The 114,033-nt window shown below is 47.8% G+C and carries 105 protein-coding genes, 11 tRNA genes and 1 pseudogene (1 of these 117 running past the window's edge); 74 read left to right on the forward strand and 43 right to left on the reverse strand.

What is annotated here, in order from left to right; all coding sequences use genetic code 11:
* Window positions 1-15: 15 nt before the first annotated feature.
* The 4 genes from ACJJIZ_RS09685 to ACJJIZ_RS09700 all read right to left on the reverse strand — a co-directional run bounded on the left by ACJJIZ_RS09685 (window position 16) and on the right by ACJJIZ_RS09700 (window position 6,326).
* Entirely contained in the window at window positions 16-948 is a 933-nt protein-coding gene (locus ACJJIZ_RS09685) for an ROK family protein (RefSeq protein WP_444916003.1), read from the reverse strand.
* A gap of 198 nt (window positions 949-1,146) precedes the next feature.
* Entirely contained in the window at window positions 1,147-3,651 is a 2,505-nt protein-coding gene (locus tag ACJJIZ_RS09690) for a TonB-dependent receptor (RefSeq protein WP_444916004.1), read from the reverse strand.
* Window positions 3,652-4,004: 353 nt separating this feature from the next.
* Window positions 4,005-4,991, reverse strand: a complete 987-nt coding sequence (locus ACJJIZ_RS09695) for a glycoside hydrolase family protein (protein ID WP_444916005.1) — start codon at window positions 4,989-4,991, stop codon at window positions 4,005-4,007.
* A 114-nt stretch (window positions 4,992-5,105) separates the two neighbouring features.
* On the reverse strand, window positions 5,106-6,326 hold the full coding sequence (locus ACJJIZ_RS09700; protein WP_444916006.1) for an ROK family transcriptional regulator: 1,221 nt from the start codon (window positions 6,324-6,326) through the stop codon (window positions 5,106-5,108).
* A gap of 246 nt (window positions 6,327-6,572) precedes the next feature.
* Between ACJJIZ_RS09700 and ACJJIZ_RS09705 the strand changes: the two genes are divergently transcribed.
* Window positions 6,573-8,174, forward strand: coding sequence for a sodium:solute symporter (locus tag ACJJIZ_RS09705; protein ID WP_444916007.1), 1,602 nt, complete (start codon window positions 6,573-6,575; stop codon window positions 8,172-8,174).
* Window positions 8,175-8,332: 158 nt separating this feature from the next.
* Entirely contained in the window at window positions 8,333-9,547 is a 1,215-nt protein-coding gene (locus tag ACJJIZ_RS09710; RefSeq protein WP_444905879.1) for a hypothetical protein, read from the forward strand.
* A gap of 64 nt (window positions 9,548-9,611) precedes the next feature.
* On the opposite strand, the gene ACJJIZ_RS09715 is transcribed toward ACJJIZ_RS09710, so the two are convergent.
* The 5 genes from ACJJIZ_RS09715 to ACJJIZ_RS09735 all read right to left on the reverse strand — a co-directional run bounded on the left by ACJJIZ_RS09715 (window position 9,612) and on the right by ACJJIZ_RS09735 (window position 16,822).
* Window positions 9,612-9,944, reverse strand: a complete 333-nt coding sequence (locus ACJJIZ_RS09715) for a hypothetical protein (protein ID WP_444905878.1) — start codon at window positions 9,942-9,944, stop codon at window positions 9,612-9,614.
* A 212-nt stretch (window positions 9,945-10,156) separates the two neighbouring features.
* Window positions 10,157-13,258 carry an efflux RND transporter permease subunit gene (locus tag ACJJIZ_RS09720; protein ID WP_444916008.1) on the reverse strand — a complete coding sequence of 1,034 codons (3,102 nt, stop codon included), beginning with the start codon at window positions 13,256-13,258 and terminating at the stop codon, window positions 10,157-10,159.
* Window positions 13,255-14,337 carry an efflux RND transporter periplasmic adaptor subunit gene (locus tag ACJJIZ_RS09725; RefSeq protein WP_444916009.1) on the reverse strand — a complete coding sequence of 361 codons (1,083 nt, stop codon included), beginning with the start codon at window positions 14,335-14,337 and terminating at the stop codon, window positions 13,255-13,257. Before ACJJIZ_RS09725 ends, ACJJIZ_RS09720 begins: the two co-directional genes overlap by 4 nt.
* A 576-nt stretch (window positions 14,338-14,913) precedes the next feature.
* Window positions 14,914-15,210 (reverse strand): hypothetical protein, encoded by a 297-nt coding sequence (locus ACJJIZ_RS09730; protein ID WP_444896582.1) that lies wholly within the window; start codon window positions 15,208-15,210, stop codon window positions 14,914-14,916.
* A gap of 22 nt (window positions 15,211-15,232) precedes the next feature.
* A complete protein-coding gene (locus ACJJIZ_RS09735) occupies window positions 15,233-16,822 on the reverse strand; it encodes a VCBS domain-containing protein (protein WP_444916010.1) in 1,590 nt (529 codons plus the stop codon).
* Between the two features lie 380 nt (window positions 16,823-17,202).
* Here ACJJIZ_RS09735 and ACJJIZ_RS09740 point away from each other — a divergent pair, with 380 nt between their 5' ends.
* The 9 genes from ACJJIZ_RS09740 (at window position 17,203) to ACJJIZ_RS09780 (ending at window position 26,502) form a co-directional block, all read left to right on the forward strand.
* Complete coding sequence (locus tag ACJJIZ_RS09740) at window positions 17,203-17,838, forward strand: CHAP domain-containing protein (RefSeq protein ID WP_444916011.1); 636 nt, start codon at window positions 17,203-17,205, stop codon at window positions 17,836-17,838.
* Window positions 17,839-17,983: 145 nt separating this feature from the next.
* Window positions 17,984-19,153 carry a hypothetical protein gene (locus ACJJIZ_RS09745; protein ID WP_444916012.1) on the forward strand — a complete coding sequence of 390 codons (1,170 nt, stop codon included), beginning with the start codon at window positions 17,984-17,986 and terminating at the stop codon, window positions 19,151-19,153.
* Window positions 19,154-19,360: 207 nt separating this feature from the next.
* Window positions 19,361-20,173 carry a sensor histidine kinase gene (locus ACJJIZ_RS09750; protein ID WP_444916013.1) on the forward strand — a complete coding sequence of 271 codons (813 nt, stop codon included), beginning with the start codon at window positions 19,361-19,363 and terminating at the stop codon, window positions 20,171-20,173.
* Entirely contained in the window at window positions 20,161-20,922 is a 762-nt protein-coding gene (locus tag ACJJIZ_RS09755; RefSeq protein ID WP_444896587.1) for a LytR/AlgR family response regulator transcription factor, read from the forward strand. Before ACJJIZ_RS09750 ends, ACJJIZ_RS09755 begins: the two co-directional genes overlap by 13 nt.
* Window positions 20,923-21,699: 777 nt before the next feature.
* A complete protein-coding gene (locus ACJJIZ_RS09760; protein WP_444916014.1) occupies window positions 21,700-22,587 on the forward strand; it encodes a hypothetical protein in 888 nt (295 codons plus the stop codon).
* Window positions 22,588-23,200: 613 nt separating this feature from the next.
* Window positions 23,201-23,815, forward strand: a complete 615-nt coding sequence (locus ACJJIZ_RS09765; RefSeq protein WP_444916015.1) for a hypothetical protein — start codon at window positions 23,201-23,203, stop codon at window positions 23,813-23,815.
* Window positions 23,816-23,838: 23 nt separating this feature from the next.
* A complete protein-coding gene (locus tag ACJJIZ_RS09770) occupies window positions 23,839-24,522 on the forward strand; it encodes an ABC transporter ATP-binding protein (RefSeq protein ID WP_444916016.1) in 684 nt (227 codons plus the stop codon).
* Window positions 24,510-25,724, forward strand: coding sequence for an ABC transporter permease (locus ACJJIZ_RS09775; RefSeq protein WP_444916017.1), 1,215 nt, complete (start codon window positions 24,510-24,512; stop codon window positions 25,722-25,724). Before ACJJIZ_RS09770 ends, ACJJIZ_RS09775 begins: the two co-directional genes overlap by 13 nt.
* Window positions 25,717-26,502, forward strand: coding sequence for an outer membrane lipoprotein-sorting protein (locus ACJJIZ_RS09780; RefSeq protein WP_444916018.1), 786 nt, complete (start codon window positions 25,717-25,719; stop codon window positions 26,500-26,502). The genes ACJJIZ_RS09775 and ACJJIZ_RS09780 overlap by 8 nt, the downstream gene beginning before the upstream one ends.
* A gap of 66 nt (window positions 26,503-26,568) precedes the next feature.
* On the opposite strand, the gene ACJJIZ_RS09785 is transcribed toward ACJJIZ_RS09780, so the two are convergent.
* Entirely contained in the window at window positions 26,569-27,573 is a 1,005-nt protein-coding gene (locus tag ACJJIZ_RS09785) for a tRNA dihydrouridine synthase (protein WP_444916019.1), read from the reverse strand.
* A 565-nt stretch (window positions 27,574-28,138) separates the two neighbouring features.
* Between ACJJIZ_RS09785 and ACJJIZ_RS09790 the strand changes: the two genes are divergently transcribed.
* The 4 genes from ACJJIZ_RS09790 to ACJJIZ_RS09805 all read left to right on the forward strand — a co-directional run bounded on the left by ACJJIZ_RS09790 (window position 28,139) and on the right by ACJJIZ_RS09805 (window position 32,267).
* Window positions 28,139-28,375 carry an OadG family protein gene (locus ACJJIZ_RS09790; protein WP_282933580.1) on the forward strand — a complete coding sequence of 79 codons (237 nt, stop codon included), beginning with the start codon at window positions 28,139-28,141 and terminating at the stop codon, window positions 28,373-28,375.
* 53 nt (window positions 28,376-28,428) lie between these two features.
* A complete protein-coding gene (gene oadA, locus ACJJIZ_RS09795; RefSeq protein ID WP_444916020.1) occupies window positions 28,429-30,219 on the forward strand; it encodes a sodium-extruding oxaloacetate decarboxylase subunit alpha in 1,791 nt (596 codons plus the stop codon).
* A 19-nt stretch (window positions 30,220-30,238) separates the two neighbouring features.
* Window positions 30,239-31,555, forward strand: a complete 1,317-nt coding sequence (locus ACJJIZ_RS09800) for a sodium ion-translocating decarboxylase subunit beta (RefSeq protein WP_444916021.1) — start codon at window positions 30,239-30,241, stop codon at window positions 31,553-31,555.
* Between the two features lie 265 nt (window positions 31,556-31,820).
* Window positions 31,821-32,267 (forward strand): hypothetical protein, encoded by a 447-nt coding sequence (locus tag ACJJIZ_RS09805; protein ID WP_444916022.1) that lies wholly within the window; start codon window positions 31,821-31,823, stop codon window positions 32,265-32,267.
* Between the two features lie 91 nt (window positions 32,268-32,358).
* Here ACJJIZ_RS09805 and ACJJIZ_RS09810 read toward each other — a convergent pair whose 3' ends face one another.
* Window positions 32,359-33,006, reverse strand: a complete 648-nt coding sequence (locus tag ACJJIZ_RS09810) for a type 1 glutamine amidotransferase (RefSeq protein WP_444916023.1) — start codon at window positions 33,004-33,006, stop codon at window positions 32,359-32,361.
* A complete protein-coding gene (locus tag ACJJIZ_RS09815; RefSeq protein ID WP_444916024.1) occupies window positions 33,007-33,555 on the reverse strand; it encodes a hypothetical protein in 549 nt (182 codons plus the stop codon).
* A 193-nt stretch (window positions 33,556-33,748) separates the two neighbouring features.
* On the opposite strand from ACJJIZ_RS09815, the gene ACJJIZ_RS09820 reads away from it, so the two are divergent.
* Window positions 33,749-34,630 (forward strand): LysR family transcriptional regulator, encoded by an 882-nt coding sequence (locus ACJJIZ_RS09820; RefSeq protein ID WP_444916025.1) that lies wholly within the window; start codon window positions 33,749-33,751, stop codon window positions 34,628-34,630.
* Here the strand turns inward: ACJJIZ_RS09820 and ACJJIZ_RS09825 are convergent.
* From ACJJIZ_RS09825 to ACJJIZ_RS09835, 3 genes are all read right to left on the reverse strand, one after another.
* Window positions 34,557-35,000, reverse strand: coding sequence for an allophanate hydrolase-related protein (locus tag ACJJIZ_RS09825; RefSeq protein ID WP_444916202.1), 444 nt, complete (start codon window positions 34,998-35,000; stop codon window positions 34,557-34,559). The two genes, ACJJIZ_RS09820 and ACJJIZ_RS09825, sit on opposite strands and share 74 nt — an antisense overlap.
* Entirely contained in the window at window positions 34,925-36,343 is a 1,419-nt protein-coding gene (atzF, locus tag ACJJIZ_RS09830; RefSeq protein ID WP_444916026.1) for an allophanate hydrolase, read from the reverse strand. Before atzF ends, ACJJIZ_RS09825 begins: the two co-directional genes overlap by 76 nt.
* Before the next feature lie 403 nt (window positions 36,344-36,746).
* Window positions 36,747-37,352, reverse strand: coding sequence for a hypothetical protein (locus ACJJIZ_RS09835; protein WP_444916027.1), 606 nt, complete (start codon window positions 37,350-37,352; stop codon window positions 36,747-36,749).
* Window positions 37,353-37,588: 236 nt separating this feature from the next.
* Between ACJJIZ_RS09835 and djlA the strand changes: the two genes are divergently transcribed.
* From djlA to ACJJIZ_RS09850, 3 genes are all read left to right on the forward strand, one after another.
* Window positions 37,589-38,374: a co-chaperone DjlA gene (gene djlA, locus ACJJIZ_RS09840; protein WP_444916028.1), complete on the forward strand. Its 786-nt coding sequence runs from the start codon at window positions 37,589-37,591 to the stop codon at window positions 38,372-38,374.
* A 46-nt stretch (window positions 38,375-38,420) separates the two neighbouring features.
* Window positions 38,421-38,729, forward strand: a complete 309-nt coding sequence (locus ACJJIZ_RS09845) for a BolA family protein (RefSeq protein WP_444905860.1) — start codon at window positions 38,421-38,423, stop codon at window positions 38,727-38,729.
* Between the two features lie 430 nt (window positions 38,730-39,159).
* On the forward strand, window positions 39,160-40,005 hold the full coding sequence (locus ACJJIZ_RS09850; RefSeq protein ID WP_444916029.1) for an OmpW/AlkL family protein: 846 nt from the start codon (window positions 39,160-39,162) through the stop codon (window positions 40,003-40,005).
* A 113-nt stretch (window positions 40,006-40,118) separates the two neighbouring features.
* Here the strand turns inward: ACJJIZ_RS09850 and ACJJIZ_RS09855 are convergent, their stop codons facing one another.
* From ACJJIZ_RS09855 to recQ, 3 genes are all read right to left on the reverse strand, one after another.
* Entirely contained in the window at window positions 40,119-40,361 is a 243-nt protein-coding gene (locus ACJJIZ_RS09855) for a hypothetical protein (RefSeq protein WP_444916030.1), read from the reverse strand.
* Window positions 40,362-40,641: 280 nt separating this feature from the next.
* The gene (locus tag ACJJIZ_RS09860; protein ID WP_444916031.1) at window positions 40,642-42,153 is read right to left on the reverse strand and encodes a CoA-acylating methylmalonate-semialdehyde dehydrogenase; all 1,512 of its coding nucleotides are present in this window, start codon (window positions 42,151-42,153) and stop codon (window positions 40,642-40,644) included.
* 98 nt (window positions 42,154-42,251) lie between these two features.
* Entirely contained in the window at window positions 42,252-44,057 is a 1,806-nt protein-coding gene (gene recQ / locus ACJJIZ_RS09865) for a DNA helicase RecQ (RefSeq protein ID WP_444916032.1), read from the reverse strand.
* A gap of 153 nt (window positions 44,058-44,210) precedes the next feature.
* On the opposite strand from recQ, the gene ACJJIZ_RS09870 reads away from it, so the two are divergent.
* On the forward strand, window positions 44,211-44,639 hold the full coding sequence (locus tag ACJJIZ_RS09870) for a hypothetical protein (protein ID WP_157953964.1): 429 nt from the start codon (window positions 44,211-44,213) through the stop codon (window positions 44,637-44,639).
* On the opposite strand, the gene ACJJIZ_RS09875 is transcribed toward ACJJIZ_RS09870, so the two are convergent.
* Window positions 44,623-45,435 carry a glutaminyl-peptide cyclotransferase gene (locus ACJJIZ_RS09875; protein WP_444916033.1) on the reverse strand — a complete coding sequence of 271 codons (813 nt, stop codon included), beginning with the start codon at window positions 45,433-45,435 and terminating at the stop codon, window positions 44,623-44,625. The genes ACJJIZ_RS09870 and ACJJIZ_RS09875 overlap by 17 nt on opposite strands.
* Window positions 45,436-45,444: 9 nt before the next feature.
* On the opposite strand from ACJJIZ_RS09875, the gene ACJJIZ_RS09880 reads away from it, so the two are divergent.
* The gene (locus ACJJIZ_RS09880; RefSeq protein ID WP_108732551.1) at window positions 45,445-46,080 is read left to right on the forward strand and encodes a DUF502 domain-containing protein; all 636 of its coding nucleotides are present in this window, start codon (window positions 45,445-45,447) and stop codon (window positions 46,078-46,080) included.
* Here ACJJIZ_RS09880 and mnmC read toward each other — a convergent pair.
* The 4 genes from mnmC to ACJJIZ_RS09900 form a co-directional block, all read right to left on the reverse strand.
* Window positions 46,073-48,061, reverse strand: a complete 1,989-nt coding sequence (mnmC, locus tag ACJJIZ_RS09885) for a bifunctional tRNA (5-methylaminomethyl-2-thiouridine)(34)-methyltransferase MnmC2/FAD-dependent 5-carboxymethylaminomethyl-2-thiouridine(34) oxidoreductase MnmC1 (protein WP_444916034.1) — start codon at window positions 48,059-48,061, stop codon at window positions 46,073-46,075. The two genes, ACJJIZ_RS09880 and mnmC, sit on opposite strands and share 8 nt — an antisense overlap.
* Before the next feature lie 13 nt (window positions 48,062-48,074).
* Window positions 48,075-48,614, reverse strand: coding sequence for a flavodoxin FldB (gene fldB, locus ACJJIZ_RS09890; RefSeq protein ID WP_444896612.1), 540 nt, complete (start codon window positions 48,612-48,614; stop codon window positions 48,075-48,077).
* Between the two features lie 14 nt (window positions 48,615-48,628).
* The gene (trmL, locus tag ACJJIZ_RS09895; protein ID WP_108732553.1) at window positions 48,629-49,102 is read right to left on the reverse strand and encodes a tRNA (uridine(34)/cytosine(34)/5-carboxymethylaminomethyluridine(34)-2'-O)-methyltransferase TrmL; all 474 of its coding nucleotides are present in this window, start codon (window positions 49,100-49,102) and stop codon (window positions 48,629-48,631) included.
* An 82-nt stretch (window positions 49,103-49,184) separates the two neighbouring features.
* Window positions 49,185-49,715 (reverse strand): glycine cleavage system transcriptional repressor, encoded by a 531-nt coding sequence (locus ACJJIZ_RS09900; protein ID WP_282933559.1) that lies wholly within the window; start codon window positions 49,713-49,715, stop codon window positions 49,185-49,187.
* A 92-nt stretch (window positions 49,716-49,807) separates the two neighbouring features.
* On the opposite strand from ACJJIZ_RS09900, the gene ACJJIZ_RS09905 reads away from it, so the two are divergent.
* From ACJJIZ_RS09905 to ACJJIZ_RS09920, 4 genes are all read left to right on the forward strand, one after another.
* Complete coding sequence (locus tag ACJJIZ_RS09905; RefSeq protein ID WP_413665056.1) at window positions 49,808-50,152, forward strand: MTH1187 family thiamine-binding protein; 345 nt, start codon at window positions 49,808-49,810, stop codon at window positions 50,150-50,152.
* Between the two features lie 16 nt (window positions 50,153-50,168).
* Window positions 50,169-50,981 (forward strand): class I SAM-dependent methyltransferase, encoded by an 813-nt coding sequence (locus ACJJIZ_RS09910; RefSeq protein ID WP_413665057.1) that lies wholly within the window; start codon window positions 50,169-50,171, stop codon window positions 50,979-50,981.
* A 62-nt stretch (window positions 50,982-51,043) separates the two neighbouring features.
* Window positions 51,044-51,268, forward strand: coding sequence for a YheU family protein (locus ACJJIZ_RS09915; protein WP_108732557.1), 225 nt, complete (start codon window positions 51,044-51,046; stop codon window positions 51,266-51,268).
* Window positions 51,261-51,899, forward strand: a complete 639-nt coding sequence (locus ACJJIZ_RS09920) for an alpha/beta family hydrolase (protein ID WP_444916035.1) — start codon at window positions 51,261-51,263, stop codon at window positions 51,897-51,899. The genes ACJJIZ_RS09915 and ACJJIZ_RS09920 overlap by 8 nt, the downstream gene beginning before the upstream one ends.
* Here the strand turns inward: ACJJIZ_RS09920 and ACJJIZ_RS09925 are convergent.
* Window positions 51,874-52,161 carry an antibiotic biosynthesis monooxygenase family protein gene (locus ACJJIZ_RS09925; RefSeq protein WP_413665059.1) on the reverse strand — a complete coding sequence of 96 codons (288 nt, stop codon included), beginning with the start codon at window positions 52,159-52,161 and terminating at the stop codon, window positions 51,874-51,876. The genes ACJJIZ_RS09920 and ACJJIZ_RS09925 overlap by 26 nt on opposite strands.
* Before the next feature lie 118 nt (window positions 52,162-52,279).
* On the opposite strand from ACJJIZ_RS09925, the gene tusA reads away from it, so the two are divergent.
* Entirely contained in the window at window positions 52,280-52,510 is a 231-nt protein-coding gene (tusA, locus tag ACJJIZ_RS09930; RefSeq protein ID WP_282933554.1) for a sulfurtransferase TusA, read from the forward strand.
* Between the two features lie 75 nt (window positions 52,511-52,585).
* Here tusA and ACJJIZ_RS09935 read toward each other — a convergent pair whose 3' ends face one another.
* On the reverse strand, window positions 52,586-53,272 hold the full coding sequence (locus ACJJIZ_RS09935; protein ID WP_108732560.1) for a hypothetical protein: 687 nt from the start codon (window positions 53,270-53,272) through the stop codon (window positions 52,586-52,588).
* Between the two features lie 293 nt (window positions 53,273-53,565).
* Here ACJJIZ_RS09935 and ACJJIZ_RS09940 point away from each other — a divergent pair, with 293 nt between their 5' ends.
* From ACJJIZ_RS09940 to ACJJIZ_RS09960, 5 genes are read left to right on the forward strand one after another with little or no spacing between them, the layout of a single operon-like run.
* The gene (locus tag ACJJIZ_RS09940) at window positions 53,566-54,150 is read left to right on the forward strand and encodes an elongation factor P hydroxylase (protein WP_444916036.1); all 585 of its coding nucleotides are present in this window, start codon (window positions 53,566-53,568) and stop codon (window positions 54,148-54,150) included.
* Window positions 54,147-55,040 carry a 5'-3' exonuclease gene (locus ACJJIZ_RS09945; protein WP_444896617.1) on the forward strand — a complete coding sequence of 298 codons (894 nt, stop codon included), beginning with the start codon at window positions 54,147-54,149 and terminating at the stop codon, window positions 55,038-55,040. Before ACJJIZ_RS09940 ends, ACJJIZ_RS09945 begins: the two co-directional genes overlap by 4 nt.
* A complete protein-coding gene (locus ACJJIZ_RS09950) occupies window positions 55,037-56,158 on the forward strand; it encodes a 4-phosphoerythronate dehydrogenase (RefSeq protein WP_444916037.1) in 1,122 nt (373 codons plus the stop codon). Before ACJJIZ_RS09945 ends, ACJJIZ_RS09950 begins: the two co-directional genes overlap by 4 nt.
* Window positions 56,149-57,300 carry an ATP-NAD kinase family protein gene (locus tag ACJJIZ_RS09955; protein WP_444916038.1) on the forward strand — a complete coding sequence of 384 codons (1,152 nt, stop codon included), beginning with the start codon at window positions 56,149-56,151 and terminating at the stop codon, window positions 57,298-57,300. Before ACJJIZ_RS09950 ends, ACJJIZ_RS09955 begins: the two co-directional genes overlap by 10 nt.
* A gap of 3 nt (window positions 57,301-57,303) precedes the next feature.
* Entirely contained in the window at window positions 57,304-58,245 is a 942-nt protein-coding gene (locus ACJJIZ_RS09960; RefSeq protein WP_444894414.1) for a class I SAM-dependent methyltransferase, read from the forward strand.
* A gap of 34 nt (window positions 58,246-58,279) precedes the next feature.
* Here the strand turns inward: ACJJIZ_RS09960 and ACJJIZ_RS09965 are convergent, their stop codons facing one another.
* Window positions 58,280-58,681: a hypothetical protein gene (locus ACJJIZ_RS09965; RefSeq protein WP_444916039.1), complete on the reverse strand. Its 402-nt coding sequence runs from the start codon at window positions 58,679-58,681 to the stop codon at window positions 58,280-58,282.
* Window positions 58,681-59,895: a pyridoxal phosphate-dependent aminotransferase gene (locus tag ACJJIZ_RS09970; protein WP_108732567.1), complete on the reverse strand. Its 1,215-nt coding sequence runs from the start codon at window positions 59,893-59,895 to the stop codon at window positions 58,681-58,683. Before ACJJIZ_RS09970 ends, ACJJIZ_RS09965 begins: the two co-directional genes overlap by 1 nt.
* A gap of 186 nt (window positions 59,896-60,081) precedes the next feature.
* Here ACJJIZ_RS09970 and msrB point away from each other — a divergent pair, with 186 nt between their 5' ends.
* From msrB to cyoD, 19 genes are all read left to right on the forward strand, one after another.
* Window positions 60,082-60,498, forward strand: coding sequence for a peptide-methionine (R)-S-oxide reductase MsrB (msrB, locus tag ACJJIZ_RS09975; RefSeq protein ID WP_413665066.1), 417 nt, complete (start codon window positions 60,082-60,084; stop codon window positions 60,496-60,498).
* The gene (locus ACJJIZ_RS09980; RefSeq protein WP_282933544.1) at window positions 60,495-61,271 is read left to right on the forward strand and encodes a DUF1499 domain-containing protein; all 777 of its coding nucleotides are present in this window, start codon (window positions 60,495-60,497) and stop codon (window positions 61,269-61,271) included. The genes msrB and ACJJIZ_RS09980 overlap by 4 nt, the downstream gene beginning before the upstream one ends.
* Window positions 61,272-61,430: 159 nt before the next feature.
* A tRNA-Glu gene (locus tag ACJJIZ_RS09985) sits at window positions 61,431-61,506 on the forward strand.
* A 1-nt stretch (window position 61,507) separates the two neighbouring features.
* A tRNA-Gly gene (locus ACJJIZ_RS09990) sits at window positions 61,508-61,583 on the forward strand.
* Window positions 61,584-61,701: 118 nt separating this feature from the next.
* Window positions 61,702-61,777 (forward strand) — tRNA-Glu (locus ACJJIZ_RS09995).
* A gap of 1 nt (window position 61,778) precedes the next feature.
* Window positions 61,779-61,854, forward strand: a tRNA-Gly gene (locus ACJJIZ_RS10000).
* A 118-nt stretch (window positions 61,855-61,972) separates the two neighbouring features.
* Window positions 61,973-62,048, forward strand: a tRNA-Glu gene (locus ACJJIZ_RS10005).
* 33 nt (window positions 62,049-62,081) lie between these two features.
* Window positions 62,082-62,157 (forward strand) — tRNA-Gly (locus ACJJIZ_RS10010).
* Between the two features lie 118 nt (window positions 62,158-62,275).
* Window positions 62,276-62,351, forward strand: a tRNA-Glu gene (locus tag ACJJIZ_RS10015).
* A 33-nt stretch (window positions 62,352-62,384) separates the two neighbouring features.
* A tRNA-Gly gene (locus ACJJIZ_RS10020) sits at window positions 62,385-62,460 on the forward strand.
* Window positions 62,461-62,663: 203 nt separating this feature from the next.
* The gene (locus ACJJIZ_RS10025; RefSeq protein ID WP_282933543.1) at window positions 62,664-63,599 is read left to right on the forward strand and encodes an ABC transporter ATP-binding protein; all 936 of its coding nucleotides are present in this window, start codon (window positions 62,664-62,666) and stop codon (window positions 63,597-63,599) included.
* Window positions 63,596-64,369, forward strand: a complete 774-nt coding sequence (locus tag ACJJIZ_RS10030; RefSeq protein WP_444916040.1) for an ABC transporter permease — start codon at window positions 63,596-63,598, stop codon at window positions 64,367-64,369. Before ACJJIZ_RS10025 ends, ACJJIZ_RS10030 begins: the two co-directional genes overlap by 4 nt.
* Window positions 64,370-64,376: 7 nt before the next feature.
* Entirely contained in the window at window positions 64,377-65,207 is an 831-nt protein-coding gene (gene queF / locus ACJJIZ_RS10035) for an NADPH-dependent 7-cyano-7-deazaguanine reductase QueF (protein WP_444916041.1), read from the forward strand.
* Window positions 65,208-65,386: 179 nt separating this feature from the next.
* A complete protein-coding gene (locus ACJJIZ_RS10040) occupies window positions 65,387-66,919 on the forward strand; it encodes a DcaP family trimeric outer membrane transporter (RefSeq protein WP_444916042.1) in 1,533 nt (510 codons plus the stop codon).
* 34 nt (window positions 66,920-66,953) lie between these two features.
* Window positions 66,954-67,535, forward strand: a complete 582-nt coding sequence (locus ACJJIZ_RS10045) for a hypothetical protein (RefSeq protein WP_444916043.1) — start codon at window positions 66,954-66,956, stop codon at window positions 67,533-67,535.
* A gap of 255 nt (window positions 67,536-67,790) precedes the next feature.
* The gene (locus ACJJIZ_RS10050) at window positions 67,791-68,756 is read left to right on the forward strand and encodes a cytochrome c oxidase subunit II (RefSeq protein ID WP_444916044.1); all 966 of its coding nucleotides are present in this window, start codon (window positions 67,791-67,793) and stop codon (window positions 68,754-68,756) included.
* Window positions 68,753-70,828 carry a cbb3-type cytochrome c oxidase subunit I gene (locus ACJJIZ_RS10055; RefSeq protein ID WP_413665088.1) on the forward strand — a complete coding sequence of 692 codons (2,076 nt, stop codon included), beginning with the start codon at window positions 68,753-68,755 and terminating at the stop codon, window positions 70,826-70,828. The genes ACJJIZ_RS10050 and ACJJIZ_RS10055 overlap by 4 nt, the downstream gene beginning before the upstream one ends.
* The gene (locus ACJJIZ_RS10060; RefSeq protein WP_444916045.1) at window positions 70,829-71,455 is read left to right on the forward strand and encodes a cytochrome c oxidase subunit 3; all 627 of its coding nucleotides are present in this window, start codon (window positions 70,829-70,831) and stop codon (window positions 71,453-71,455) included.
* On the forward strand, window positions 71,448-71,768 hold the full coding sequence (gene cyoD, locus ACJJIZ_RS10065; protein ID WP_444912603.1) for a cytochrome o ubiquinol oxidase subunit IV: 321 nt from the start codon (window positions 71,448-71,450) through the stop codon (window positions 71,766-71,768). The genes ACJJIZ_RS10060 and cyoD overlap by 8 nt, the downstream gene beginning before the upstream one ends.
* A 29-nt stretch (window positions 71,769-71,797) precedes the next feature.
* Here cyoD and ACJJIZ_RS10070 read toward each other — a convergent pair whose 3' ends face one another.
* Complete coding sequence (locus tag ACJJIZ_RS10070; protein ID WP_282933535.1) at window positions 71,798-73,195, reverse strand: adenylate/guanylate cyclase domain-containing protein; 1,398 nt, start codon at window positions 73,193-73,195, stop codon at window positions 71,798-71,800.
* An 889-nt stretch (window positions 73,196-74,084) separates the two neighbouring features.
* Between ACJJIZ_RS10070 and ACJJIZ_RS10075 the strand changes: the two genes are divergently transcribed.
* A tRNA-Ser gene (locus ACJJIZ_RS10075) sits at window positions 74,085-74,172 on the forward strand.
* A 462-nt stretch (window positions 74,173-74,634) separates the two neighbouring features.
* Here the strand turns inward: ACJJIZ_RS10075 and ACJJIZ_RS10080 are convergent.
* Window positions 74,635-75,773: pseudogene (locus tag ACJJIZ_RS10080) on the reverse strand (IS3 family transposase).
* A gap of 515 nt (window positions 75,774-76,288) precedes the next feature.
* On the opposite strand from ACJJIZ_RS10080, the gene ACJJIZ_RS10085 reads away from it, so the two are divergent.
* A tRNA-Ser gene (locus ACJJIZ_RS10085) sits at window positions 76,289-76,376 on the forward strand.
* 128 nt (window positions 76,377-76,504) lie between these two features.
* Here the strand turns inward: ACJJIZ_RS10085 and ACJJIZ_RS10090 are convergent.
* The 7 genes from ACJJIZ_RS10090 to ACJJIZ_RS10120 all read right to left on the reverse strand — a co-directional run bounded on the left by ACJJIZ_RS10090 (window position 76,505) and on the right by ACJJIZ_RS10120 (window position 82,349).
* The gene (locus ACJJIZ_RS10090; protein WP_444896630.1) at window positions 76,505-76,756 is read right to left on the reverse strand and encodes a hypothetical protein; all 252 of its coding nucleotides are present in this window, start codon (window positions 76,754-76,756) and stop codon (window positions 76,505-76,507) included.
* 318 nt (window positions 76,757-77,074) lie between these two features.
* Window positions 77,075-77,590, reverse strand: a complete 516-nt coding sequence (locus ACJJIZ_RS10095; protein ID WP_444916046.1) for a hypothetical protein — start codon at window positions 77,588-77,590, stop codon at window positions 77,075-77,077.
* Window positions 77,591-77,867: 277 nt separating this feature from the next.
* A complete protein-coding gene (locus tag ACJJIZ_RS10100; RefSeq protein WP_444916047.1) occupies window positions 77,868-78,497 on the reverse strand; it encodes an HAD-IA family hydrolase in 630 nt (209 codons plus the stop codon).
* A 24-nt stretch (window positions 78,498-78,521) separates the two neighbouring features.
* Complete coding sequence (locus ACJJIZ_RS10105; protein WP_444916048.1) at window positions 78,522-78,830, reverse strand: hypothetical protein; 309 nt, start codon at window positions 78,828-78,830, stop codon at window positions 78,522-78,524.
* A gap of 1 nt (window position 78,831) precedes the next feature.
* Window positions 78,832-79,449: a LysE family translocator gene (locus ACJJIZ_RS10110; protein ID WP_444916049.1), complete on the reverse strand. Its 618-nt coding sequence runs from the start codon at window positions 79,447-79,449 to the stop codon at window positions 78,832-78,834.
* Between the two features lie 660 nt (window positions 79,450-80,109).
* The gene (locus ACJJIZ_RS10115; RefSeq protein WP_444916050.1) at window positions 80,110-80,988 is read right to left on the reverse strand and encodes a CPBP family intramembrane glutamic endopeptidase; all 879 of its coding nucleotides are present in this window, start codon (window positions 80,986-80,988) and stop codon (window positions 80,110-80,112) included.
* Window positions 80,989-81,650: 662 nt separating this feature from the next.
* Window positions 81,651-82,349, reverse strand: coding sequence for a hypothetical protein (locus ACJJIZ_RS10120; RefSeq protein ID WP_444916051.1), 699 nt, complete (start codon window positions 82,347-82,349; stop codon window positions 81,651-81,653).
* 263 nt (window positions 82,350-82,612) lie between these two features.
* Here ACJJIZ_RS10120 and ACJJIZ_RS10125 point away from each other — a divergent pair, with 263 nt between their 5' ends.
* From ACJJIZ_RS10125 to hdeA, 4 genes are all read left to right on the forward strand, one after another.
* Entirely contained in the window at window positions 82,613-83,113 is a 501-nt protein-coding gene (locus tag ACJJIZ_RS10125) for an HNH endonuclease family protein (RefSeq protein WP_444916052.1), read from the forward strand.
* A 379-nt stretch (window positions 83,114-83,492) separates the two neighbouring features.
* Window positions 83,493-84,173, forward strand: coding sequence for a hypothetical protein (locus ACJJIZ_RS10130; protein WP_444916053.1), 681 nt, complete (start codon window positions 83,493-83,495; stop codon window positions 84,171-84,173).
* 108 nt (window positions 84,174-84,281) lie between these two features.
* Window positions 84,282-84,509, forward strand: a complete 228-nt coding sequence (locus ACJJIZ_RS10135) for a hypothetical protein (RefSeq protein WP_444916054.1) — start codon at window positions 84,282-84,284, stop codon at window positions 84,507-84,509.
* Window positions 84,510-84,511: 2 nt separating this feature from the next.
* A complete protein-coding gene (gene hdeA, locus ACJJIZ_RS10140; protein ID WP_282933522.1) occupies window positions 84,512-84,940 on the forward strand; it encodes an acid-activated periplasmic chaperone HdeA in 429 nt (142 codons plus the stop codon).
* Between the two features lie 301 nt (window positions 84,941-85,241).
* Here hdeA and ACJJIZ_RS10145 read toward each other — a convergent pair.
* Window positions 85,242-85,317, reverse strand: a tRNA-Arg gene (locus ACJJIZ_RS10145).
* 410 nt (window positions 85,318-85,727) lie between these two features.
* On the opposite strand from ACJJIZ_RS10145, the gene ACJJIZ_RS10150 reads away from it, so the two are divergent.
* The gene (locus ACJJIZ_RS10150) at window positions 85,728-85,907 is read left to right on the forward strand and encodes a PA3496 family putative envelope integrity protein (protein WP_108735213.1); all 180 of its coding nucleotides are present in this window, start codon (window positions 85,728-85,730) and stop codon (window positions 85,905-85,907) included.
* A gap of 338 nt (window positions 85,908-86,245) precedes the next feature.
* Here the strand turns inward: ACJJIZ_RS10150 and ACJJIZ_RS10155 are convergent, their stop codons facing one another.
* The gene (locus ACJJIZ_RS10155; protein WP_413665103.1) at window positions 86,246-86,938 is read right to left on the reverse strand and encodes a 2OG-Fe(II) oxygenase; all 693 of its coding nucleotides are present in this window, start codon (window positions 86,936-86,938) and stop codon (window positions 86,246-86,248) included.
* A gap of 298 nt (window positions 86,939-87,236) precedes the next feature.
* Between ACJJIZ_RS10155 and ccmA the strand changes: the two genes are divergently transcribed.
* The 8 genes from ccmA to ACJJIZ_RS10195 all read left to right on the forward strand — a co-directional run bounded on the left by ccmA (window position 87,237) and on the right by ACJJIZ_RS10195 (window position 93,300).
* A complete protein-coding gene (gene ccmA, locus ACJJIZ_RS10160; RefSeq protein ID WP_413665104.1) occupies window positions 87,237-87,911 on the forward strand; it encodes a cytochrome c biogenesis heme-transporting ATPase CcmA in 675 nt (224 codons plus the stop codon).
* Window positions 87,898-88,611 (forward strand): heme exporter protein CcmB, encoded by a 714-nt coding sequence (gene ccmB / locus ACJJIZ_RS10165; RefSeq protein ID WP_282933519.1) that lies wholly within the window; start codon window positions 87,898-87,900, stop codon window positions 88,609-88,611. The genes ccmA and ccmB overlap by 14 nt, the downstream gene beginning before the upstream one ends.
* Window positions 88,612-88,625: 14 nt before the next feature.
* Window positions 88,626-89,369, forward strand: coding sequence for a heme ABC transporter permease (locus tag ACJJIZ_RS10170; RefSeq protein WP_282933518.1), 744 nt, complete (start codon window positions 88,626-88,628; stop codon window positions 89,367-89,369).
* Between the two features lies 1 nt (window position 89,370).
* On the forward strand, window positions 89,371-89,613 hold the full coding sequence (gene ccmD, locus ACJJIZ_RS10175; protein ID WP_444912610.1) for a heme exporter protein CcmD: 243 nt from the start codon (window positions 89,371-89,373) through the stop codon (window positions 89,611-89,613).
* A gap of 87 nt (window positions 89,614-89,700) precedes the next feature.
* Entirely contained in the window at window positions 89,701-90,150 is a 450-nt protein-coding gene (locus tag ACJJIZ_RS10180) for a cytochrome c maturation protein CcmE (protein ID WP_282933516.1), read from the forward strand.
* Entirely contained in the window at window positions 90,147-92,138 is a 1,992-nt protein-coding gene (locus ACJJIZ_RS10185; protein ID WP_444916055.1) for a heme lyase CcmF/NrfE family subunit, read from the forward strand. Before ACJJIZ_RS10180 ends, ACJJIZ_RS10185 begins: the two co-directional genes overlap by 4 nt.
* A gap of 15 nt (window positions 92,139-92,153) precedes the next feature.
* On the forward strand, window positions 92,154-92,738 hold the full coding sequence (locus tag ACJJIZ_RS10190; protein ID WP_444896644.1) for a DsbE family thiol:disulfide interchange protein: 585 nt from the start codon (window positions 92,154-92,156) through the stop codon (window positions 92,736-92,738).
* Entirely contained in the window at window positions 92,701-93,300 is a 600-nt protein-coding gene (locus ACJJIZ_RS10195; RefSeq protein WP_444916056.1) for an IMPACT family protein, read from the forward strand. Before ACJJIZ_RS10190 ends, ACJJIZ_RS10195 begins: the two co-directional genes overlap by 38 nt.
* Window positions 93,301-93,305: 5 nt before the next feature.
* On the opposite strand, the gene ACJJIZ_RS10200 is transcribed toward ACJJIZ_RS10195, so the two are convergent.
* Window positions 93,306-94,505 carry a CaiB/BaiF CoA transferase family protein gene (locus ACJJIZ_RS10200; RefSeq protein ID WP_444916057.1) on the reverse strand — a complete coding sequence of 400 codons (1,200 nt, stop codon included), beginning with the start codon at window positions 94,503-94,505 and terminating at the stop codon, window positions 93,306-93,308.
* Window positions 94,506-94,785: 280 nt separating this feature from the next.
* Here ACJJIZ_RS10200 and ACJJIZ_RS10205 point away from each other — a divergent pair, with 280 nt between their 5' ends.
* The 7 genes from ACJJIZ_RS10205 (at window position 94,786) to ACJJIZ_RS10235 (ending at window position 100,306) form a co-directional block, all read left to right on the forward strand.
* Window positions 94,786-95,637 carry an HpcH/HpaI aldolase/citrate lyase family protein gene (locus ACJJIZ_RS10205; protein WP_413665111.1) on the forward strand — a complete coding sequence of 284 codons (852 nt, stop codon included), beginning with the start codon at window positions 94,786-94,788 and terminating at the stop codon, window positions 95,635-95,637.
* A 56-nt stretch (window positions 95,638-95,693) separates the two neighbouring features.
* Window positions 95,694-96,221 (forward strand): MaoC family dehydratase, encoded by a 528-nt coding sequence (locus ACJJIZ_RS10210; RefSeq protein WP_444916058.1) that lies wholly within the window; start codon window positions 95,694-95,696, stop codon window positions 96,219-96,221.
* Between the two features lie 30 nt (window positions 96,222-96,251).
* A complete protein-coding gene (locus tag ACJJIZ_RS10215) occupies window positions 96,252-96,770 on the forward strand; it encodes a MaoC family dehydratase (protein WP_413665113.1) in 519 nt (172 codons plus the stop codon).
* A 901-nt stretch (window positions 96,771-97,671) separates the two neighbouring features.
* Window positions 97,672-98,283: a DUF998 domain-containing protein gene (locus ACJJIZ_RS10220; RefSeq protein WP_444916059.1), complete on the forward strand. Its 612-nt coding sequence runs from the start codon at window positions 97,672-97,674 to the stop codon at window positions 98,281-98,283.
* Between the two features lie 155 nt (window positions 98,284-98,438).
* The gene (locus tag ACJJIZ_RS10225; RefSeq protein WP_444916060.1) at window positions 98,439-98,945 is read left to right on the forward strand and encodes a GNAT family N-acetyltransferase; all 507 of its coding nucleotides are present in this window, start codon (window positions 98,439-98,441) and stop codon (window positions 98,943-98,945) included.
* Between the two features lie 242 nt (window positions 98,946-99,187).
* Entirely contained in the window at window positions 99,188-99,676 is a 489-nt protein-coding gene (locus ACJJIZ_RS10230; RefSeq protein ID WP_444916061.1) for a GNAT family N-acetyltransferase, read from the forward strand.
* Between the two features lie 138 nt (window positions 99,677-99,814).
* Window positions 99,815-100,306, forward strand: a complete 492-nt coding sequence (locus tag ACJJIZ_RS10235; protein ID WP_444916062.1) for a GNAT family N-acetyltransferase — start codon at window positions 99,815-99,817, stop codon at window positions 100,304-100,306.
* Between the two features lie 188 nt (window positions 100,307-100,494).
* On the opposite strand, the gene ACJJIZ_RS10240 is transcribed toward ACJJIZ_RS10235, so the two are convergent.
* Complete coding sequence (locus tag ACJJIZ_RS10240; RefSeq protein WP_444916063.1) at window positions 100,495-101,598, reverse strand: 3-deoxy-7-phosphoheptulonate synthase; 1,104 nt, start codon at window positions 101,596-101,598, stop codon at window positions 100,495-100,497.
* A 52-nt stretch (window positions 101,599-101,650) separates the two neighbouring features.
* Window positions 101,651-102,373 (reverse strand): 4'-phosphopantetheinyl transferase family protein, encoded by a 723-nt coding sequence (locus tag ACJJIZ_RS10245; RefSeq protein WP_444916064.1) that lies wholly within the window; start codon window positions 102,371-102,373, stop codon window positions 101,651-101,653.
* 1,530 nt (window positions 102,374-103,903) lie between these two features.
* On the opposite strand from ACJJIZ_RS10245, the gene ACJJIZ_RS10250 reads away from it, so the two are divergent.
* Both ACJJIZ_RS10250 and ACJJIZ_RS10255 read left to right on the forward strand, forming a co-directional pair.
* The gene (locus ACJJIZ_RS10250) at window positions 103,904-105,613 is read left to right on the forward strand and encodes a histidine kinase (protein WP_444916065.1); all 1,710 of its coding nucleotides are present in this window, start codon (window positions 103,904-103,906) and stop codon (window positions 105,611-105,613) included.
* 695 nt (window positions 105,614-106,308) lie between these two features.
* Window positions 106,309-112,857, forward strand: coding sequence for a BamB-related PQQ repeat family beta-propellar protein (locus ACJJIZ_RS10255; protein WP_444916066.1), 6,549 nt, complete (start codon window positions 106,309-106,311; stop codon window positions 112,855-112,857).
* Window positions 112,858-113,222: 365 nt separating this feature from the next.
* Here the strand turns inward: ACJJIZ_RS10255 and ACJJIZ_RS10260 are convergent, their stop codons facing one another.
* Together ACJJIZ_RS10260 and ACJJIZ_RS10265 are read right to left on the reverse strand one after the other, a co-directional pair.
* Window positions 113,223-113,588, reverse strand: coding sequence for a GNAT family N-acetyltransferase (locus tag ACJJIZ_RS10260; RefSeq protein WP_444916067.1), 366 nt, complete (start codon window positions 113,586-113,588; stop codon window positions 113,223-113,225).
* A 100-nt stretch (window positions 113,589-113,688) separates the two neighbouring features.
* Window positions 113,689-114,033, reverse strand: the 3' portion of a protein-coding gene (locus ACJJIZ_RS10265; protein ID WP_444916068.1) for a rhodanese-like domain-containing protein. 66 nt of this gene lie beyond the right edge of the window; 345 of the gene's 411 nt are visible here — the last part of the coding sequence; the start codon falls outside the window, past its right edge — the gene reads right to left on this strand; its stop codon occupies window positions 113,689-113,691.

Below are 114,033 nucleotides of genomic sequence, written 5' to 3' on the forward strand. Positions count from 1 at the left end.
TGTCCCTTCCCAGGTTCAGGCAATGACGTTTTTAGTGTTGTATAGGTGCTGGGCCATCCGTAGGGAGCCGACTTCACCGGATCTTCCCACTAGTTTTGGTGCAACGATATACCGTTCAATATTACTTTCTGAGACTTGGGGAAAGTAACCACCGGCTAAGCATAGGAATTTTTGCCTTATGCGGTTGAATAGGTGCGCCTGTATCATCACTCCGCCCCCCAGTATGATCCGCTGTGGTGAGTAGCAGCTGGTAAGGTTGACGCACATAGTGGCCAGATACTCCGCCTCCAGGTCCCAGGCCGGATGGTGTTGTTCCAGGTGTTGGCCACGCAGTCCCCAACGCTCCTCTATCGCAGGGCCTGAAGCCAGTCCTTCAAGGCAGTTGTTATGAAATGGGCAGTTGCCTTTAAAAGAATCCTTTTGGCTGTCTCTAGGCATCAGCATATGCCCAATTTCCGGGTGCATAGATCCATTGATCAGCTGCCCGTCGATCATAATGCCGGCGCCGATACCGGTACCGATGGTGACGTAGACAAAGTTCTTAACATCTGTTGCAGCGCCGCAGAGGTGTTCTCCAAGGGCGGCGCCATTAACATCTGTATCGAAAGCAACTGGTACTGATAGGGCTTGGCTGAAGTAGCCTGCCATATTGGTATTGGACCAGCCAGCTTTAGGTGTTTGGGTGATATAGCCATAGTAGGCGGATTCTGGGTCCAGGTTTACCGGACCAAAGCTGGCTATGCCCAGCGCAGAAACAGTGCCGTGGCGCTGGCTGCTTTCGTGAAAAAACTGAGCGACCTTGGATAGCGTATGTTCTGGATCGGTGGTTGGGAAGCTGGCTCGCTCACGGATGTCATTAATCCCAGCGGCTACCACACAGTTAAATTTGGTACCACCGGCTTCAATTCCGCCGAGCAAGGTATCTACCGCATTGCCTTGCATTTCCATCCTAATCCGCTCCCCGGGTTACATAAGTTATTCGTATTATCAGTTGATGGTCGCTGAACTTACACCACTGATAGTTTATAGCTGGTTATATTGTTTCTGAAAGAAAAAAACCGAGCGCCGGTGGGGGCCAGACGCTCGGGGTTTGCAAAGCTATGGGCAGAACTGCAAACCACTTACTAGAGTAGGGAAGAACAACGATCAAAAAGCGTAATTGAAACTGACGCTGGTGGAGCGGCCACTGATAGCCCGTCCGCGTACTATGTCTCCAACTTCTGCGTAAGACTCTTCAACTTCGGTAATAACAAATTCATCGGTGAGGTTGTTTACATTAAAGGAAACGGTAAGGTCTTCTGTCAGGTAATAAGAACCAAACAGATTGACCAGGACATAACCTTCCTGTTTCAACTGGTTGGAGTCAGAAACAAAATATTCTGTAGACCCTTGGAGGCTTGCACCAAATGTAAAGTCATCGCCAAAGTTATATTGCGGGGTAATCGTGTAAATGAAATCAGCTTGGCGGCGCGGCGTATTACCTACGACAGAACTGTCGTTGGCATCTTTTGAAATTTCGGCGTCGGTCCAGGTGAGGTTTCCATTTACGGAAAAGTCTCCATAACTGTAGGCTGCTTCCAGCTCGATTCCTTGGGCTTCATACTCGCGTACAAACGTTAAGCCGCTAGTGATTTCTGCATTGGTCTCTTCAGTGACCGTATTGAAGTAAGTTGCAAAGAAATCCAGATCGCCGGTTGAGAGTTTGTATCCAATTTCCAGCTGGTCCACAGAGTCGAAGCCATCGGTGGTGTCGGTTAGGCTTCCGTCACTGTTGAGAGCGCCGCTAATTTGTAGAAGCCGATCGGCAATTGCTCGACCACCCTCGCTGTAGCGGGCAAAAATAGCCATGCTGTCGTTGAGAATATAATTTCCACCGAGAGAGAAAGAGGTGTTGTCTGCATCGTAGTCAACGAGCTGGGTGGATCCATTGGCCATTGTGATGACGCCGCCGGTGAATCCAAAGGCATCGGAAGCGCTAGCACTTTCCACATCGCTGATAATACCATCGCCATTCAGATCGTAGTCTGTATCACCACCGCAGCAGCTGGAAACCAGGGAGCCTTTGGCATTGACCATATCGTGGCGGGCACTGACATCGAAGGTAAAGTCGCCGATGTCGATCGCCACATTCATATAGGGTGCATAAGTTTCATATTCCAGGTCCCAGGCCCAGGAAAGAAAGCTTGCAGACCAGACCCCATCATCTACCAGTACATCTCCGTTGGCATTGGCAGTTATGGTGAGGTTTTCAGAATTGCTGCCGTCAACAGTTTGAACTAGGGCATTCCAACTATTCCAGCTGGTTTTGATATTTTGGTTGGAGTAATAGAACCCACCGGAAACAACAATATTATCGCCAATTAATTTGTCGACTTTAAAGTCGTTAACTATCAGACCCAAATCGTGTATTTCTGTATCAAAGAGCAGGTCGACATAGGCGAGGCCTTCGGCCTCTTCACCATTGGCATAAGTCACCGTTGTGCCGGCGCTACAGTCTATGGCCTCTCCGCTACTGCCTACGGCATTTGCACAAATGGTATCAGCCATATCCTGTGTGGATTGTGGTCCGTAATCGCCGAAAGTATCGGTAAAGGGGGAAATAAAGCTGCCGCTAACATCAGAAATTCTGAATTTGTCGGTAACAGTCCAGCCATCATTAAATTCGAATTTGGTTTCAAAGCCATAGGCTTCCACCAGAGATTCGATACCGTCGGATAAGTCGCGGGTTACCGGATTGCCGTAGGCATCAAAAGTGGAAATGTATCGATAATTATCGGAATGCAGGGTTTGGCTGCTGGCATCGAAGTTGGCAACCGTGCCGAATTCACCATCGCCCTTATAGGTTACAGGGCCAGGAAGATAAGTTGTTACCCGGTCATCGAGATGTTTGTAATAGAGGCGGACATAACCGTTATCAAACTCTTTGGTGAGGTTGGCCTTGAGTTGGCCGCCGGAATCCCCATCAAAGCCGGTCTCGCGGATGCCTTCTCCTTCTCTTAAAAATCCGCCGACATAGAATCGCAAAGTGTCATTCAAGTGGTGGCCATAGCCAAAGTCCAGGCGGGATTCATCGTAGTCCGCACCAAACGAAAGTCCTACATTACCACCTTCTTCTTCGCCGGTATTGCTGATCATATTGATCACACCACCAGGTGAATTACTGGCAAAGGTGGAGGCAGAGCCGCCGCGTACGCTTTCTATACGTGCGAGAGAGGAGTCGGTGCGAACAAAGTTGTCAGTGTTACCGAAATTAATATCGCCGTATTCTAATACAGGCAATCCGTCTTCCTGGATTTGCATATATTTGGAGCCGCCAGTTGCCAGGGGAATACCTCTAACGGTGATATTTGCATTGCCGCCCCCACCGGAGGATTCCGCCCGAATACCGGGTAAGCTGCGGAACAGCTCTGCGGTAGAGCGCGGGGCGTACTTCGCCATTTCCTCAGTGTCCAGTGCACTAACGGATACGCTGGATTCCATCTTGGTAACCGGTCGGGCGGTTGCGGTAACCATCACCTCTTCAATTTCCGGCATTTCCTCAGCTGTTGCCGGTACCGCTACGCTGGAGGCCATGGCAACTGCCAGGGCTATGGAGTGTGGTTTAAAGTGTTTCTGTGTCTCTGAACCTGCTTGGAAGCCCTCTGCAATCACGGTGCTCTCCTCAATCATCTCTTATGGTTATTAGATTTTTCACGGCCCGTTCTCTGCGGACTCGAGACTCTCTTCCTGTTACCGCATGGGTGGGACCTCTCCCCGCGAACACATTTATTAAATCACTGTGATTTAATAAAGGCAATACGAAAATTTGCGGAATTTACGCATTGGAATTAGCAAATAAATAAGTAGACCAAAGAGAAGTAGTGATTTTTGCGGTATCTATCTTTGCTTTTGGTGACAGCGCTGCTTGTCTTTCTAAGTAACACTGGTTGCGAGAGAAGGGGATACGGGGCAGTAGATGCTTCCGGTGAGCATCTACCTAAGGATTTTTTTGCGATTCCTGCCTACTAGTCTTTGGCCAATTCCAGTTGTCCATCGTCCATAAACTCGATGCGCTTGGGGTCGCAGATACCGCCGATAAAGTTGCCCTCGGCATCGTCCCGATTAAAAGCCAGCAGATACCAATGTTGGTCCGGCCCCTGAATGACCCGGCCAGAATAGAGTGATCCCTGCTGGTCTGCGCCGATAAAGCCATCTCCAACCACTTCGTATGGGCCATTCAAATCATCGGCGACAAAATATTTTGTGCCAGTCAGTGGTGTACCCTGCATGGATTGTCGATGGGCAGCGCTGTGGAACTTTGTCGATACTGAGCAGAATAAGTAGTAGCGGCCATGGATATATTCAATTTGCGGTACTTCCATTTCACCATACCAGCCGGGAGCCAGTACCGGTTGTCCTACTTTCCAGTAAATTAAGTCTGTTGAACTGGCATAGCCAACTGCGCCACGCCCATCAGGGCTGCCCTGGTTACAGCGCGCAGTGAGATACATATGGTAGAGATTCTGCGAGGGGTCCTTAACGATCCATGGGTCACGCCAGGATGCATCGTGCCAATATTCAAGGTTCAGGCCATCGTAGAAATTGGGATCTAATTCCACCAGGGGGTTGTCGGGGTGTTTTTCCCAGTGTAATAAGTCCTTGGAAGTTGCCAGGCAGACCCGCTGAATCAGGCCTTTCTCCGAATATTTAGTACCGGTATAAAACATATACCAGGTATCGCCTTCTCTGTGTACACAGCCGGTCCAGGTAGTGTAAGAGTCTGCAGCTTCCTCGTTGGCGGTTGCAGTTCGAGGTGAGGGTTTCAGTGCATCCTGGAGCGTAGTCCAATGAATAAGGTCCGTAGAAACGGCATGACCGACAGATACATTCCAATGGCGCAGCTCAGGATCGCCCAGTGATTTATCGGCTTGAAGGTAAAATACATGGTACTGGTCGCCGTCCTGCGCGAACCAAAAATCCCATACCCATTTATTATCGAGATTAAATGCCATGATATTTACCTCATTAGTGCTGATTGGAAATTTGCCGGTGAGTTATTGCTTTGATTATTCTTAAGGAGCCCAGAGTTATTTTTATGCTTTTCTGGGGTTCCAATTAAGGCGCAATCAGGTAGATATTCTTCCAGGTATGCCGCCCTTTAATAGAACTGTTTTATCCGGTGCAAAAATTGAGTAAAAAGGCAAAATCGCACCGCCTGTGGCGATGGCATCGACTCCAATTTTTCCACTGACAATTTTGGGCGCAAATACGCCTGAAGGCGCCACCTGCTTTATCCTGCGAGAAATCATTTCGACCAGTTCGTCTAATAAAAAGCGGGGTAAATGCGCATCGACAATAATAGCCTCCAGGTCCAGTACGCTGTTTGCCGATAGAAATGCATAAACCAGCGCATCTGCACAGTCGTCCAGCCACTCCTGGATCTGAGGGCGGGCCTGGTCCATTACCGTTTCAAGTTCGGAAGTGCTGGTAATTTCGATGCCGCACTCTCGTAAATGTCTGCGCAGCCCAAATAGTGAAGCGCGATTGAGGAGTAGCTCAAATGCTCCTTGATTTTCAGGGGTGCTGCTAAGTTTTGAGCGGGGCACTGGCAGGGAAACCAGGTTGCCCGCATTGCCATGGACGCCGGTTTCCAGGCTGCCATTTAATACCAGGCCTCCACCGATAAAGGTCCCGATATAAACGTAGAGAAAATTGGATATGTCTTGGCCATTGCCAAACTGCAATTCGGCAACAGCAGCAGCGGAACAGTCGTTCTCGAAGAAGACCGGCAGATGTGTGCGCTGAGCAACTTCTTCAGCAAAATTAATTTCCTGCCACTGGGCGGCAAGTTCTTCACTCATATTGAGCTCTTCGGTCCAGGCGCCGATAAACCAGGGCATAGCGATACCAACGCCCACTAGTTTCCCTCTGTCTTTAGCGGGTAGGGTATCAGTAAGTGCCTGGAGGCCCGATTCAATTTTTGCCAATAAAAATTCGGGCTCCGGGAATTCAAACTCGTGGCAAATCTTCTTTAGTACTGTGCCACCAAAATCCATTAGTAGCAGCTCGATATTGCGCCGTCCCACCTTGATACCGACAGAGTAAGCACCAGTAGGGTTAATAACGTACATAATCGAGGGTTGGCCTTTGCCGCCCAGTCGCCGCCCCTCTCGCATTACCAGCCCTGCGCTTTCCAAATCATCGACAATCCGGGTAACCGCCTGAGCGGTGAGGTCAGTTTGGCGCGCTAGGTCGGACTTGGAGGCTGCGCCAGTCTTCCGCAGGGTCGTAAGCACCACTCGCTCGTTATAACGGCGTAAACCACTGGAATTGCTACCTTTACCCATCCGTGCCCCCTGAGATGAAACGTGATCTGATCCGGCCACTGATTGTCCGGTTCTATTGTTAAAAGTGTAACTTTAAAGCCTTTGCTTAGTCTATTGACTTCGTTGGCACTAAGATCGGAGTTTATATAACCTATTGATTAATATAGCTTTTTTTGTTTATTGAAGCTTGGCTTTACTTAATTAAACCACTGTGATTTAATTTTTGGCCAAGTTCAAGCAAATCATTCTAAAAATACGCTGCTAGCAGTGAACGAGGAAGTTATGCCGGTCGATTTTGGTCTTCACCCAGTCGATGCGACCATTCTGGTCGTCTATTTTGTTTTCACCATCGCCCTTGGGCTCTTCCTAAGTCGCCGCCACGATACTGCAGAGGACTACTTCCTGGCTGGGAGGAAAATGGTATGGCCCTTGATTGGCTTATCCCTGTTCGCTTCCAATATATCGAGTACCACTTTGATCGGCTTGGCCGGAGATGCTTACAGCACTGGCATAGCGGTCTTCAACTATGAGTGGATGGCGGCGGTTATCCTGGTTTTCTTTGCCGTTTTCTATCTGCCCACAATTCTTCGCTCGCGCATTTACACGATGCCGGAAATGCTTGAGCGTCGCTTTAACAGCACCGCGCGCACTTATTTTTCGGGATTGACTATTTTCCTGAATATTGTGGTTGATACTGCAGGTAGCCTCTATGCAGGGGCCCTGGTAATGAAGTTGATATTTCCTGAATTACCAATTTGGACCACGATTTCAATTTTGGCGGTGATCGCGGGTATCTACACCATCTGTGGAGGTTTGGCGGCCGTTATTTATACCGACACCATTCAGGCGCTACTGCTGATATTTGGTTCAATCCTGATCAGTATTTTTGCCCTGGGTCGCGCAGGAGGTTGGGAAAATGTTGTATCCCAGGTCTCGGCGGAACAATTGAGTCTGATACGGCCCATAGGTGATTCGAGTGTGCCCTGGTTGGGGCTAATTACGGGAGTCACCCTGCTGGGATTTTATTTCTGGTGTACTAACCAATTTATGGTGCAAAGGGTACTCAGTGCGAAAGATGTCAATCACGGCCGCTGGGGAGCCTTATTTGCCGGTCTGCTCAAACTTCCCGTGCTGTTTATCATGGTTCTGCCTGGCACTATGGCGATTGTTATTTTCCCGGAACTAGAGCGCGCAGATATGGTTTATCCCACTCTGCTATTTGAGCTGTTGCCTGTCGGTATCCTGGGGCTAGTGTTGGCCGGTTTTGTTGCTGCACTAATGTCGCAAATTGATTCCACGCTTAATTCAGCTTCCACGCTGGTGACCATGGACTTTGTGCGGAAGTTTTTTCCAGGCCTAAACCAGCACCAGTTAATGCGTGTAGGTCAGCTGGTCACCTTTATCTTTATGATACTTGCCGTACTTTGGGCACCACAAATTGAGAGTTTTGGTTCCTTATTCCAGTATCTGCAGAAGGTGCTTTCCTATGCAGTTCCCCCTGTACTGGCACTTTTCCTGATCGGATTCTTTTGGCGTGGTGCTAACTCCAGGGGAGCTATGGCTACTTTGCTGTTAGGTACCTTGGGCGGTGCTGGCCTCTTTTTTGTCAATGAAGTCTTCGACTGGACAAGCTTACATTTCCTCTATATTGCTCCAATTTTATTTGTCTTCTGTTCACTGGTATTGGTGATTGCCAGCCTGCTTTATCCTACTGAGATTAGCGAAGAAGCCAAGTCTTTCACTTGGTCTAAAAGCGATTTTGACACTGAGACCGTATCCCTAAAAGCACAGCCATTATGGCAGAACTATCGAGTTCTATCTGTGCTACTGCTTGTGGTTACTGCGTTGGTGGTGGGTTCGTTCTGGTAGCGCGAAGTCAGATTACTTCTATTTTTCACCCCACAGGATGGAAAACTTAAACAATAAAGGCAATACAGGAGGGTTGGACACGGACGAAGTTGACAAAAGGTTGTACTCAGATAGTTGTATCCGTTTAAAAGAATAATCTTATAAAGAAGGTGTTGACTATGAAGTATTTCGTCACAGCGATGTTAGGTTTATTGGCTTCTGTGCAGATTAGTGCAACAGAAAATATTTTGGATCAGTACTTTAATACATCAGATAATGGTGGGACCCTAAGGTACGATACAATATTTCAGTATGGTAAGAGTGGGAATGGTAGCGATTTCGATATGTGTGATAGCTATGTTACCACCCGAATCCCTGGAGACAAGATCACCGCTATAACCAGTTTTAGCGGTGATGAGAGAATCAAAGGGTTAAAACTCGAATACTTATATGCAGGAGATGAGGAGGTTGGCAAAACCACAATCTCCGGGTATCGAAAGTTGCTTGGTGCTACCGAATATATTCAGGGTTGGCGCTTCTATAAAAAGCGCGATGGCAATATTTCCAGGATTCGAGTCTACTTGAAAGACATGGCTGATAACTCAACCCGTGATATTACCTTTGGAGGTAATAATGGCTGGTATAAGTGGGAGGAATACCATCTAAGTATTGGAACCCGGTCAGTAGTTGGATTTGCTGGTACTGCGAGTGATAGTAAAGTTTGGAGTATTTACCCTTGCGTTGCGGATCGTTTGGAATTGGTGGAATCTGGCGTAGAGATTCACTGGGATCAGATTGTGGAAACCCCCAACAATACCAGGACATTCTTTGGTGAGAGATTACTTGAAAACTCTGGCAGTATTGCCCAAAACGACAGTACAGAAGTCTGGTATACCGACGGGAAGAGTGAAACAGATACCTGGACTAATACTATGGGTATTTCGGTTACTGCTGGAGTTAGCTTGACCGAGGGTTACAAGGTCGGTGTTCCCGGCGCTGTTGAAAATAGTGGCTCCATTACATTCAGTTTTTCTGAGACTTTTAGTGTTTCAACGACCGTTGGGGAAACATCGACCAAAAGCAACCAGGAAACTGTTAAAGATGCCATGCCATCTAATGTACCCGCCTATGGATTGATGATGGCGCGGATGATGGTGGAAAATAGCGAGGTTGAAGTTCCCTATACCACAACGGTCATGAATCCCCATAATGGTGATGAGTTCGAGTTGTCAGGAGTTATCAAAGGTTCCAGCTATTCCAATGCGCGGAAACGCTGGGATGAAGTGGGGCGGGCCTATCCGACTCGTTATGAGATATACCAGAGTTATGCTTGGGTGATCGAGTACTATGGGTTGGAAAATGCAAGTTTGATAGATGATCCGGATGTTTTCTAGATTGATATTGATAAGAATTGACTGGCCCAAATTATAAAGGGCCAGTCAATCATATGAGATTTGGCTACTCATCATGAAACCGGATTGAGCCTAAGCGAATCCTGTCATCTTCACATCCGTAGTAACTGAACTTTACAGTTTTCTGGGACATATATGCGGAAAGCAGAAAAGATACTTTGGTGTTGTATATGGCAGAGTCGTCATTGATAAGAAAAAAGGTGTTCTTGCTCACGCAGCTCACCTCTGTCTCTGGATTGACAAATCCTCTAAGTCTGACATCTACACCATTCGAGTGTACTTTTAAGTAGTAAATTTGCGCCTTCTCTGTCCAAGCGGCATCGCTGATAAGTGGCAGTGTAAATGGGATACTCAAAAGTAAATATATTAGAGACTTCATCCTTGATTCCTTACCAATTTATAAGTGGTAATTAAACCTTTGCTCTCCATGTTGGTTAACTACATCCTATAAAACTATAGCAAATAAAGTCACTTGAATAAGTGGCGCACTGCGTCGCAAAGTACTTTTCGGAGTAGGTATTAACGCCCATTCTGGCACAAAAATAATGCTTCCAGTTTGGGCGTGAATAAATTGAGGTCAAATGAGAGATATCACGCAGTAGAGGCTTCCGGCAGTTTCAACTCACTCTTTTGGGTAGTGTCAGACGTATGAGAGCTAAACAGCTTCTGTGATAGTAAAGCAGACATAAATGCCAAGACAAATAAGGCGCTAAACACCATTCCGCCGGTAATAACCGCAGCTAGACCGCGATAGATAGCTGCGCTACTTCCGGGGTTAAGCACTAAAGGGATATTGCCAAAGATACAGGTAATTGTTGTAAGCATAATGGGGCGGACACGCAAGCTGGCAGCCATATATATCGCCTCTAATTGATTGGCTCCGTTTTGCAATGACTTATGAAATTGGTTGACTAGTAGTATCGCATTATTAACTACCAGTCCCATTAAGATTACAAAGCCGATCATGGTTATTACATCCAGGCTTTGGGGAGTAAATAGATTTAAAACTTGTAAGCTTATCATTCCGCCAGCGAATGATAAGGGTACAGCACAGAGTACTGCTGCTGCTAACTTTGCGGACCTTTGGGCGAAATACAATAATAAGGCCAATACTGCAATAGCGGCTGCAAAAATCTTTAGAAACTCACTGAGGAACAGGTTGAGTTCATTGGCGCTACCTCTAAACTGTGTATGAAGATCATTGTAGGAACTTGCTGATAAAAACTCTTTCACAGATTGATCAACATCCTCGACAAAAGACTTCATAGCAACGCCTTCGGGAGGAGTTAAGCTTATTGATGCACTCACTTCCTGGCCGACACGAAGTATACTAGCTGGCGCTTGAGTGATTTTGGCATCGGTCAATTCACGTAGAGGTATAAAGCCGTGACTGTCAATCAGTATCTCTGTATTTAGGAGCGTCTCAAGATTTTGTGGTTCTCTTGCTTTAAGGTAAAAAGGAAGAGTGTTGGTTCCCGTATAGAAGTGCCCAATATATATTCCGTCGGTTAAAGCCATCAGATGATGATTTAATTCCGATATCGTAATACCTAAACGAGCTAATTGTACTAGCTTGGGTTGAAATTCAATACGAATCGCTCTATTTTGAAGTGCGCTACCCTCTTGAATTTGTGCTTCTGGAAACTCTAAGCGTAAATGGCTCATCAGCTCACTCCCGGCCATCTGTAGTCGAGATAGCTCTGCCCCTTTGATATCTAACTGGCTAATACGGTTGTTGGGTAGGGCAAACCTTAGTAAACCACCTTGTCTGAAATGTATTCGAGTCCCGATTAGTCCAAAGAGAGCTTTTTCATTTAGCCAACTCTTTAGTTCTTCAAAATCCCAGTCCCCTTTTGTGTATAGATAGAGATTGCAATTATTTGGGTTGCAAATTATTCCATAGGTTGAAACTTGGTTCTCTATTTCTTCTCTATTGGCTGTGATTCTATTTACGACCCGTTCCCCAATTTCATTTCTTATGGTCTCTGTGGATAAAGGACTTTCAAAGTTGATATAAACAGAGACCATATTTTGTTTGGGGTCTGGGAGGACATCAATGTCAGGGCTAGAAAAGGAAGTAGCAATGAGTGCGACAGGTAATCCTAACAAAATCACAGTGGAAGCTAGCTTAGGGTTGTTTGCAGAACGGATAGAAAGCTTCACCCACCATTCAAGCACTTTATTGATTTTGATACTGCTGGATCCCTCCTCAGCAATTGCTGCTTTTCCAAGTAAGTGTCTGGCCAATGAGGGTAGTATTAGTAGAGCAAACAATAGTGATGCTAATAATGCGCTTGAAATTGTGAAGGCCAGGTCCTGAAAAAGCTGCCCTGTTGCTGACTGCATGGCAATAATGGGCAGGAATACGATAACACTGGATATTGTAGATGAAACTAATGGGCCCGAAACTTCTTTGGTTCCCCGCGTGATACTTTCCTGAATATTTATACCCTGCTTGCGCAGTCTTTGAATATTTTCTACGACAATAATTGCTGCATCGACCATTAACCCGATAGAAAGTGCAATCCCTGCAAGTGAAACTACGTTCATACTTCTATTTCCAAGATACATTCCCAGAACTACCAAAGAGATACAAATGGGGATACTTAGAAATATTAGGGTTAGAGTTCTGGGGTTACGTAAAAACCAATAAATAACCAGGCAGGCGAGTAGTGATCCCAGCAGGAGGCTTCCGTATACCAGGCTGAGGGAATTCCGAATACCCGTGGAGTCATCCCGGCTTATGGCGAGCTTCATCCCCAGTCGATTTAACTCTCCGTCATTTAGTTCTTCTATTGTTGATTTGAGCTGGGCGATGGTTTCTAGAACATTGACATTTTCGGCAGGGCGTAGGTAGAAGTATAGAGATCTATTGCCTTCAAGGGCAAAATATAACCAATCTGAAGCTACACGCTCTTTTACCGAAGCAATATCCGAGAGTTGAATGATTTGGCTTTCTCGTGTTGCGATAGGCAGCGTTGAAAGTTCCTCTAGTGGGATCTGCCCCTTAAAATGAAGGGCATAATCTTTTGATCCAATTTTTAGATTTCCTCCCGAACGATCCGTTAAATTGTTTAGATTTTCGGTTATCTCACTAATGGCTAAAGAGTACCGAGTCATCTTTTCTGGATCGAACTCAATATCGACCCGTTGGGCAGTGGGTGTGCCGGCTTCTTCAATGGACTGTACACCAGGAACTTTACTAAAGGCTGGCTTAACATAATTTATAAACGCGTCGATTAATTGAAGTTCGCTAGCCGGTTTCTCAGAATATAGGAAAAAGGATCCAAGCGTAGCCCCTGCGCCATTTGCAAAATTGAATACATCCGGTGTGCGAACTTGTGTTGGCCAATTGGGTACTTGGTTGATTTTGGACAGTACCTCAATATACATTTGCTCCATATTTGCCTCCGAATGGAAGTCAATTATGGTCCAAGCCCAGCTACTATTAACATTGGTTTGCAATTCTTTGAGGTGGCTTAGGCTAGAGAGTTCCTGTTCTAGTGGAGCAATTAGTATTTGTTCTATTTCTTCTGCGGTCTTTCCTGGCCAGGAGGTTGCGAGTGCAATTTGTGGACGATTAATGGATGGGAGTAGGGCGTTTGGTAAATTTATCCCGGCTATAACCCCGGCTATTATTAGGGTAAAGGTACAACAGATGATAATTGAGCTGTATTTCTCCAGGGACTTCATGTGTTTTCCCTCTTTGTAGGAGTAACGGCTTCATTGAGCTGTAATCCTTCGTAACCCAGTACAATCAAAAGATCGCCAGGAGCAATACTTGAACGTACAACAAAGTAATTATCGAGAGTATCTATTATTTGCACCCTGGTACTAACTGCTCTTTGGTCGTTGTCTAGAGTCCAAACCTTATATTGTCGCCCATTCTCAAGAATTACGGCGTCACTAGGAATTCTAGTAATGTATTCTTGCTCGCTATGACCCGCGAAAGGGGTAAACATAGTTATTTCAAATCGCTGCCCAACCAGTAAGGATTTGAATTTTTGTCTGTTTACTTTAAAGTAGAGATTAAAGTTCTGTGTTTCTGGGTTTACTATATGGCTGATATTTCTGAGCTCAATATCTTGCTCCTTAATTTTGAAGGTGCTATTGCTTAGCAGACTTTCTTTATTTATGTGTTCTTCAGGGAGACTACATTCAATTTGATTTTCAGTTAGTGGGAGTAACTGCATAATTCTTTGTCCTGGGTTGAGGTTTTCTCCAGGATTAGCTTCTATGCTTAAAACTTGACTATCGGTTTTTGCGTAGTGCAGTAGTCGTTTAGAACGATATTCAGCTGTATTTAGTTGTTGTACGAGTCTTTGCTTGGTTAATTGATAGGTGTCCACATTGAGCTTAAGGTTATTTAAATGAGACTGAGAAACCATGTCGGCGGAGCGAAGTTTCTCCAGTCTACCTAGTTCTTCTTCTGCATAGTTAAGCTGGCTTTGTGTTAATTCAATATCGGTGCGAATGATCTTCATTTGCTGGGTGAGATAAAAGTCATCCTGGGCTGCTACTAGTTCACCAGCTTTGATAATGGAGCCAACAGGCTTTATTTCTATAAGTTCAGCATCTGAGTGACTAGATATTTGATGTAGGGCAGGGGATGATACAGAGCAAAATAACTTTGTTCTAATAGCTTGCTCCCAGGGTTGCGCTGCTTCTACTAGTACTGTGCGGCTATCGTTGGCAAGGCTATTGGAGCCAATAATTAACAGAATAGGTGGGATGCTACCCATAAAGAGCTTTTTAATTTTACTGTTTCTCATCCTGAGGCTCTGGTCGGTTTTATTTCTGAGTTAATTGCTTAAGCGCGGTAATTAGTATTTAAAATTAAAGAGACTGAAGTGCCTTTAGTATTATATTTGGCTAAAAGGTATTTGGATGAGCTATCTGCTGCAATCTCGGTGCGGTAAGATGAAATCTACAAGGGGTGAGTTGTTCATGTTTAGAATTTTGTAAAATGTTAACTTTTACAATGGATGCTTTTGGCGCCAAAGGCTAGTTTCTACTACATATATTGCAGCGCTTATATGCCCAGCTGGAAATGGCGGCGGGAGTGGTATTGTGAATATTAGAGTGGCTTGCCTGCTCGGGTTTTCTATCGGCGTAAGTTGAATAGGTCTGTTTGTAACTTACCTAAATGGTAAAGATGTGCCGATATTATAAGACTTAAATAATTAACTTTAATAATGTGGCCAGTAAAATGTATCTAGGTCTGAGGTGGCCAGGTGTTAGGCTAATTGGTGTTGTGTTAATCGGGTGCACTGATAATGTTCTGTACACCCGAATTGATCTATGCGGAATTTGTGTGGTAGGAGTTAAAATTATAGTTAGAAAGGGCGTTATTCCTCTCGTCTTAACTCCAGACGTTGAGATTCACGTATACGAAAACGCCGCTTGTTTTCTCGCTCTCCATGAATACGTACTCGCTCACCAGATTGCATACCTTTCTGCTTTGCCTCTTTGGCGTCGATAAAGTAGTAGTCACCGGTAGTTTCGTCTTTTACGGAGAAGCGGTGATCCACTTCTCCTGTTTGAAAGTTCTCGGAGATCTCTTCCTCTAACACGCCAGTTACAGTCTCTTCGGCAATCGCTGAAGAGGAAAGGGCGAGAAGTAGGGCTAAGGGTAGATTTTTCATTGCGGTCTTACTCCCCATTAAATTATTCATCGTAAGTTACAGAAACAGTTGCAGAGTTGTTGCTGTTGTCAGTGGTTAGGAATTCAATAGTGATCCCAGCAGATGAGTCAGTAAAGCTGTCCCCGGTAGTTGACAGTGTGGCTACCTGGTTGGCGGTAACATTGTTATTACTGGTGCCGCTAAGATAGTGAACCGTTACCGCATTTTCGTGGTGTGGACGGGGGTTGAGGGTGTCGTGCTCGACGTGGTATTCGATGTAATAGTAGTTTTCTCCATTCCTGCTACCAATACTTTCGGCCTTTAAGAGTTGAGGTAGATCGCTACTAAGCTCACCAGCAGTAAGTTCTATGGCTTGAAACTCAATATTAGTGGTGCTGCCTGCGACTGCCTCAATAGTTTCAGTGTATCCGGGGAATGAGTCATACCAGCCCATATAGTCACGATGGCCGCTTCCAAAGAGTCGTGATTGCCAAGCATTGCCCATTAGGGAGCCGTCACTACCATATTCACTCTCACCGCTATCGTTGGTATCCCCATCATTATTATCGTCATTGCCGGCGTGGCTCAGGCCAATATTGTGCCCAATTTCATGGCCCATAATCAGTTGATCACTATCTGCAATTATCATGCTCCAGCGGCCTCCGACAGAGGCGACTCCCGTGCCAACCAGTCCCGCACTGGCCGCAGCTTCCGGGAAAATGTAGACCCGATGACGCCAATCGTTGAGCTCTACGGGCTGGTTGTTGGAGTCTAGGTAATTGCTTTCGATCCAGCTGGTTGCCCTATCTCTCCATGTATAGCCGCTATCGTTATATTCACTGCCCGAGCGAGATTCCGCATCTTCGATGCTCAGTACACCACCATTCTGGCTGTCGGCAATGCTGTAGGTAAAGCAGTCTATAGAAGTGCTCTCATCATTGTCTTCACCGTAGCAGTATTGATCTAGTGAAGTGTCATTGCTTAGATGGCGGCTGAACTTTAGTTGTCCCAGGGAGTTTTCATGGTAGGCATTATCAAGAGAATCTGTGTCATTGAAAGCCATATTTGCAATTTGGGTAATGCTTAGATCATCTTCTACGGCGGCATCTGAGAAGTTCATAAAGATAAAGACAATGCTGCTTTCTGTGGCTTCGATGGTTTGAATAGAGAACACCACGGAGAGGGTGCTGCCATCGGTGAGCTGGAAAGAGATAGTGTCCTCCACGGACTCACCATCATTCAAACTCTGGGAACTGGTGTTTAATTGATATTCCCAGTTTCCACTTTCATAGAGAGTAAAATCTCCATAGCTTCCGGCCACACTGCTGGCTTGAAAAGTGGGGCTATTACTATCGGTATCTTCGAGGCTGAGAGTGCCACTGGCATACTCTTGTGTCCCTACGATAAGTGATGCCAGGGGACTACTGGGGTTAAAAGTGTAGCCCCCCGTTTCTTCATCACTGTCGTCGTCCCCGTTATCGGAATCATCAGAACCACTGTTGTCTCCGCCGTCGGTACTTGTTTCGGTTTCAGTAGTCTCATCGTTGGAATTACTACTGCCGGATCCTCCTCCACAAGCTGTAAGGAGAACCGATAAACTGAATGCTGTAAGGAATTTTAGGGTATCAGGCATGACAAACTCGACGTATTTCTTAATCTAATTGAGCAAGGCGATTTGTAATTGATGGACAGCTGCTCAGTGGCCCGGTTCCTGCTGATTATTAGTTAAATAACTATATTTGGATTCTGGGTCACCTAAGGCAAAATAGCTATCGCTTTTTTGGCAGGTTGTGACGGTGTTGGATCAATTGCTATTAGCGCCTGTAAGTAGTGTGAACCCCGTTTGAGCAATTGATGACAGGGTTCAAAAAGTTAACTAGGTGTAATGAGTAGGATAAAGGAATGAGACCTATATTTGAACGTAGAGTGCACTTAACCCCATTTGCTTTTTTGCACAGGTGGGAGTCTGAAATTGGGGTGTTTTTAGTTGGGGTTGATTAGAGGGAAATATGGATGTTGTCTTTCGTTGAAACAATCAAAGAAGGTGGAAGGAAGGGTAGGTTAATTGTTGTTGTGGCCGGTATAGGACTTTTGATCGCCGTGATATATCAACTGGCTACTCGCCTAAACCTTAATACAGCTTATTCTGTCGGAGAGATTATAGACTCACTTCATGGGGTAGAAGTTTATTACAATGGAGGAGTTAATAATGTTGAAGAGCGCAACACCTCGGAAGACGGTTATAATCTTGGCCTGAGGTACCAGTGTGTTGAGTTTGTTAAGCGCTATTATTACGAGCGATTTGGGCATCGAATGCCGGATACATTTGGACATGCTAGAGATTTTTTTGACCTGACAGTCCAGCACGGGAGTGTGAATACCAAAAGAGGATTACTGCAGTTTCACAACCAAGGTAATACCCCTCCGAATATTGGCGATATCGTTGTTTATAGCTCCTCCCTTTTTAACCCTTATGGCCATGTAGCTATCGTTTCTATGGTAGATATAGAGAATGCTACCCTGGAGATTATTCAGCAGAACGCGGGTCCATTTTCTCCCTCCCGAGAGCGTTACCCACTTATTTTCATGCCCTCAGGGCAATGGTATGTAGAGAATAACCGTATTCTCGGATGGTTGCGCAAAGAGTGATCAACTTTTCAGAGGGTTATTTAATGGATAACCCCCTCCATTAATCTCGGTCAAAAGCCATTTATCTGATTCCAGTACCGTTGGTCTTATCCGATGGTATGGGCCTGGAAGGTTGGTAGTGTGCTTCCCACGAATGGAGGCAACTATGAAGCTATATTCTCTTTGGGCGCTACCTCTACTGATTGGTAGTGCTACTAGCCAGGCGGATGCCCTTGAATCACAGTGGGAGCTGGCGATGACAGCCGCTTATGATCGCGCTTCTGATAGCTCACTTTTTGAGGCGCAATCAAGTGTGTCTCGGCAAGCTTTACTACAGGGGGCACTACAGTATGAAGCTTGGGAAGGGCAGATCTCTGCATTCCACCAGGCAGAGCGCGGTGGCAGTGAAGACTTAGAGTTGGTAGTTGAGGAGCTTTTCTGGCAGGGGAGCTGGCAGGACTGGGATTGGTTGCTGGGCAAACGCCGCCTGGACTTTGGTGTTGGTTATGGTCATCGTCCGCTGGATTGGTTTCTACCCATAGAGCGGAATCCGGTATCACTTCAAGTGAGCGAAGGAGTTGGGGTGGTGTCTGCCAGTCGTTTCACTGAGAATGGAGAGCTAAGTGTAATGCTGGTGGATGCCGGTATCAGCCAGGCCTCTGGGGGTGACCACCCAAAGGGATTTGCCATGCGCTGGTATCAGCTTGGAACTAGTGCAGAGTGGCAGTTACTGGGTTACATGGATGATCAGCGAGGTATGAACTTAGGGGGAAGCTGGGTTAATACTTATGGAGAGCAATGGGAGATCCATACAGAATGGCGCTACCAGCAAGAATACTGGCGCTGGCGAGCCCCAGCTTTGATGGCTATGCCAAAACAGGAGCAGATGGATGATGGCTGGCAAGCTCTTATAGGGATGACATGGGCAAACAGCATTGGGCATTCGGTTATTTTAGAGTACTGGTTTGATAGTCGGGCCTGGGGGAAAAGCGAATGGGAGCAGGTGTTTGATAACAGCCTGTGGTACCAAAATCAGGGAGTGCAGTGGGATGGCCTCCGCCAATCCTCAGCAATGGCCTTTTTAAGTGATAATACCCTGAGGCACAATTTACTTTTACATTGGACGCTTACCAATAATGAGTACCATCCAAAAGTAGATTTAATATACACGCCTGAAGATGGTGGCCTTATTTTAACTATCGGGGGTGAGAGGGAGATGGCGGACGATTGGATACTTGGAACATCCGTAAGATATTTTGCTGGTCCTGATGAGTCTGCTTTTGCGCAGCTTCAAAACCAGGCTGTATTTACCTTGAGTACGACTATTGTTTTTTGAGTGGAGTTAAGGGTGAATCTGTTAAGAGAGTGCTTACGTACATTGATAATTTGTGTGGTGGTGGCGGTAATTACCCAGGCTATCTGGGGGGGGAGCTATGCAGTTCACGGCGTAATTTCTCTGGCGTATGGATTTATAGCGACATCCACGAGGCAGGTAGTCGAGTTTTTCAAGCCCACCTGGCCCTCAAAAGTAAAGTATGCGGTAGTGAGTTTAGCGGCAACTGTACTGGGGACTCTACATGCTTGGTGGTGGATATCGGGTTTTGGGGAGTTTCGGGCACTTGATTTTTTAATTATTGCCATTCTTCTTTCCATTTTTCTCTATCAAGTTCATCTTAACCGGGAGCAATCTCACCAGCTTGAGAGGGAACGTCAGGAAGCTGAATTGTTAAAGCTTGAACAACAAAAGACTCTTGCTCAAAGCCAGCTAAAAGTGCTGCAAAGCCAGATAGAGCCTCATTTTCTTTTCAATACTCTGGCCAATCTAAAAATGCTAATTCGTCACGACCCTCAAAAGGCAGAAGACCTACTGGATAACTTTAGTGATCTCTTGCGAATTAGCTTGAAAAAATCCCGTTCCGATCAGGTATCTTTAAAGGTTGAGCTTAGCAGTTTGAAATGCTATTTAGAGATTCAAAAGATACGCCTGGGGGAAAGGTTAGAGTATGAAGTTGATTTATCAGGGGATGTGAGTTTAGAGACATTTGTTCCCCCGTTACTTGTACAACCCTTAGTCGAAAATGCAATTTTTCATGGCATTGAGCCTGCAGCCAAAGGTGGACTGGTCCGGTTGCGGGTGAAACAGAAGGAAGGCCAATGGGTTATTGAGGTGGAAGATAATGGTGTGGGACTCACTGCTGGAGCTAATAAACTTAGCTCCAGCAAACACAATGGGATTGCGCTAAGCAATATTAGGGAGCGACTTTCTACCCTTTACCAAGAGCGTGGTAAGCTACTGATTCAAAGTAATAATCAGGGCGGAGTAACTGCCCGTTTGGAGTTTCCATGCGTGCCATAATTGCAGATGATGAGCCTTTATTGCGTCACCATCTCGACCAAATGCTTGCCGATATTTTTCCTGAGCTTGAGGTTATTGGTAAAGCCTGTGATGGTAACGAAGCGTTAGCTCTGTGCCAGCGAGAGGAGCCTGATGTGGTTTTTCTCGATATTCGTATGCCTGGAATGGATGGTTTGGCTGTTGCTGAGGCTCTTGGCAAATTACAAACAAATCCTATTGTTGTTTTTATCACGGCCTATGATGAGTATGCTGTAAGTGCTTTTGAGCATGAGGCAGCCGACTATCTGCTAAAACCTATTGATGACAAGCGATTGGAAAAAGCTTGTGATCGTATTCGGCAGCGCCTGAGAGACCGGGAAGAGGGTAACCTAAAGTCAGGACCTGATATTGAGGCGTTACTGAGGCAGCTTTCCTTAAGCAGACCTGAGTACCTTCGTTGGATTAAGGCAAGCAAGGGAGAAGATATTCATCTGATTGCCTGCGATGAGGTTTCGGCATTTGTGGCAGAGGACAAATATACGACGGTTTACTCTGGTCAGGGTGAGCATATTATTAGAACCCCACTAAAGGAGTTGTTAGCTCAGTTGGAGCCAGATTTATTTTGGCAAATCCACCGTTCTACAATTGTCTGTGTGAAGCGCATTCAAAAAGTATGCCGTGGAATAACTGGCGGTGTATCTGTGGTGATGGATGACGGGCGTCAATATACGGTGAGTCGCAGGGCTGCTTCGTTGTTTAAAACAATGTAGCGATTAACAATTTATATTTATCTTAACTTAGGGGGGGTAAATTAATCCCTCCAATTAAATTGATATGTATGTCAGAGATTCATATCTGCTACCTAAGATTTAGTAACTTTACCCCCCCCCTTATTTTTGAAGGCCGGACACTCAGGTTGGTTTGGTATCGATAGATCTTTAATCTAAATGCACAAACTGCCGCTGATCAAAGGAAGGGTGATAAGGCGGGGTTACGATAAGAGAGTATAGCGTTAAAGATGATATTGGCTTTATTGAATTGCTATTAAAGCTGTGCTTGAAACTTAGTGTGATTTTAATTGCTAAGACTTTAGGATGGTTGCTTTTTGGGGTTGAATTTGGACGCTTGTTTATATATTTGCATGCTATTGCTATATAGTTTGACTATTAATCTTGTGTGAGCTGAGGGGGTTGTTTTTGTAATTGTCGGTAATTTACTTTAGGAGTTTGATTGGCATAATTGCCCGCGACTTGAGGGGTGGAGTGTTTTTTTGATTGTAGATTAACTATTTTGGTGGATTTGAGTTTGTTCATACCTGGTGCTTGAGATTCTATCTGGAGGTCTATTTTCTGCTCTTTTGGTTTGTTAAATAGGCTAAGATTTTTCTTTATGGTTTTTCTGTTTTAGACCACTTTCTTAAATGGCTGGGAAGGTATATATGCTGCCTTCTTTCCGAAAGTGCGTAATCTATTTTCCCTCTTGTAATGGCAGGTATTCTGCTGTGAGTGCCTGTGTGTAAATTTTCTCCGATAATTAATGGAATAATTATGTTGGATAGTTATAAGTTGGATTCTTCTTCTGTAGAAGGAGTTGAGGATCTAATTGAGGTAAAATCTCCCTACTTTGCACTAGAGGCTTTACATTTTGACGTTGACGGCTGGCTTGTTGCTAAAGTGCCTGTACAATGTCAAAGTACATATGAAAGTAGTTTAATGGATGTCGCGGAGATTGGTCGACACTTGGCAATTTTGGGCTCTTGTTTTGGCGCTTTGGCCAATCCAGTGAGATCCAAGCATTATTACCTGGCGCGCAAAGCTGATTTGAAAACTTATGATAGCTTTGTTTCTGATATGCGCCCTGATCACCTTCTGGCCCGAACCAAAGCCGTATTTACCAATAAGAGAGAGTTGGTTGCTGAGGCTGAATTGTTAGACCCTGCCGGTGAAGTGGCGGCACGACTTAACGTGAAATATTATGTAATACGGGAGCGATCTTTCCATAATATATATAGTGATAGTATCCATGATATCACTCCTGTTATTAGCGATATTAATCCTTACTCCAAAAGTATTGATATTAATGTACATAATATTGATCTAATGTCTCTGACGGCAAGTATCGGTAGAGTTACTCCAGAAATGTGCATGGGGCATTTTGATAGGGTGAAAGCGTTGCCCGTTGCTATTGCCTCGCAGAGCCTTATTAAGTCATGTTGTATATTTTTGAGGCGGTTGACAGGTGAAGATAGTGCTCGTTTTATAGTTACCTCTGCGGATTTGTGTGCGGACAACTTAGCGCTGGCAGGGCAAGATGTAGATATAAAAGTAGAACTCTTAGATGTTGAAAACGATGTTTTTATTGTTCGTACTATAGCTACAAATAATTTGGGACAGTCTGTCGGTGAAATGACCACCCATATTGCAATGGTGGATTAGTCTTTGTAAATTTCATTCGATATTTTATACAGATCAAAGGAACTGCTCTTTTGGTCTGTATCCACTCTATGTGCATCGCGCACTCTTATTAGTATCAATTTAGATACCAAGTCTTCAATGTTTTGGCGATTATGCAGTCTTTACTAATTGGTACTCTCTCCTGAGTTTAGACGCTTTAACGATAGTATCTCTTCGCGTGCAGTAATTTTCCACCTATCCACCCTCTAGGGAGCCTCTGAATAACTCCGTAATGCCTCTGCGGGTCTTGAAGGCTGCAGATGTTAGGCGCAGCTCGCCGCGAATGGCCGTAGCCCTTTGCAAGAGCTGCAACGCAGCAGCTGTGGCCTTCAAGGCCCGCCCTTCGGGGCTTGCAGAGCGATTCACACTCCGCGTTGCGACTTCTTGAAAGGTCTAGACATTCCTGCGAAGCCGCGCCTTGATTGTGAACCGCTCTGCATGCCAGAGGTATCGCGGAGTTATTCAGAGGCTCCCTAGAGCCATTCAGCATAAGTTTCTGCCTCTTATCCTCCAGAAAGACAGTTCATCGCACTGTCCTGAATGATACTTGGATGCTAGGTAATCTATCAGAAATTCAGAAGCAAGGAGAAGTGTAATGAAAAGGTTACTTGTAATAATGGTTTTAAATCTTGGGGTGAGCGTTTCATCCCTTGCTGCCCAGGACGCACAAATGGAAGGTTTGTACCAAAAAGCGGCAGCGCAGGGTGGGGCGGCGATAGAGGACTCCTATGAGGCTTTTAAGATATTACAGAAAGATAACCCTTCTGATCCTATTGTACTTTTTTACCTGGGGGCTAGTGAGACTCTAATGGCAAAAGAAAGCTGGTTGCCCTGGAGAAAGGTCAGTTATGCAGAGAATGGAATTGCCCGTATGGATAAGGCGCTCACCATAATTGAAGAAATGGATAACCCTGGTCGTTCCTCTCAGGGGATGCCTCAAGACTTGCTGCTCAAAGGAATTGCTGCAACAACTTTTACTAAGGTGCCAAAGTTCTTTAATTCTTTTGACCGTGGGTTTGAACTTTATCATGAGTTGATGGGTGATCCACGCATGGGATATATGCCGCCAGACGCTACTCACTGGATTTACTGTGGCGCATTGCAGGCTGCAGAGCTTGAGGGTGACAAGGAGTTAGTGAATTTATGGGGAGCAAAGGCTGAGAGTCATGGCATATCAAATCCATGTGGTGATGTTAAAAACTCTGACTAATAGTACGAACAGGTAGTGAATCTATGTTACAGCTCACTCATATTGAAAAGACTTACATTTCCGGTGAGGTTCAACTTCGGGCGCTAAAAGATGTGAATCTGGATATTCGAGCAGGCACTATGGTAGCTCTGTGCGGACCATCGGGGTCTGGTAAAAGTACCTTGTTAAATATTTGCGGGCTACTGGATCATGATTACAGCGGAGAAGTCTGCTTTGCCGGCGAGGTGCTGAGAAAAAGCCATCGGCAATCAATGAAGATCCGTCGTACCCAGTTGGGTTTTGTATTCCAAAAGTTTAACTTGGTTCCGGTAATGACAGCCTTTGAGAATGTAGCCTTTCCACTTCTTTTAAATGGAATGAAAGAAGGTGAAGTAAGACGGCGTGTAATGGGCATGTTGGATCATGTCGGGCTGTCCCAGTTTTCCAACTACAGGCCAGATCGACTTTCAGGTGGACAACAGCAGAGAGTAGCAATCGCTCGAGCACTGGTGCACCAGCCTAAACTAGTAATTGCCGACGAACCTACGGCCAGCTTGGATAGTGTTACCGCACAACAAATTATTGAGTTAATGAAAAATTTAGGAATGGAGCAAAAAACAGCTTTTATTGTTGCCAGTCATGATGATCGAATGACTCGTCATTGTGATAGAGTTGTTGAGCTGAAAGATGGTGTAATTCTGCAGGAGAGTGCTTTATGCGTCGCTTAAAAGTCGCGGTTTTAAATTTATTGCGCAATCGCCGCAGAAGCTTTCTTGCCGTTGCAATAATTTCCATTGTGGTGACGGCCTTGATGACCTCCGGAGGTTTTGGCCTATTTACGTATCAATCCCTTAAAGAGAACGCGGCGCGTAGTGAGGGGCATTTGGTGCTAACACAGCCGGGATATTTCTCTTCTGATGAGGATTTTCCTCTTCAGCTGGGTTTAGATAATGCCAATAAGTTACGTAGGGACTTGTTGGTTGGGGAAAATGTGAAGGCTGTGCAGCCTAGAGTTTATCTGCAAGGGCTAATTTCCAATGGTGATAAATCTACTATTTTTTTAGGTCAGGGGATATTGCCAAGTGAATTTCGGGTGAAGGGGCCTTTTCTAAATGTCACTGAGGGCAGTATTTTATCAAACCGTGAAGATGTCAGTGATCCTGAGATTATGCTGGGTAAGGATCTCGCAAGAAATCTTAATGTAAGCCCTGGGGATTATATTACTTTAATGTCCTCTACCGTTCATGGGGCTCTCAATGCAATGGATTTTAAGGTTAGGGGAGTTTTCGGGACGGGTGTTCCGGATATGGATAAGCGTCAAGTATATATTTCGGTTCAGGCTGCGCAGTTCCTGTTAGATAGTGAGCGGGTCTCAACCATGGCAATCTATGGCTACAATCTTGATAAGACAGCGAGTTTGCAAGAAAAACTGCGTGAGTTAGTTCCAGAGCTGGAAATTACCACTTGGGAGGATCGTGCCTTTTTCTATCAGGGAGTAAAGAATCTTTATGACCGAATTTTTGGGTTGATGGGGATCATTATGGCGTTGGTTATCTTTGTCTCGCTTTTCAATACGCTGGCAATGTCGGTAACAGAGAGAACACGGGAAATAGGTACCCTGTCCGCATTGGGTGCATCCAAAGTGGAATTGATAACAGGGTTTATATTGGAGGCTTTAGTACTTGCTGTAGTGGGTTCTTTAGTAGGTGTTATTTTGGCTGGTCTGATAAGCGCCGGGTTGATGATGTTTGATATTACTATGCCGCCACCTCCGGGAAAAACAACGGGATATCCTTTGACTGTTTATTTCTCTATTAACTTGGCTTGGATGATTTCGGTTGCAATAGCTGCGATATGTGTTTTTTCATCCTTCCTTGCGGCGCGGAAAGGTGTCAATAAACCGATTACTGAGGCATTGGTCCATGTATAAATTAAGATTAGGCAGAGTTAGCTTGGCGATTGGTTTGTTGCTGATGTTCTCTCCCTTTGTTTCAGCTGGGACTGAGGAGAAGGAAAGTCATTTTTCCGCTGTACAGGTAGAAAGCATGTTGGCCAAAGCCGATTCCTATCGTCTTGGAGAGTCATCTTCAAAAGTTGTCACCAACATCCAGGTTTTTAAACAGGGAGAGTTAGAAAGCGAAGATCGCTACCATGTTTATACTCGCCCTGAGAGAAAATCATTGGTGGTATTTAAAGGTGTTGGTGAAGAGGGGCAAAAAATGCTGATGCTGCAGGATAACTACTGGCTATTGATGCCCCGCAGCCGCCGCCCTATCCGCATTACACCTATGCAAAGATTGCTGGGGGAGGCTTCAATTGGTGATATCGCCACTTTGACTTGGAGCCAGGACTATCGGGGGCAATTCGAGGCAAGTGAAATTCTAAAGGATAAATTGACCCACAAACTTCAGCTGGAGGCAAAAACCAAAGGAGCCAGCTATCAAAAGATAACATTGTGGCTTGATAGTGAGAGTCTCTTCCCAATCCAAGCGGAGCTTTACTTGAAATCTGGAAAATTGGCTAAGGTTGCGCATTTTGTATCGGGGATAAAGGATGAAGAGCTATTTGTGCAGGAGATGGTTTTAGTTGATAGCATCAAGGCTACCACTGAAACCAGAGTTCACTATGAAAGTAGTACTGCGCATCAGTTAGCGGAAAAATTCTTCAATCCGGCATACTTGAGTCGACAGTCAAAAATGGATCTGTGAGAGTGGATCTGAGCGGGTAACTTCCTCTGCCAGTATCAATTCCGATACTGGCAGAGGTGCGGAAAATTAGGCTGCCTCAATTGATGTTATTTGAATTTTCCGCTCTTCGGAAAAAGCTCTATCAAGCTCTTCTGCCTCCCTGAGACGTTTTATTTTATCAAAGAACAATTGGGCTTCAGGAAAAGCCAATTTCAAGTAAGCGAGCCATTGCTTAATACGATTGCCCAGATACTTGGAAGGGTAAACTTCTCGGGTGGTTTGATAGTAACCCCAAAGAATTTCAATAATCTCTTGCCAGCCCATTGCTGTATAGCTCTCACCTAAGCAGTAGGCTTTTATCTGCTTGCCCAAATCTGGCCTGGCTAGCAGGCTGCGACCAAACATAAATGCTTGGCATCCGGTTACTTCACGGCAGCGTTGAAATTCCTCAAGTGTCCAGATATCCCCGTTGGCAATGACTGGGATTTCGAGTTTTTGGCGAATTTCACCGATGTATTCCCAGTAGGCTGGGGGTTTATAGCCATCGACTTTGGAGCGAGCGTGTACTGCCAGTTCATTTGCGCCGCCAGCTGCTGCGGCCTGGGCGTTATCCATATAGCTAGAGCGATCATTAAAGCCCAGTCGGATTTTTGCGGTGACAGGGATGTTTTCCGGGACAGCGCGGCGAACCGCTCCTACAATAGCTTCCACTCTGTGAGGGCTTTGCAATAGGCAGGCGCCACCGTCGCTGTTATTCACTGATTTTGCAGGGCAGCCGAAATTGAGATCAATTGCTGTAGCACCGAATTCAACTGCTTTTACTGCATTAATTGCCATTGCATTGGGGTTGCCGCCTAACAGCTGTAACCGTACTGGAATCCCGCTTGGGGTCTTCGCACCTTTGTCGACCTCTGGGCACAAGCGGGTGAATACTCTGCGAGGCAAGCGAGTATTAGTGACACGAACAAACTCTGTAACACAGATATCGACCCCTCCAATGGCGGAGAGCAGGGCGCGCACGTGATGGTCGATTACCCCCTCCATTGGTGCCTGGTAAATCGTAGGTTCTGGGGTAGGTGTCTTGTCGGTCATAAGTCAGTTGAGAGGTAAATCATAAATCTAAAGGCGCATATTCTATCAGCAAGTTATTGTAATGGCGCAAAAACGATCATTCTTCAGTGTATAAAAGTAGGAGAAATAAACTCAGCCTATTGATGTTTCGCACCAAAATTGGGCGTGGTAATTTAGACCCCTCCGTTGCCCCTGAAACCAATAAGTGTTTGATTTTAAAAGCAACTTGTATTGATAATAGAAAAATATCAGCATTTTGGAACTAACGAATTTTTTCCTGTGTGCCCGCTCTTTTTGGGGGAGGATCAGGTGCAGCGGCGGTTGAAATTACCGGTCTAGGGAATAAGATTCCGATGTGCAGAAATTTGGGACGGCTGGGCTAAGTGAGATTTTCCCGGGCAAGTTTATTGGTTGTACGACATAAATTTGTTTAATTGTGAGCGAAGATTTTACATACGCACAAAATATCAATTGGGGTGTTTCAGCTGTCCTGAATAAATAGATACGTAAATTCATAGTGTTACGGGCACAGACGAAACCGTCCGGAATGGCTGGTTTTATTGCCTGGTGCCAGGGGGAATAAACAGTGCAAGAAACACTTTTGCAACAGGGGCTAGATATCACCCTGTTTGGTATGGGAATTGTTTTTACTTTTCTGCTATTGCTGGTGATCGGTACCGGTATTATGTCGAGAGTCATCTCCCGCTATTTCCCCGAAGCGGAGCCCGTATCCCACGCGCCTTCCCCAACCGCTGGGAATGATAAGGCCCATTTACATGCGGTGATTAAAGCTGCGATCGAACAGCATCGCAAAAGACGCTAACCGCCAATCGCTTCCAAACAATTTCCAATAATTTCTGCCGAGAGAGATAACCCATGACTGAGGTTAAAAAGCCATTGGGGATTACCGATGTAGTCCTGCGCGATGCCCACCAGTCACTGTTCGCTACCCGACTGCGACTGGACGATATGCTGCCGATTGCTGAGAAGCTCGATAAAGTTGGCTTCTGGTCCCTGGAGTCCTGGGGGGGCGCCACTTTCGACTCCTGCATTCGCTATCTCGGCGAAGATCCCTGGGAGCGTATTCGCGAACTGAAGAAAGCTATGCCGAACACGCCTCAACAGATGCTGTTTAGGGGACAGAATATTCTCGGCTACCGCCACTATGCGGATGACGTGGTTGAGAAGTTTGTAGAGCGCGCTGCAGTCAATGGGGTAGACGTGTTCCGCGTGTTCGACGCGATGAACGATATGCGCAACCTGAAAACCGCACTGGCTGCGGTGAAGAAACAAGAGAAACACGCTCAGGGCACCATCTCCTATACCGTGAGCCCAGTACACACCATGGACTTGTGGGTGGATCTGGGGCGCCAGATCGAGGATATGGGAGCAGACTCCATTGCGATCAAGGACATGGCCGGTCTACTGCGCCCCTATGAGGGGTACGAGCTGGTGAAACGTTTGAAGGCCGCCGTGGACATCCCCATCCATATGCAGTGCCACGCTACTACCGGTTTATCTACGGCTACCGCTCTCAAGTGTATCGAGGCGGGTATCGACAACGTGGACACCGCGATCAGCTCTATGTCCATGACCTATGGTCACAGCCCAACCGAAGCGTTGGTGGCCATTTTGGAAGGCACTGAGCGGGACACCGGGCTGGATATTAACCTGCTGGAAGAAATTGCGGCTTACTTCCGTAACGTCCGCAAGAAATACGCGAAGTTTGAGGGCTCCTTGAAAGGCGTGGACTCCCGCATCCTGGTGGCCCAGGTGCCGGGTGGCATGCTCACCAATATGGAGAGCCAGCTGCGCGAACAGGGCGCCGGGGATCGCTTGGATGATGTGCTAGAGGAAATCCCGCGGGTGCGTGAAGACCTGGGCTTTATCCCGCTGGTTACCCCCACCTCCCAGATTGTGGGTACCCAGGCGGTGCTCAATGTCCTGACTGGAGAGCGTTACAAGTCGATCTCTAAAGAGACTGCCGGAGTCTTGAAAGGTGAGTACGGTGCGACGCCTGCTGAAGTTAACCAGGAGCTGCAAGTCCGGGTGCTTGATGGCGCTAATCCGGTTACTTGCCGTCCGGCGGACCTATTGGCACCGGAGTTGGACAAATTGACTCTGGAGCTTCAAGAGAAAACCGGTGAACAGGATGTAGTCTTGACCGATGGTGAGGGGGAGATCGACGATGTGCTTACCTATGCACTCTTCCCGCAGATTGGCCTGAAGTTCCTGAAAAACCGTGGTAATCCAGAAGCTTTCGAGCCAGTACCTACCGGTAATGAAGGTGCTGCAGTCAAGAACGACAAAGGTGAAGAAGTTTACACCGTGACTGTAGAGGGACAGAGCTACACCGTCACTGTGGCCGATGGTGGCGACTTAACCAATATTGCTCCGGTGTCTGGTAGTGCTTCTGCACCAGCAGCTGGTGCACCTTCCGTGCCCGCCACCGGCGGTGAGCCGGTTAATGCGCCTCTCGCTGGAAATATCTTCAAAGTAATGGTGAAGCCTGGGGACCAGGTGAGCGAAGGTCAGGCGGTGTTAGTACTGGAAGCGATGAAGATGGAAACTGTGGTGAGTGCCCCTCGTGCCGGTAACGTCGCCAGTGTGGCAGTAAAAGAAGGCGATTCAGTGGCGGTGGGTGATGCCCTGCTGTCTATTGCATAGCCAAAGGTAGGAGTCACACGTGGATAATCTGATTACTCTTTGGCATTCCTCCGGTGTCGCGCAGATGGCATCGGGCCAGTTCATTATGATTTTGGTGGGCCTGGGCCTGCTGTTTTTGGCCATTCGCAAAAACTTTGAGCCCCTGCTTTTGGTGCCTATTGGTTTTGGCGGAATCCTGGCCAATATTCCTGGTGCCGATTTGGCACTCTCAGCCGCAGAGACAGCCCTTACCCAGGGAAATGGAGCTGTTTTGGCGCAAATGGCCCAGATCCTGGGCCTTGATAGTACTTCAGCTTTACCCGCGCTAAAGGAAGCTCTGGCCAGTGCGCCGGCAGCCGTGCAGGTACAAGCAGCTGAGTTTGCCCGGGATGCCGGTTTCAATAACGGTATGCTGTATAACTTCTATTCCGTAGCTATTGCTTCCGGCATTGCGCCGTTGGTAATTTTTATGGGCGTAGGAGCTATGACCGACTTTGGTCCGCTACTAGCCAATCCGCGCACCTTGTTCCTCGGTGCAGCGGCCCAGTTTGGGATCTTTGCCACGGTGCTCGGTGCTGTGGGTCTCTCGGTAGCGGGAATCATGGACTTCTCAATCGCCGATGCCGCTGCGATCGGTATTATCGGTGGAGCAGATGGTCCCACAGCTATCTATGTTTCCAGCCTATTGGCCCCGGACCTGTTGGGGGCTATTGCTGTAGCAGCTTATTCGTATATGGCGCTAGTGCCTATGATTCAGCCGCCGATTATGCGAGCCCTGACCACTGAGCAGGAACGCAAAATTGAAATGGTGCAATTGCGTCATGTGAGCAAGCGGGAAAAAATTGCCTTCCCGATGTTGCTGCTGATTTTGGTGGCCCTGTTCCTGCCAGCTGCTGCACCGCTGTTGGGTATGTTCTGCTTTGGTAACTTGATGCGTGAGTGCGGAGTCGTTTCCCGATTGTCGGACACCGCTCAGAACGCGCTGATCAATATCACCACTATTTTCCTGGGACTTTCCGTTGGTTCGAAATTGGCGGCAGACAAATTCCTCGATCCTAAAACCCTGGGTATTTTGGCTTTGGGTATTGTGGCGTTTGCGATCGGCACTGCGGCTGGCGTGTTGATGGCTAAGTTGATCAATGTATTCAGCAAGCACAAGATTAACCCATTGATTGGTTCTGCCGGTGTTTCTGCCGTACCTATGGCTGCGCGGGTGTCCAACAAAGTGGGACTCGAATCCAATCCTCACAACTTCCTGTTGATGCACGCAATGGGCCCCAACGTAGCCGGTGTTATCGGTTCTGCGGTGGCTGCGGGTGTGATGATCAGTATGGTGCGGAGCCTTACTGGCGGGTAATCAAAATCCATGGCTTTGGAAGAGAGGGCGAACAGTGTTCGCCCTTTTTTGTTGACCTAAAACAAATGCATTTTGTCCGCTTTTGCTGGTTAAAACAGATCCTTCTGATTTAAATAATGTGAAGAGGCAGTCATAGCGGAGTAGGTATGTTAATCCGGTCAACAGAGCATCTCCATCGATAGAATTCATTTTGAGTTAAGGTTAGTTGCGCTATATTCCTCCCAAAATGTTTACTGGAATAAAAATTCATTAGGAAGTAACCCCAATGCGTAGTTTGCCATTCTTAATTGCTTTTGCTCTTTTCTCCACTAGTGTATTTGCACATGATAATCATCAAACTGCGGAAGAAGTCCGCCAGTTAAAGAAAGAGGTGGTTAAGCTCCGTAAAGAAGTACACTCTGACCACAAACAGGGTGTTGGAGCTGAAAATGTTCGTGACTTAGAAAAAGAAGTGATGAGGTTGCGAAAAAATGTCCATCGGCTTCAAGATTTGATTTTGGAATTGCAGGCGAGTATTGACGCTCAGCCCGAACTGGTACCGTCAGCTCCAGTAGAGGAGCGTCCAAAGTGGGCTTGTTATATGAAGGATCCAGTGGCGGGAGGCATGCATTCAAATGGCTTTAGCCGTATTGAGGCGAAGGGGAAATTACTTGAACTCTGCACCCAACGCAGTGGTTTTTGCTCTGAGTCAAGGATCAAGTGCTCTGAATAGATGAACTGTTGAATTGGTTTGTGAGTGTTAGGGGAAATTCAGTTTATGAAGCCTGCTGAACTCCCCAATTCCGCCCACCCAATCAATAGTATCAAAAACTCACATTTAACTGTGTGAAGTGCGCATCAAGCAGCTGAAATAATAAATCACGTCCTTTGCGATGAAGCGCCTCTGGGGAGCCGTGGATTTTAAAGTGTTCGGGAAATAACTTGGCAACATCCGTTTGTGACCACTCTAGATGAAATTGTAATCCCAACACATTTTTGCCAAATATAAACGCCTGATGAGGGCACAAATCAGATTCAGCCAAGCAGCTTGCCCCCTCCGGAATTTCAAAGAAATAACTATGTGCCTGGAACACATTCTCAAAATTAAAATTCAGTGCTGTTGTAGACTTTATAGGTAGCCAGCCCATTTCCTCTTGAGGAAGCTGGCGGACCTCTGCTTCCAATGCATATGCAAGAATCTGTGCCCCAAGGCAGATGCCCAATATTGGGATCGGAAGTTCAATGCAGTTTTTTACCCATGCAATCTCATTGGCAAGCCAGGGGAGCCTTTCGCGCTCACAAACGTTCATCATCCCACCAAGGATAATAACTCCGCTAAAGTCGCTTTGAGGAAGTGGTGATTTCTGAGGGTTAATGATAGAAAGCGGTATTCGCTTCTCTGTAGCCCAGTCATAAATATACCCCGGGCCTTCAGTTTTCTCATGTTGGATAATCAGTATCGGTTTGGTCATTTACTGGAAATCCTGATTTTCAAAATACAGTTCTTCCTTATAGTGGATGCCAGCTTTAGTTAGGCTTTTTGGCCAGCTATCTTTCGAAAGCGGTTTTAAACTGCCGCTATAAATGTCGCTGAAAAAATTATGGTCGGTGCTGACCAGCAGTATTTGGTCGAAGCTGGGGGTGGATGCAATTTCATGCACAAGCAAAGTGTAATTTTTAATAAGTATTAATTGGTAGTGCCCATTTTCTGTTCGGGTAAGGGGGCTGTCCATTAGTCGAGAGGTTACCCGGAAAGTAACAGCTTGCAGCGCAAGTTTTCCTCCTCGTTCAAAATGCCCTGTAAACAATTGGGCGTTAAAGACATTGAGTTTCCCCTCGCGTAGTTCGCGTAAAGAAAATTCCTCTGGAAGCAATGTGACTAACTCGTCTCGCTTGAGAAGGTTTTGCACCTCCTCCTGGTCATCAGTCTCCAATTCCAAAATAACTTGATGGCTGTGTTTTCCGCCATTTAGTGGCATGTGTGTGGCAATAACTTGCTCACCGACGGTAAACAAGGCCATGCCATGAATTCCGATCGAATTGTCACTTTGTGCTAATGAAGGTTGTGCGGAGCATACGCTTGAGCTGATTGTCAGAGCGAAAAAGAGAAGAATATTTTTCATCGGTTTTGTGTAGCTATGACCTTGGATGCAGGTGATTCTAAGAGTACTCTAGTGAATAATCGATTCAAAAATAGAGACATTTGATTCCACTATGGAAATAGAAGCACTTGAGAGGTTTCTAGTGATTGCTGCGACGGAGAACCTGCAGCGCTCCGCAGACAGGCTGGATACGAGCCCAGGCGGATTGAGTAAAACCCTAAAACGGCTGGAGGGAGAGCTGGGTACTCGCCTGTTTGATCGAGTTGGCAAGCAACTGAAAATTAATGATGCAGGCCGCAGACTGCAGAGTCGGGCGGTTGAGATGGTGGCGATTGCCAGAAGAATTCGCTCTGAAGTTGGCGAGCTAGAGGGAAATCAGGAGTGCCGAATTGCTGCTCCGACTATGCTGCAACTAGCTTGGGGTACATTTATCCACCGCAAAATTATTAGTGAGGAAGCAGGGGGGCGGTTGTCATTTACATCGGCCTATGAAGCCTTAGCATTGAAGATGTTGTCCAGGGGGGAGGTAGACCTGGCCCTGATAACCGGAGCGGTCTTGGGGCAGTTGTCATCCACAATGGATGCTCGGCCACTTGGTTCAGTATCAATGTGTATTGCTGCGGGGCCTGATCACTCTTTAATAATGGAGCAGGGGGCTGAGGTGAAGGCTTCATTGTCAGATATCTTACAATATCCATTTGCTGCACCGAGGATATCACCCTTCTGTGGTGAAGAGCGGGGGATAGGTAGCGATGGCTGGCCAGAAATTAATTATCCTCGCAAGGTGCAGGTCGTTGTAAATGATTATGGGGTTCTTTGCCAACTAGTAAAAAATAATAGGCTGCTCGCTTTTCTGCCAGAGCCTCTGATAACTGAAATAGGTGGGGTAATCGTTAGGGTGGAGGATGGCGATATAAGATCTAGTGAAGAGCTCTTTGTAGTAGGAAGGAAAACGAATGCCTCTTGGCTAAGTAAATTTGCCGAGTGGGCTTAGTGTTTGGATTGGAGCCAGTTAAGCCAGCTTCCATAGAGGGTATTGCAGCAACTAAACTGCCGAAATATTCGCTTGGTAACTGCCATATTTCCACCTGGATGGCTTGCCCATCTCCTGATTCATCGCGAACCAGAGCGGGGCGCTCCTCTTCGGGGAGAACATAGAGTCGGTATTGGTGACTGGTTGTTGTTTTCTGATATAACTGTTCTCCCCGCTCAGTGAGTTGCCAGTTGAGAGGTTGCTTTTTGAGATGTGCACCACAGACTACAATTTTTACCAGCTTGTCCGGTGTAGCTAATGGCGAGAGCCGCTGTCTTGATTGGATGTCTCTCCCGGGCGTTCTCCTGTAGCAGCCAATGGGAGATTGCAGGCCTGGTGTAAACTATTAGAAAAACTTAGCAGGGACATATCGCAATGTTTCTGGCTAAACAAAGTGACTCCCCAGCTAATTCCGGAACTAAGAAAGCCAACGGGTACTGCGGTCGCAGAATAGTCCAATAAGTTCATAAAATTTGTGTAGGTTCCGAGAATAGAATTTCTTTGAATGGGTTGCTCGGATATTTGTTGGCGGGTGTAAACAGTCGGTATAGTGGGAATAATGATAAAATCGACATTCTCCAGTGTTTTATCACAGATTCTCTTTAGTGCTTGTAAGCGGTATTGTCCCAAGAAAGCATCAGCTGCAGTTTTTGTTTCCGCGGAGTTAATAACCTTCCGGATTACCTCAAGCATGGATTTCGGTTTTACACCTTGAGTTGCAATCCAGCGCTCGGCTACCCAAGGACCTTCGTATAGTAGCTTTGCCGCTTCTATAAAAGGATTAAAGTCTACAGTTACAGCCCGTCCGCCCAGCACTTTTAATTTTTTGATAGATTGATTAAAGAGTGCCTGGGTTTCTTTGTTCCCTTGAAAATCAAGTTGCTCAGGTATACCAAAAGAAAAACTGATCTTATTGTTAGGGAAGCTTTTCTGGAAGTACCGCAGCCTATTTGAAGATGGGGTGGTACGGCTATAGATGTCGGCTGAATCAAACTTCGCCGTAATATCAAGTAGCTTGGCGGCATCTTGACAATTTAGGGCGAATATTGACACGCAGTCGAGACTTTTACAGGCGGGGACAACCCCTGTAGTGCTCAGCAGTCCCCGAGTGGGCTTGTGGCCTATTAAATTATTGAGTGCCGCAGGTACCCGACCAGAACCAGCAGTATCTGTTCCCAAAGCAAAACTGACTTGCCCAAGTGCTGTGGCAATAGCTGATCCCGCACTGCTCCCGCCAGAAATATACTCCTGGTTAAAAGAGTTTTTACCTTCTCCGTAAGGGGAGCGAACACCGACTAGACCGGTGGCGAATTGATCGAGATTGGTTTTGCCGAGCGGCACGGCTCCTGCTTCAATCAATAGCTTTACAACAAATGCGCTTTCGCGAGGGATATAGCTGAAGTCTGGGCAGGCTGCTGTTGTAGGTACTCCAGCAAGATCAATATTATCCTTGATAGCAAAGGGCACCCCGTATAAGGGCAGATCGCTGGGCCTTACTCGGCCCAATGCTTCTAGATAGGGCTCTAGCTCTTCTCGCGTTAATAAGGTGATCCAGGCGTTATAATTGGCTTGCTGCTGTGCTTGCTTTAATAGACTGGCAATGAGTTCACGTGGTGTTGTAATACCTTGAGAGTAGGTGTTTCTTAGATGGTCTAGCGTTAAATCGTGGGCCATAAAAGGGTTCCGAGAATATCTTCAACTAGGGAGCCTCTGAATAACTCCGTGATACCTCTGGCATGCAGAGCGGTTCACAGTCAAGGCGCGGCTTCGCAGGAATGTCTAGACCTTTCAAGAAGTCGCAACGCGGAGTGTGAATCGCTCTGCAAGCCCCGAAGGGCGGGCCTTGAAGGCCACAGCTGCTGCGTTGCAGCTCTTGCAAAGGGCTACGGCCATTCGCGGCGAGCTGCGCCTAACATCTGCAGCCTTCAAGACCCGCAGAGGCATTACGGAGTTATTCAGAGGCTCCCTAGATACCGAACTGTTATTTATTTCGATGTTTTTATTGCTAAGATTATATTTTTTCAAGAATTTTCATCTCACTGTAAACCGCATAATTTTAGATTTAGCAAATACATAATTAGTTTGATGCCCTCTCTGGTGGGCAGGGTGTCCCTGCTGCAATCCAGCCTTTCATTGCTTCAATGAACTTGTCGTGGGGGATATTTACCGGCTGGCGGCTGTTTCCGGGGTGCCATCCCCACAATACCAGTGGGCTGGTACTGACAAACTCCAGTTGACTGGTTGGTGCTCGCCCGCCGTTGTCCTGGGGAGTAGTTAGCAGTTTGCAGATTTGAGCCGAGGATTTTTGTGACCAGTTCAACTCAATGGGTGCCATAACCCACCCTGGAGCTCCAGGCGCACCGGTAACAGGGTTGTTTTTATTTGAATGGCAGTTATTGCAACGCATGGTACCTGCCCCCATATTATCTGGACCGCGCTCCACTCTTGGAACATGGGGAGACCCTTCATTTATAAGTGGCATTTCCAACTGGTGGCAATTGAGGCAGCGGGGATGCAGAAGGATCTCTACGATAGTTTCCCAGTCCTGGTGCCCTGGAGTGCTGCTGGCCTCCTCTTGCTGGGATGCACCTCGATGTTGATCGCAACCGGTTAACGTGAGGAGTGCTATGGCACACAAAGCCAATAGGGGGTGAAAGAGAGCTGTGTCTGGCCGCATTTTCATTCGGCTTGCCTTTAAGTTCGATTTTCACTCTCAAACATAATTGGGCCTGAGGACTAGTGATAGTTTCGAGATTGATTGCCGCGTCAAAAGATAGACCTGGCGGGTTCATTTCTATTGGGTTGTGACCAGCGATTCATATTTGGGGATTAAGGCGCCGTAGTACGTGGTATGATAGGCGCGTTTTACTTGTTTGATTCTTATATAGCGGGCGCGACTTTTAGCGTCTAGGAGAGTGTATGTCCTGGTTAGGGGCGGGGTTAGGTGCAGGCTTTGGTTTTATGTTTGGCGGCCCAATTGGTGCGGCATTGGGAGCCTGGATCGGCAGTTCATTTGGTTCCAGTTTGCAGCAGCGCCTCGGGAAGGCTGCTTCGGCTCTGAGCAGGGATGGAGCCCAGACAATCTTCATTGTGACTCTATTTTCGATGTTGGCAAAAATGGCTAAGGCAGATGGCCTGGTTTCTAAAGCTGAAGTGGAGTTTATAGAGGGCTTTATTAGAAACAACCTCCGTCTGGGCACTGAGGAGCGCAAGCATGCAATCCGTATTTTTGAAAATGCCAAGACTGATAAGTACAGCATTTACGATTACGCAAAACAGTATCGCCAGCTGGTTCGCGATCAAGCAATGCGGGAAATGGTGTATCGCCTATTATTTGCTGTTGCTTATGCCGATGGTGAATTACATAGCGCAGAAGAAGAAATTTTAAAACGCATCACTGTTGATCTTGGGTTGCATGAATCTTTATTTGCGGCAATGCAAAATGAGTTTGTGCACGGGGGGAGGAGTACGGCTGCAAATCTGGAGCAGCATTACGCAGTGTTGGGTTGTACCCCGGAGACCAGCGATAAAGAGCTTAAATTAGCTTATCGCAGAAAAGCAGCAGAGTATCATCCCGATAAAATTGCTTCCAAGGGGTTGCCTGAAGAGTTTATGCGTCATGCTGATGATCAGATGAAAAGTATTACTGTTGCCTATGAAGCGATTGTGGAGGCGAGAAAGCAACAGGCTAAGGTTGTCAGCTAGGTTCTGGAAAGTAGCCTTGCTGTATAGCAAATAAAGGAGTTGATAGATGAGTCTTGCTGAGACAATTAAACATAAACTGACTGCGGAATTTTCCCCTCAGCATATTGAAGTGCAATGCGAAAGTCATATGCACAATGTGCCTGTTGGCTCTGAAATGCACTTTCGGGTCGTTTTGGTGAGTGAGGCGTTTAATTCGGCAAGGAAAGTGCAGCGCCATCAAAAAGTCTATGCGGCTTTGTCTGAAGAAATGGCTGGCCCAATACATGCTCTGGCTCTGCACACTTACAGCCCGGAAGAGTGGGAGGGACAGGCCCCTCAGAGTCCTGAATGCCAGGGTGGTGGAAAAAAGTCGTAATTCAGCGCTTTATTTAAAACAACTCAAACAGGTTCCAGTTCTGGGGCCTGTCGCGTTTTTCATGTAAGCAGCCATTCAAAAAAATTTCAGTTTCTTTTTGCGTCACGAAAGCCCTCATAAGCTTTTGCTGGTTGTAAGAATCAGTGGTGAAATGGCGTCTATTTTTTGTTTAATAATTTAGATCTCTTCATATCTCTCTTGCTCTGGTGGCCGCTAGAATTCCAAGAGGCGCCTATCCATTTTAAAAATCATACTTTGTTCGGGAAAATTAAACGCCAAAAAGCGGTTTAAGTGCCAGAAAACAATAAATACTTTTTTACACGCCAACATTTGTTTGTTTTTTCTACACCTGTTACTTCGTGCGACTAGACTGACCATTGATTGGGCTGATTGCTGTTTGATCTGCTGAATATCAATGGAGTTACCACAAATGAAGATGACGCGTATTCTGATCCCCGTTATGACGCCCCTCGCCTTAGCAATCTCTAGTGTCGCTTCGGCAGGACCGGCTGGCTATGCCCCCCCCCCACCAAAGACCCAGGAGTTTAAGGTTCGAATTGGTGGGGCCTATATCTCGCCCAATTCGGATAATGTCACGTTTGCTGACAGGTTCTTCGAGGGGCCAGATGACTTTATTGACGATTGGGGTGCATTCCGCTCCAACGTTGATCCCAGTGATGAGTGGGGCTGGTTTATCAATGTAGAGTGGCGGGCCACCGACCATATGAGTGTATCCCTGAGTTACACTGAGGGTGACCGCCACACAGGAGGAGATAACCGGCCCTGGCTACGTCGTTTTAACCCGGACTTTGATGAATTCCATCGTCGACGTGATTTCGCTAGATGGAAGCCTCAAATCACAGCTGCTTATCTGAATTATTATCCGTTAGACCCTAGCTGCATGGTTCAGCCTTATATGGGAGTGGGTATTAACTATACCGACTTTACCGATGAGCGCCTGAGGAATTGGGGCTGGTGGGATGATGTTGATGATGTTGAAGTGTTCCGGCCTTGGGATGGCCGTGTAAATCTGGGTGACAACTGGGGTTACACTTGGCAAATTGGTGTCGACTTTAATTTCGGTCATGATAGTAGCTGGCTAATTAACCTTGCCGCTATTTACTATGATGTAGATACCGATATTGAGGCAGACGTCTTCTGGTTCGATACCGATGATGACAATGAGTTCTATCGCCACAGATTTGGTGGTGATTATCTTTTCGACCCCTGGTCATTCAACATTGGTGTAGGCTACAAGTTTGATTTCCACTGGTAATCGATCATGTAGCTAAAAAAGGGCGCTTTGGCGCCCTTTTTTATTTAACGGTCATCTGATATTAAGGGGAAGGCGTTTAACCTTTCTTGGATGCTGCAGTTGCCAATCCTTGATTACAAGTTGTGCTTATATTGATCGCAATTGTATTCTTTAAATTTCTCTCTCAATTTTTTTATCTTGTCTTTCCATTTCTCCATCTGCTCTCCCGATCCGCCATCTTTTCTTTCTTCGCGGAAGTGTTCAATTTTTTTTTGCCACTTTTTACATTTCTTAAATGATGCATCCTGTTGTGCTGCTACCTGATTGGTAGCGGTCAGTGCAGCAACAAAGATAATGGCGAGACCTGTGGTTTTCATAATGGTTGTTCCAATTGTTGCTAAATAAATAATCTCATCCTGTCAATCTAAAGTACATGAGGTGCATAAAAAAATAAAAGCCTATTTGTTTTTTTGTGAGCCAATTACTGAGGTAAATATAAGGTTTTGGTGCTAAGTGTGAAAATAGGGGGGGGAGGGAGTGCTTAAGGAATGTAAAGCTTGGAGCCTTGTAGGTTTATGCCTGCTAGCAGTTTATATCTGGAGATAGGAAGAAGGCCCGCTTAGTTACGGGCCTTCTTATAATGATTTGTTTCAGTAATTACTGATTTGAAGGAAAACTGAACTGAATACCTTCCCTTACACCACTGGCAGGCCAGCGCTGGGTAATGGTTTTGCGCTTGGTGCAAAAACGCACTGAATCGGGGCCGTAGGCGTGGAGGTCGCCAAACAGTGAACGCTTCCAGCCACCAAAACTGTGGTGTGCTATCGGTACCGGCAGAGGTACGTTGATACCAACCATTCCAACTTTAATATTGTCGCTGAAATAGCGTGCGGCCTCACCGTCGCGAGTAAATAGACAGGTGCCGTTACCGTATTCATGAGCATCGATAATATCCATGGCCTCTTGCATGGTTTCGACACGCATCACACAGAGTACCGGGCCAAATATCTCCCCACTATGAATCGACATTTCCGGAGTGACTCGATCGAACAGACAGGCGCCCAGGTAATTACCATTTTCAAAACCGGAAACGGTTTGGTTGCGCCCATCTACAGCCAACTCGGCACCTTCTTCGATACCAGCGGCAATATAACTCTCCACTTTTTGTAAGTGTTGCCGGGTTACCAGTGGCCCCATATCGCTTTGGCTGTCCATACCATCGCCGATTTTCAGATCAGCAATTTGTACTTTGAGCTTCTCAACAAGGGCATCGGCGGTTTCATTACCTACCGCTACAGCGACAGAGATGGCCATACAGCGTTCACCACAGGAACCATAGGCTGCGCCCATTAGAGCAGCGGCAGCGTTGTCCAGGTCGGCATCGGGCATGATGATCGCATGGTTCTTGGCACCACCAAACGCTTGCACTCTTTTTCCATGGGCGGTGCCTGTGGTGTAGACATACTCTGCGATCGGAGTCGATCCCACAAAGCTCACCGCTTGGACACGTTTATCGGTGAGGAGTGTATCGACGGCCTCTTTACCGCCGTTAACTACATTTAGTACCCCTGTAGGGATGCCGGCTTCTATACCCAGCTCCGCGATAAACAGTGCAGAGGAGGGGGTGCGTTCGGAGGGTTTTAGTACAAAGGTATTGCCGCAGGCAATTGCCATGGGCCACATCCACAGGGGGACCATAGCGGGGAAGTTAAAGGGGGTTATGCCGGCACAAACACCCAGCGGTTGGAATTCGCTCCAGGAGTCTATTGCCGGCCCGACATTTTTACTGTGTTCGCCCTTTAGCATTTCCGGAGTAGAGCAAACGTACTCGATATTCTCGATGCCTCGCTGTAATTCCCCCATCGCATCGTCGAGGACTTTGCCGTGTTCCAGGGTAATCAGCTCACAGATCTTTGCAGCGTTCTCCTGCAGCAGGTCTCGCAGGCGGTACATAATTCGTACTCGCTTGGCCGTCGGAAGGTTTCGCCAAGCAGGGAAGGCCGCTTCAGCTGCGCTAATGGCCTCTTCAACAGTCGCTTTAGAGGCTAACGAAACCTGGGCGATCACTTCATTGGTGGAGGGGTTGGTGACCTCTTGGAGTTCGGAGTTACCTGCGGCACCGGTGTTATTAACCATGTTGCCATTAATCAGGTGGCCGATTACTTTCATAGTTCTCTCTCAGTCGGGTTTATCAATTATTGTTCTACTGCTTTGCCCCTTTGTAACACAGCTCTGTGTTTTGGGGAAAAGCTCCCGACTGTTCGGAGTTATTCGTGTTTGGGAAAATCCCTGAGAACCGCCAAAAATGCATCGCCGAAGCGTTCGAGCTTACTGTCTCCAACGCCGGAGACCGCTAATAGCTCACTGCGTGTTTGTGGGTGGGCTTGTACCATACCGCGCAGGGTCGCATCGTGGAAGACGACATAAGGCGGCACGCCGCGCTCTTCTGCCAACTGTTTGCGACAGTTGCGCAGGGCTTCCCAAAGCACTTGGTTTTCTGGGCTGAGATCATCCAGGCTGCGACTGTCACGGCTCTGCGAGCGCGCCGCTTTTGGGGGAAGCTTGCGAAGATTAAGAGTCTCCTCCCGGCGCAGCAGCGGGCGACAAATTTCAGTGAGCCTCAGCCCCTGGAATTCCCCCTCGACCTCCAGGTAGCCGCGAACAATCAGCTGCCGCATGACTGCCCGCCATTCGGCTGCGCTCAGGTCTTTGCCGATGCCATGAGTGGAGAGCTGGTCATGCTCGAATTTGCGGACTTTCTCGTTCTCGGAGCCGCGCAGTACATCGATCACGTGGCTGGCGCCAAAGCGCTGTCCGGTGCGATAGACACAGGAGAGTAGTTTTACCGCTGCCTCACTGGCATCCCAGGTGGCAGGCGGCTGCAGACAGGTGTCACAGTTGCCGCAGGGTTCGTCCAGGGGTTCCGCAAAATAGTCCAGTAGGGCCTGGCGGCGGCAGCTGGTGATTTCACACAGCCCGAGCATGGCATTCAGGCGGCTGCGTTCCTGGCGCTTGTGCTCTTCGCTGCCCTCTGAGGACTCCACCATCTGGCCGATCTTTACCACATCCTCAAGACCGTAGAGGAGTAAAGCAACTGAGGCCCCACCATCGCGGCCCGCACGGCCCGTTTCCTGATAGTAGGCTTCTATGCTTTTGGGCAGGTCCAGGTGAACAACGAAACGCACATCCGGCTTATCAATCCCCATACCAAATGCAATGGTGGCGACAACAATGACGCCCTCTTCACGCAGGAAGCGACGCTGGTGCTCGGCGCGGGTCTCGGCGGGTAGTCCGGCGTGATAGGGCAGGGCAGTGAAGCCTTGCTGGCTCAACCACTCCGCAGTGTTCTCCACTTTGGCTCGGGACAGGCAGTAAATAACCCCGGCGTTGCCCTGATGTCCGCTCTGTAAGAATTGCAGCAGTTGGCGGCGCTGGTTGTCCTTGGGCTCAATGCGGTACTGGATATTGGGGCGGTCGAAGCTGCTGACGAAGTGGCGGGCCTCTTCCAAGTCCAAGCGGCGAGCAATTTCTGCACGGGTGCGCTTGTCTGCTGTCGCTGTCAGGGCAATACGGGGCACCCGGGGGAATTGCTCGTGCAGGCAGTTGAGTTGCAGATAGTCGGCGCGAAAGTCGTGCCCCCATTGGGAAACACAGTGGGCTTCATCAATGGCAAACAGCGACAGTTCAACTCGTTGCAGTAATGACAGGGTTCGTGGTTGTAGCAACCGCTCCGGGGCTAGATAGAGGAGATCCAGCTCACCGTGTAATAGCTGGCTTTCGATTGCCTGGATTTCGTCATAGGCCACCGATGAATTCAAGTAAGCGGCGCGGATGCCGGCTTCCTGAAGAGCTTCTACCTGGTCCTGCATCAGAGCAATCAGGGGGGAGATAACAACTCCACACCCGGGGCGCGCCAGGGCGGGAATCTGGTAGCACAGGGATTTACCACCGCCGGTGGGCATTAATACCAGGGCATCATTGCCGGCTACCAGTGTGTCGATAACTGCTTTTTGAGGATCGCGGAAATCGGTATAGCCAAAAACGTGTTCGAGAATATGTTGTGGGGAATTCATGGGCGGGGAGTATACCTTGTGGCTCGATCGCGCGTGGTATGTTTATTGATGAGTATGCCGCTGAAATTGAATGAAATTGACGGCTTTACGCCTGTGACATATTTCGCGGGTTATAATCCTACGCCATCACAGCGGCAAGCTAAGGATAGGGCTATGCGCACATTGATTTTGTCAACTGTGTTGTCGTTGACGGTTCCTGCCGGACTTCTGGGGTGCGCCTCCACCTCCCCACATAATCTGGTTCAATCTGTTGTTGCTGACACTCACCTGGGGTGGCAAACAGCACCGGAAAACCAACTGGCATTTTCCCTGGCGACCGCATCGGGTGTTGCCCAGGTTGAGCTACAGCCTTTGCCGGAAGAGTTCACAGTGGTCACTCTTGAGTTACCCGGCATGCAAAAAGTTGAAAATATTCAGTGGGAAAATGAAGAAGGGAAATTCACCACGCTGTATGACGGCGAGGCGAGTTTGGAAGGCGTCAGCCTACAGAGCAGGGGGCACGGCTATCGCTTGCAGTTGCAGTTGTCTGCGATGGACTATCTCCGGGATGGGGGGGTGCTGACCGTTACGGATCAGCGTTAGAAACTCTACTGGTACGCTCAAAGCCCAGTCCTGCAGGGCGAATCAAATAGAGCTGTTTCCAGTACTTTCCAGTTATCCAGAGCCCATTTTTGGCTTTGTCCCAGGCGATCCCATTGGCCACGGTGTCAGGGTGATTTCTGCCGGCCGGATTGAGAGCGCTGAGATCGATAATGCCGCGCACCTGGCCACTCTCCGGATCGATGGCAATAATCTGTTTTTCTTGCCATATATTTGCCCAAATCAGGCCCTGGGCAAATTCCAATTCATTGAGTCTGGACCAATTTTTACCTCCGCCTTGAACTTTGAGGTGTCGCACTACCTCAAAAGTATCGGGATCGCGGAAAACCAGTTCGCCACTGCCATTACTCATAATCAGCTGCTGGCCATTACTGGTGAGGCCCCAGCCTTCGCCTCGATAGTGCATGACCTTCAAATGTTGGAGCTTGTCTGCGTGGTAGACATGGACCTCTCCCGCCTTGTAGGTCAGCAGGTAAAGTTTATCGTGGAGAACTGTGAGCCCTTCGGCGAAACGATTCCTGGCCAGCCATTTGCGTCTTACTGGATTGGCGCCAGGATCGGTATACTCGGCGAGCCAGGAGCGGCGGTAGCGACCACTGCTCTCCCACCAGCGTTGACCATCGTAGAAAAGCCCCTGGGTGAAATGGTCCCCTCCACGCTGGCGCTCTTCCAGGATGGAAAAAGGGATTGTTTGGAGTTGTGTCTCTGCAGCTGCACTTTGCGGCCAAGGGGCGTAAAGCAATAACAGTATCCAGCTGTTCACGAGAAGTCGGTTCATCAATAGCCTATGACCAGAATTAAAACTTTTATCACTTTGACGCTGCTGGGTGGACTCGCAGTGGTGCTGCCTATAGCTATCTTTGTCCTGCTGTTTCAGTGGCTGTTCGGTCAAGTTAGCGATCTTGTAGCTCCCGCTGTGGTGTGGCTTGAGGCGCATACAGAATTTAAGAATACCCTTGCCAGGCTCGTGGTGATAGCCCTGATTCTCGGTGGTTGTTTCGCGATTGGTTTGTTGGTGAAAACCAGTGTTGGCAGCTGGTTGCACCGCCATGTGGATCACTGGTTGGGACGCCTGGCGCCGGGTTACAGCACCATCAAAGATGTGGTGATCCAGTTTATTGGTGGCGGTGGTGAAGGTGTGCTGGCGGGGCCGGTAGCCAAGGTCCGCATTCACGGCATTGATAATCCGCTCACCGTCACCGCAATTGTCACTTCTCAACACCCCAATGGAGATATGACCGTCTATGTGCCCACAGCGCCGGTACCCACCTCCGGGTTTGTGTTTCACGTACCGGCAGAGTGCGTAGAAATACTGCCCGGCGTGAGTGTTGAGGCGGCGATGAAGACAATCGTCGCCTGTGGTTCCGGCAGTGCCAACTTGCTGTCTTCAGAGAAGAAGGAGACTGGAGTCCCCTCTACTTGATATCCCGGTTTCTACCCAGATCGCGAATGGCAAAGCGAGCCGGGTGCAGTGCTTTGGCCAGGGTTGCGCTGACCGGAAGGGGCTCATTGAGCATCCAGGCAGTCAGTACCTCGGCTGTTAGTGGTGCGTAGGTAAAGCCACGGGAACCCAAGCCTCCCATTACATAGAGGCCTTGCTGGTAGTCAGCCCGCTCGGGAACGTACTGCTTGCGATTCTTGCGCAGTGCGACATAGGTATCGCTGATAGAGTCCCAGTTGGGTAAGGGGCCGACTAAGGGTAGGTAGTCGGGGGTCGCTGCGCGCAAAGCCGCTCGGCCAGAGAGAGACTGTTGTGAGAACTCATCTGCTATTTGCGGCAGTAGCTCCGCCAGGGTTTGTAGATTCTCGCTGTGCTCGCTAACCCGTAGATCAGTGGCGGTCTCCTTAAGCTTAAAGGTGGCACCAAAGCTCTGACGCCCTTGAAAGGCAGGAGTGATATAACCCTCACCGCACAAAGCCATTTGTAACTGCGAAGAATTTTCAGTGGCCGTTGCTCTGGATACCTGCCCGCGAATTGGCTTCAGGGGAAGGGCCGCCGCAGGGGCAAATTGGCGAATGTCATTGGCACCGCACAGAACTACCGCATTAAATTGAAAGTCACTGCGGTCTGTTTTCACTGACCAACCGCTCTCTTCTCGTTCTAATTCTTTTACCAAGCTGTTGCTGTGCAGGGTGATATTTGGATGCTGCAATAAAGTGGCGCAGACTTTGCGCGGTTCAATCCACCCGGCGTGAGGAAAGTGCAGTCCACCTACGGGTAGGTCCACACCTGCCAGGGAGCTGGCCGCTCGAGCATCGACAGGTTCAGCCAATAGCTGCCCATCGCTCTCCGCCAGTGTGGCGGCAACCTGACTCTGTAATTGCTGTTCCCGCTCAGTTTGCGCCAATTGAAGCAGACCGCTGAAGTGGCTCACTTTAGAGCAGCGGCTGCGGTAGTAGCGCTGGGCAAACATCAAAGCGTGGAGATTGAAGTCTCCGTTGGGGCCGGGCTTGGGTGATAACTTGGCGTATAGAATTCCCTGGTCATTCCCAGAGCCACCAGAGCCGGGTTCCTCACCCTGTTCAAATACCTGGACATCGATGCCGCGCTCTGCCAGTGCCCGGGCAATAGTGGCACTGGCTATTCCCGCGCCGACAATAGCGACGGTTTTAGGAGGCTTGCTTTCCTGGTGAGGTAGGTGCCACGGAGTTTCCCTGGTTTCGCTCACTTGTGGGCTCTCCAGAGTGCCACACAGCATCTCTCTTTTGCGCCCGAAGCCGGGAACCTTGCGCAGGGAAAAACCGGCATCGCGGAGTCCGCGCTTAACCAGCCCGGCACAGGTAAAGGTGGCGAAAGTGGCGCTGGGACTGCTTAGAGCGGCCATGTTGTTAAACAGCTCTGGTGTCCACATATCCGGGTTCTTGGCTGGGGCAAAACCGTCCAGGAACCAAGCGTCTACCTGGTGATCGCTGTCCCTTTGCAGGCGCAAGCTGTTCAGGGCCTCACTTGCCTCCCCGATAATCAGGGTCAGGCTGACTGGGCCAAAGTGCAGCCGGTGAATGCCGGCGGCCAGCAGGGGAGGGTAGCTGTCAATCAAAGGCTGAGCGAACGGGGCCAGTTGTGGCCAGAGATCCAGTGCCCTGCGCAGGTCGTTGGGACGCAGCGGGAACTTCTCGACCGAAATAAAGTGCAAGCGAGCACTTTCCGGGGCCGTTTTCTGCCAAAGCTCTGCGGCGGCGAGAAAGTTCAGGCCGGTGCCGAAGCCTGTCTCGGCGATGGTAAAGGTGCCGCTCTCCGCGAGCTGTTGCCAGCGTTCAGCCAGGGCATTTTGCTGCAGGAAAACGTAGCGGGTTTCCTCCAGGCCGGAGGCGCTGGAAAAATAGATATCGTCGTAGGCGCGAGACAGCGGCTGGCCATCTTCACGCCATTCAATTTCTGCGTACTTTTTGTCCGGTTCGCTCACAATAAGACTTCCGTCAGCCCTCATCCTGCAAGCCAAACTCGCGCATTACCTGGGCGCACCAGCGCTGGATACGCTCCTCGCTCAGATCGAATTCGTTCTCCTCATCCAGGGCCAGCCCGACAAACTGGCTGCCATCGGCGGTTAGCCCCTTGGACTCTTCAAACTCGTAACCTTCTGCGGACCAATAGCCCACTGCACGGGCACCGCAGGCGAGGAGCTGTGAATGCAAATAGCCCAAGGCGTCCTGGAACCACTGGGGGTAGCCTTCCTGATCACCCAGACCAAACAGCGCGACCTTTTTCTCGTGCAGGTCCAGCGCGGCCAAGTCGTCCCAGATATTTTCCCAGTCCTCTTGCAGTTCGCCGTAGTCCCAGGTGGGAATGCCGAACAAAAGGAAGTCGTAGTCTTCGGCGAGGCCAATATCCGCCTCTGCGATATTGTGGATATCAATCCATTGAGGACCGATACACTGGCGGATCTTCTCCGCAGCCATTTCGGTATAGCAAGTGCTGGAACCGTAAAAGAGTCCGATTGGGGCTTGGGAACTTTGCATAACAGGTGAACTTCTTACTGCTGGGACACGGCGCCACTAAAATCCAATTGTCGCCAAGCCTCGTAGATAACAATGGCGGCGGCATTGGATAGGTTGATACTGCGGCTCTCGGCACGCATGGGGATACGCAAAGTGTTTTCGGCCCCTACTGCTTGCAGGAACTCTGCGGGTAGCCCCCGGGTCTCCGGGCCAAACACAATGGCGTCATCCGCCTGGAATTCGATCGCGGTATGGCTTTTGCTTCCCTTGGTGGAGAGCGCCAGCACCCTGGCGGGTTGCTCGCTATCGATAAAGGTCTGCCAGTCCTTGTGGCGCACCACGCGACTGTACTCGCTGTAGTCGAGGCCGGCGCGACGCAGGCGTTTGTCATCCATATCGAAACCTAAGGGCTCGATAAGGTGCAGCTCTGCCCCGGTATTGGCACAAAGTCGAATAATATTGCCGGTATTTGGCGCTATTTCAGGTTGGTATAGAACAATCTTGAACATGAGGTGGCGTTTGCGCTGGAGAGACTTCTAGCTAGACCGGACAGCAGTGCCCGGCCCTGTACGGCTGCGGATTATTCCACAATTAGATGGGGGTGGCGATCTCCTCGCAATCGATCTCGACCCCGAGTTCATTGGCAATCTGGTCCAGATCGTCACGCAGGCCGTCGAGATCTATGTCTTCGGCCACACTGATAGTGCACTCGGCATTAAACAGGGGCTCACCGCTCCAGGGGGTGCTGCCGTAAGTGGTTTCCAGATGCTCCATATTGATATGGTGAGCGGTAAGTGCGCGCGAGATCTCGCGGACTATGCCGGGACGGTCGTTGCCAACCAGTTTCAGCGTCAGCGTCTGCTGGGGTTTGGCGGATACTGCAATGGCATCTTCAATGACCAGGTTGTAGCCTGCGTTTGCCAGGGCTGATAACGCCTCTTTAAGTGTCTCGCTTTTATCTGCGGGCACCGCCACCCGCAGGATTCCGGCAAACTTCCCAGCGAAGTGGGCCATATGGCTGTCTTCCCAGTTGCCGCCGTTATCTGCGATAACTGCTGAAAGCTTTTCCACGACACCGGGCTTGTCATCAGAGATCATGGAGATAACGAGATGCTGTTGCATATAGGGTTCCTTTGCTTCACGAGAGACGTTGAGCTGACATTGTAATAGGATCTCGTCGAATAACTCTATCGGCCAATCTCAAAAGCGTTATTTTGAAACCAATATCCAAGTACTTTAACGAGGGACTGTTGATGAACGTGATTGCTGACTTATGTGTGATCCCTATCGGCGTTGGTGTTTCCGTCAGTAAATACGTTGCTGAGTGTGAGCGGGTGCTGGAAGAGGCGGGGCTTTCCTATCGCCTGCACGCATACGGTACCAATATCGAGGGGGACTGGGATAAGGTGATGGCGGCAGTTAAAGAGTGCCACGAGCGGGTGCATCAAATGGGCGCCGACCGAATCAGTTCCAGTCTGAAATTGGGAACTCGTATTGACCGCGAGCAATCTATGCAGGATAAGATCGACAGTGTGCAAATGAAGTTGGACCAACGATAACAACACAGGAAAAACTATGACGAGCAATTTTAAGAAATCCCTGGTGGCCCTGGCCGGTGCCCTGGCTTTGGCGGGCACAACCCAGGCCGCAGATTTCTCTGCTGCCATTAAGGGGGATCATCGCAACAAGGATTATGTCGCCCGCGATCAGTACCGCAACCCAGCGGAGACCCTGGAGTTTATGGGGATCGAGCCGGATATGACGGTAGTGGAAATTACCCCGGGCGGCGGTTGGTATACCGAAATTCTCGGGCCCTACCTGAGCAAGAAGGGGACCTTATATGCGGCGCACTTCCCCGAGAATAGTGAGTCCGACTACTTCAAGCGCTCCCTGAAGAACTTCAAAGCGAAGCTGGCTGCTAACGATAAGGCTTACAAGAAAGTAATTGTAACTGAGTTTGCCCCGCAAACCGGTCGCGAGATTGCTCCGGCAGGCAGTGCCGATGCCGTAGTAACTTTCCGCAACGTGCACAACTGGATGTATCGCGATTATGCCGATGAAGCTTTTGCCAGCTTTTTTGCCGCGCTGAAGCCCGGTGGTGTTCTGGGGATCGTTGAGCACCGTGCCAAGCCAGGTACCAGCCTGGAAGATATGGTGAAAAGTGGTTATGTCACCCAGGAGTATGTTATCGACCTGGCTAAAAAGGCGGGCTTTGAATTCGAAGAGGCCAGCGAGGTAAATGCGAACCCCAAAGACACTGCTGACCACCCCAAAGGCGTATGGACCTTACCGCCGGTAATGCGCTTGGGTGAAGAGGACCGTGAAAAGTATCTCGCTATTGGCGAGAGCGATCGTATGACCCTGCGCTTCCGCAAACCCAAGTCCTGATCGTTTTACAATATTCTGGGGGTGGCTATGGCTGCTCCCAGCCTACCTGAATTAGTCGCTGTATGATTATTCCCTTCGAACAACTAGATGCCGATACCCTGCAATCTCTGCTGGAAGAGTACGCCACTCGCGAGGGCACCGAATACGGTGAACGTGAAGTGGAACTGGTGGACAAAGTTGCCAGCCTGCGTCGCCAGCTGCAATCCGGCCAAGTGGTGATCTGGTTTGAGCCCGGTGAAGAAACTGTAAACCTGGTCCTGGCCGAGGACCTGCCCCCCGATGTCTGAGTGGTTGATCGATAGCCCGAGAGAGCCCCTTGCGCGCTTTCTGTTTGCCCATGGCGCCGGGGCGCCGATGGACAGTGAGTTTATGCAGTTCCTGGCGCAGGGGTTGTGTGAGCAGGGTGTGGAAGTTGTCCGTTTTGAGTTTCCCTATATGGCGCAGCGGCGCACCGGGGGAAGTAAGCGGCCACCCAATACCATGCCCCAGCTGCAAGAGTCTTTCCGCGAGCAAATCGTCCAGTTAGGCCCCGAGTTGCCCCTGTTTATCGGTGGTAAGTCCATGGGCGGGCGCGTGGCGAGTCTGTTGGCGGATGAATACTGGGGGCAGAAGGCGATTGCCGGTGCCGTATGCCTGGGATATCCGTTTCACCCCCAGGGCAAGCCGGAAAAGCTGCGTACCGAGCACTTGGTGGATATTCGCTGCCAGACCTTGGTGATACAGGGAGATCGGGACCCATTAGGCAGCCGGGCTGAGGTAGAGGGCTACGGTTTGGCGAACACCATTGAGGTCGAGTGGCTGGAAGATGGCGATCACGACTTTAAACCCCGTCGCGCCAGCGGTTTTAACCAGCTTCAGCATTGGCAATCCGCAGTAGAGTTGGCTGCCCAGTTTATGCTGCGATCTCTAGGACAGTAATGCGCTCTTCCCGCACCATCAGTGGGTTGAGTAGATTCATCTGTGCGCGGCGCTCCTGGCTGGTATACCAGTGTTGCCAATGGAGCTCAGATTGCCATTTGGAGAGTGTAAAGCGCCGCAAGGGATTGCCCTTCTCGATATAGGTCTGCCCCTCGATAAAGCCTACTGTGCGGTAGGCGCAAGTGAGGATTTTGCGGGCGGCCTCTTCATAGCTGCCCTGCATTTCTGCCGCAATTTCCCGTTCTATCAACACGTAGATCATTGTCAGCCCGAATTGCGTTAGCCCTATGAGGATTTTAGTGCGGGCGCAGGGGAATTACCGCGCGGCCCTCATGCCTCTGGAGATGACGACGGCGGTAAAATTGCGCACAATGATACCTATGAAGTCAGATCACACCTTAGATGCCCGTGGCCTCCTGTGCCCGGAACCCGTCATGATGCTGCATTCAGCGGTGCGCAATGTCGCCGATGGTGAAGTGTTGAAAATGGTTGCTACCGACCCCTCCACTCAGCGGGATGTGCCCAAGTTCTGCCAATTTCTTGGATATGAGCTGGTACAGCACGCAGAGGAAAATGACGAATTTGTCTACTGGATTAAAAAAGCGGAATAGCGGGTCGCGGTTGCTCCAGCCCCCATGCCATTGGCGGGGGCTGGCACACTCCTGAATATTAAGACCCAACAGTCCCTAGGGAGCTGTCACCAGGGCAGCGATAGCGGCCAGGGCTTCGGGGTCCTCGGATTTAATTTTGTTAGCGATATGGTGTTGGAAAAAGTACCGGAATCCCTCGCTCTCCTGCGCGGGGTACAGGCAGTGATCCCCCGGTAAAACCGGAGTGGTTTCAACAATATCGTGGTCTATTAGCATGCCGTGAATCTCCCCGTCGGCGTGCAACCTCCAGCTGACGACCTCAATCAGTGTCAGGTTCTCGCGCTGTTCATCCATAAACACAGCGTGGGTGCCGATGGTGTCGGGGATCTCCTGGAGTACTTCCTCAGCTTTATTGCTCTCGTATTCAAAGTATTCCGCCGCAGTCTCCAGCTCGACGATCTTGTGAATGGGGGGCTGATGGAAGATTTCCTCAATGCCGGGGTCATAGTAGCCCTCAAAGCGTCCGTCGAGAGGGTCCTTGATGTCGGGACAGGCCACTATGGTGTTTAACCAGGGAACGAGGCCTACGACCTCGCCATTTGCTTTGAGACCCCAGCATAAAACTTTCAGGCTATATAGATCTGTGCCGCTGGAGTTGTTGGAGTAGAGCATTTCCAAGCCGTCTAGCTCCGGCGAAAGACGAATAAAGCGCCTGTCCGCAGAAGTTTCGATGGGCTCGCCGGTGAAGAGGTCAACCACATTGTTGATGCTGTGGTCTGTCATGGAACACCTCCTTGCAGGGCCGGTTGTATACCGTCTCCACGTCAGATGAAGGTGCGACAGCGAAATGCCCTACCTCTGAAGGAAGACTGGGGCAGGAGGGTGTTTGATTGCTTTAATTCCCTCCTCGGGGAGACGCTAGAAGGACACGCCCTCTGCGGCATCCCTGTTCCTAAAGGTATATGTTGATTTGCCGAAATACAACCAGCGCCTTTTGCGCCCCGCAAGCGCCTGCGCTTTGATCGGGGCGCAGGCGTTGATATAGTCCCCGCCTTTGAGGTATCCCGGAGAACGCCTTGCCTGTTGCAACCGCAGAAATGGCTTCTGTTCCTACGAAACTGCCAATGGCTGATCGTATTGTCAGAGTCTTCGATCACTGTTTTTCAGACCCAAATGGGCTCAATACCCGACTTCGCGGGGGCTTTTGCGAGCCCTATTACCGGCCAAGGGGGGAGGGTCAAACCTACCACCAGGTGGAGTTCACCCTGGACTATGCCGCCAGCGCTTTGCATGAAGTGGCGCACTGGTGTGTCGCCGGAGAGGCCCGGCGGCAGTTGCCGGATTACGGTTACTGGTATGCGCCGGATGGTCGCAGTGCCGACCAGCAGGCTGAGTTCGAGCAGGTAGAGGTCAAGCCACAGGCCCTTGAATGGATCTTTGCACGGGCTTGCGGACTCAAGTTTCGCGTGAGCGCTGACAATCTGGAAAATGGATTGGGCGCTAGCGACCGGTTTAAAAAGGCCATCCGGCAGCAAGTTCTGGACTATTGTGATACCCGGCCCAACCCTCGGGCCTGTGCATTCGCCGAAGCCCTGATGAAGGAATTCGGTTGTCCCAATCCTTTTGACCGGGGCAGCTACCAATTGGCGGATCTCTCTTGAATAGTTATCTCATAGACGCATCGGTATATATTTTTCGCTACTACTTTGCGCTGCCGCCCAACTGGGAGAGTCGCAGTGGCTACTCCACTGAAGCCGTTTACGGCTTTACTAACTTCCTGTTGGATATGTTGGCGCGACAACCGGGCTATATTGCCTGCGCCTTCGACGAATCATTGGGAAGCTGTTTTCGCAATGAGATTTACCCAGACTATAAGTGCAGTCGCGCACTGCCCGATGAAGCCCTGGCTTTCCAGCTGGCGGCGTGCCGGGAAATGGCTGAGGTACTGGGTATTGCCAGCTTTTCCAGTGAGCGCTACGAGGCCGATGACATACTGGCCACGTTAACCCGGAAGCTGCACCGGCATAACCCAGTGGTCGTGAGCCGGGACAAGGATCTGGGGCAGCTGCTGGCTCGGGGCGCTGTATCCCTGTGGGATTTTGCCAACGACCGGCACCTGGATGGCGAGGGCGTACGGGAAAAGTTCGGTGTGCGCCCGGAGCAGATTCCCGACTATCTGGCCCTGGTGGGAGACACCAGCGATGATATTCCCGGGATACCCGGGGTTGGCCCAAAGACTGCGGCACGCCTGTTAGAGGCATTCGACACTATAGAAATGTTGCTGGAGCAGCTCGATACCCTTGCCACAATGCCCATTCGCGGAGCCAAGGGATTGGTGGCCCGGATAGAGGAATACGAAGAGCAGCTGCACCTCGCCAAGCGCCTGACCAGTCTTGAGGAGCGGGTTCCCCTGGATATAAAACTGGCAGATTTGCGCCCACAGCCGGTGGATGTCTATCTGGCCCGTTCCCTGGCGGAGGAATTTGGTATCGGTGGCCTGAGCAAGAAGATTGAACGCACCTTAGCGGGTGTTGATGGAGAACTTACATGACGGATAGTGCTGCACAGAGTGCGGGATTAAAAATTGTCGCCGATGAGAATATTCCTGCGTTGGAGGCGTATTTCGGTGATCTGGGAACGCTGGAGCGCTACCACGGCCGCACCTTGAGCCGAGAACAATTAATTGATGCGGATATTTTGCTGGTGCGCTCGGTCACCCAGGTTGATCAAAGCCTGCTGGAGGGGACCCGGGTGCGCTTTGTTGGCAGTTGCACCATAGGCACTGATCACCTGGATACCCAGTGGTTGGAACGCAATGAGATCTTCTGGAGCGCCGCGCCTGGCTGCAATGCCAACTCCGTGGTGGAGTATGTTTTCTGCACCCTGGCCGCACTGGAAATTGACTGGCATGGGCGCAGCTTCGGCATAGTGGGCTGCGGCAATGTTGGCGGGCTTTTGCAGCAGCGCTTGCATGCTCTCGGGGTTTCCTGCGCAGTTTACGATCCCTGGCTACCGGAAAACCCGGATGCGAGTGAGCTGGAAAAGGTGCTGAGCCAGGATATTGTTTGCCTTCACGCACCGCTGGTTAAGGGCGGCACCTACCCCAGTTTCCATATGATTGGAGCAGAGCAGTTGCGCCAGCTCCGCGATGGCAGCGTATTGATTAGCGCCGGCCGGGGTGGGGTGGTAGACAACCGGGCACTGCTGACGGAAATCCAGCGGGGTAAGCGTTTTACTTCCGTACTGGACGTATGGGAAAACGAACCGGATATCGATACTGAATTATTGCAGCATGTTGACCTGGGGACACCGCATATTGCCGGTTACAGTCTGGATGGGAAGCTGGCCGGCACCCGTATGATTCGCGAGGCCTTGTGCCGGGAATTGGGTATTGCACCTATGTCTGCGGAATGTCAGCCGGCTGTTACATTTAAAGAGGTCACGGGAGACTCAGCAGAAGAATTACTGTTGCAGATGTACAACCCCCGCGCGGATGATCGCCGCCTGCGCGCGGCGGCAGCAGGTGATGTGCCGATGGAGAAGGCTTTTGATTTGCTGCGTAAAGAGTACCCCGAGCGCCTGGAGTTCAGTCACTACAAAACTTCAGCCCAGACTTTGGGTGACGAAGAGAAGCGGCAACTGGAAGTGTTGGGGTTGGCGTGCAGTTAAGTAAACAAGTAAAAAAGCTTGGTTTAATTATTAACCCCTGGGCTGGCATTGGCGGCCCGGCAGGTCTCAAGGGGAGCGATGGTGCCGAAACGGTGCAACGCGCGCTGGACGCAGGTATCGAACCCCAGGCAAATCAGCGTGCGGCGCTGGCCCTTGAGGAATTAAAACCCTTTAAGGATGAGCTGGAAATCCTGTGCTTTGCCGGCGATATGGGGGCCAGTACAGCGCGTAAACTCGGTTTTTCTGTCTGTGAAGTGGGCGTGGCCGAGTGCTCGCCATCCTCCCCGGAAGATACAGAGCGTGCAGCAGCCACTATCCGCAACAATGGTGCAGACCTCATTGTTTTTATTGGCGGTGACGGCACTGCGAGAAATATCGTCAATGCCCTGGGGGATAATTTCCCGGTGCTGGGTATTCCCGCCGGAGTGAAAATGCACTCCGCCTGTTTTGCGATTTCCCCTAAAGCGGGTGGTGAGGTTTTGCGCCGTCTGATGGCGGGGCAGCTGGTGGACCTCGCTGAGCGTGAAGTGCGGGATATTGATGAGCAGTCATTCCGCAGTGGGCGGGTTACCACGCGTTACTACGGCGAGTTGCTGGTGCCCCAGGAAGGCCAGTTTTTACAGGCGGTAAAAAATGCCGGCCGCGAAGTGGAAGAGCTGGCAGTTGCGGATATCGCCGCAGAGATTACCGAAGACCTGGACCCGCAAACCCTGTATGTCGTTGGCCCAGGCTCTACTACATTGGCAATCCTCAGCGAGTTGGGCTGTGAGGGAACACTGTTGGGGGTGGATTTATTACTGGATGGCCAGTTGTTGCAGTTGGATGTCAGTGCGCCGCAAATTGAACAGGCCATTGCCGATCACAGCGGGCCGGTAAAAATCATTCTCACCGCCATTGGTGGCCAGGGTCATTTAATTGGCCGGGGTAACCAACAATTGTCAGCCAATGTACTGCGGCGCGTTGGGCGCGATAATTTAATCGTGGTTGCAACTAAAACAAAAATTACGGAATTGCATGGGCGTCCGCTATTAATCGATAGCGGTAACCCCAAGCTTGATAAACGGTGGAGTGGTTTTATTCGAGTGGTTACCGGCTACCGGGATGCCATTCTTTATCCACTGAGTAACGGGGATATTCAATAAGCGATGAGTGCAGATTGGCAGTTACTGCTGGAGCAGGTAGAAAATAAACTAGGACAGAATGTTGGCGACAGCCGCCGTTTTTTTCACGGCCGGGGTCGCAGTTATGAGGGCTTGGAGCAGGTCTGCGTCGACAGCTTTTTCCCCGCTTTGTTAGTAACTTTTTTTGAAGAATATGAAGGTGAAGTAGAGCTGTGTGAAAAACTCTGGCAAATGGCTGAGGCGCGAGGTTATCAGGGGGTCGCTGCGCAGCGACGCTATCTCCCTGGGGCACCTTTGCAGTGGCACTTTGGGGAGCCGGTAACAGACCCGGTCGCGCAGCGTGGAGACCTTAAATTCCCCCTCACGTTTGATCGACAAAATGTGGGTTTCTTCCTGGATATTGAGCCGGGCAGGGCCTGGCTTGAAGAGCAGGTACGTGCAAGGGCTGGGCAGGCGTCAGCAAAAATGCTCAATCTTTTCGCTTTCACCTGTGCTTTTTCTGCGGTCGCGCGAGCGGCAGGTGATATCGATATTGTAAATGTGGATGTCAATCGTGGTGTTTTAAATCGCGGACGGGAAAATCACGAAGTTAATGGGCTGTCCCTCAAAGGGGTTCAGTTCCTGCAATTCGATGCACTGCGTCAATTCAAGCGCTTCGACCGTCGCGGTCCCTTTGACCTGGGCATTGTCGATCCGCCGACACGACAAAAAGGTCGCTTCGATGTCAGCCAGAATTATGAAAAGTTGCTGAGGCAGCTGCCCGCTTGTCTCGCCGCTGAGGCGGATCTGCTGATGGTGATCAACTCGCCCCGGCACAGCGAAGCCCAGTTTAGGGAGTTAATCCTCGGATCTGACAGCGGTTATGAAGTTGTAGCGCGCTTGGAGCAGAACCCGGATTTCCCTGATCGGGACCCGGATGCTGCCTTAAAAATGCTGCACGTTAAATATCGTCGCCAATCCCAGTAATGGCGATTGCCAATGCCGCGCATTAAGGGGCTCCTTACAGCGCGGCAAACTCCCGCATCAAGCGCTCCATCAGCGCCTGTAACTGGCTTGATGATCCCTCGCGCACAGCGCTGTTGAGCAACTGGGCGTTGCTCTGCCCGGACTCAGCTCCGGCATTAATCATTAGCAGGAAGCCCTTGTGGGTTAATACCGCATCCTCCATCGCCTCCTGGCGCACCAGCTGGGAAAAGCTGATATAGCCACTCTGCTTAAGCCAGGTCATGGACCCCAGGCAGGCTAAATAGCGGGGGGAGTGCAGCCCGTACTCATCCGGTGAGTCGGGGCCGGAAATATCTTCCACGTAAACGGTTGCCGGTACCGGGAATTGATTAAACATTGCCAGCAGTACCCTGCCGGCATCCCGGTAAAAATCGTGAATATGTAAATCGTCCAGCATCAGCAGGAATATCGCTCCAAAAAGTCGCCCAGGCGTTCCATCGCATGCGATAAGTCGTCGGCACGGGGCAGGAAGACAATGCGCAAGTGGTCTGGTGCATCCCAGTGGAAGGCACTGCCTTGAGCCAGTAGTATTTTTTCCTGGCGCAGGAAATCCAGCACCAGCTGCTCGTCATTTTCGATCTTATGATGATCCAGATGCAGCTTGGGAAACAAGTAGATAGCACCACTAGGTTTGACACAGCTCACACCGGGAATGTCATTGAGCATGCGGTGGGCCATATCTCGCTGTTGGCGCAGGCGCCCGCCGGGCAGGACCAAATCGTTAATACTCTGGTAGCCACCGAGAGCGGTTTGTACTGCGAACATGGCGGGTACATTGCCGCACAGGCGCATAGAGGCGAGTATTTCCATCCCCTGGATAAAGCCCTTGGCCCTGTGTTTGGTGCCGCTGATAACCATCCAGCCAGAGCGGAAGCCGGCTAGGCGGTAGGACTTGGACAGGCCGTTAAAACTCAGGCAGAGCACGTCCGGGGCCAGTTTGGCCATCGGGGTAAATTCCGCATCGTCGTAGAGAATCTTGCTATAAATCTCATCGGCGAAGATCACCAGGTTGTGACTGCGGGCAACCTCGACAATATCCTCCAGTAGTTCCCGGGGATAAACGGCGCCAGTGGGGTTATTGGGATTGATAACCACTATGCCGCGGGTTTTTGAAGTGATTTTTGCTTTGATATCCTCAATATCAGGCAGCCATCCGGACTCCTCATCGCAGCGATAGAGAACCGGCTTGGCACCGGTGAGGTTGGTGGCGGCCATCCACAGGGGGTAGTTGGGCATTGGCAACAGCATTTCGTCGCCATTATTGAGAAGGGCCTGGGTGCTCATGGAAATCAGTTCGGAGACGCCGTTGCCCAGGTAAATATCGTTAATCTCGACACCCGGGATACCCAGGGTCTGGCACTCTTGCATAATGGCCTTACGCGCAGCGAAGAGCCCTTTGGACTCGACGTAGCCCTGTGCCTCAGAGAGATTGTGAATGACGTCTTGGATAATCTCGTCGGGGGCGTTAAAACCGAAGGGGGCAGGGTTGCCAATATTCAGCTTGAGGATGCGGTGGCCTTCCTCTTCCATGCGCTGGGCCTGCTCCATCACGGGGCCGCGAATTTCGTAGCAGACGCCGTGCAGTTTTTCTGATTTATTGATGTCCTTCATGGTGACCTGGAAGCTCTATTGCAGAGCAGGAGCGGCCCAGGGCCGCGAGTTCAGTGCGCGAAAACCGGGTAATGTCCACCAGCGGTAGGTACCACTCCTGCGGGAAACCGGGAACCGATACACATAGGCATTGCCACAAAGTGACGCCTGACCGGAAACCCCAATTGATTACGGAAACACTAGAGTATGTCAAAACAGATGGATGAGAACTACTGGCGGGATAAGCTTACAGATGAGGAGTTTGAGGTCTGCCGGGAAGGTGGGACAGAGGCGCCGTTTAGCGGCGAATATTGGGATGTTTTTGACGATGGCGTCTATCGTTGTCGTTGCTGTGGCGAGGTTTTATTCGGCTCGCAGTCAAAATTTGAGAGCGGTTGTGGTTGGCCCAGCTTTGATGCAGAGCATTATGAAGGTGCGGTGAAGGAGCTGCCTGACAGCAGCTACGGTATGCAGCGTGTAGAGATTCGCTGCAGTAAGTGCGATGCCCATCTCGGCCATGTATTCGACGATGGCCCCACCGATACGGGACTTCGCTACTGTGTGAACTCTCTATCGGTGAAGCTGGACCAGGGCAGTGATGAAACGGAGGATGACACTGAGTGACGGAATCACACTGGAGTAATTGGCTATTGCGGGTGCAGTGGATTCTGTTACTGCTGATCGTCCTTGCGGCTGCCGCCTTGCGTTACGGGTTGCTGCACTTCTCTGTGGTTTTCAAAATATTTGTGTTTTCTGGCGGTGCAGCCTTGGCAATTGCATTACTGAGCCTGTTTGTTTTTGTCTGGGGAGTGAGCAAGAGCAAGCCGTTGGTGCGCAGCAATGCTCTGTGGGCGGCGTTGCTCGGACTGCTGCCGGTGGCAATACCTCTGGTAACCGTAGGCAAGGGCAACTTCGATGTGCCAAGAATTCACGACATCAGTACCGATACCCGCAATCCCCCCCAGTATCAAGAGGTATTGAAGTTGCGCCAGAAAGGCGATAACAGTGCCGAATACGGTGGAGAGAAGGTGGCCGAATTGCAGCGGGAGGCGGATATATATGCCGATATAATGCCGTTGCACGTGGACTTCCCGATAGCTCGTACCACTGAGATCGCTGCTGAAGTGGCCGAAGACCTGGGCTGGAAAGTGGTTTCCTATGAGCCTCAGCGGGGCCACCTGGAGGCTGTAGCGAAAACACCGATCCTCGGTTTTACGGACGATATCGTTGTACGGGTCAGCGCTGACGTGGGTGGTGGCTCCAAAGTCGATGTGCGTTCCAGCTCCCGAGTCGGGGTCAGTGACTTGGGTACCAATGCGAAGCGTATCCGCCAATTTCTGGAAGAGTTGCACCTGCACGCACTGGTGCTCGAGGGAACCGGCACAGAGCGGTACTAGAATGCACTCCAGAAATGGCTGGGTTTTGTAAGTGTCTGACAACAAAAGAAAAAAAATCAAAAAGAGTGTTGACAGGTTTAGCGGTGATCCATAGAATGCGCCCCACTTCTGACGCAGGGCTACACTCAAAGGTGGAGCGAAACGACAGAAGGTTTCTGGGTCCCCATCGTCTAGAGGCCTAGGACACCGCCCTTTCACGGCGGTAACAGGGGTTCGACTCCCCTTGGGGATGCCACGCGGGAATAGCTCAGTTGGTAGAGCGCAACCTTGCCAAGGTTGAGGTCGCCGGTTCGAACCCGGTTTCCCGCTCCAATTTTCTGCTTTGCGAGATGATCTCTAGTCAACTCGGAGAGCACGCCACCGAGAAATCAGTGGCATTGCCATGGACAGCATGGCAGCACCGGATCGCAAGGTCGAAGTGCAAGTTTCTGTCCCCATCGTCTAGAGGCCTAGGACACCGCCCTTTCACGGCGGTAACAGGGGTTCGACTCCCCTTGGGGATGCCACGCGGGAATAGCTCAGTTGGTAGAGCGCAACCTTGCCAAGGTTGAGGTCGCCGGTTCGAACCCGGTTTCCCGCTCCAATTTTCTGCTTTGCGAGATGATCTCTAGTCAACTCGGAGAGCACGCCACCGAGAAATCAGTGGCATTGCCATGGACAGCATGGCAGCACCGGATCGCAAGGTCGAAGTGCAAGTTTCTGTCCCCATCGTCTAGAGGCCTAGGACACCGCCCTTTCACGGCGGTAACAGGGGTTCGACTCCCCTTGGGGATGCCAATACGACCCGGTAGCAATGCTACCGGGTCAATTGCGGGAATAGCTCAGTTGGTAGAGCGCAACCTTGCCAAGGTTGAGGTCGCCGGTTCGAACCCGGTTTCCCGCTCCAATTTTCTGCTTTGCGAGATGATCTCTAGTCAACTCGGAGAGCACGCCACCGAGAAATCAGTGGCATTGCCATGGACAGCATGGCAGCACCGGATCGCAAGGTCGAAGTGCAAGTTTCTGTCCCCATCGTCTAGAGGCCTAGGACACCGCCCTTTCACGGCGGTAACAGGGGTTCGACTCCCCTTGGGGATGCCAATACGACCCGGTAGCAATGCTACCGGGTCAATTGCGGGAATAGCTCAGTTGGTAGAGCGCAACCTTGCCAAGGTTGAGGTCGCCGGTTCGAACCCGGTTTCCCGCTCCAAAAATAAAAAGCCGCTCAATCGAGCGGCTTTTTGTTTTTCCGATATAGTAATTCTTATCTTCTGCACGGTTACTTTTGCCCAGGACTCCTGCAAGTTCCGGCTCGTCCCACCAAGTGACGTGTATGAAAAACCCTAGCTCCCCTCAGGTTGAAATTATTCGGGCAAGCGCGTTGAATAACGCTCCCCACTATAGGAGTGCAAGATGAGCGCTGCGCTATCGATCCATAACTTACAGAAAACCTACGACAATGGTTTCCAGGCCCTGAAAGGCATCAGTTTTGACGTGCAGCCGGGAGACTTCTTTGCGCTGCTGGGCCCCAATGGGGCGGGGAAGTCTACCACCATCGGTATCATCTGTTCCCTGGTGCGTAAAAGCGGTGGTTCAGTGTCGATTTTTGGTGAGGATATCGATGTCGATTTTGCTGCGGCCAAGCGCCTGTTAGGTGTTGTGCCACAAGAATTTAACTTCAGCCAGTTTGAGAAAGTGTTCGACATTGTCGTTACCCAGGGCGGTTTTTACGGTATGCCGCGCAAACTGGCTGAAGAACGCACTGAGAAATACCTGAAGCAGTTGGGGCTGTGGGATAAGCGCGCTACCCAGGCGCGCATGCTCTCCGGTGGTATGAAACGCAGATTGATGATTGCCCGCGCGCTGATTCACGAGCCGAAATTACTGATTCTGGATGAACCCACAGCCGGAGTGGATATAGAACTGCGGCGTTCCATGTGGAGTTTCCTGGAAAAAATAAACCAGCAGGGCACCACAATTATCCTCACCACCCACTACCTGGAGGAAGCCGAGAGCCTCTGTCGCAATATAGCGATAATCGACAAGGGCACTATTGTCGAGAACACTTCAATAAAGTCACTGCTGAAAACCCTGAACCGGGAAACCTTTATCTTGGATTGCGCGGAATTTTTCACTGAGTGCCCGGACTTGTCCGGTTATGAAGGGCGTTTGCGGGACAATCACTCACTGGAAGTCACTATTGAAAAGGGACAATCTCTGACCGAGGTATTTGCGTCATTGCAGCGGCAGGGCATCACAGTCACCAGTATGCGCAATCGCGCCAATCGCTTGGAGGAATTGTTCCTGTCCATGTTGTCGGAAGAAAAAATGTCGGGGCTAGAAGAGTGAAGGGCAGATTAATCTGGATATCATTCAGCACTATTTACCGTCGGGAAGTCCGGCGCTTTATGCGTATATGGCCACAGACCCTGGTACCGCCGGTAATCACTATGTCACTGTATTTTGTGATCTTTGGCTCCCTGATTGGTCGGCGAATCGGTGATATGGGGGGCTATCCGTATATCGAGTTTGTTGTGCCGGGTTTGATCATGATGTCGGTGATTACCAACTCCTATGCCAACGTAGTTTCGTCTTTTTACAGCGCTAAATTTCAGCGCAGTGTGGAGGAGCTTTTGGTCTCGCCAACGCCGAACTGGGTGATTATGGCGGGCTATGTTCTCGGTGGCGTGTCACGGGGATTAATGGTGGGGTTGATAGTGACTCTCGTAGCGATGTTTTTTACCTCGCTGACGGTAGAGCACATCTTTGTCACGGTAGCGATTGTATTTTTGACGGCGGTGCTGTTTTCCTTGGCCGGGTTTATCAATGCTATTTTTGCCAATAGTTTTGATGCTATCTCTATTATTCCGACCTTTGTATTAACTCCCCTCACATACTTGGGAGGCGTGTTTTACTCTATCGACCTGCTGTCGCCTTTTTGGCAGGGGTTGTCGAAATTGAACCCCATTCTTTATATGGTGAACTCCTTCCGTTACGGCATTTTGGGTGTTTCCGATATTAATGTTGCCGGGGCATTTTTTGGCGTCCTGGTATTTATTGCGCTTTTGGCATCCTGGGCCATTTATCTGATGAGCCACGGTAAGCGACTGAGACATTGAGAAATTTATGACAAGAGAAGACTGGCAAAACCTCCCCCTGGGGCAGGAGACCACCTACGAATCCACTTACAACCCCGAGTTGCTCCATCCAATTCAGCGCTCAGTATCCCGAGCCCAGTTGGGGCTCTCTGCCGGCGCAATGCCTTTCTTTGGAGAGGACGAATGGTGGGGTTTTGAGCTTTCCTGGTTGAACCCCAGGGGTAAACCACAGGTGGCGGTGGCTCGTTTTAGTTTTCCTGCAGAAAGCCCCTGTATGGTGGAGTCAAAATCCTTCAAGCTGTATTTAAACTCTTTCAACCAGAGCAAGTTTGAATCCTGGAGATTGGTACAGGATGCCCTGGTGCGAGACCTCTCTGCAGCGGCGGGGGCAAATGTCGGCGTTACCCTGATGGATGTGGAAGATGCAGCGCTGGCAGTTGAGAAACCAGAGGGCTATTGTCTGGATCATCTTGATATAGAAGTGAATAATTACGAGCCGGACCCCGCACTTCTCGCCCTCGAAGGCGGTGAGGAAGATGTGAGTGAGGTTCTTTATAGCCACTTGCTGCGCAGTAATTGTCCGGTAACGGGACAACCGGATTGGGCGACAGTAGTTGTGGACTATAAAGGGCCGGCACTGAAGCGAGAGGCACTGTTGGCTTATATTGTTTCCTTCCGCGAACACCAGGATTTTCACGAGCACTGTGTCGAGCGTATCTTTTGCGACTTGCAACAGTTGGCGGAATTTACCGAGTTAACTGTATGTGCCCGCTATACCCGTCGTGGCGGCTTGGATATTAATCCGCTGAGATCGACTCGCATTGAGAAACGTATGCCTGCGCGTTTTGCCCGTCAGTAATTTCCTTTCTTAAGTGCCACCGGAGTCCCCGGTGGTACGGCCCTTCAATATCACTCTTTGCCTAAGGCCGACCTGGGTTGGCGCTGCGGACTCTTAAGCTACGCTTTCTAGATAGGCCGGGGAAACCGACAGTGTAGTTGTGTTGGCCGCCCCACAGGAGGTGGAGTTGAGGCTGACAGATGGAGATTAATACCCAGTCCCCAGTAATTCCTGCCGTAGTAATCGGTTTTGCCCCACTTCTTTTTTCCCAATCCTCCACTGCAGAAGTTTATGTTAAAGCTGATGATCTGATACGGGTGATTGAGGCCCAGCAACAGCAGCTGGAAGAGCAGCAGGCTCAGATTCAGAAACAACAGGCAGACCTCGAAGCCCTGCGTCGGCAAATTGAGCAAATGCAACGGGCGCCACCATCCCGACCGTCTCTGGAAGTAACTCCTGTACAGCCCGTTGAAGCACCGGTGAGCAAGGAGGACATGAATGATTTACAGCGACAGATCGAGGAAATACGCCAGGAAGTTCCACCTGGTTCGCTGCCCCCGCCGCGGGCCCAGTCTGATCAGGCGGTACCTGACCCCAGTGACATCGAAGATGTGATTGCTAATGCGACAACGGAGTGGCCTGGCTCCATTCCCTTGTTGGGAAATACCATGAAGGCGAAGATCAGTGGCTTTGCGGACTTGGATGTCAATTATGATACCGACGCGATCATCAGCCCCGCACAATTTGTACCTGCCGATATTGTGACTTTCGACAAAACGGCTGCAGAGGGAGCAGACGGGCAGACAGAATTTACCGTGCAGACCTCCAGGTTGGTATTTGAGACCCTGCAGCACTGGGAGGGACGTGAATTTAAAACCCTGATTTCGATGGACTTCCTGCAGGACTCCAGTGTTACCACTCCCAATCCCCGTATGCGCAAAGCTTATGGAGAAGTGAGCAATGCGCTATGGGGGGGCAGTATTCTTGTGGGGCAGCAGTGGTCAACATTTGCGAACTTGGAAGCGGTCCCCAATACCCTGGATTTCCAGGGGCCTAATTCGGCATTTGGCTTGCGCCATTCAATGGTCCGATGGATTAAGAGGTACGGGCCACAGTATTACTTTAAGGTGGCTATTGAAGCGCCAGATTCACAAATATTCGAGGATGCAACCGAGGTTGCACGCTGGCCCGATGCGGTATTTGCGCTGGAGTCGGACTTGCCTAGGTCCCAGGTACAAGCGGGTTTGGTATTAAGGGATTTGCGCGCGAGTGGCGATCCGGATTCAGCCGTATCAACTACCGGCTGGGGATTAAATTTAAGCGGCACTTTCAATATGCCCGGCGTACTTTCCAAGGATGTTCTTTATTACTCTTTGTCCCTCGGTGCGGGATATAGCGGTCTACTTAATGACGCGCCACCAGATGCAGCTTATGATTTTTTTGATAACTCCGTAGAGGCACTAAACACTACAGCCTGGTATCTGGGGTACCAGCACTGGTGGACTCCTTGCCTATATACCGTAGCGACCTACGGCAGGGTAAGGCAGGATAATTTGGACTTCCAACCCGGTGAGGCCTACAAAGCAACCCAATACCGCAGTATCAATATTGTCTGGTTACCCTTTCCCCGTTGGTTGACTGGAATCGAGGTGCTATACGGCGCTCGCAAAGACAAAGATGGCGATAGGGGCTCTTTGGTGCGGACACAATTTACGACCCGAATGGCGTTTTAAAAAAGTAAAGTGTTTAAACGAGGTGTTCAGGTTTATGCGAGTCAAACGAGAGAAGGTATTTCAAGCACGAGTTATTCGGTTGTTATGCAGCCTTTCAGTGATTTCTCTTCTGCTCGGATGGACTTCAGCCAGTACCGTGGTTACGCGGGTATGGCAGTCCCCATATATTGGTATTCAAAGCTTAGGAAAAACTCTGGTACTCGCATATACCCTGGTACCGAGGCCGATAGTCGGTGGGCAGGTAGAAAGGGAGTGGGTCATGCAACTGCAGGATACGGGTATTGATGCGCATTCCTGGAGTGCTCTGGGGGCAATAACTGGTGTTCCCTCAATGGGGGAGATTACACCCTTACTCCGGGAGAGAGGATTTGACACTTTATTGGTTACCCAATTGTTGGCATTAAAACGGATCAACCCGAATATCCGCAACTCCCAGGTTGCTGTTGTGGAGACACGCCTATATTTGGCGCCTAGTGACGAAGTTTATTGGTCGGTTCAGTCGGATACTTTTTTATACAAGTATTCAGGGGAGGAGCTGCGCCATCCCAATGAGAGAGATTTACGCGAGTTTGTAGAGGTGATGATTCGCACTATGTCTGGCAATGGCGTTTTATAGCCGCTAATTTATCGTGATTTTTATTGAACCTTTCTCCAGGCCAATAAAACTGTTGTATTCAGCTATTCTGGTGAGACAAACCGTTGATGGGCCTATCAAAGAGTGCGCGTTCAATGGTTCGAAAGGGAATTCAAAGCGTTAGCTGGAATAGATGCCGGCTAACTACTTTTGGCGGTAGGCTTTACCATGGATTGGAATCTAAAAGCCCCTGTGGTTTTTTGGCGTGCGTATCTAAGGTACTGGAGATGTGTTGATGTGCATGCTCCACGATTATTATTTATTCTGCCAGTTTTTCTCTCAATTTTATTAATCCCCTATTCAGCCAGTGCTTCTGAAACCTTTTTGATGCCGTTGGGACCAGTGGCAGAGGAGCAGAAAGTACACTTCTTTTGGGCTATGGCACTCACCATGGTCGCTGTTCTCCCGGTATTTATCTTGGTGCCAGTAATCCTCTTTAAATACCGAAGAAAAAAAGGTCATGGATTCTATGCGCCAAAATGGGAAACCTATGGCCCGCTCGAAGTAATTATGTGGGGTGTGCCATTCCTGGTCATAATTGTGCTGTCAGTGATGCTCTGGCGTGCAACGGCGCGGCTAGATCCCTACAAGGAAATACAGGGCGTTGTCCCCCCGGTAAAAGTGCAGGTGGTAGGGCTCGACTGGAAGTGGTTATTTATCTATCCGGAGCTGGATATTGCAACAGTCGGTGAATTGGTCGTACCAGTACACACTCCAGTCTCAATGATATTAACCAGCGACACGGTAATGCAGTCGTTTTTTATTTCTGCACTGGCAGGGCAGATTTATGTGATGCCGGGAATGACCACAAAGCTTAATTTTATTGCATCCAAGACGGGAGAGACGGAGGGAGAGAACACCCAATATACCGGCGATGGTTTTGCTGATCAAAAATTTGTCGTCCGAGTGGTGAATGATGAATCCTTCGAGACTTGGGTCCAAGGTGTGCGAGCTGGAGGGGTTGCCCTAAACGCTGAAAATTACAACCGCCTGGCACAGCGAAACACCAAAAAACAAGCATACAAAGTCTTGGGAAATAGCAAGATGCCAGAAAATACACTGTATTTTAACTTGCCGGGCACAGACCTTTTTCACGAAATAGTAATGCGTTATCACTCCGGTAAACCGCTGAGCATAGAAGAGCAGCCCGGCACCCGAAAATTCGGCCGGGGCGAGGATGATGCCGAGGGAGCGCAGCCATGAACAATTTGGATTATGGTTGGCTGGGTAAGCTCAATTGGGATTCTCTTGTATTTAGCGGGTTTCTTGAGCGGCCCTCAGTCAGTGAAGCCGTTGCCAGTGTGGCGGGCTCGATAGTAATACTGGCAACAGTGGGAATCCTCTTTTTATTGACCTGGTTTAAAGTCTGGGGAACACTCTGGCGGGATTGGTTGACCAGCACTGACCACAAAAGAATCGGCATTATGTATATCGCTTTTGCGATCGTGATGTTGGTTCGAGGGTTGCTGGAGGGGATGGTAATGCGTGCTCAGCAAGCCGCCGCACCGGAAGGCTTCCTCTATGCAGATCACTTTGCCCAGTTGTTCAGTACACACGGCACCATAATGGTGTTTTTTGTGGCAGTTCCGTTTTTGGTGGGCCTTATTAATTTCGCTATGCCGCTGCAAATTGGTGCCCGTGATGTGGCCTTCCCGGTACTTAATCAAATCAGCCTGGCGGTGACAGTTTCCTCTGGTATTTTGTTGATGGTCTCTCTGGTGGTGGGGCAGTTTTCTACTGGGGGTTGGTCGGCTTATCCGCCTTATACGGGGGCGGATTTTAGCCCTGGGGTTGGGCCTGACTACTGGATATGGGCGATTGTATTTTCTGGGGCGGGGACGACATTAACGGGGATTAATTTCACCGTCACCGTGTATAAATGCCGTGGTCCAGGAATGCACCTATTCCGTATGCCACTATTTTGTTGGACCGTACTCTGTGCCTCCATTCTAATGATTTTCGCAATGCCGCCCCTTAGCGTTGCCGCACTGATGTTGGGCTTGGATCGCTACCTGGATTTCCACTTCTTCACCAATGACCTCGGTGGAAATATGATGAACTATGCCAATTTGTTTTGGCTCTTTGGCCACCCTGAGGTCTATCTGTTGGTGTTGCCAGCCTATGGGATTTTTTCCGAGGTCTTTTCTACCTATTCGGCCAAAACCCTGTACGGCTATAAATCCCTGGTGATTGCCACCATGTGTATTGCGATCCTGTCCTTTACGGTGTGGTTACATCACTTTTTTACCATGGGGCAGAGCCCGACGATCAATATTGCCTTTGGTATAGCGACTATGCTGATCGCGGTGCCGACCGGAGTGAAAGTTTACGACTGGATGGCGACCATGTATCGGGGGCGAATACGCTTTACCACTCCAATGGTTTATGCCATCGGCTTTTTAATCCTGTTTGTGATTGGTGGCCTCTCCGGCGTTATCCTGGCTAACCCCACTGTCGATTTCCAAGTGCACAATACACTGTTCTTGGTGGCGCATTTCCACAATGTTCTGATTCCCGGCGTGCTGTTCGGAATTTTGGCAGGGTACAACTACTGGTTCCCCAAAGCATTTGGTTTCCGCCTTAATGATAAATGGGGTAAACGCTCAGCCTATCTCTGGTTTGCAGGATTTATGGTGACATTCTTCCCGCTCTATGGCGCCGGCTTATTGGGGATGCCAAGACGATCATTCAGCTATGCCGATCTCACATTCAAGCCTTATATGATCGTTGCTTTTATTGGCGCAATGATTGTTCTGGCGGCCTTAATCTCGCTGGTTATTCAATTTATCGTAAGCATCAGAGACCGAAAGAAAACCCAGGTTCCTGTGGGTGATCCTTGGGATGGACGCTCCCTGGAATGGAACTCTCCGGCTCCGGTACCGGCTTATAACTTTGTTGAAATACCCAAGGTTACTGATCGGGATGCATTTACTGAGGCTAAGGAGCACGGTGAAGCCTATAAGCGGCCTAAAGTCTATCGAGACATAGAGCTCCCTAAAAATAATCCTCTCGGATTTATTTTGTGCGTTGTCAGTGGAATTTTGATGTTTGCCCTGGTTTGGTACATCTGGTGGCTTGCACTGATCTCCGCATTAACCATTTTGGTTGCAGTTATCGCGGCCACCTTCCGCAAAGAAACGGAATATATTATTCCTGCCAGTCAGTTAGAGAAGGATACGGAAGCTTGGTTGGCCTTGGTCGAGAAGAGCGAGGCAGTGAGCCGGGACCTGGAAGATTCCCCGCGAAATGTCGGCCTTGCGAAGCTGGAGATCTAAATGAATCCCGTCTCTTCACCGAAAAGCCCGGGCAGCATCAATCCCCACGAAGCCATCCACAGAGATCCCGATATGGTGATCTTTGGCTTCTGGGTCTTCATGATGAGCGACCTGATTTTCTTTGGGGTGGTATTTGCGATTTATATCACCATGGTGGGCGCTACCGCCGGAGGGCCGGGCCCGAAAGAGCTTTTTGATTTCGGCAGCTTGTTCGCCCAAACGATGCTTCTTCTAACCAGCAGCCTCACTGCGGGTATTGCGACAGTTATTGTTAAGCATGAACGCAGTCGCTCTGCCTTTCTATTTTGGGTGGTGATAACCCTGTTGCTGGGCATGGGTTTCCTGGCGTTGGAACTTTACGACTTTGCCGGGATGGCCGAGAAGGGAGGGGTGCCACAGCGCAGTGGTTACCTGTCAGCCTTTTTTGGTTTAGTGCCCTTGCACGGTCTCCATGTCACTTTCGGCTGTCTATGGATGATCGTTTTGATCGTTCAGGTTTTCACTATGGGATTGGGGGATGTCGTAAAGCTGCGCTTTCTGCGCCTGGCATTGTTCTGGCATTTCCTCGATTTGATTTGGATCGGAATTTTTTCCGTGGTTTATTTCGGTGGCTGGGTCTATGGCTAAAGAACCGACTTTTGCACAACACCTGCGGCTGTATATCACAGGTTATATCCTGTCTATTGTGCTCACTCTGGCGGCTTTTGCCGCAGTGCTGACGATCGGAAGGGAGAATAAAAGTGTCTTGATTCTCGTTGCGTTACTGGGGGTTGCGCAACTGGTAGTGCAATTAAAATATTTCTTGAACGTAACGACCCAACGGGACCGGAGGGATAACCTGGCGTTAATCCTTTTCTCTAGCTTAATTCTTTTGATTATTGTGTTAGGTACAGTCTGGATTATGGGGAACCTGGCGGTGCGTATGCATACAACTATGTAGCGTTTTACGCTTACGCACCTTTTATAAAATTAGATAATAACTTTGCTCTTCAGGTTGGATGCTGCTTTTTGCAGGGACTGTAAAACCTTTTCTTTATCGTAATTTCGGATTTTATCCAGGTCTAAATGCATTGAGAATCCGGGGGCATGCTCCTCCAAGTAACTCTGCTGGCCACCCAGGTTCTTACGCAGATCAGTAACCTGGTAAACCTTCACCGGGGTACTAATACCTTTTACGGTGATGTGCCCTTTGTCCCGGCACATTACTGTGTGTTTGATCATGGCCCAGGTCTCGTGGCTAATCAGGATTTCTCCCGGCTGGGCGGCGCCTTCCAATCGAGAGGCGAGGTTAACGTGGGTACCCATCACCGTGTAAGACTGGTAGTTGGCAGTACCAAAAATGCCGACAGTACAGTAGCCGGTATTAATACCCATACGAACCTGCAGGGGGCGCGAGATACCTTTGTTGTACCATTCCTGCTTCATTTCACGTACGCGTTTACGCATCGCCAGGGCCATAGCTACGCAGCGCAGAGCGTCTGACTTTGGTCCTTTACTCTCATCGTCCCCAAAAACAACCATTACCGCATCGCCGATAAACTTATCGATAGTGCCGCCGTATTGCCCAGCGATGCGTGCCATTTCAGAGAGGTAATTATTGAGCAGCTGGGTAAAGGTCTCTGCCTCTAATTCCTCGGTGAGCTGGCTGAAGTCTTTGATGTCAGAAAAGAAAACGGTGAGGAGCTTTCTCTGGGTCACCAGAGCTTCTTCATCCCCAGTAGTGACAGAGCGCCACAGCTTTTGTGGCAAGTACTTGGAAAGTTTGTAGGAGCGAACCTTGCTAACGCGCTGCTCAACCATCAGGGAGTGATTGGCTTCCTTAAGCTGGCCAATCTGGCGGTGGGTAAAGAATGCATAGGCGCATAAATAGGCCAGAATACAGATCAGGCTTACGGTGCTGATAGTGAGGTCAGCGCTCACCAGTAGGGATGGTTCGTGCATCAGGTACCCGATAACGACCCCAACCAATAAGCCGGTATTGTGCTCAAACCAAGCGCGACCGCCGCCGCCCCCAGTGAGGGCATTCAGCTGGACCATGGTAACCAGCAGCAGCGAGGGCAGCATGCTGAAGTCTGCCAAGGATATGGTGATGCCGATCAGTACTGTATCCAGGAAAGAAAGGCAGCGGCGGGTTTTCAGTGCTTTTTTATCGCCAGTTTTGTAGAGGATAAATTGGGCGAGAGCGGTATAAGCAATGATGAAAAGAGCAGATCCGGTAATAACCAGCTTGTCTGATTGCCATGGCGCATCCCAATTCACCGCGTTTGCCAGGGTACCGGCAGCGGCAAATAAAATCAGGGTGCGAAAATAGGTGGAGTAGCGAGGGTTAACATTCCGCCCCGTGCTCTCCTCAAGCTGGTCCTGCATTTGTGTTGTTCTTTGTCCGTTTGAGCAGAAAGTGAACACCTTGCGCGTTGGCGATAGGGTGGCTCCGATTTCCCCATCCACCGTATAGCCACGCCGTGACTCCAGCAGCGCAGTTTACTCTTCCGAGGAACAGAATGCGAAAAAACTGTGCATGCAAGTGATATTTTTCTCGTTGTTGTTGCCAGTGATATTACCGCACCTCCAGCCTCAGAACCTCCCAATTTTCATGGCAGATTTGCAGTTTAGGCAGGGAGGGTACCTTAGGGCTTTGCGTATCAAGGTTTATATAGATAGCGACCACTGACTCTACAGCAGGCCAAGGATTATGACAGGGTGCTTTTCCGACATTATTAACCTAGATCAATCTGAGCTCAGGAATCCGGGCGACTTGTACCAGGTGAAGGGAAAAGGGGGGTGTCAGCAAAAGGCAAGTTTTCCTATAACTGCTTTAAGGGGCTGGGTATCGGCCTCAGATAAAGCCGGGCTTATATTCACCTTTGAGTCAAGGGGTTACATAAGTTGTACAGCCCATATATTGGAGAACTGAAGGGGCAGAGCAGGCCGGAAAACTAATGCTGGTCGGACTAATATAGAGCCTGGATCAATCGACTCACAGAGTCTAGCCACCAAACCTGCGATAGCTGAGGGGCTCATTTGAGGGGGCAAATAGCCGTGGTGACTTGTAGCGGATAGTCTGAGCTCCCTCATGATGCCCCGTTTTAACAGCCAGAGAGACTTTTTTCGCATTAGTGCTTGCACAACAAGGAACATTTGGGTAAAGTGCGCGCTCTCTCGACGACACAGCAGCTATCTTCCTGATTTCCTTGAAGATTTCGCTGAAGAGAGAGACCGCTACAAGGCGGAGAGCCCTCGCGAAGGGTGACAATTTGGTGAGGTGTCCGAGTGGTCGAAGGAGCACGCCTGGAAAGTGTGTATGTCGCAAGGCATCGAGGGTTCGAATCCCTCCCTCACCGCCATCTTCTAAAAGCCCGGCTTATGCCGGGCTTTTTTGTTTCTGCCTTTCGATTGGTTTCTCTATGTCTTTTTTGGCGATTCTACTCGTCAGCCCAGAGATTTTTGGGCTTTGCTAAGGGGGGATCTCACCTTAGAAGGGTTTGCCAAATACTACTGCGTTTATAATTGACGGGCTGTTAGATTTAAGGGGGTACACAAAGGCCTCTTTACTCATTCTGCTGTAGTATTTTATATAGATCCTCATTTTTGTTGCTATTATCCCTGCTGTCTAAATTGTGGGCTAAGTTGGTTTTGAGGGAATTTTAACTGCGAGTTAGCTCTTCTCCTTGCTTCTGCCTGCAGCTCCACTGTCTACTTTTTTGGGTTAAAGTCATACATATTTATATTTTGGCTCTCATTGAGGCAAATTATCTAAATAAAATTTGTACCTGCTGTGTTGTGGTCAACTCCAGCCGGACACTTCTTTAAGCACATTCCTCAAATTCGATAGGGGCTAGATCTCCCAGTGTTGTATGTATTCTGCGTGAGTTGTAATAAGCAATATAGGCTCTTACATCTGCTACCGCATCCTCCCTTGTCGGATAGAGGTTTCCCGTTAACCACTCCCGCTTCAGGCTGCTGAAGAAACGTTCAGTCGGTGCGTTGTCCCAACAATTTCCCTTACGGCTCATTGAACACACCATCCCCTGCTGACTCAATAACATTTGGTAGGTATGGCTGGCATACTGACTGCCACGATCAGAGTGATGCAGGAGACCTTTTGGGGGCGTACGCAAATTGACAGCCATCATCAACGCACGAGTTATCAGGGCCGTTTCCATCTTGCGATCTAGATGCCAACCAACAATCCGGCGCGAATAGAGATCAATCACTACCGCCAAGTACAGTCAGCCCTGCGAAGTCCAAATATATGTAATATCAGTCGTCCAAACTTGATTTTTAGCACTCGGTGAGAACTCCCTATTCAGAAGGTTCTCTGCGACAGGCAGGTGATGTTTACTGTCTGTCGTCAGTGTAAATCGCTTCTTGCGCTTTACTGCCAAGCCTAGCTTTTTCATGAGCTTGCGGACTCGATAGCGCCCGACTTCAAAGCCTTCTTTACGTAACAGCTTCATTAACCGACGACTTCCGAGACTCTGTCTAGATTCTGCAAATAGGGCCTTCAAACGATGGCATAGTTGCCATGTTTGAGCATCTATTGAGCTATTACCACGGCAACACCAATCGTAATAACTAGTCTTACTTACCTGCATTACCCGGCAGAGCACCCTAACAGGAAAGCTGCCTTGCTGTTTTTCAATAAAGCTGTACTTTATTTCATTTCTTTCGCAAAGAAGGCGCTGGCCTTTTTTAGGATTTCTTTCTCCATCCGCAACTGCTTATTTTCACGTCGTAATCGCTCTAATTCTGCGCGCTCGCCTACATCCAACCTCACACCGTCTTCTTCCTGCTTCTGTTCCTTTATCCAGCGTCGCAGGTTATTGGCTGTTGTTCCTACAGCCTCTGCTGCTTTAGAAATTGAATACCCTTGCTCAGAGACTAGCGCTACGGCGTCTTTCTTAAATTCCGGCTTGAAATGCCGACGTGTACCTTTTGTTGTCATACTTCACCTCGCCTGGTAGTTTTACCATCTTAGCGAAGTGTCCGGAAGGATTAGACCACTACACTGAGTAAAAACTTCTTATTCAACAATCTTCTCTACTTCCTATTTTTTCTTTCACTTAGAGTGGCTTGTTGGAAGTTTGTGCCGTCGGTCATATAAGTGAGAGTTACACTGCCGGTATCAATCAGCTATAACGCAATAAACAAACCCTAACAGGGACGGGCGCAAAGCTATTTCCAAACAAAGTTGGCAGTTTGGCGGTGGTGTGGGAGATACTTAGGGTGCCCTCCAATGGTTTATGTAGCCCCCCAGGGAAGCCGCTAGTAGCTGAGCATGAGCACCAAGAAAAAGGTAAGGACACATTCATCCCAGATTCCACTGGAATTTTCTTCGACATTTGGGTAAAGTGCGCACTCTCTCGACGATATAACAGCTATCCTATTGATTTACTTAAGGGTTTTGCTGGAAGGAGAGGCCGCTTTAAGGCGGAGAGCCCTCGCGAAGGGTGACAATTTGGTGAGGTGTCCGAGTGGTCGAAGGAGCACGCCTGGAAAGTGTGTATGTCGAAAGGCATCGAGGGTTCGAATCCCTCCCTCACCGCCATCTTCTAAAAGCCCGGCTTATGCCGGGCTTTTTTATTTCTGAAGCTTTTGTTCTTTAGTCTTGAGTATCAAAGACCTTAGCTGTCACTGCTTTCTGCTATAGACGGAGGAGGCTGCTAGGCAGAGACCCTATTTATTACCGCAATACTCATCAAAATTGCTGGGAGTGTTAGCAAAGCCAGCCTTCTCTGCAAGTTCCCATGGTCGTTCGCATTCTTTAGTTTTACTACACCAAAGGTAGCCGGCTGAGTTTATACACCCGTGGGCATCCTTGTCTGAACCGACCGGTGTGGTGGGCTTGGGATCCTCTGGAGTATCTGAGGAGCACCCCATCAGGGACGCGACTAGGATAAAAGCGGCGGCTTCTTTGATTTTGAGCATTACAATCACCAGAAAGTTAAGGTTATTGTTAAGTATACGATTTAGTGCAGTACCCTTCACAAGCCGTGCCTAATTGTTACTTCAAGGCCAGTTCAAGTGGGTCTTTTAATATTATTATTAAGTTCGAAAGGGTATGGGGTTGATAAGCCCCTTCAGTCTAGTAGCTTATCTGCAAATCTGGCTATACTTAAAAATCACCCTCTCGATAACTCTCAAAAGTCCTGGTTACTTTAATATCCTGTCTTAGGGCTGTGATATCTCTATCGCAGGAAAAAATAAGTCCGTAAGTAGTAGCGGATTGCCTAAATTTACAGTATTTCATACTGACTTCACCATACTGGCAAGCAGTTTTTCACATGCTCTATAGAGAATAGGTTCTAGCTCTTTTGCTCCAAAAACAGGCCTATATCTGAGCATCCCTCTTAGGCTGAATACTCCTGAAAAATATTCTCTCCATGGCATTTTCTCTCGAGCCCTATAAGAGGAGTGTGTTTTATTGGAGTCGGCGTAATAGAGTCGAGCTGCGACTTCAATCTTTGGTCGCCAGAATACAGGCATTGCACCAAATTCTCCAAAGTATGCGGTGTCAAACTCACCCCCTCTTACTTTTAAGACTACAACCTCTAGTGCTAAATCATTGGATTTAGGTTCTATTCGACTCGATATATGTGGTAAGGAGAAAATTTCTACCAGCCTATGACGAATGCCCGCCTCTAAATCTTCGCCCTTAAAAGCCCCCCAAGCACCAATCTTGCTAAATTCATTCTGTGAGACGACAATCATTTTATCCAGATAGACTCGTGGTTTACTCTTTTTAAATAACTTTGAGAACATTCTTACTGTAGCCAGATATAGGTTTTGTGAGGATGGGTACAAGGGTTAGTGCTGAAGGTATCGTGTGAAACCGACATCCTATTAGACATGGAATGATAGGTTTTCTGTCTATATTTTGCACTACTGTTAATGGCTAAACTGTATCTCCCATGGGCAAAGAGCCAAATAGATATTGCTTGTCGGGAACCATCTTTTCTCTGCCGCCCATGATGACCGGTTGTAGCATGAGCTTGAATGAATGATGTTAATAAACTAAAGGTATAGTGTTCTTGGGGGATTAGTTACCTATTAGTTTTGGTAACTCTCTCATCGCTTGAAAGGACACTACACCAACTGTATTAGATTCCTCGTTAAGACGATTGAAAAAGAAAGTTTTCATGCCTGCTTCTATACCAGCCTGAACTCCCACTGGCCCATCATCTATAACGGAGCAGCTCTCAGGATGGTAGCCCATACTTTTTGCGGCATGTAGGTATATGCCTGGATCAGGCTTCCATATGCCTACTTCATATGAACGGAATAAATTATTTCCGAAATACTTAGATAGCCCACATATATCTAATGCATGCTTGATTTTTTGCAGGGGGCCGCTAGATACTACCGCTTTCTCACCATCAAGTGCCTCAAGAGCGTCTGCTACACCTTCAACAGGTTTTAACTCTCTGATAAAGAGTTTTGTGACTATATCGCGATAAGCTGCAACAAAATTGCTTTTCAGTTTGATATTATTCTCTTCTTCTAATAGGGATAGAATGCTTGCCAGTTTCCAACCCCGAAATCTTATGACCAGTTCATCAGCATCTAGTTTTATTCTGTAATTTTCGAACATCATAGCTAAGCCAATGCTGGAGAGGTGTTCGCTATCAACTAAGGTGCCATCGTTGTCAAAAAGCAGGCATTTACTCACGGACGAAGCTCGTATTGATTTTTTTCATGTTGCGCTATTATTCCATAGTGCGTTTATATAAATCATATATAAAGCCGCCGCCGCAACAGGCATGAAGTGCCACCAATAAGAGGAGGCGTCCCCTCCGAGGTTGTATTGGTATATAACAATGCCGGTAGCAAGTACGCTTACTGAGGGTAAGAAATACAGGGAGGCCGCAAGTATGAATGATGAGATCTTTGATAAGTTTCTTCTATTATTAATGCCGCCTACAGCAAATACAGCCATCATAAAAAGAAAACTGGAAAATGATAGTTGGAGAAATGAACCAATAACAACCCAAGTTAAAGACATGCTAATCTCTGCTCGTAAAGGCGAGTTTGAGTCCTAAAGCTGCGAAGCTACCAGCAAAGGCTCGTTGAATGATAACGCTAATTTTCTCTGAGTGAATAACATAATTTCGAATGACTGTTGCTAGTAAGCCATAAACAATGAAAACCAGAAAGGTCATAGCCATGAAGGCAAGTCCAAGAATCAGCATACTATCTACGGGGTTCTGTAATTGAGAGGGAATAAACTGGGGTAAGAATGCCAGGAAAAAGACGGTTAGCTTTGGGTTCAAAATGTTAATCATAAATCCCTTGAAAGCAATTGAAGTTAAACTCTGTTTCTTTTGATTTTCTTCTAGAGTCAGGGAACTGCTGGATTTAAGCATTGACCAAGCTAAGTACAATAAGTATGCAACTCCTGCATATTTTACAAACTGGAATGCTAATGCACTGGTATGAATAATTACGGATAGCCCCATTATACAAGCAAGGATAGAGGGGATGATGCCTAGCGTACAACCTAACGCTGCAGAAATACTTGCTCTTTTACCCTTAAATAGTCCCGCTGCAACTGTATATAGAACTCCCGTTCCTGGTATCAACACAACGATAAAAGAGGTAATCAAAAACTCAATGCTTATCATAAGGACAAGTCCTGACGTGAAATTATAGATTTAAATACTGGATTCAGGGATAACCCTTTTGAATGGTGGCCTCTCAATCTTCTTCAATTTTTAAGCTTACACCAGCTATTGGTGTTCCTGGGGGAAGGCCACTGAGTTGCTCATGTATCTGTCCTAACAGAACTAGATAGACTTCCCAAGATATAGATTGATAATTTTCTGTAATGTACTCCCCGCCCATTATCGGTGGATGGATTGGTGAATAGCAACAACCATTGAGTTAATGGTTGGTCCACTAACTCAAGTAATAATCTGTATTTAAACCAGTTGCCCGGAATATCTTTCATTGCTGCCATCATCTCTCGGAAAGCATTCCAGGATTTTGCGGCAAGTTCCATTTCGCCTGTGCCAGTATCTAGGAAATAGACACGTTCCCTGTTCAGTAGGCCTTCCTTCCTTTTGAAGAATAAATCTCCCTTGGAGGTCAGAAGGCACATGGAGGCCTTTTTGCCAACTAGCCATCTCCAGCATTCAAGGGCATCTCTTTTTCCTGGATCAGTAACTGGAGCAAAAATATCTACTTCATTATCCAGAGTGTATTTCTATATGCCTGCGGTAAAATTGCCCAAAACTCATGATTGATCTTAATCAAAGCCTCTGTCACACATCCATGGCGCTACGTCAAGATTTTTGTGGAGACAGCATTTCGCTTGCAGGTTGAGCGGAGCCGAACTCTTGTTGGCCCTTTCTCCAGAAATAAATGCTGATACAAAAAATAACTACAGGTAAAACCATACCAAATTCATTGAGATACCAACCTGAATCTGTGCTTTGTAGGGTCAAAGGATTAAAGAATTTTTGAATAAATGCATTGTGGCTCATGTGGAAAATAACGGCAGGCCAAACACTGTTAGTCTTTAATCTTACGTAGGTCATGTTGAATGACATTGACATTAAGCCTAGCGTAAAGAAAAACAACTGATAGCTGAGAGGGGCTGTTTCATTCCCGTAGACACCTGCTACCATCATGGGCCAATGCCAGGCGGCCCATATAAAGCCAGAGGTTAGTGCGATCCCTGAGAAGGACATAAGCTTTGAGAGCTCAGGTACAAGCAATCCACGCCATCCAATCTTCTCTCCTAAAACTCCAGGCAGTATCAATATAAAGCTGATACTTGCAGTAATTAAGAATCTAAAGAGGATTACACTGGTATCACTCCAGCCATCTACTTTATATCCTTCTCTTAGTGCCGTAACGTATTCTGAGTTATACCACTCCCCGAAACCTAAGATCCACATAATGAGGTAGGCAGCTGCTACATAACCCAAGGGTACCAAGTAGCTTAACCACTGATATCTCCAGCTTCCCCAAGACCATCCTAAGGAGCCCAGGCTCTTCTTGAATGTCAAGCATGTTATGATCGTGGCAAGCCCAACAGAAAGCATTAAGGGTACTGCGCTTTCCATGTGAAAAATTAGCCAGTATCCGATAGGGTAGAGGCTCGCTGTGAGAATTAAAAAAACAACGATAATTTTGAGCGAACTCAGCGATTCTTTCATCTAGATCGTTAACTCCGTGTTATCTTTAAAATGGCTAATCTGCAGTATGTCTATGTACGAAATAGGATATCTCTTGTACTGCTAATGAGTGAGGATTACAAGAGCCGTAAGGTTTTGAAGGTTGCCCTGCAGAGTACTGTTATGAGATTAGGTTAAATTTACAGTTTCTGAATCATATTTTCTAAATGCGGGTGGAATAGCCTATTAACTGTCTCTCGAATTAATATTTCTTGGATTTTTTACTGAGCTATTCGATCAGTTTTTCTCTACTCTAACCCAAGCGGTTTTGATCTTACCAGACGGGTCATTGTATCTTCTTGTAGATTCATTCAATGACATTCTGTATGGGATGTTTAGAGCTGTTAAAACAAGTGCGCTAGCCTCAGGTAAGTATTTTGTATTTCATAGAAGTTAGGTAATGACTGTAGCCGCCTGGTAAATAACTGCTAACCGAAGTAGTTGAGGTGATATATATGGTTGAATGTCTGTACACTTGCACAATGATGGGGCTACTTCCTCCTTTCTATAGCTTTATGCTTTTAAGTAACCTAGAGGTTAAAACATCGCTCGGAAAATGACGTATGGGTAGTGTCCGGCGGTTTAGTTATTGAGCCGTTTAATGTGAAGTGCTGTGCTGCTCCTGAGTTATAAAATGGCATTGGTTAATGTTGTTTCCACTCTATGGTATCGCCTAAATTTTGCTTTATATTTTCAAGCATTGCGACTCTGCTGGAATTGGGAAATTTTTGGATAAAAAAGTCGATTTGCTGTTTTGCTTTGGGTATGTCTTGGCGATAGATATGCAAGAATACATAACCAGACTCGACCTCATCGTTAAGATTGGGACTAAAATGTTCTTTTAGTATGGATAAGCTTTGCTCTGCTTTGTCTAAGTATGCGGGGCCAATTGACAGGTAGAAATAGGATGCTGAAAAGTTGCACATCACGGACTTTTTAAAAGTGTGAAGACACGCACTTAGGTTATTGAATGCTTTTTCCGCGCTACCCTCTACATCCATGTTGTGGCCCTGTCGGTAAAGTTCTGATAGCAGGTAAAGTGACTCTTCTGAGCCATTATGTACTGTGTTAAAAGCTTCTGCTTCGGAAACTAATGCAAGCCATTTTTGATAGATCAACTCTCTTTCTTTCTCATTTGTAAAACTGGGTGGGTATCCACCAATAAACTGATTGAGTTTTAATATATTCTGTCTAATATCCAGAAAGGACATCGTGGGTGAATCTATTACTGGGGGATTTAGTTCAAATATCCGTTCTTGGAGTATGGTGCCAGGGATGTTGACTTGAGATGAAGCGTTGGCAGATAGAAATGTGATGAAAATTAGTGCTAAAGATAACTTCATTATTCTGCCTCTTATATCCTTGTTGTAATGGTTCTCGACCTTTATGTAGTATAGGGGATAGCTATTGTTACTACATACCGATTTCTTAACCATCTAAATTTTTTCAGTCGTATATTAGCTTAATGATATTCATTCGTTGGAGTGGGTGGATACAGCACACTTGTACCGATTTGTACTCATGTCAAAGTGGATTGGCTTCTTGACGGAGCTCAAAGCTACAATCAAAATGCTCCCCCAGCAGTAATTAGCCGCAGTTTAGCTTTATGCGACTCAAGTCTTTATTAATAGTGTCCATGCTGACCCTCAGCGGGTGTTATGAAGTAACCCCTCAATCTTATGATCGCAGTGAGTGGCTGCCACGGTGGTCTGATGTCGATGGTGATTGCCAGAATACTCGCCAGGAGCTATTGATCCGTCTCTCTTTGGCTCCTGTTGCCTTCAGTAATGAGAAGAGCTGTACAGTGGTTACAGGCCTGTGGATGGACCCCTATACGGGACAGTTTTTTGAAAAAGCTTCGGACCTGGATGTGGAGCATATAGTACCGCTATCTTGGGCTCATAAGTACGGTGGTGCTAGCTGGAGCCGGGAGCAGCGCAAAGCTTTTGCAGAAGACCCTGCAAATTTGTGGCTGGTTGATGATGGCCACAATCGCAGTAAGGGAGATAAAGGGCCCGATCAGTGGCTGCCGCCCTATAAGCCAGCCCAAGCCATTTATATTCGTCAGTTTGAGGTTGTGGCCCGTAAGTATCGGCTTGGTGACTGAATACGACACTCTACCGTTAGAGCTGACAGTGAGCTGATTTTTAAGTAAATCGGCTCCTGATGGAAATCGCTGATCTCCGGATTATTTAGATCCTTCACTCCTTGTTCCCCATCCTATTATCTCCTTCGGCTTAATTGGCAATAGTGATATTTAGCTATCCACCTAACCAACAGGTCCTGGTATGAACGCTAGTCAGAAATGGCATTAATGTACATTTCGGTTAAAGCACTGTGACTTTCTTCTCTTGCTGAATATTCATTTCTGCGATTACTTGCTGCTTAGATAGGGTGGGGTGTTACGAATTTGGCTTCCTTGGGTTACATAATTAAAGTGATATTTACAGGCATTGAATTGAGTTCAAAGATGATAGGGGAGAGCTATGGATAGAGTTGCTGGTATCTCGGCGTTTGGCATGGGGTTAATTTATATTAGTGCGTTTGTATTCTTTGGTGCTTTTTGGTCTTTTCCATCGGATGGGAGCCCCATAGAAAAAATGATGTTCTTGGCAGAAAATCAACTGATTTTTAATATTGCCTATACCCTTATGTACTTGGTTTTTGCGATCTTTCTGGGCTGTGTGGTAGTTAGCTTATATGAAAAGCTAAAAAGTAAGAGGAGGGAGATAGCTGCATTGGCATCCTTGTTCGGAGCAGTCTGGGTGGGCCTTGTCATAGCGAGCGGCATGATCGCAAATATAGGGCTCGCCTATGCTTTGGGGCTTATGGAGGTCAGTGTTCAGCAGGCTTTCGATACCTGGGGAATAATATACTTGATGGTTGAGAGTCTTGGTGGTGGCAATGAGTTGGTGGGTGGACTTTGGGTTCTGCTAATTAGCATTGCTGCATTGCAAATTGGACTTTTTTCCCGGCCATTAAACTTTATCGGAGTGTTAGTGGGAGTGGCGGGAATTGCGACTATCTATCCGGACGATATCTTTACAGAAATATTCGGAATTTCCCAAATAGTCTGGTTTATTTGGTTAGGCTTCTTTTTCCTGAGGCTGGGTAGGCACAGTCAAAAATGGGAGGCAGCAAACTCTATTCCGACCGCTAATAGCTAAAGGTGTATATAGGTAAAGCCTGCTTCTTCACATGGAATGCGTCTGGACAATAAAGTTTGTATGCAAGTGGGTAAGAAAGTGTTTTTGATTTTCCCCAAAAAATGAAAAATGCGTCTATTCTTTCAATGGGCCAAGCATTCGTTGATTCAGTGTCTTGGCTTGCGTTTCCGCTGTCGTAAGGCTGGTGAATCCGGGGCTATTCCTTGCCTCGCTGTTTGTCGCAGTCATTTTAGTGACTTGCCGGCCAGTCCTCCCCGGCCCGTGGGTAGCGAGCGGATTGCACATTACCTGCAATTGATTCACGGGGTGATAACCCTGGATATTTTGGAGATCTAATTGTGAAAAGTAAGCAGTTCATTCTTCCTTTGGTAATTGCCAGTCTTGCTGCTTCTGCTGCCTTCGCGGATAACCATCCCAAGAAGCCGGCGAAAGACTGGACCTGTGCGGATTTCCTGGCTATCGACGATGAGTTTAAACCTAAAGCAGTTTATTGGGCTGCCGCCTACGCCAAGAAAGGCACGGAAGAGGGGGATATGCTGGATATTGAAGGCACAGAAAAAGTGACGCCGATGGTGATTACCGCCTGCACCAAAGCGCCAAAAGAATCTTTCTGGGCTAAGTTCAAAGATGAGTGGCACAAGGTGGGGATGCACCACAAGAAGGACAAAGCTGAAAAGCAGATGATGAAAATGCAGAAAAAAATGCAGGATGGCACTCAGATGAACAATAGTAATGGTGGCAGTGGCACAAACGGGACTAACCAGTAGGCGCTGTTCGTCAATACTTGCATTGCTATTGTTCTGGGCCCGGCTTGTGCCGGGCTTTGTCTATCCTGAGATGGAGATTCACCAACGAAATGGTTTCGGTTAGTATTTATGGTGAATGGACGAAAAGTAGGCAAATGGATTTGTGATATGGGAAAGACTGTAAGAAACGAAGCCAGGCGGGGGAGAACAATTAGCCGTTCTACCAGGCTCTTCTGGGGTGGGGTGCTGTTGGCTGGGTTATTCCTGGCGTTGTTTATGCATTCGTCAAAGGCAGTCGTTTGCTAATTTGCCTTGATATGTATGGCGCCCCCGGGTGGACTCGAACCACCAGTCCGGACTTAGGAGGTCCGTGGTTTATCCTGTTAACCGACGGGGGCGGGTGTCAGCACTGCTGAAGAGCGGCGCTATTCTAGCCTGTGGAAAGCCCTGTGTCATGTCATGCTTTTCACCATTAACTCACCTTCCATCAAATCGTACCAAGTTGCTGTGTCACTGAGGGTAACATTGGCGCCACTCGGTTACTGCTATTCCCGTCGTTCCCTTTTCTTAAAATTTTCGAAAAACCTTCATAAATCTGTCTTTTTTCTTCGCTACTTTGACTTCGAAATGGCGGTTTTTGCGGATAGCTTTGTTCGGGGATCAGTTGGAAAGTTTTGACGTAAAAGCCGTATTTCCACTTGATAAATTATTGCTTGACCACGATTGATTGAGCTGGATAACCTGCAATTGCACCCTTGGTGCGATAAGGATATTTCTGCTTTCTCTAATCAAGATTATGGAGTTTCGTATGAGCGGCCACGTTAACGAAAGACGCCTAGATTTTGATAATGTGGGTATTCCACAAATTGCAACTGAAGTGCTGAAGGAAGCTACCTCTCAGCCACCACGCGACGCACGTCGAATGGTAGAAGACAAATTGGAGGAAAAGCGTTTAAGGCGTGAATTAATGGATTATGATTTCGACTAACGAAATATGCTGAAACTTTAACGGCTACGGCCAGCTATGCAGGGTGCAGATAATAAATTAAAGTAATCTAAAAATAGGATTGCTTAAACTGTACTCTGCGTAGTTAATAGATTTTATTGAAAATTTGCCTTTCCTGCCCAAGTCACTTCTATTTTCCCCTGGCTTTTCTCTGTGCTTTTAAATCGTTGGGCTTTGTTTCCCCGTATTGTATTTTCACTAATTAAAGTTGTTAGGTTTATTATTTTTGCAATGGGCGCTATGGAGATAGGGAAGAAGGTGTGTAGGTACAGAGCCCGTAAGGGATGCGGGCTCTATCGTAGGTATTGAGTTGGCTGTAGCTACATATTTTGTGTGGCTGCAGAGTTGCCTCCAAACCAACCCAGCAGGCGCTTGAGTTTTGAAGCTAACTTGCCGCGCTTGGCCTTTCTGTTTTTGTCAGCATCGCTGACTAACCAGGCTACCTGGATAACCAATCTTTTACCTTCGAAAGGCAAGTGTCCGTGGAACGAGTTATCGGCTCGCTTAAATGCGGCCAGGGTACCGTACGAAGGTTTTACCTCTGGGGCTGCGGTATCTTCAAAGTTATCGCCGCTTTTTAAGAAGCGCAGGCAGCCTGTGCCGTCCAAGGACCACTCCGGGTTCAGGTAGAGCAGGGCGGTAGCAATTTTTGACTGTCCGTCGGTATGGATGCGGCCGTGGCGTTTCTTGAGTGTACGGCTAATGGAAACATAGGTTGGGTATTGAGAAAGATTCTCAATACCCAGGTTGTTGCCAATAGCATCGGCAAATTCCGGAGCCCTAAACTGTTCAATCAGTTCATTTATTGTGGTGCCACAACTGCTTCTATCGTAGGGAAGGTAGCCGGCCCCTTTAAGCTTTGGGAAGTCTTTGATAAAGGATGCCATCAGGTTCTCGGCCAGCAAGTTCTTGGCAACGAAGAAAGGAAATGGCTGTTGGTGAATCTGGCTTTCTTGGCCAATTAAAGTAGTAGCGTCGAGCCAGGGATCGATATGGGTGGCGAGATTGTTCATAGACACGCATCCTTACGAGCAGAAGAATTGGCCCTTTTGGGGGTCCAGCTTTATGTCGACTTCTGAGATTACCCACTTCCTTGAGGGTACAGCGAGAAACAGGTACTGAATCTCACGACGGTGTGAAAATACCAAAACTATAATTCAGTGCCAATTTAAATAGCGCTTTTCAGTGTGAATCAGTGGGCATTCTTGCGAAAGATCAAGGGTTGCTAAAATGTTGCTCGCTGAGACAATGCAATTAGCGCTGGTGCCGGTATAATGCCGTTCAGATTTGTCAGAGCGGTTTTATCCTGGAATGTCTGTGACCCCTAAGTCCCAAGTTGTGCTGCAAGTGAGAGATCTCGCCTGCGAAAGGGATGGTCGGCGCTTGTTTGAGGGCCTTCAGTTTTCTCTTCAAGCCGGCGCTGCAATTCAAATCAAAGGCAGTAATGGCGCGGGTAAAACGACCTTGCTACGCACTTTGATTGGCAGTAGCAGTGATTTCACTGGAGAGATCCTTTGGTGTGATACCGCCTACCCGCAATCGCTCTCGGCGATGCGTGAGTCCTTACTATATATCGGGCACAGGGGCGGAGTGCGTAGTGGCCTGACTCCGCTGGAAAACCTCACCTGGTATGGTGCTGACCATGAGGACGCGCTTAATGCGCTCGATAAAGTCGACCTGACCGGCTTTGAGGACAGCTTGTGCCACTCCCTTTCCGCCGGCCAGAATCGCCGTGTTGCCCTAGCGCGATTATTTCTACCTGATTCCCCTCGATTGTGGATACTCGATGAGCCACTGACCGCCCTCGACGTTGTGGGTGTTGCTGCATTGGAAGAGCAAATGGCGGTCCATCTTTATAGCGGTGGTTCAATTCTGCTGACCTCGCACCAACCTCTGTCATTAGCCGGACTCAGTGAGGTTAATTTGTCTGACTATTCAGTCTCTGAGCCTTTTGAGGATTTTGGGGGAGAGCATGTCGACAGTTGATGTCCAAACGCCGGTGAGCGAAGTGCGCAGTGGCCCCGGTTTTATGGCGCTGTTCCGGATTGAAATGCTCTTAGCGCTGAGAAAACGAGCAGATATTGCCAACCCCTTATTGTTTTTTGTGACGGTTTTAGCACTTTTGCCGTTAGGGGTAGGACCTGAGCCCGAACTTCTGGCAAAGATGGCTCCGGGCATGATCTGGGTAATGGCTCTACTGTCCACCATGCTATCCCAGGAAAGCCTTTTTAAAGGTGATTTCGAAGATGGCACCCTGGAGCAGCTCACCCTGTTACCACAACCGCTTTATTTTGCGGTTCTTGCAAAATCCCTGGTGCACTGGATTGCCACAGGCTTGCCGCTGGCATTGCTGTCGCCGCTGCTCGCCTTAATGCTGAATCTGCCCGTGGATGGTTATGTTTGTTTGCTGGTTTCCCTATTGCTGGGAACTGCGAGTTTGAGTTTGATCGGGGCCATTGGTGCGGCGCTCACTGTTGCCTTGCGCCGCCCCGGTTTGCTCTTGGCACTAATTGTTATGCCGCTGTATGTGCCCGTGCTAATCTTCGGCACCGGCGCAGTACAGGCGGCAATTGATGGCTATGCCTACAGCGCCCAACTGGCGATATTGGCAGCACTCCTAGCGGCTGCTGCGGCACTGGCGCCACTCGCTGCTGCGGGTGCAATACGTATTAGCCTGGATAATTGATTTGGAGGTCTTTCTTGGCTTGGCAATGGTTTCACCGCCTGGGTTCGCCCCGCTGGTTCTATCAAAAAACTGAAGCCTGGCTGCCATGGCTGGCGCTGGCTAGTGTTGTATTGCTCGCTGTAGGCAGTGTTTGGGGCCTAGGTTTTGCCCCAGAAGATGCCAAGCAGGGCAATAGTTACCGCATTATCTTTATCCATGTACCCGCCGCCTTCCTGGCTCTGGCCGGTTACTACATTATGGCGATCAGCGGTGCTATCGGCTTGATCTGGAAGATGAAGCTCTCCTTTGCCGTGATGCGCGCTGCCGCGCCGATCGGTGCGGTATTGACCTTTGTCTCGCTATTTACCGGTGCTGTGTGGGGTAAACCTACCTGGGGTGCTTACTGGGTATGGGATGCCCGCATTACTTCAATGCTGATACTCCTGTTTCTCTATGTCGGCGTTATGGCACTTACCCACGCAGTGAACCGGGAGCAAGTCGCCGACAAAGCTTCTGCGCTGCTGGCCCTGGTGGGCACCGTGAATATCCCGATTATTTACAAGTCCGTAGACTGGTGGTTTACCTTGCACCAGCCCGCGACCATTCGCCTGACCGAATCCAGCAGTATTGATCCGAGCATGTTCTACCCGTTGCTGACCATGATTATCGGTTTCTACTGTATGTATGCCTGGACCCTGCTGACTCACACCCGCACTCTGCTGCTCAAGCGCGAGATGCGCACCAAGTGGGTACAGGAAGAACTGGCGGGAGGTCGATAAAGTGGAGTTTCAATTTGCCAACCTGGCTGATTTCCTGACGATGGACGGCCACGGTGTATTTGTGTGGGTGTCCTACGCGGTGACTTTCCTGAGTCTCGCGGGGATGGCTCTCTACCCTTACATTGCCCGCCGCGGCCTGAAGGCAGAGCTGGTGCGACAGCAGAAAATTGCCCAGCGCCGCCGCCAGGCAGTGAGTGAGCGCACAGTAACCACAAAGAAAGAAACAGCAGAGGAACCGGCTTAATTTCAATTTGCCGGGTTCCAGCGGATAGGGCGATGGAGAACCTATCAGCGCAATAGAATTAAATAGTTATGGAGTAGGACTTAGACAATGCACCCTGTACGCAAGCAACGCCTGATACTCGTACTTGTCCTGGTGGTATTGTCCAGTGCAGCAGTAGGTTTTGTAGCCTATGCGATGCGCGGCAATATCGATTATTTCTATGCCCCCAAGGCCTTTGCAGCGGGTGAAGTCCCGGTGGAAAAGCGGATTCGCGCGGGAGGCTGTGTTGTCCCGGGCAGTGTGCAGCGAACTACTGATAGCCTGGAAGTCCAGTTTGTGATTACTGATGGCGAGGCTCAACTCTCCGTAGTCTTTGACAAAATCCTGCCGGATCTATTTGCCGAAGGCGAAGCAGCAGTGATTACCGGCCAGTTGATGCCAAGCGGTGTTCTGCGTGCGGACCAGGTTCTGGCCAAGCACGATGAAACTTATACGCCACCTGAAGTAGCCGACACCATGGTTTCCCATGAAGGTTGTTCCGATGGAGCGAAAATATGATCCCTGAGCTGGGCCATTTTGCGTTAATTGTCGGCTTGCTGCTTTCGGTTGCTCTCGCAACAGTGCCGATGGCCGGTAGCTATTCATCGCGCCCTGTGTGGATGGATGCGGGGCGTCCGCTGGCTCTGGGTATTTTTGCGTTCGTTCTGATCGCTTTTGCCTGCCTGACCACTTCTTTTGTGCAAAGTGATTTCACGGTTAATTACGTAGCACAGAACTCCAACAGTATCCTGCCGGTTTATTACAAAGTTACCGCTGTATGGGGTGGGCATGAGGGCTCCATTCTGTTGTGGCTTTTGATTCAGGCTGGTTGGGCTGCGGCAGTAGCGCTGTTTGGTAAGCAGCTGCCCCCAGAGCTTTCCGCGCGGGTTTTATCCGTACTCGGTTTTGTACTGATCGGGTTTTTCCTGTTTATTCTATTTACCTCCAACCCATTTGATCGCACCCTGCCATTCCCGCCGATGGAAGGTTCTGACCTGAACCCGCTGTTGCAGGACCCGGGTATGATTTTCCATCCGCCCTTGCTTTATATGGGGTATGTGGGTTTCTCGGTTGCCTTTGCTTTTGCTATTGCGGCACTGCTCGGTGGCCAGTTGGACGCGGTGTGGGCCCGTTGGGCAAGACCCTGGACGGCTGTGGCTTGGGGCTTCCTGACTTTGGGTATTGCCCTGGGTAGCTGGTGGGCTTATTACGAGCTGGGCTGGGGTGGCTGGTGGTTCTGGGACCCGGTTGAGAATGCATCCCTGATGCCTTGGTTGGTGGGGACTGCCTTGATGCACTCCTTGGCGGTAACTGAGAAGCGTGGGCTGTTTAAGAGCTGGACTATCCTGCTGGCGATTTTCGCTTTCAGTCTCAGCCTGCTCGGCACCTTCCTGGTGCGCTCAGGGGTGATTACCTCGGTGCATGCATTTGCTACTGACCCACTGCGAGGCAGCTTTATTCTGGGCTTCCTGGCTGTAATTGTCGGCACTTCGCTGCTGTTATTTGCCCTGCGCGCACCGACAGTCAGCGCTCGCAGTGTTTTCTCTTTCCGCTCTTTGGAAACCTTCCTGCTTGGCAATAACATCCTGTTGATGCTGATTATGGGCATGGTTTTGACCGGTACTCTTTACCCGCTTCTGGCCGACGCCATGAACTGGGGCAAGGTGAGTGTGGGCCCGCCCTTCTTTAATCTTTTCTTCGTGCCACTGATGGTTGTTCTCTGCCTGTTGGTGGGTATGGGCGTGCGCGCCAACTGGAAAGACAGCCGCTGGGACAAACTGCTGAGCGCATGGCGTTTGCCATTTGTCGCTTCGTTGGTAGTTGCGTTGCTGTGGACCCTGGCCCTGGGAGACTTCCACTGGGGAGCGGCGCTGGGAATCTTTATTGGTATCTGGGTCTTTGCTTCCAGCATCGCTGATATCGTGGCTAAAACCCGCAACTCCAGCTCATTCTTTGCCGGCCTTAAGCGTCAGAGAGCCAGTTACTACGGTATGCATATCGCACATATCGGCCTGGCAGTTTCGGTGTTGGGGGTAGTACTGACCACCGTTTACAGCATTGAGGAAGATGTGCGTATGGGTGCTGGGGACAGTTTCCAGGTTTCCGGTTACGACTTCAAATTTGACGGTGTTCGTATGGTTCAGGGGCCTAATTACCGAGCCTTTGAAGGTGTATTGCATGTCAGCAAGGACGGGAAGTCGGTTGCAGAGCTGCATCCCCAGAAACGCAATTACCTCTCTGGTGGCAACACCATGACAGAGGCGGCGATCGATACCGGACTCTTCCGCGATATTTATGTGGCCCTCGGTGAGCCGATGGACAGGTCTAACCCAAGCGGTGATTGGGCTGTGCGACTTCAGTACAAAGCCTTTGTGGTATGGATTTGGCTGGGCTCGCTTTTGATGGCGATCGGTGGAGCTATTGCTGTAGCGGATAAGCGCTATCGCAAAGCGAAAGCCGCTAAACCTGTAGATGTAGAAGTTACAGGCAATGTTGCTACGGCGTAATAGTTGGAAAGGATAATGTCTAGACTCAAACTCTTTTTGCCCCTGGTAATATTTGTCGTGTTGGCCCTGTTATTTTGGAGGGGCCTCTACCTGAATCCACAGGAAATGCCATCGGCCCTGCTGAATAAACCTGTGCCGGAATTCTCTTTGCAAAAAGTGGCGGATAACAGCCAAATTGTAGAGAAGAAAGATCTTCCCAATGGCCCGCATTTGATGAATGTGTGGGCCACTTGGTGTGTAGCTTGCCGGGTAGAGCACCCCTATTTGAATGCTCTGGCTGAGCAGGGTGTGCCGATCGTTGGCGTTAACCTCAAAGATGAGGATGAGGCAGCAATCAAGTGGTTGGAAAAATTCCACAATCCCTACTTGTATAGCCTCGCCGATAGAGATGGCCGTTTGGCTCTGGACCTCGGTGTTTTCGGTGCGCCGGAAACTTTCCTGGTGGATTCCGAGGGAACTATTCGCTGCAAACACGTTGGCGTTGTCGACAATAAAGTCTGGCAGACCAAGCTCCAGCCTTTGTACGAAAAATTAAAAAACCAGCGCTGGGACGATATTGTCGGTGAGTTATCAGATTCCCTCATCTCCCGTTGTCAGTGAGACAGAAGAAAAGAAGAGCCGTTTTATTTGTTGGCTGGGGCCAGTAGAGAATAAAGCGGCTTTTCAGCAACAGCTGGAAACTGTCCGCGCTCAATATCCCGATGCAAGCCACCACTGTACCGCGTTGGTGATCGGCAACCCTTCCAACCCGGAAGTAATGCAAGCAGATGACGACGGCGAGCCCGGTGGTAGCGCTGGGCGGCCAATGCTGGAATTGCTGCTGAAACAGGGTGTCGGTAATGTGGGCGCTATAGTGACCCGCTATTTTGGTGGTACCAAGCTTGGGGTGGGTGGCTTGATGCGCGCCTATCGCGGTGCGGTAGGTGCCGCGCTGCAAGATATTCCGTTGCAGCCCTTTGTTCCCCTAATGCATGTTTCGGTTTGCTGTGATTTTGCCCAGGAAGCTCGCCTGCGCTTTTTGGTGGGGCGTCACCAGGGGAGTTGTGGCCAGGCGGAATATGCCAGTGATGTCACCGTGCCAATTTCACTCCCCCAGGATCACTGGTCGCAATTGCAGGTGCAACTATTGGCAGAGGGCTTTCAGCTTCTCGATGATCAATAGTTCTTTCAAATGATGCCGTATTTGGCGAGCTTGGCTATCTCAGCCCCGGAATAGCCAAGCTCAGCCAGGATATCCTTGGTGTCTTCTCCCAGGGTAGGTGCCCGCTTGAAATTAACCATCTCTCCATCACAGCGAATTGACGGTGCCAGTATTTTAATATCCTTGCCGTGATCACCGGGTATTGTTTGGATGCGGTCGGTATCGGAAACAAAGGGGTTTGTTAGCGCCTGCTCAACGTCATATACCGGTGCGGCTGGCACTTGGCTAGCTAAAATTTTTAGCCACTCTACGGTATCTTTTTTTGACAGTATCTCATCCAGTATTTCGGTTAACTCCGATTGGTTTTTCCTGCGCTCCCTGAAATTTACAAACTTGGGTGCGTCAGCTAATTCCGGATGTTCAATACATTGACACAGGGATTTCCAGAACTTTTCCTTATTGCACATCAGGTAAATCCAGTCGTCCTTTGTCTTATAAAGTTGACAAGGGCTTAGGGAAAAGTGTGCTGATCGCGGCACCCGCTTTTGATTGTGCCCCGCATTTAACTGCCACATGGCCACATAACTTAAATTATATAAAGCGTTATCAAAAAGGCTGACATCGATATCTCGCCCCTTGCCAGTTTCCCTGGCATTAAGTACACCAGAAACAACGGCCAGCGCGAGAGCCACCCCGGTGGATAAATCCACCAGGGACAGGCCGCACCGGGTAGGTGGACTGTCAGGTTCACCAGTTAGCTTGAAATAGCCTGCCTCTGCCTGCACGGGGTAATCATATCCCGGCCACTTGGCCCTATCGCCACTGCGGCCGTAGGCAGTCAAGTGGGCGCAAACGATTTTGGGGTTCAGCTTTCCCAGTGTTTTGTAAGTAATACCCAGCTTGCCCGGTACGTCTCCCCGTAGATTGTCGGTCAGTGCATCTGCACTAAGAATTAATTTGTGCAAGATTTCCTGCCCTTGTGAAGAGGAAAGGTTGAGGGATAAGCTGCGTTTGTTGTGATTGAAAGCCTGGAAAAAAAGGCTGCTGTTATCCCCTGGTTCATTTTCCAAGAAGTAAGGGCCTACGGTACGGCCTACATCTCCCCCGTGGGATATATCTTCGACCTTGATGATTTCCGCTCCCAGATTTGCCAGATATAAGGTGCCAAAAGGGCCTGCACCATATTGTTCCACCGCCACAATCCGAAAACCTGAGAGAGGTAACATGTCGGAATAATCCACTAAATATAGATACGCCGTATTCCTCAGCATAGAGCAGGAGTCGTAAATTAGATGGGATTGTCTGGTAGATATTGGGAATAGTCGGTCACCCGTATTTTAGTGACCCTCTGACAGGCAGGGCTCACTGAAGGTGAGTGTCGCGATTTAATACAGAGTTGCTAGTCTTTTGGGTGAGCTACTGGATTGGCTTGGAATCCGGTTGTAGAGAAGGGCACCGGGAACGGATATCCGGCTATCTGTCAATTTGTTGAGAGGACGCCGCTAGATGGGTAGTGTCATTAACAGAAGCAAGTATTTTCGCAGTGTCCTGTTTGTCCCTGCGACACGGCCGGATCGCTATGAAAAAGCAATGGCCAGCGGAGCCGATATTGCCTGTGTGGATTTGGAAAATGCCGTTTCCCTGGAAGATAAAGATACTGCAAGGGAGCAGGTGGTCAATTTCTTTACAGGAAAAGATATTGTTCCCACTCAGCGCGCGTTGAGAATCAACCAGCTCGACAGCGACTGCGGCATCAAGGATATGTTGATGCTGCTAGATCTGCCGCAACTGCCAGATGTTGTGATCCTTCCCAAGGTTCAATCAGCAGAAGAAGTGATTGGTTTTTGCCAGGTTATGGCCCCCTCCCATAAAACGATTCGAATAATAGCCCTGATTGAATCCCCAAAAGGTTTGGAGAATGCGTTGAGTATTGCCCAGGTAGAGGAGGTGGTTTGCTTGGCCTTTGGCGCGGCTGATTACAGTGCAACAGTGGGGTCAGATATGAGCTGGGATGCACTTTTATATGGCAGGGGGCGGCTGGTTCAGGCTGCTGCATTTGCCGGCATTGATGCTGTAGATGGCCCCTATTTGGAACTGGATGATGAAAGAAGCCTAATTGAGGAAACACAGAGGGTCTCCGCCCTCGGGTTTTCTGGAAAAATAGCCATCCATCCCAAGCAAATTAAACCGATTCACCAAGGGTTGGCACCATCGAGTGAGGCGCTCTCTCATGCTCAGCGAGTACTGAAAGCTTATAAAGAGAATCATGGTGGAGTTCTTGTAGTTGATGGACAGATGGTGGATATGCCCGTGGTTGAGCGGGCACTGAAAACTGTGGCGGCCTCGAAGGGATTGTGACCGTACTGTAGCAGAGCCAAACTCACCGGAGCCTTTCGGTAAGGCAAGAGGTTTCTATGCCCCGCTATCATTTTCCCGCATATATAAAGGCCGGCAAAAATCGCTACCGAGAGCGTTACGGTCTCGATTTTGAAGACTTTAAGGTAGGGCAGGTTTTTCACCATAGGCCCGGCGTTACCATTAGCCAGCACGATAATAAGGAAGAGTGCGTCAAGACCTTAAATCAAGCCATGCTGCATTTTGATGAGTGTTACACCGCCCAAACTGAATTCGGTAAGCCGTTAATCGATACTACTTTAGCTGTTCAACAGCTAATGGGCTTGATCTGGAAGACCTACAATCGACGGAAAAAAATTGTTGGTTGGAGAAAAATTTCCATGGTGGCACCAGCTTATGGCGGTGATACCTTGTATTCTGAGAGTAAGGTTCTCGAAGTCCAGGCAGGTAGTGAGTATGACGACGCGGGGCTGGTAGAAATTGTTATATATGGAAAGAATCAAGACAAGAAGACTATTTGCGAAATACAGTGTGACATGTTGATCTTCAAACGCAATCACCTGCCTTTCTCTGCGAACGGCTACTAAATTTCCATTTTCCATATTTAGGTGACCTCAATGAAAGAGTCATTTAACTTTTTGCGGGAAGTAGAAGATAACGTTTATATAGAAACGGTCGGAATAGACTTTGAAGATTTTGAAGTGGGGCAAATATTCGAGCATCGTCCAGGTCGAACCTTCACTGAAGCTAGCTGTGTCGACTATGCACTTCGCTCATTCGATCTCAGCCCGTTTATCACTGATAAGGTTTATGCGCGTCGAGTTTATGGTGATAGGCAGCGAGTATTGGAGACATTTGTTTTAAGCGCAATGGCGCATACAACTAGGACGTTTGGAAAGGTTGTAGCTAACTTGGAGATGAGTGATTGTGAGTTGCAGCCAGTTTATGTAGGAGATACTTTATACTTCGAGTCTGAGATACTTTCCAAGAGGGAGTCAAAATCAAGGCCTGAGCAGGGGCTGCTCAGCATATATTCCCGCGCTCAAAATCAACATGGTGAATGGGTTTGTGCCTACAAGCGAACGTTACTTGTTTATCGTAAGAACTTTGGTCCCTATAAAGCTGCGGGATACTGATTTTGCAGCCTAGCCAAGCGCTTCTTTTTCCTACTCCGGTTTGTCGAAAGTGGTATAGCGTACGTAGTAAAATTCTAGAAGTCCTCCAGTATAGCGATGGATCGAAAAGAGCATTCTAATACCTCGCTGCTTACACCATTGTAAAATGTGCATAAATGAAGTGATCTATGCAAATTTGCATATGTCGTCAAAACGAGGAAAATATTGGTATATTGTACGGCAGTAAGATGTCTTTAGGGGCACTTTTGTACAAAGTGGCAAATAACTTTCTTGGTTGACCTTCAGGATGAATATCTAAACTCAGTGGGTAGCAATAGAGCGCTAGTAGAAATAGACAAAGGGAATTGCGCACTGGCTCAGAGATACTGAGAATGTCAGTTCACACATCTGTCATGTCAGAAGATACTGTTAGGCAGGTTACGCTTAGTAAATGCTGATGCTATCTTTTTTCTGAGGGGACAGTCCTTCGAGCCTCCTGTATGATTTGTTGGCATTAAGTGACTATGGTAGATAGATCGACATTGTTGAAAGAACTTAGAATTTCCTGTGATCCAGATTTTGGCATGTGTTTAGAGCTTTTTAGTTGGGATCATCTCGATTATATCGAGGATACTTTAGCTGAGCACTTCGATATTGTGTACGAGTTCAAAATACAAGATTCGGAGAACTCTAGGTACGCGTTATTATTTGGCAATAGTGTAGAAGAGAGTGTCCTGGAAAATGCCTTATTGGCTATAAATCGCTATCATGCGTATTCCCGACAACTTTACGTCACGATGTAGGGTGTTATTTGATAAGTTGATGCTGTGTTTTTTGACCCCATGAGTCTCCATTGGACAATCCGGTAGCGCTGGCTTGTCTGAGATGTGGGTGTTTGTTTTTTTACAGGATGGAGTGAGTTTTGGGTAATCGGGATTTGATATTCATTAGGCAGGCAATGCTGATACCTGTGTTTGCACTGTATAATATTTTCTTGGGGTTATTTTTGCCAGGCTATAGTATTGTGACTCAGCATATTAGTGAGTTAGCATTGGAATCACCTTTCTTTTCATATTCACATAGGCTTACAGATATATTGATTGGTCTTTCTATGTGTATATTTTCTCTGCCTTGTTTGTCACTCGCAAAGGCTAAATTTACTTTTTTAACGATGTTTGCATTTGGTGTAACATGGATTTTTGCGGGGCTCTTTATTATGAATAGCCCATTACATGATGTATATGGACTAACAAGTATCTTAATGGTTGTCCCTGTTATATTTGCTTTGGAGATGCGCAATTATTATATCTCAAAGAAATTCCAGGATTTATGCGTACTTGTAACCTTGATTCACGTTGTTTTCTTTTGGTTTTTTAGTTATGGATATATGCCTGTTGAATACAAAGGAGTGACACAAAGGATTTGGGTGGCAGTTACTTTGATATGGTATGGCCTGGCAGCTTATCAGCTTTCATCGTCGGCCAAAAAGAAGGTGCATGAACAAGTTGCGTCATATTCTATGCCTATTACGTAATGCGTTAAGGTATCAAATCAGATGAATCAAGAATCGTAGGAATTTACTCAAAAAGTAATCTACTTGTGGGAGACAGAAAGAGTGTCAATTTAAAGAAAAAATTCCAATATAACAAAGTTGGGAAAATAGTTTAAAAAATTTAGAGAGAGCAAAATTTGGATATTCAGATACGCAAAGAGAGAAAAAGAGATATTGAGCCAATCCACAGAGTCACTACCTTGGCTTTTCGGGACGCTCCGTATACAGCTCACTCTGAGCAGTTTATCGTGAAGGCCCTTCGCCAAGCTGACGCATTATTAATATCAAAGGTGGCTGAAGTGGATGAAGATATTATAGGCCACATTGCCATTTCTCCAGTTGTTATTTCTGACGGCTCAGCCAACTGGTTCGGGCTCGGGCCGATTTCAGTACTACCTGAGTATCAAGGAAGAGGCGTTGGCTCAAAGCTTGTTCGGAGCGTCCTGGTTGACCTCAAAGAACAAGGTGCGGCAGGCTGCGTTGTACTGGGGGAGCCTGCTTATTACGGGCGTTTTGGCTTCAAAGTTATTGAAGGGCTGGTTTTACCCGATGTACCCGTAGAGTACTTCCAGGCATTGTCGTTTGATGACGATTTTCCAAGTGGAGAGGTTGTATATCACAAAGCATTCTCGGCACGAGCTTAACTGCCAGTTGCACTGCGATGGACCTTCCACCGTTTTACAGATAGAAAAGGGCGGACGAGTAAAATTGTATGTTCCATAGGCATGACAGTGAAAATACTAGCAAATACGTATCCAGCTTTTGAGAGACGCTAAATTTACTCAGGTAGGGGCGTGGTTGTGGATATGCGTCAGAATAGGAAAGTTATCTCTACCGAAATTAATAAGCTGGTAGAATTTATATTAAGTGATACGAGAGTGGGTCCATGAGTATAGAAATTAGACATAGTAGAAAAGAAGATATTCCTGAAATTAAAGATATATATGCTCAGTCTTCCTGCTATGCGGGAACACTTCAAGTTCCATACCCTTCAATAGATAAATGGGAAAAGTTTCTGGGGAATATCCCCGATAACTTTTATAGCATTGTAGCTGTTCTAGATGGGATGATTGTCGGACAAGTTGGAATGGAGGTGTTCTCGAATCCAAGGCGAAAGCATGTCTCAAATATAGGTATGGCAGTAAGTGAAGAGCATCAAAAGAATGGGGTTGGCTCAAAGCTTTTGGAGGCGATGCTCAACCTATCTATTAACTGGCTTGCCGTTCGCCGTATAGAGTTAGAGGTTTATACTGACAATGAACAGGCTATAGGTCTATATAAGAAGTATGGATTTGAGGTCGAAGGAACTGCAAAAAATTATGCATTTCGAAATGGTGAGTATGCTGATGTCTATTTGATGGCTAAGGTGATTTAGCTCAATATAACTTAGTGGTTGAAGGCTATATACTAGGAAAAATGAGGTTGCTATAACTGTTGATACGTATGCCCTCTAGTACCTGTGAGAGGAGGGATGCCTTTATTTTGGTTTATGAACATGGAGTCTTGGTCAAGGATGTCTGAAATTAATATTCGCTCTGCGAATGAGCGGGATCTAGCTAGGTGCTTTGAGATTGAATCTGTATCTTATGCTGGTAACGAGGCAGCAACAAAAGAAAAGATTTTAAAGCGAATTTTGACTTACCCCGAAGGTTTCCTTGTTATAGAGAATAATAAGGAAGTTATAGGTTTTATAAATTCAGGAGCAACTCACGACGTAGAGTTATCTAACGAAGAGTTTAAAGAGCTGGTGGGGCATGATTCGAATGGAGAAAACATTGTTATTATGTCACTGGTGGTTCACCCTAATTATCAAGGTAAGGGTATGGCAAATAAGCTATTGAACAGCTTTATTAGCTCTATGAGTGAGCTAGGGAAAAAGAGAATTTATCTGATATGTCAGGATGAGCTTGTTGGTATGTATTCTAAATATGGATTTATTCATCAAGGTAAATCTGATTCTACTCATGGTGGCTTGAGTTGGCATGAGATGTTTCTTACGCTCTAAAGTAAATAAATTTAACATCGTTGTGTTTTCTTATTTTCTTTTTGGGATCGTTGTGAATTCAGACCATATCTATTGGAATGAATTGCTTGCAAATAGAATCTGCACCAAAAACTGAAGAAGTTGGCACTGTTTTGCCAGTGCCGCTATAACATCAGGGGATCGGCAACTTAAATATGTCTGAAGTACGATTACATAGCACTTTGCTTTAATTCCATTCCCATACTGTAAGAGGTGCTGAATAGATGGCGACGTCTGACAACGGCTTCAGAAAGCATCTCTAACGCCTGATAAGTATCCTTCCAGCCGATACAAGCATCAGTAACCGATTGTCCGTAAGTCATTTTGTCCCAGGGACAAATTTTTTGGCTTCCTTCTTCGAGGAAGCTCTCAATCATTACTGCTGAAATATTTCTTTGCCCTGTACTAATTTGATCGCAGAGAGATTTTGCAACACCCATTTGATTGCTGTGTATTTTCTGACTGTTGCCGTGGCTGCAATCCACCATAATGCCGGTGGGGAGCGATGCATAGTCAAGCTGAGATATCGCCTGTTCTATGTCCTCAGTATGGTAATTGGGCTTTCTTCCTCCACGAAGAATTAAGTGGCAGTTAGGGTTGCCTGTAGACTGAACAGCTTCAAGTTTTCCATTGTGGATTGTGGTACAGAATATCTGTTGAGATTGAGCTGCCTGAATTGCATCGATTGCAACTTTGACATTTCCGTCAGTACTGTTTTTAAATCCGATAGGGCAGGGAAGTGCAGAGGCTAATTCCCGATGTGTTTGTGACTCCGTGGTACGAGCGCCGATAGCTCCCCAGGAAATCAAGTCTGCTATGTAGAGAGCATTCAGAGGGCACAGGAATTCAGTGGCAGTACCTAGTCCCAGTGCATTGATGTTGAGCAATAACTCCCTGGCTTTGGTGAGCCCGGTATGCATATCGGCGCTGCCATCCAAATGAGGATCATAAATAAAGCCTTTCCAGCCTACGGTGGTACGCGGTTTCTCAAAATAGGTACGCATGACAAGACAAAGACTGCTTTCAAACTGGTTTTGAATTTCGGACAGTTTTTGCGCATAGTCTAGCGCAGCTTCAGGGTCGTGAATTGAGCACGGACCGACTACAACCAGTAGGCGGTCATCTTCACCGCTTAGTATTCTGGCAACCTGGTGGCGAGTTCGCTCGATCGCTAAAGCGGTATCAGACGGGCAGGGCATTTTTTGGATTAGCTCGTCATTACCCGGGAGTTTTATATGAGTCCGTGCGCTCAGAATAGCTGGAACGTCAGACATAAAATGGTCCTTCTCTTCTTAACGGAAGTGCTGTCGGTATAGTGGGTGGTGATTAATATTCAACGATACTTAATATGCCGCCTTGATGGGGTTGATAGGTGGCTGTATAGGTGCTTCCACTGAGAACTCTGGGGGAGAGGTCCTGCAAAATTCTTAGTTCTAACTTTTGTTGCTGGGGCGATAGTGCAGTAATTTCAGCATCCAGAAAGTCAAAGTACTTTCCGACTTTTGGGTATAGCGCCTTGAAAAGGCTTTCTTTCACTGAGAAAGCTATTATTAGCCACTGTTCCAGAGGAAAACCGCTCTCTGTTAGTAGCCTTACTTCTGAATTACTGACTATATTGTGTTTGATTTCTTCGGCAGTTTTATCTGAAATAATTGTTTCAAAATCAATTCCAAGCCCTTTAGACGTAGTGCTGGCTGCACAGATTGCTCGGTTGCTAGCATGGGTAATAGAAGCTTGTACACCATTTGGCCATACTGGACAGCGGTTTTTTCCTACAGGGATTTCTTTTACCGGCATACCAAGCTTGCTGAGAGCAAAGTGAGCACAGGCTCGCCCAGCAAGAAACTCGGCCTGTCGGGATGGGACTGCGTTGTTTAATGCATCTGAAAAAGGAATATTAAGCAGTTCAAAAAATGAGTCACAATAGTTTCTCACGCTAAAAGTGGTTTCTATCAGGCAACCAGAAAAGTGATTGGGCTCTATATTTTGAAACCCACCTAAAAACGTAGATATTGAGTTGTAACTATCATTAAAGGGGGCCTGGTTCATGATGTCGTAGCTTCTTCAGTATCTATATTTTTTCGTCTTGGGGGAGGTGCTTGGCGGAGAGGTTCTTCTCTGTGATTTTTTTTCATATACAGTACTCTTTAAGTCATTTGATCCTAGAGAGCTAGCGGTAACAATACCAACTGTTGCAGAAAAAAATAAAGAGCCCCGGTCATAGAGACAAGTATTTTATCTAGAATACTAACCCCAAAATTATCAAAGGTATTACCTGTGAAATATTGGGTAGCCCATAGGTTGTTTGTTCGACCATGGTGTCGTATTTGATTCTTATCATCAATGTGAATTAGCGTCGCTTCCCAGTTAGAACCGATCCATGATTTTGTGATTGGAATTAGGCGATAGCTGCCTATCCATTGCTTCTTTACCTCCGAACTCTGCGACTGACTGCCAAGCCCAAAAAGAATTGGAGCGGTGAATGAAAATAAATTTGAGTTCATGACAGCAGTAATGACAGTCCCTGTGTTTCTAAGCTTAAGCAATAAATACAGGGTCTATCCCCGATATTAATTTTTAAGAAGAAGTAATGATGGGTCGCTAGGCTACCTCAGTTAGGTGTCAAACGCAAATAAAAATTATTATCATTTAGGGTTTTGGTGAAGTGGCGCCTTGTTTTCCTCCAAGCCTGGGGCTTCGTTGATCTTTAGCTTATGGCGCTGACTATTTTTTATCCACTGCTTCCTATGTGGGATTGTGAAGCAATGGATTTTCTGCAGAAATTAACTAGCGGGTAGCTCAGGTTACTACTGGTAGCTTCAAGTGGCTTTATGAGTAGGTGTCGCGGGTTGTTTGCCAAGGCTAAGACGGCAGGAATTCGCAATTCTGTGGGGGCGCTTACCTCTACCTCCCCCTATAGCCGATTTATTTTGTAAAAAAAGAGCTTCAGTATTTGATTTCTATATTAAATTTCCGTGTGCTGAATATGGTTATTAGAGCATTTCCATGGATATTATTAATCCTAATGAGGTTGCCTGTATTTGTAAGGACTTGCTAACTGATGGCTTGGGGTCGGATATTCTGGCCAATGCAGTGGTATTCTGTAGGTTGGGGTATAACCGACCTGATATTTAATGAACGAGAGGACTGCTTATTGATAAGTGTCACAGCCACTTTGCTTGATGAAAGAGCTGGCTCACTATTTTAAGAGTGTGAAAAAGTTGTCATAGGCCAAAAATTACCATTTTAATCGTTTTATTTTTACGCATTTAGATTTCGATTATGTATGAGCTAATTTATTTGGCGTTTCTATTTTAATTTACTCTGATTTATTGCTCGCTTTTGACAATATGTCTCTTTTTGCTGTGCTTTTGTCTTTATGTGTTTTTTGGGGGAGTGCAGGAAACTATTTTTCTTGAAATATAGCCTCCCAAGTTATCACGACATCAACCATTGTAACTATAACTTTACTTTTTAATCTCCTTCGCCTCTCACTTTATCTTATTTCTGGTTTTCCTTTTCACTGAAGCTTGGTAGGGTTGCGCGCGATTCAATCCATATTCCTTGGGGAGGGATATTGTGAAGTTTAAGAGCAGTTCGGTAGTTATTGCATGTGGTGTGATCTTGAGCGCTTGTGGGGGCAGTTCATCTGGAGGAGGAGATGATAGTGGCGGAGGTTCCTCGATCTCAGAAGCGGCGACTCCCTACCTATATTTCAACTCAGCAAAGATGTTCACTTTTGAATGGTCGGATGTTGAAGGGGCTACCTATTATCAACTTCTTGAGAACAAAGATGGGCAGTCTGGCTATGAAGTAGTTAGCGATAAAATTTCTGCAGGCTCTGAAATTGTAGAAATTAAGGTGCCTCTATTTGAGCGATTGAAGGCTCGCTATATATTGCAAAGCTGTGATGATACAACTTGCCTGGATTCAAATGAAATATCGATTGATGAGGAAGTTGTCGATAGTATTGGTTATTTTAAGGCTGGTAATGCCGAAGCCGGTGACCAGTTTGGTTGGTCCGTTGCGATTAGTGACGACGGCTCTACCATAGCTGTTGGTGCGACTGGTGAAGATAGTAATGAGTTAAATGAATTTAATAATGCAGCTAGCGGGTCAGGGGCTGTATATATTTTTGATTATGGTGAAAATGGTTGGGTTTACCGAGCTGTTTTAAAAGCTTTAGAGGTTGAAAGTGGAGCTGCATTTGGATCTGCAGTGAGTCTCAGTGGCGACGGAAATACGTTGGCTGTTGGTGCCTACAAAGAAAATGGTGAGGATGATAACTTTTCGGCTGGCGCAGTTCATATATTCACCCGTGAGGATTTGGAGTGGACTCACAGCGCTAAACTAAGAGCAGATAATCATGGCTACTATGATTTTTTTGGGCGGGCGTTGAGTCTAAGTGGTAATGGAACAACCTTGGCAGTTGCAGCCCCATCTGAAGATAGTAGTGCTACTGGTGTCAATAGTGGCCCTGATAATGACGAAGCTCTGGATTCTGGTGCAGTATATATCTTCCAGTATTCTGGGGTTGAGTGGAGTCAAGAAGCTTACTTGAAGGCAAGTGATAGCAATTCAAATATGGACTTCGGTTCGTCCGTTAGCTTGAGTGATGATGGTTCCATTCTGGCGGTTGGTGCTATTGGTGGGCATGGTGGCAGGGGAGCAACTTATATCTTCTCCAATAATGGAGGCTGGGCTCAGCAACAGCTACTTACTGCAGATAGTGCAAGAGTGGGCGATCGTTTTGGTTGGGATGTTAGTTTTAGTAGTGACGGCAACCTGCTCGCTGTGGGCGCCCCACTTCAGGCAGGTGCTTCAGAGGACCCTGGTGATCGCGATGGCTTCAATAATGGCGCTGTCTATCTATTTTCATACGAAGAAGATTCTTGGTACCAAAGTGCCTACCTTAAAGCGAGTAACACCGATGAAGATGATGCTTTTGGTACGTCTATTAGCCTGAACAATGATGGCTCACTACTTGCGGTAGGTGCTCAGGAGAGTAGTGCTGGTATAGGTTTCTATGCTGATAGCAATGACAACTCGGCATCTAGGGCGGGCGCGGCCTATATGTATTCGATGGTTGATGGGCAGTGGATTGAGAGCACTTACCTGAAAGCTAATAACACCGATGAGCGTGACTACTTTGGAACTTCAATCGCTTTAAGTGGCGATGGTGATACCCTGGTAGTGGGTGCTCCAGAAGAGCAGGGCTCGGATACTGGGATTATGGCTGATCCAGATTTAAATGATGCGGATGCTGCGGGAGCTATTTATATTTACTAGTTAATTCTTTCCTTTTTTGGGGTTTTATACTTGAAGGGGCTTCAATCCGACAAGACCGTATCCGGCTTGGAGTCCTGATGGTCGGTTCTATTGCGCAATATTCTGACTTTACACATACAGTGGTAAAAGGAAAGGTCCAGTTGCGATTGAGCTTTTATCTTGAGTGGTACCTAGGGCTGTTTGGGTTTTGCTAATGTCTAATAAGATCTATGTGCACCTTGGTATTTGATGACACTAACTGGATACGCAATATTGGGAGCGGCAAGGCGTAACAGTTTAGCCGGAGATGAAAGGGGTTAAGAGGGGGGGGATGTAAATAGTGATATCTAAGCAACATCGATAAAGTTTGTTTGGAGTTTTGTAGCTATATAAAACTTTCTGGGATATCAGCGCATTTTTAATTAAAAACTGGGCAGTCAATTTTCAATAACAGCTTCCCCCTCTATATCCTTGGGATCTATTGTCTTCAAGAGATACGCTAAAAAACTTAATCTTCTATTAGGTAAATTAGAATATCTTGCCACCTCTTTAACCGTACCAATTCTAGGCTAGGTTTTGCAGTTCATTTAATACCCGTATATGATTCGCGGCGATTATTGTTAAGAAGTGTAAAATGGCTCAAAGGCCTCAACTTACATCGCTCAAGAACTATTGGCTCTAAGTATGCCGGCTCGCTGAGTAAAAAGGATTGTGATATGGGATCGCGAACGAAAGTATTTAATCTGAAGCTTGGGCTGGCAGGTCTGGCTGCGGTCTTGCTAATAGGTTGCGGAGGAGGAGGAGGCGGAAGCTCTGACTCGTCATCAGAGCCTGATCCTACACCAATACCACCTGTCACATATTCACTTTCGGGGGCCGCGGTAAAGGGCCCACTCAGTTTTGCCGCTTATAAGATTCATGAGGTCTCATTTGAGGCGGAGGACTTAAAGGGAGATGTGGTTGCAAGTGGTGAAACCACAGAATTAGGTGAATTCACTGAGGAGAGTTTAGATCTTCCAGGTAATGGTTATTACTTAATTGAATTTTTGGCCGGTGATGCCACGATAGACTTGACCACTGGAATGGCCCCAATCCTTCCTAGTTTGTCGACTATTGTTGAATCTGAAGCTCTTGAGAAATCTCAAGATATCTTCGCAACACCTCTAACAACCATCGTTGTTGATCTCATCCGGCGTGCAAATGTTGAAGATAAGGCAGGGTTGAGCGATGCCGTGAAATCTCAGTCTTTAATTGTAAAAAGTCAATTGGGCTTTGACTTACTTGATGAGGTAGACCTTTTCCATACGCCACCTGTTGCCTTTGGGAATGAAGCCGACCTTGATAGCATCTTGAACTATCGTACCGCCTCTGAGGCCGCCGCGTCTCTCGTGTGGGCTCTTAAAAACGAGTCAGATTCAAGCACTTCTACTGCATTAGAGTTGTTAGTTTCAGATCTAACAGATGGGGCATTAGATGGCCTTGCCGAGGGTCTTGATACCGATGTCACGCAGGTAGTACAAGATAATTATGACTTTATATCAAGATTGAACATTGGTGAGTTAGATGTGCCTCACACCTCTGATCCCGAGTCTTCAGACGCTGAAACTCCACTCAAGGTTGGTAGTTTAATCAAGCTTCTTATTCATGAAACACGTCAATATGATATTTCAAGAGAAATCTCAGCTCTGGGGGATAAACCGAAATACACAATTATCAAAGCTATCGGAGCAGATTTAGATGGCGATGGTACCCCTAATGAAGTTGACAATGATATTGACAATGATGGCGTAGAAAATGAGAACGACGCATTCCCTTGGGATGAAACTGAGTCATCAGATTTAGATAGCGATGGAGTTGGTGATAATGCTGACCATTACGATGCTGATGCGTCGTGTTCCCTGCTAGATGAGGGAGATGGTGAGGCCTGTTTCTTTACTCTGACCGAGACGTTAGCTTTAGATGAAGCATTCTCCGATGCTAATGGTGTTGTATATCTCGGGTTTACTGAAAATGGAGTTTATGATTTCTACCAGTGGAGTTCAGAGACCCAAAATTTCATTGGAAAACTTGATTTAGTTGTTGAAGGTAAGAGTCCCCAGGTTGCTCGTTATCATGATGTGCATAAAAGGGTATATCTAGCTTATAGCGATGGCTGGATCCGATATTTTTCAATTGATACACCTGAAGAATTAGTTAATCTTATTGAAATGCCTGTTGCTTCAACCGGTCTTGCAGATGCGGGCAACTATCTATTGGTTCAAGATGATCAGGGGGCCTGGAGCTCACATCATGTCGTGTCTAAGGATGGGAATTTATCAGATAGCAAAGATTGGAACCGGTATTCTCATTACTACGCTTGGAACGACGTAAATAGCCGGCTATATCATTTTAGAGATGGCATTTCCCCTAATGATATACACTTTGAAGAAATCTCTCAGTCGAGCGGTTCTATAGGTGCTCAGGGGGAATCCCCCTATCATGGTGATTATATTATCAGAGGCCCGATTCTGATCGTAAACGGTGGCAGCGGAGTACTCCTTGGTACTGGCGACTATTATGAAGCGGGTGACTTGAGTTTTATTGATTCTCCAGTAACTAGTTTCGATTATGGGTTTTCTAGTAGCAATGCGGTTGTGACCCTCTCGGCTTCTACTGCTAACAGAAGCGCTCTAGTTGCTTATGATAGTGAATTTGAGGCGATTTTTACTGCCACTTATCCGGGAATTGCTGAGGGCTTAGTGCGCTTAAATGAAGCGGCCTTAGTTATTACTTATTCGGAAAATCTTGGTCGAGAGTATCAGTTAGTTGAGATTTCGGATGATATTGATGGCGATGGAGTTCCGAATAGGCAGGATGCATTTCCAAATGATAGGGCCGCATCAGTCGATTCTGACTTCGATGGCGCGCCCGATTCATGGAATGATGAGTATGATCCATCTCTGGGAGATTCTGACTTAAGTCTTGATCAGTTTCCTTCGGATTCTGCTTGCTACATTGCAGATCATGGCGTAAATGGCGTTTGTGATATTCAGGGGCAAGTGCAGGTTAATAATGTAGATGACATTGCCCGCAGAGGAAATGTGCTTTATTTGCTGGATGACAATTCTAACTCTATCTGGAGGTGGGATACGGAAGCCGGTGAATATCTAAACCCTTTACTTTTGAATCGTTTTGAGGATAACGGCAAAGCGATGTCCATAACTGTCGCCAATTCATTCTCGGTATTGATTGGTTTTGAGAACGGTAAGCTGCTCGAATTCAGTGAGAGTTTACCTATAACAAGTCAGGACGTGGCCTCATTTGACGGAAGTGTGGAGGGGCTTATAAGTACTGGTAATTCCTATGTGGCAGTTGCCGGAGCTAGTCCAGATAGCACCTATTTAGAATATCATTTACTCAATGAGAACTATTTGATTAAGGATAGGTTTAATTGGGTAAGTAAACCAAACAAGCTATTTTACGAGGAGGAATCTGGCCAATTTTATTATTCCTCTCATAGTAGTTTATATAGCTTTGTTATTAATAGTAATGAAATGGAGTTTTCCGATTATCAATATTCATACTTCGGTGAGTCGTTAGGTTCTTGGCTGTCGCAGTCACCTGATGGTCAATTGTTCGTGACAGGTGAGGGGGGGGTTATCCAGGGGTACCCAACCGACCCCCTTATTAGTCCACTTAATTTGAGTTCTTTAGCTGAGGATATGAATGCGGAGATAGAGCTACTTGATCTCACATGGAGTCAGAGTGTTGCTGTTGGTTTGGTTAAGGTAGATCGGGAATATTTTCTAGCAGTTTTCAATCATGATCTTAGAGAGATTCTGTTTAAGCAGTATGTCGATGTCGATACATATATAGATCTTATTGCTGATGAAAACGGCGTAATACTGATTGATCAGTCAATAGACAATGAGTTGAGTATAGTAAATTATCGATATGAATCTGATACCGATGAGGACGGCTTGCCCATGTGGTGGGAGTTGGCTCATGGTTTGGATGATACTGATAGGCTAGATGCTTTGAATGATTCGGATGCAGATGGTCTAAACAACCTTGAGGAGTTTGTAGCCGGTAGTTCGCCTTTGGTAGTAGATACGGATCAGGATGGACTGTCAGACTTTGACGAGGTTATAACTTATTTTTCCAATCCCTCTAACAGTGATACAGATGAAGATGGTATGCCCGATGGCTGGGAAGTGCTATTTGGGCTGGATCCGTTAGATAACTCTGATGCCGATAGTGATTTAGATAATGATTCTTTTTCTAATCTAATTGAATACCTTTTGGGCTCTGACCCAACTGAGGAGTCATCTTTACCTTCACCAATAGATGAATTCTATTTCTCTTTTGAAGATCAGGAGTTACCGGAGGGCTGGGTCACACAAGGGAGCCCTCAATTTGTTACCCAATCAGCTAGTGATGGGATTGTTAGCTTATTTACCGAGGGTAGTTGGAATATTTCTACAACCAATTACTTTTTCCCTGTAGAATTTTCTCTACAAGCACGGTCTACCTGCTATTCCATCTATGATGCCGAATTGGTTGTTGAGCTAAATGGTGAGAAATTATTAGGTGTACATGTCTCTCAAACATCCTGGGAAAAATTATCTATTCCCATTGCTGAGGGTTATCATACATTAGAGGTAAGGGTTGATTCCTCAGCTAGCGATTGTGGTATTTTGATTGATGAGCTGAAGGGGAGGGCTCTTCCTACCATTTTTGAAATGGGTGCCTCCGGAATTTCTATTTTTGAAAATAAGCTTTACGTCCTTGATGTTGATGGTCGTGAAATAAAAAGTTTTGATATTCCTAATCCAAATGAAAATGATTACACCTATGCACGAGATGCAGTGATTTTAGATGATGGAAGAGTGGCGATTTTCAATGGGACATTTGAGCCTTATTTAAGTGTGTATTCACCAGGGTCAAATCTATGGGAGCACTATCCAGCGCCTGGTTGGAGTACTGTTAATAATTTGAGTTATGGCGGCATAGATGCTATTGGTGAACAAGTTTTCGTTACCAATCAGTCAACCAGCGGCAGTCCTAGTCAGGGATATGTGAAGTTTGATTTAGCAAGTGGTTCTGTGAATTATTTTGATGCAGATTCATTTATAGATTTAACAGTTGGCGAAGATGGCTATCTCTACGCATTAAGTGGCAACCAGGTTTCTCAATTCAGTCCGGAGTCAGGGATTCTGCTCTCCAATGTATCCATTGAAAATTCCCGGGCAATTGCGGTAGATGAGGCTGGTAATATTTTTTCAGCTACTTGGGACGGTGAGATACATCAGTTTACGGCTGGTGGAGTTCTGCAAGAAACGTTATTCGTTGGCCACAGCTTTAGTGATATTAATATCCGTAGAAATGGAGAGTTAGTCGCTGCTACGGCATATGACGGGCTATATCGTGTCACGGCGGACTTAAGTAGCTTTTTCAAGTTAGATGCGCGAGGTAAATTTGTAGATCTCACGCCAGACTGGGATTCTGATAGCGATGGACTCCCTGATTGGTGGGAGTACGGCTTTGGGTTAGATCCGAAGAATGTTGGTGATGCGGGCTCCGATTTAGATGGAGATGGCTTATCCGCTTTACTGGAGTACACCTTTGGTACTCATGCGAACAATGCTGATACTGATAATGATGGCGTTAACGATGGTGATGAGCTGTTGATTTATGGCTCTAATCCTTTTGTTAACGATACAGATGCTGATGGCCTGTCCGATGGGGTAGAGGCGGAATTAGGTACCAGTTTATTGGCGCAAGATAGTGATAGTGATGGTCTAACTGATTTTACAGAGGTAAAGGAACTGGGCTCAAACCCCTTACTTGAAGACTCGGATAATGATGGCATGGAGGATATGTATGAGTTCGAGTATGGTTTGAATTTGTTGGTAGACGATAGCGCGGGTGATATCGATGCTGATGGCCTAACCAATCTACAAGAATATGTTTTGGGGTCTTCCCCGATCAATATAGATACAGATGGTGATTTCCTTTCGGATTTTGAAGAGTCGAATACCTACGGTACATCTCCGGTTTTGGCTGATACTGATGGCGATCGTATGCGGGATGGATGGGAAGTGCTTTATTCGCTAGACCCGATCGACGCTGACGATGCAGCAAATGATGAAGATTTTGACTCTTTTACAAATATTGAAGAGTTCTTCTCAGACACCTCACCTGTTGATAGCAATAGTTACCCTCTACCTGTGGTATGGACGACATATCAAGGGGGGGCAACGCATACTGGTTATACACCGATACAGCTAGATATAGACAATTTCTCTCACCAGTGGTCCGTTACACTACCTAATATGGCAAAGTTACACCCGGTAGTGGTGGCTGATGGCAAGGTCTTCGCATCTAATGATTCCTATTTTGCTGAGCAGAGAATTGTTGCTCTGGATGCAAGCACGGGAGATTTGGCATGGGAGCGCGTTTATGATGGTATACATTCTATAAATCCCCCAGCTTATGATCGTGGAAAAGTCATTTTTCAAACTGGTGGTCATGGGGATTCCTTTATACGAGGGCTTGACAAAGATGATGGCTCACTATTGTTTGCTACCGAGTATCGAAATCAATGGTCAACCTATATGTCTCCAACTGTATATGATGGGGGAATTTATACTGCGGGCGGATACTATGGAGGACTTTATTCATTTAATTTAAGTGATGGATCACAGTCTTGGTTCGCATCAACAGCTCAGTATGAAGAGTTTACCCCAGCTGTAGATGAAGATTATGTATATGCATTTATTACTGATTTACAGGTCTTTTATCGTGATTCTGGTGAATTAGCCTATAACATTGAATATCCTAATTTTGACTGGAGAGGATACAGTGTAAATTTGGCTACAGTTTTGACTAGATATAATCATATCGTGGCAATTCAATCGGGCTCTTTAGTTGTATTTGACCTCGATGAACGTAATATTTTGTGGGAAAAAACTTCAGTTGGGTTTTCAGGTCAGCCAGCATCTTCTGGTGGAATTATTTACGCCTTGCAGTCTGGTATTCTGAAAGCTATTGATGAAGAAGATGGTAGCGAAGTGTGGGCCTGGGAGGCGTCAGAGACGTTAACTTCAAATATTGTGGTAACCCGAACGCATATTTTTGTAGGAGATTCATCGCATACTTATGCCATAAATATAGGCACTCAAGAGTTAGATTGGAGTTTTGCGTCTTCTGGGCACTTAAGTCTTGGTGATGACGGAACCTTGTATATCGCTGGCTCTGAGTTGACTGCTATTTCCCTACAGTAGCTGAGCTTTAAACTTTTTTGGGTTTGATTATCTGAGATGGCTGTTGGTATGGTGGATTAATCTACCATGCCAACAGTATTTATTAGTTTGATGGAAACTGAGATTTTAAAGGTTGGCTATATCAAGTTTGTCACCTCGAGCAAACTCTTGATTGAGTAGCCATATAGGTGGTGGTGTGGAATAAGAGCTTGCTTTTCTAGCATTTGTTATATTTGTCATAGTTTTAACATTAATTCAGTCAATGAGGCGCCTAAAATTTATTGTTGGTAGGCTCAGTAAAATTTCTTCAATCTTATTAATTGCCCTTTTAAAGATACATATTTAAGTATCTTTGGTCTGTTAGGAGAAGTTTTCTGCTGGTTTTTTCATCGTGTGCCCCACCTTATATCCATGCATTTGTATTTCTCAGCCTCCTTTGCGATTGCGCTCAATAGTACTTGAGCAATCTCTTCTTTTCGTTTCTCTTCAGAATCCCCGATATATAGCTCACTGATAATAGCCCAGGCCGCCGAGCTTTCATTTTCTGGAATAATATTAAAACTGATATACCCCTCAAGGTTATGGTCTTGTTCCACAACCAGCACTTGATGCTCTTTCCTCTGAAACAACCTATTTTGCAATTCAAGTTGGGTAATATGGAAAGAGTCCGTTGAATTATTATGCCTGGCTAAGCAGCGCATCATATTGTAGAGATAAAAACAGTCGGTGGGATGGGCGTGGCGAACAAACATATCAGTACCATTTAATCAGTATTTCTTTGAGTCGGCGTTTGATAGCTTGACACATCCTTATGCCAAGTTATGTCATCCTGCAAGAGGCTAACAATAGGAATTAAATTGACTTGGCTGTTTCTTGGGTGAGGGTAAAACCTTCATCTAGCCATCCGGTGATGCCGCCGATCATTTTCTTGACCGGCCTGTTAAGTATGGCCAGCCTGATTGCTGCTTTTTCTGTCGCATTACAGTGTGGGCCTGCACAATAGACAACAAATAAAGTATCTGAAGGGTATTCGCTCAGCCTGTCTTTATTGATACGGCTGTATGGTAAGGATTCGGCTGTTTGTATATGTCCATTTTTATAAGCCTCTTCACCTCGCACATCTAAAAGTACGAAATCCTTACGATTTTGGCTGATTGCGTGGTGTACATCCCAGCAGTCTGTTTCAAAAGATAGGAG

It is taken from the genome of Microbulbifer maximicatervae (SeqCode) (assembly GCF_052467225.1).

Bases quoted from the DNA above. Each gene is read 5' to 3' on its own strand.
- fldB (WP_444896612.1), bottom strand. From the start codon at position 48,614: ATGCAAAGTTCCCAAGCCCCAATCGGACTCTTTTACGGTTCCAGCACT.
- recQ (WP_444916032.1), bottom strand. From the start codon at position 44,057: ATGAATTCCCCACAACATATTCTCGAACACGTTTTTGGCTATACCGAT.
- ACJJIZ_RS10110 (WP_444916049.1), bottom strand. From the start codon at position 79,449: ATGATAAGCATTGAGTTTTTGATTACCTCTTTTATCGTTGTGTTGATA.
- ACJJIZ_RS10260 (WP_444916067.1), bottom strand. From the start codon at position 113,588: ATGTTTGTTCGCCACGCCCATCCCACCGACTGTTTTTATCTCTACAAT.
- ACJJIZ_RS10095 (WP_444916046.1), bottom strand. From the start codon at position 77,590: ATGTTCTCAAAGTTATTTAAAAAGAGTAAACCACGAGTCTATCTGGAT.
- ACJJIZ_RS09965 (WP_444916039.1), bottom strand. From the start codon at position 58,681: ATGCTGGACGATTTACATATTCACGATTTTTACCGGGATGCCGGCAGG.
- ACJJIZ_RS10210 (WP_444916058.1), top strand. From the start codon at position 95,694: ATGCCCCGCTATCATTTTCCCGCATATATAAAGGCCGGCAAAAATCGC.
- ACJJIZ_RS09910 (WP_413665057.1), top strand. From the start codon at position 50,169: ATGACGAGCAATTTTAAGAAATCCCTGGTGGCCCTGGCCGGTGCCCTG.
- ACJJIZ_RS09805 (WP_444916022.1), top strand. From the start codon at position 31,821: ATGCGTAGTTTGCCATTCTTAATTGCTTTTGCTCTTTTCTCCACTAGT.
- ACJJIZ_RS09960 (WP_444894414.1), top strand. From the start codon at position 57,304: ATGAGTGCAGATTGGCAGTTACTGCTGGAGCAGGTAGAAAATAAACTA.
- ACJJIZ_RS10215 (WP_413665113.1), top strand. From the start codon at position 96,252: ATGAAAGAGTCATTTAACTTTTTGCGGGAAGTAGAAGATAACGTTTAT.
- ACJJIZ_RS10135 (WP_444916054.1), top strand. From the start codon at position 84,282: ATGCGTCTATTCTTTCAATGGGCCAAGCATTCGTTGATTCAGTGTCTT.
- ACJJIZ_RS10025 (WP_282933543.1), top strand. From the start codon at position 62,664: ATGAGCGCTGCGCTATCGATCCATAACTTACAGAAAACCTACGACAAT.
- djlA (WP_444916028.1), top strand. From the start codon at position 37,589: ATGTCCTGGTTAGGGGCGGGGTTAGGTGCAGGCTTTGGTTTTATGTTT.
- ACJJIZ_RS09860 (WP_444916031.1), bottom strand. From the start codon at position 42,153: ATGAAAGTAATCGGCCACCTGATTAATGGCAACATGGTTAATAACACC.
- ACJJIZ_RS10235 (WP_444916062.1), top strand. From the start codon at position 99,815: ATGTCTGAAATTAATATTCGCTCTGCGAATGAGCGGGATCTAGCTAGG.
- queF (WP_444916041.1), top strand. From the start codon at position 64,377: ATGACAAGAGAAGACTGGCAAAACCTCCCCCTGGGGCAGGAGACCACC.
- ACJJIZ_RS10155 (WP_413665103.1), bottom strand. From the start codon at position 86,938: ATGAACAATCTCGCCACCCATATCGATCCCTGGCTCGACGCTACTACT.
- ACJJIZ_RS09685 (WP_444916003.1), bottom strand. From the start codon at position 948: ATGGAAATGCAAGGCAATGCGGTAGATACCTTGCTCGGCGGAATTGAA.
- ACJJIZ_RS09900 (WP_282933559.1), bottom strand. From the start codon at position 49,715: ATGCAACAGCATCTCGTTATCTCCATGATCTCTGATGACAAGCCCGGT.
- ACJJIZ_RS09950 (WP_444916037.1), top strand. From the start codon at position 55,037: ATGACGGATAGTGCTGCACAGAGTGCGGGATTAAAAATTGTCGCCGAT.
- ACJJIZ_RS09775 (WP_444916017.1), top strand. From the start codon at position 24,510: ATGCGTCGCTTAAAAGTCGCGGTTTTAAATTTATTGCGCAATCGCCGC.
- ACJJIZ_RS09730 (WP_444896582.1), bottom strand. From the start codon at position 15,210: ATGAAAAATCTACCCTTAGCCCTACTTCTCGCCCTTTCCTCTTCAGCG.
- ACJJIZ_RS10070 (WP_282933535.1), bottom strand. From the start codon at position 73,195: ATGCAGGACCAGCTTGAGGAGAGCACGGGGCGGAATGTTAACCCTCGC.
- ccmB (WP_282933519.1), top strand. From the start codon at position 87,898: ATGTCGACAGTTGATGTCCAAACGCCGGTGAGCGAAGTGCGCAGTGGC.
- ACJJIZ_RS10040 (WP_444916042.1), top strand. From the start codon at position 65,387: ATGGAGATTAATACCCAGTCCCCAGTAATTCCTGCCGTAGTAATCGGT.
- ACJJIZ_RS09810 (WP_444916023.1), bottom strand. From the start codon at position 33,006: ATGACCAAACCGATACTGATTATCCAACATGAGAAAACTGAAGGCCCG.
- ACJJIZ_RS10105 (WP_444916048.1), bottom strand. From the start codon at position 78,830: ATGTCTTTAACTTGGGTTGTTATTGGTTCATTTCTCCAACTATCATTT.
- ACJJIZ_RS09915 (WP_108732557.1), top strand. From the start codon at position 51,044: ATGATTATTCCCTTCGAACAACTAGATGCCGATACCCTGCAATCTCTG.
- ccmA (WP_413665104.1), top strand. From the start codon at position 87,237: ATGTCTGTGACCCCTAAGTCCCAAGTTGTGCTGCAAGTGAGAGATCTC.
- ACJJIZ_RS10255 (WP_444916066.1), top strand. From the start codon at position 106,309: ATGGGATCGCGAACGAAAGTATTTAATCTGAAGCTTGGGCTGGCAGGT.
- ACJJIZ_RS10180 (WP_282933516.1), top strand. From the start codon at position 89,701: ATGCACCCTGTACGCAAGCAACGCCTGATACTCGTACTTGTCCTGGTG.
- ACJJIZ_RS09700 (WP_444916006.1), bottom strand. From the start codon at position 6,326: ATGGGTAAAGGTAGCAATTCCAGTGGTTTACGCCGTTATAACGAGCGA.
- cyoD (WP_444912603.1), top strand. From the start codon at position 71,448: ATGGCTAAAGAACCGACTTTTGCACAACACCTGCGGCTGTATATCACA.
- ACJJIZ_RS10185 (WP_444916055.1), top strand. From the start codon at position 90,147: ATGATCCCTGAGCTGGGCCATTTTGCGTTAATTGTCGGCTTGCTGCTT.
- ACJJIZ_RS09710 (WP_444905879.1), top strand. From the start codon at position 8,333: ATGAAGTATTTCGTCACAGCGATGTTAGGTTTATTGGCTTCTGTGCAG.
- ACJJIZ_RS09835 (WP_444916027.1), bottom strand. From the start codon at position 37,352: ATGAAAATGCGGCCAGACACAGCTCTCTTTCACCCCCTATTGGCTTTG.
- ACJJIZ_RS09880 (WP_108732551.1), top strand. From the start codon at position 45,445: ATGACCAGAATTAAAACTTTTATCACTTTGACGCTGCTGGGTGGACTC.
- oadA (WP_444916020.1), top strand. From the start codon at position 28,429: ATGACTGAGGTTAAAAAGCCATTGGGGATTACCGATGTAGTCCTGCGC.
- ACJJIZ_RS09740 (WP_444916011.1), top strand. From the start codon at position 17,203: ATGTTGTCTTTCGTTGAAACAATCAAAGAAGGTGGAAGGAAGGGTAGG.
- tusA (WP_282933554.1), top strand. From the start codon at position 52,280: ATGAAGTCAGATCACACCTTAGATGCCCGTGGCCTCCTGTGCCCGGAA.
- ACJJIZ_RS09970 (WP_108732567.1), bottom strand. From the start codon at position 59,895: ATGAAGGACATCAATAAATCAGAAAAACTGCACGGCGTCTGCTACGAA.
- msrB (WP_413665066.1), top strand. From the start codon at position 60,082: ATGTCAAAACAGATGGATGAGAACTACTGGCGGGATAAGCTTACAGAT.
- ACJJIZ_RS09820 (WP_444916025.1), top strand. From the start codon at position 33,749: ATGGAAATAGAAGCACTTGAGAGGTTTCTAGTGATTGCTGCGACGGAG.
- ACJJIZ_RS10245 (WP_444916064.1), bottom strand. From the start codon at position 102,373: ATGAACCAGGCCCCCTTTAATGATAGTTACAACTCAATATCTACGTTT.
- ACJJIZ_RS10240 (WP_444916063.1), bottom strand. From the start codon at position 101,598: ATGTCTGACGTTCCAGCTATTCTGAGCGCACGGACTCATATAAAACTC.
- ACJJIZ_RS10045 (WP_444916043.1), top strand. From the start codon at position 66,954: ATGCGAGTCAAACGAGAGAAGGTATTTCAAGCACGAGTTATTCGGTTG.
- ACJJIZ_RS09725 (WP_444916009.1), bottom strand. From the start codon at position 14,337: ATGAGAAACAGTAAAATTAAAAAGCTCTTTATGGGTAGCATCCCACCT.
- ACJJIZ_RS09695 (WP_444916005.1), bottom strand. From the start codon at position 4,991: ATGGCATTTAATCTCGATAATAAATGGGTATGGGATTTTTGGTTCGCG.
- ACJJIZ_RS10125 (WP_444916052.1), top strand. From the start codon at position 82,613: ATGCGACTCAAGTCTTTATTAATAGTGTCCATGCTGACCCTCAGCGGG.
- ACJJIZ_RS10150 (WP_108735213.1), top strand. From the start codon at position 85,728: ATGAGCGGCCACGTTAACGAAAGACGCCTAGATTTTGATAATGTGGGT.
- ACJJIZ_RS09870 (WP_157953964.1), top strand. From the start codon at position 44,211: ATGCGCACATTGATTTTGTCAACTGTGTTGTCGTTGACGGTTCCTGCC.
- ACJJIZ_RS10120 (WP_444916051.1), bottom strand. From the start codon at position 82,349: ATGAAGTTATCTTTAGCACTAATTTTCATCACATTTCTATCTGCCAAC.
- ACJJIZ_RS09815 (WP_444916024.1), bottom strand. From the start codon at position 33,555: ATGGCCTTGTTTACCGTCGGTGAGCAAGTTATTGCCACACACATGCCA.
- ACJJIZ_RS09855 (WP_444916030.1), bottom strand. From the start codon at position 40,361: ATGAAAACCACAGGTCTCGCCATTATCTTTGTTGCTGCACTGACCGCT.
- ACJJIZ_RS09755 (WP_444896587.1), top strand. From the start codon at position 20,161: ATGCGTGCCATAATTGCAGATGATGAGCCTTTATTGCGTCACCATCTC.
- ACJJIZ_RS10230 (WP_444916061.1), top strand. From the start codon at position 99,188: ATGAGTATAGAAATTAGACATAGTAGAAAAGAAGATATTCCTGAAATT.
- ACJJIZ_RS09735 (WP_444916010.1), bottom strand. From the start codon at position 16,822: ATGCCTGATACCCTAAAATTCCTTACAGCATTCAGTTTATCGGTTCTC.
- ACJJIZ_RS09845 (WP_444905860.1), top strand. From the start codon at position 38,421: ATGAGTCTTGCTGAGACAATTAAACATAAACTGACTGCGGAATTTTCC.
- ACJJIZ_RS10190 (WP_444896644.1), top strand. From the start codon at position 92,154: ATGTCTAGACTCAAACTCTTTTTGCCCCTGGTAATATTTGTCGTGTTG.
- atzF (WP_444916026.1), bottom strand. From the start codon at position 36,343: ATGGCCCACGATTTAACGCTAGACCATCTAAGAAACACCTACTCTCAA.
- ACJJIZ_RS09720 (WP_444916008.1), bottom strand. From the start codon at position 13,258: ATGAAGTCCCTGGAGAAATACAGCTCAATTATCATCTGTTGTACCTTT.
- ACJJIZ_RS10205 (WP_413665111.1), top strand. From the start codon at position 94,786: ATGGGTAGTGTCATTAACAGAAGCAAGTATTTTCGCAGTGTCCTGTTT.
- ACJJIZ_RS09925 (WP_413665059.1), bottom strand. From the start codon at position 52,161: ATGATCTACGTGTTGATAGAACGGGAAATTGCGGCAGAAATGCAGGGC.
- ACJJIZ_RS09745 (WP_444916012.1), top strand. From the start codon at position 17,984: ATGAAGCTATATTCTCTTTGGGCGCTACCTCTACTGATTGGTAGTGCT.
- ACJJIZ_RS10090 (WP_444896630.1), bottom strand. From the start codon at position 76,756: ATGCTCAAAATCAAAGAAGCCGCCGCTTTTATCCTAGTCGCGTCCCTG.
- ACJJIZ_RS09920 (WP_444916035.1), top strand. From the start codon at position 51,261: ATGTCTGAGTGGTTGATCGATAGCCCGAGAGAGCCCCTTGCGCGCTTT.
- ACJJIZ_RS09850 (WP_444916029.1), top strand. From the start codon at position 39,160: ATGAAGATGACGCGTATTCTGATCCCCGTTATGACGCCCCTCGCCTTA.
- ACJJIZ_RS09715 (WP_444905878.1), bottom strand. From the start codon at position 9,944: ATGAAGTCTCTAATATATTTACTTTTGAGTATCCCATTTACACTGCCA.
- ACJJIZ_RS10060 (WP_444916045.1), top strand. From the start codon at position 70,829: ATGAATCCCGTCTCTTCACCGAAAAGCCCGGGCAGCATCAATCCCCAC.
- ACJJIZ_RS09785 (WP_444916019.1), bottom strand. From the start codon at position 27,573: ATGACCGACAAGACACCTACCCCAGAACCTACGATTTACCAGGCACCA.
- ACJJIZ_RS09780 (WP_444916018.1), top strand. From the start codon at position 25,717: ATGTATAAATTAAGATTAGGCAGAGTTAGCTTGGCGATTGGTTTGTTG.
- ACJJIZ_RS09770 (WP_444916016.1), top strand. From the start codon at position 23,839: ATGTTACAGCTCACTCATATTGAAAAGACTTACATTTCCGGTGAGGTT.
- ACJJIZ_RS09875 (WP_444916033.1), bottom strand. From the start codon at position 45,435: ATGAACCGACTTCTCGTGAACAGCTGGATACTGTTATTGCTTTACGCC.
- trmL (WP_108732553.1), bottom strand. From the start codon at position 49,102: ATGTTCAAGATTGTTCTATACCAACCTGAAATAGCGCCAAATACCGGC.
- ACJJIZ_RS09760 (WP_444916014.1), top strand. From the start codon at position 21,700: ATGTTGGATAGTTATAAGTTGGATTCTTCTTCTGTAGAAGGAGTTGAG.
- ACJJIZ_RS10115 (WP_444916050.1), bottom strand. From the start codon at position 80,988: ATGAAAGAATCGCTGAGTTCGCTCAAAATTATCGTTGTTTTTTTAATT.
- ACJJIZ_RS09765 (WP_444916015.1), top strand. From the start codon at position 23,201: ATGAAAAGGTTACTTGTAATAATGGTTTTAAATCTTGGGGTGAGCGTT.
- ACJJIZ_RS09935 (WP_108732560.1), bottom strand. From the start codon at position 53,272: ATGACAGACCACAGCATCAACAATGTGGTTGACCTCTTCACCGGCGAG.
- ACJJIZ_RS10055 (WP_413665088.1), top strand. From the start codon at position 68,753: ATGAACAATTTGGATTATGGTTGGCTGGGTAAGCTCAATTGGGATTCT.
- ACJJIZ_RS10200 (WP_444916057.1), bottom strand. From the start codon at position 94,505: ATGTTACCTCTCTCAGGTTTTCGGATTGTGGCGGTGGAACAATATGGT.
- ACJJIZ_RS10130 (WP_444916053.1), top strand. From the start codon at position 83,493: ATGGATAGAGTTGCTGGTATCTCGGCGTTTGGCATGGGGTTAATTTAT.